Annotated in this window: 93 protein-coding genes and 1 other RNA gene (1 of these 94 running past the window's edge); 8 read left to right on the forward strand and 86 right to left on the reverse strand. The window is 63.3% G+C overall.

Annotated elements, in window-relative coordinates:
- Positions 1–119 precede the first annotated feature (119 nt).
- The 19 genes from GX515_10850 to GX515_10940 form a co-directional block, all read right to left on the reverse strand.
- On the reverse strand, positions 120–398 hold the full coding sequence (locus GX515_10850) for an HU family DNA-binding protein (protein HHY33489.1): 279 nt from the start codon (positions 396–398) through the stop codon (positions 120–122).
- 153 nt (positions 399–551) lie between these two features.
- Complete coding sequence (locus tag GX515_10855) at positions 552–1,451, reverse strand: helix-turn-helix domain-containing protein (protein HHY33490.1); 900 nt, start codon at positions 1,449–1,451, stop codon at positions 552–554.
- A 98-nt stretch (positions 1,452–1,549) separates the two neighbouring features.
- Positions 1,550–3,871 carry a DNA translocase FtsK gene (locus GX515_10860; GenBank protein ID HHY33491.1) on the reverse strand — a complete coding sequence of 774 codons (2,322 nt, stop codon included), beginning with the start codon at positions 3,869–3,871 and terminating at the stop codon, positions 1,550–1,552.
- Between the two features lie 176 nt (positions 3,872–4,047).
- A complete protein-coding gene (locus GX515_10865) occupies positions 4,048–5,628 on the reverse strand; it encodes a Na/Pi cotransporter family protein (protein HHY33492.1) in 1,581 nt (526 codons plus the stop codon).
- A 138-nt stretch (positions 5,629–5,766) separates the two neighbouring features.
- On the reverse strand, positions 5,767–6,612 hold the full coding sequence (locus GX515_10870) for an undecaprenyl-diphosphate phosphatase (protein ID HHY33493.1): 846 nt from the start codon (positions 6,610–6,612) through the stop codon (positions 5,767–5,769).
- Positions 6,600–7,589 (reverse strand): Na/Pi cotransporter family protein, encoded by a 990-nt coding sequence (locus GX515_10875; protein ID HHY33494.1) that lies wholly within the window; start codon positions 7,587–7,589, stop codon positions 6,600–6,602. Before GX515_10875 ends, GX515_10870 begins: the two co-directional genes overlap by 13 nt.
- 250 nt (positions 7,590–7,839) lie before the next feature.
- The gene (locus GX515_10880; GenBank protein HHY33495.1) at positions 7,840–8,094 is read right to left on the reverse strand and encodes a hypothetical protein; all 255 of its coding nucleotides are present in this window, start codon (positions 8,092–8,094) and stop codon (positions 7,840–7,842) included.
- Positions 8,091–8,825 (reverse strand): translocation-enhancing protein TepA, encoded by a 735-nt coding sequence (locus GX515_10885; protein HHY33496.1) that lies wholly within the window; start codon positions 8,823–8,825, stop codon positions 8,091–8,093. The genes GX515_10880 and GX515_10885 overlap by 4 nt, the downstream gene beginning before the upstream one ends.
- Before the next feature lie 289 nt (positions 8,826–9,114).
- Positions 9,115–10,815 carry a hypothetical protein gene (locus tag GX515_10890; GenBank protein ID HHY33497.1) on the reverse strand — a complete coding sequence of 567 codons (1,701 nt, stop codon included), beginning with the start codon at positions 10,813–10,815 and terminating at the stop codon, positions 9,115–9,117.
- A 1-nt stretch (position 10,816) separates the two neighbouring features.
- Positions 10,817–11,557, reverse strand: a complete 741-nt coding sequence (locus tag GX515_10895; GenBank protein HHY33498.1) for an ABC transporter ATP-binding protein — start codon at positions 11,555–11,557, stop codon at positions 10,817–10,819.
- A 126-nt stretch (positions 11,558–11,683) separates the two neighbouring features.
- Positions 11,684–13,348, reverse strand: coding sequence for a ribonuclease J (locus tag GX515_10900; protein HHY33499.1), 1,665 nt, complete (start codon positions 13,346–13,348; stop codon positions 11,684–11,686).
- Positions 13,349–13,558: 210 nt separating this feature from the next.
- Positions 13,559–14,443, reverse strand: coding sequence for a 4-hydroxy-tetrahydrodipicolinate synthase (gene dapA / locus GX515_10905; protein ID HHY33500.1), 885 nt, complete (start codon positions 14,441–14,443; stop codon positions 13,559–13,561).
- 78 nt (positions 14,444–14,521) lie between these two features.
- Positions 14,522–15,754 (reverse strand): aspartate kinase, encoded by a 1,233-nt coding sequence (gene dapG / locus GX515_10910; protein ID HHY33501.1) that lies wholly within the window; start codon positions 15,752–15,754, stop codon positions 14,522–14,524.
- 339 nt (positions 15,755–16,093) lie between these two features.
- Positions 16,094–17,125 (reverse strand): aspartate-semialdehyde dehydrogenase, encoded by a 1,032-nt coding sequence (locus GX515_10915; protein ID HHY33502.1) that lies wholly within the window; start codon positions 17,123–17,125, stop codon positions 16,094–16,096.
- A 159-nt stretch (positions 17,126–17,284) separates the two neighbouring features.
- Positions 17,285–17,899, reverse strand: a complete 615-nt coding sequence (locus GX515_10920) for a dipicolinate synthase subunit B (GenBank protein HHY33503.1) — start codon at positions 17,897–17,899, stop codon at positions 17,285–17,287.
- A gap of 37 nt (positions 17,900–17,936) precedes the next feature.
- Positions 17,937–18,833, reverse strand: coding sequence for a dipicolinate synthase subunit DpsA (gene dpsA / locus GX515_10925; GenBank protein ID HHY33504.1), 897 nt, complete (start codon positions 18,831–18,833; stop codon positions 17,937–17,939).
- A gap of 582 nt (positions 18,834–19,415) precedes the next feature.
- Positions 19,416–20,228: a 4-hydroxy-tetrahydrodipicolinate reductase gene (locus GX515_10930; protein HHY33505.1), complete on the reverse strand. Its 813-nt coding sequence runs from the start codon at positions 20,226–20,228 to the stop codon at positions 19,416–19,418.
- Positions 20,229–20,324: 96 nt separating this feature from the next.
- A complete protein-coding gene (locus tag GX515_10935) occupies positions 20,325–21,131 on the reverse strand; it encodes a Spo0E family sporulation regulatory protein-aspartic acid phosphatase (GenBank protein ID HHY33506.1) in 807 nt (268 codons plus the stop codon).
- Positions 21,028–22,323, reverse strand: coding sequence for an insulinase family protein (locus GX515_10940; GenBank protein ID HHY33507.1), 1,296 nt, complete (start codon positions 22,321–22,323; stop codon positions 21,028–21,030). Before GX515_10940 ends, GX515_10935 begins: the two co-directional genes overlap by 104 nt.
- A gap of 470 nt (positions 22,324–22,793) precedes the next feature.
- On the opposite strand from GX515_10940, the gene GX515_10945 reads away from it, so the two are divergent.
- Positions 22,794–24,293, forward strand: a complete 1,500-nt coding sequence (locus tag GX515_10945) for an SH3 domain-containing protein (protein ID HHY33508.1) — start codon at positions 22,794–22,796, stop codon at positions 24,291–24,293.
- Positions 24,294–24,359: 66 nt separating this feature from the next.
- On the opposite strand, the gene GX515_10950 is transcribed toward GX515_10945, so the two are convergent.
- The 22 genes from GX515_10950 to GX515_11055 all read right to left on the reverse strand — a co-directional run bounded on the left by GX515_10950 (position 24,360) and on the right by GX515_11055 (position 49,249).
- Entirely contained in the window at positions 24,360–25,382 is a 1,023-nt protein-coding gene (locus GX515_10950) for a polysaccharide deacetylase family protein (protein HHY33509.1), read from the reverse strand.
- Complete coding sequence (locus tag GX515_10955) at positions 25,375–26,286, reverse strand: polysaccharide deacetylase family protein (GenBank protein ID HHY33510.1); 912 nt, start codon at positions 26,284–26,286, stop codon at positions 25,375–25,377. Before GX515_10955 ends, GX515_10950 begins: the two co-directional genes overlap by 8 nt.
- A gap of 192 nt (positions 26,287–26,478) precedes the next feature.
- Entirely contained in the window at positions 26,479–26,934 is a 456-nt protein-coding gene (locus GX515_10960) for a hypothetical protein (GenBank protein ID HHY33511.1), read from the reverse strand.
- Positions 26,935–27,086: 152 nt separating this feature from the next.
- Positions 27,087–29,324 carry a DEAD/DEAH box helicase family protein gene (locus tag GX515_10965; protein HHY33512.1) on the reverse strand — a complete coding sequence of 746 codons (2,238 nt, stop codon included), beginning with the start codon at positions 29,322–29,324 and terminating at the stop codon, positions 27,087–27,089.
- Entirely contained in the window at positions 29,325–30,206 is an 882-nt protein-coding gene (locus GX515_10970; GenBank protein ID HHY33513.1) for a deoxyribonuclease IV, read from the reverse strand. It lies immediately after the preceding gene.
- A 105-nt stretch (positions 30,207–30,311) separates the two neighbouring features.
- Positions 30,312–31,136 carry a hypothetical protein gene (locus GX515_10975; protein ID HHY33514.1) on the reverse strand — a complete coding sequence of 275 codons (825 nt, stop codon included), beginning with the start codon at positions 31,134–31,136 and terminating at the stop codon, positions 30,312–30,314.
- A 4-nt stretch (positions 31,137–31,140) separates the two neighbouring features.
- Positions 31,141–31,863 (reverse strand): glycosyltransferase family 2 protein, encoded by a 723-nt coding sequence (locus GX515_10980; protein ID HHY33515.1) that lies wholly within the window; start codon positions 31,861–31,863, stop codon positions 31,141–31,143.
- A complete protein-coding gene (locus GX515_10985) occupies positions 31,860–32,819 on the reverse strand; it encodes a copper transporter (GenBank protein HHY33516.1) in 960 nt (319 codons plus the stop codon). Before GX515_10985 ends, GX515_10980 begins: the two co-directional genes overlap by 4 nt.
- Before the next feature lie 61 nt (positions 32,820–32,880).
- Positions 32,881–34,005, reverse strand: coding sequence for a hypothetical protein (locus GX515_10990; GenBank protein ID HHY33517.1), 1,125 nt, complete (start codon positions 34,003–34,005; stop codon positions 32,881–32,883).
- 574 nt (positions 34,006–34,579) lie between these two features.
- A complete protein-coding gene (spo0A, locus tag GX515_10995) occupies positions 34,580–35,359 on the reverse strand; it encodes a sporulation transcription factor Spo0A (GenBank protein HHY33518.1) in 780 nt (259 codons plus the stop codon).
- A gap of 120 nt (positions 35,360–35,479) precedes the next feature.
- Positions 35,480–37,156, reverse strand: coding sequence for a SpoIVB peptidase (gene spoIVB, locus GX515_11000; GenBank protein HHY33519.1), 1,677 nt, complete (start codon positions 37,154–37,156; stop codon positions 35,480–35,482).
- 181 nt (positions 37,157–37,337) lie between these two features.
- Entirely contained in the window at positions 37,338–38,741 is a 1,404-nt protein-coding gene (gene rsmB, locus GX515_11005) for a 16S rRNA (cytosine(967)-C(5))-methyltransferase RsmB (GenBank protein ID HHY33520.1), read from the reverse strand.
- A 67-nt stretch (positions 38,742–38,808) separates the two neighbouring features.
- Positions 38,809–39,501, reverse strand: a complete 693-nt coding sequence (locus GX515_11010) for a zinc metallopeptidase (protein HHY33521.1) — start codon at positions 39,499–39,501, stop codon at positions 38,809–38,811.
- A 136-nt stretch (positions 39,502–39,637) separates the two neighbouring features.
- Positions 39,638–40,585 carry a methionyl-tRNA formyltransferase gene (locus GX515_11015; GenBank protein HHY33522.1) on the reverse strand — a complete coding sequence of 316 codons (948 nt, stop codon included), beginning with the start codon at positions 40,583–40,585 and terminating at the stop codon, positions 39,638–39,640.
- Between the two features lies 1 nt (position 40,586).
- A complete protein-coding gene (gene def / locus GX515_11020; GenBank protein ID HHY33523.1) occupies positions 40,587–41,123 on the reverse strand; it encodes a peptide deformylase in 537 nt (178 codons plus the stop codon).
- A gap of 51 nt (positions 41,124–41,174) precedes the next feature.
- Positions 41,175–43,433 (reverse strand): primosomal protein N', encoded by a 2,259-nt coding sequence (gene priA, locus GX515_11025; protein HHY33524.1) that lies wholly within the window; start codon positions 43,431–43,433, stop codon positions 41,175–41,177.
- 379 nt (positions 43,434–43,812) lie between these two features.
- Positions 43,813–44,370, reverse strand: coding sequence for a YqeG family HAD IIIA-type phosphatase (locus GX515_11030; protein HHY33525.1), 558 nt, complete (start codon positions 44,368–44,370; stop codon positions 43,813–43,815).
- 322 nt (positions 44,371–44,692) lie between these two features.
- Positions 44,693–45,397 (reverse strand): RNA polymerase sporulation sigma factor SigK, encoded by a 705-nt coding sequence (gene sigK / locus GX515_11035; GenBank protein ID HHY33526.1) that lies wholly within the window; start codon positions 45,395–45,397, stop codon positions 44,693–44,695.
- 477 nt (positions 45,398–45,874) lie between these two features.
- On the reverse strand, positions 45,875–46,897 hold the full coding sequence (locus GX515_11040; GenBank protein ID HHY33527.1) for an ABC transporter permease: 1,023 nt from the start codon (positions 46,895–46,897) through the stop codon (positions 45,875–45,877).
- Entirely contained in the window at positions 46,870–47,949 is a 1,080-nt protein-coding gene (locus GX515_11045) for an ABC transporter permease (protein HHY33528.1), read from the reverse strand. Before GX515_11045 ends, GX515_11040 begins: the two co-directional genes overlap by 28 nt.
- Positions 47,946–48,800, reverse strand: a complete 855-nt coding sequence (locus GX515_11050; GenBank protein HHY33529.1) for an ABC transporter ATP-binding protein — start codon at positions 48,798–48,800, stop codon at positions 47,946–47,948. Before GX515_11050 ends, GX515_11045 begins: the two co-directional genes overlap by 4 nt.
- Positions 48,797–49,249, reverse strand: coding sequence for an ArsR family transcriptional regulator (locus GX515_11055; GenBank protein ID HHY33530.1), 453 nt, complete (start codon positions 49,247–49,249; stop codon positions 48,797–48,799). Before GX515_11055 ends, GX515_11050 begins: the two co-directional genes overlap by 4 nt.
- 118 nt (positions 49,250–49,367) lie before the next feature.
- Here GX515_11055 and GX515_11060 point away from each other — a divergent pair, with 118 nt between their 5' ends.
- Complete coding sequence (locus tag GX515_11060) at positions 49,368–50,315, forward strand: ADP-ribosylglycohydrolase family protein (GenBank protein HHY33531.1); 948 nt, start codon at positions 49,368–49,370, stop codon at positions 50,313–50,315.
- A gap of 212 nt (positions 50,316–50,527) precedes the next feature.
- Here the strand turns inward: GX515_11060 and GX515_11065 are convergent, their stop codons facing one another.
- From GX515_11065 to GX515_11130, 14 genes are all read right to left on the reverse strand, one after another.
- Positions 50,528–51,538 (reverse strand): carbohydrate kinase family protein, encoded by a 1,011-nt coding sequence (locus GX515_11065; protein ID HHY33532.1) that lies wholly within the window; start codon positions 51,536–51,538, stop codon positions 50,528–50,530.
- A 66-nt stretch (positions 51,539–51,604) separates the two neighbouring features.
- Positions 51,605–52,792, reverse strand: a complete 1,188-nt coding sequence (galK, locus tag GX515_11070) for a galactokinase (GenBank protein HHY33533.1) — start codon at positions 52,790–52,792, stop codon at positions 51,605–51,607.
- 442 nt (positions 52,793–53,234) lie between these two features.
- Positions 53,235–54,215 (reverse strand): galactose-1-phosphate uridylyltransferase, encoded by a 981-nt coding sequence (gene galT, locus GX515_11075; GenBank protein HHY33534.1) that lies wholly within the window; start codon positions 54,213–54,215, stop codon positions 53,235–53,237.
- Positions 54,216–54,217: 2 nt separating this feature from the next.
- On the reverse strand, positions 54,218–54,451 hold the full coding sequence (locus tag GX515_11080) for a hypothetical protein (protein ID HHY33535.1): 234 nt from the start codon (positions 54,449–54,451) through the stop codon (positions 54,218–54,220).
- Between the two features lie 89 nt (positions 54,452–54,540).
- Positions 54,541–55,890, reverse strand: a complete 1,350-nt coding sequence (locus GX515_11085) for a GntP family permease (GenBank protein ID HHY33536.1) — start codon at positions 55,888–55,890, stop codon at positions 54,541–54,543.
- 268 nt (positions 55,891–56,158) lie between these two features.
- Positions 56,159–57,196, reverse strand: a complete 1,038-nt coding sequence (locus tag GX515_11090; GenBank protein HHY33537.1) for an alcohol dehydrogenase catalytic domain-containing protein — start codon at positions 57,194–57,196, stop codon at positions 56,159–56,161.
- Positions 57,197–57,231: 35 nt separating this feature from the next.
- Positions 57,232–58,815 carry an NADP-dependent phosphogluconate dehydrogenase gene (gene gndA / locus GX515_11095; GenBank protein ID HHY33538.1) on the reverse strand — a complete coding sequence of 528 codons (1,584 nt, stop codon included), beginning with the start codon at positions 58,813–58,815 and terminating at the stop codon, positions 57,232–57,234.
- A 73-nt stretch (positions 58,816–58,888) separates the two neighbouring features.
- Complete coding sequence (locus tag GX515_11100; protein HHY33539.1) at positions 58,889–59,620, reverse strand: carbohydrate ABC transporter permease; 732 nt, start codon at positions 59,618–59,620, stop codon at positions 58,889–58,891.
- A gap of 178 nt (positions 59,621–59,798) precedes the next feature.
- Positions 59,799–60,818, reverse strand: a complete 1,020-nt coding sequence (locus tag GX515_11105) for a sugar ABC transporter permease (GenBank protein HHY33540.1) — start codon at positions 60,816–60,818, stop codon at positions 59,799–59,801.
- 1 nt (position 60,819) lies between these two features.
- Complete coding sequence (locus tag GX515_11110) at positions 60,820–62,118, reverse strand: sugar ABC transporter substrate-binding protein (GenBank protein ID HHY33541.1); 1,299 nt, start codon at positions 62,116–62,118, stop codon at positions 60,820–60,822.
- Between the two features lie 134 nt (positions 62,119–62,252).
- Positions 62,253–63,590 (reverse strand): DUF2088 domain-containing protein, encoded by a 1,338-nt coding sequence (locus GX515_11115; protein HHY33542.1) that lies wholly within the window; start codon positions 63,588–63,590, stop codon positions 62,253–62,255.
- Positions 63,591–63,810: 220 nt separating this feature from the next.
- Positions 63,811–65,430, reverse strand: coding sequence for a gluconokinase (locus GX515_11120; protein HHY33543.1), 1,620 nt, complete (start codon positions 65,428–65,430; stop codon positions 63,811–63,813).
- Between the two features lie 3 nt (positions 65,431–65,433).
- Positions 65,434–66,117 carry a GntR family transcriptional regulator gene (locus tag GX515_11125; protein ID HHY33544.1) on the reverse strand — a complete coding sequence of 228 codons (684 nt, stop codon included), beginning with the start codon at positions 66,115–66,117 and terminating at the stop codon, positions 65,434–65,436.
- A gap of 411 nt (positions 66,118–66,528) precedes the next feature.
- Positions 66,529–67,302, reverse strand: a complete 774-nt coding sequence (locus tag GX515_11130) for a GNAT family N-acetyltransferase (GenBank protein HHY33545.1) — start codon at positions 67,300–67,302, stop codon at positions 66,529–66,531.
- 361 nt (positions 67,303–67,663) lie between these two features.
- On the opposite strand from GX515_11130, the gene GX515_11135 reads away from it, so the two are divergent.
- Positions 67,664–69,367, forward strand: a complete 1,704-nt coding sequence (locus GX515_11135) for a penicillin-binding protein 2 (protein ID HHY33546.1) — start codon at positions 67,664–67,666, stop codon at positions 69,365–69,367.
- Positions 69,368–69,391: 24 nt separating this feature from the next.
- On the opposite strand, the gene mltG is transcribed toward GX515_11135, so the two are convergent.
- The 26 genes from mltG to GX515_11265 form a co-directional block, all read right to left on the reverse strand.
- Positions 69,392–70,405, reverse strand: a complete 1,014-nt coding sequence (gene mltG, locus GX515_11140; protein ID HHY33547.1) for an endolytic transglycosylase MltG — start codon at positions 70,403–70,405, stop codon at positions 69,392–69,394.
- A gap of 159 nt (positions 70,406–70,564) precedes the next feature.
- Positions 70,565–70,915 carry a DUF1292 domain-containing protein gene (locus GX515_11145; protein ID HHY33548.1) on the reverse strand — a complete coding sequence of 117 codons (351 nt, stop codon included), beginning with the start codon at positions 70,913–70,915 and terminating at the stop codon, positions 70,565–70,567.
- Positions 70,916–71,019: 104 nt separating this feature from the next.
- Positions 71,020–71,586, reverse strand: a complete 567-nt coding sequence (ruvX, locus tag GX515_11150; GenBank protein HHY33549.1) for a Holliday junction resolvase RuvX — start codon at positions 71,584–71,586, stop codon at positions 71,020–71,022.
- A 5-nt stretch (positions 71,587–71,591) separates the two neighbouring features.
- Positions 71,592–72,596: a 4Fe-4S binding protein gene (locus GX515_11155; protein ID HHY33550.1), complete on the reverse strand. Its 1,005-nt coding sequence runs from the start codon at positions 72,594–72,596 to the stop codon at positions 71,592–71,594.
- Positions 72,597–72,702: 106 nt separating this feature from the next.
- Positions 72,703–73,929: a hypothetical protein gene (locus tag GX515_11160; GenBank protein HHY33551.1), complete on the reverse strand. Its 1,227-nt coding sequence runs from the start codon at positions 73,927–73,929 to the stop codon at positions 72,703–72,705.
- A gap of 62 nt (positions 73,930–73,991) precedes the next feature.
- Positions 73,992–74,321: an IreB family regulatory phosphoprotein gene (locus GX515_11165; GenBank protein ID HHY33552.1), complete on the reverse strand. Its 330-nt coding sequence runs from the start codon at positions 74,319–74,321 to the stop codon at positions 73,992–73,994.
- A 100-nt stretch (positions 74,322–74,421) separates the two neighbouring features.
- On the reverse strand, positions 74,422–77,121 hold the full coding sequence (gene alaS, locus GX515_11170) for an alanine--tRNA ligase (GenBank protein ID HHY33553.1): 2,700 nt from the start codon (positions 77,119–77,121) through the stop codon (positions 74,422–74,424).
- A gap of 149 nt (positions 77,122–77,270) precedes the next feature.
- Positions 77,271–78,341: an AI-2E family transporter gene (locus tag GX515_11175; GenBank protein HHY33554.1), complete on the reverse strand. Its 1,071-nt coding sequence runs from the start codon at positions 78,339–78,341 to the stop codon at positions 77,271–77,273.
- 375 nt (positions 78,342–78,716) lie between these two features.
- The gene (locus tag GX515_11180; GenBank protein HHY33555.1) at positions 78,717–78,980 is read right to left on the reverse strand and encodes a hypothetical protein; all 264 of its coding nucleotides are present in this window, start codon (positions 78,978–78,980) and stop codon (positions 78,717–78,719) included.
- A 217-nt stretch (positions 78,981–79,197) separates the two neighbouring features.
- Positions 79,198–80,379, reverse strand: coding sequence for a tRNA 2-thiouridine(34) synthase MnmA (gene mnmA, locus GX515_11185; protein ID HHY33556.1), 1,182 nt, complete (start codon positions 80,377–80,379; stop codon positions 79,198–79,200).
- On the reverse strand, positions 80,379–80,810 hold the full coding sequence (gene nifU / locus GX515_11190) for a Fe-S cluster assembly scaffold protein NifU (GenBank protein HHY33557.1): 432 nt from the start codon (positions 80,808–80,810) through the stop codon (positions 80,379–80,381). Before nifU ends, mnmA begins: the two co-directional genes overlap by 1 nt.
- A 60-nt stretch (positions 80,811–80,870) precedes the next feature.
- Positions 80,871–82,097 (reverse strand): cysteine desulfurase NifS, encoded by a 1,227-nt coding sequence (nifS, locus tag GX515_11195; GenBank protein ID HHY33558.1) that lies wholly within the window; start codon positions 82,095–82,097, stop codon positions 80,871–80,873.
- Positions 82,098–82,230: 133 nt separating this feature from the next.
- Positions 82,231–82,803 (reverse strand): Rrf2 family transcriptional regulator, encoded by a 573-nt coding sequence (locus GX515_11200; protein HHY33559.1) that lies wholly within the window; start codon positions 82,801–82,803, stop codon positions 82,231–82,233.
- Between the two features lie 302 nt (positions 82,804–83,105).
- Positions 83,106–84,443, reverse strand: a complete 1,338-nt coding sequence (locus GX515_11205) for an AAA family ATPase (protein ID HHY33560.1) — start codon at positions 84,441–84,443, stop codon at positions 83,106–83,108.
- 135 nt (positions 84,444–84,578) lie between these two features.
- Positions 84,579–84,763, reverse strand: a non-coding RNA gene (gene ssrS, locus GX515_11210) — 6S RNA.
- Positions 84,764–84,825: 62 nt separating this feature from the next.
- Positions 84,826–86,640 (reverse strand): aspartate--tRNA ligase, encoded by a 1,815-nt coding sequence (aspS, locus tag GX515_11215; GenBank protein ID HHY33561.1) that lies wholly within the window; start codon positions 86,638–86,640, stop codon positions 84,826–84,828.
- Positions 86,641–86,869: 229 nt separating this feature from the next.
- Positions 86,870–88,156: a histidine--tRNA ligase gene (locus tag GX515_11220; protein HHY33562.1), complete on the reverse strand. Its 1,287-nt coding sequence runs from the start codon at positions 88,154–88,156 to the stop codon at positions 86,870–86,872.
- Positions 88,157–88,320: 164 nt separating this feature from the next.
- A complete protein-coding gene (locus tag GX515_11225; protein ID HHY33563.1) occupies positions 88,321–89,541 on the reverse strand; it encodes a tetratricopeptide repeat protein in 1,221 nt (406 codons plus the stop codon).
- A gap of 112 nt (positions 89,542–89,653) precedes the next feature.
- Positions 89,654–90,280, reverse strand: coding sequence for an MBL fold metallo-hydrolase (locus GX515_11230; GenBank protein ID HHY33564.1), 627 nt, complete (start codon positions 90,278–90,280; stop codon positions 89,654–89,656).
- A gap of 99 nt (positions 90,281–90,379) precedes the next feature.
- A complete protein-coding gene (locus GX515_11235; GenBank protein ID HHY33565.1) occupies positions 90,380–90,829 on the reverse strand; it encodes a D-tyrosyl-tRNA(Tyr) deacylase in 450 nt (149 codons plus the stop codon).
- A 27-nt stretch (positions 90,830–90,856) separates the two neighbouring features.
- A complete protein-coding gene (locus tag GX515_11240; protein ID HHY33566.1) occupies positions 90,857–93,037 on the reverse strand; it encodes a bifunctional (p)ppGpp synthetase/guanosine-3',5'-bis(diphosphate) 3'-pyrophosphohydrolase in 2,181 nt (726 codons plus the stop codon).
- A 163-nt stretch (positions 93,038–93,200) separates the two neighbouring features.
- Entirely contained in the window at positions 93,201–94,940 is a 1,740-nt protein-coding gene (gene recJ / locus GX515_11245; protein ID HHY33567.1) for a single-stranded-DNA-specific exonuclease RecJ, read from the reverse strand.
- 320 nt (positions 94,941–95,260) lie between these two features.
- Positions 95,261–95,776: a DUF1049 domain-containing protein gene (locus GX515_11250; protein ID HHY33568.1), complete on the reverse strand. Its 516-nt coding sequence runs from the start codon at positions 95,774–95,776 to the stop codon at positions 95,261–95,263.
- A gap of 110 nt (positions 95,777–95,886) precedes the next feature.
- Positions 95,887–97,692, reverse strand: a complete 1,806-nt coding sequence (locus GX515_11255) for a VWA domain-containing protein (GenBank protein ID HHY33569.1) — start codon at positions 97,690–97,692, stop codon at positions 95,887–95,889.
- On the reverse strand, positions 97,689–99,218 hold the full coding sequence (locus GX515_11260) for a magnesium chelatase (protein ID HHY33570.1): 1,530 nt from the start codon (positions 99,216–99,218) through the stop codon (positions 97,689–97,691). Before GX515_11260 ends, GX515_11255 begins: the two co-directional genes overlap by 4 nt.
- 321 nt (positions 99,219–99,539) lie before the next feature.
- Complete coding sequence (locus GX515_11265) at positions 99,540–101,048, reverse strand: sigma 54-interacting transcriptional regulator (protein HHY33571.1); 1,509 nt, start codon at positions 101,046–101,048, stop codon at positions 99,540–99,542.
- 898 nt (positions 101,049–101,946) lie between these two features.
- On the opposite strand from GX515_11265, the gene GX515_11270 reads away from it, so the two are divergent.
- The 5 genes from GX515_11270 (at position 101,947) to GX515_11290 (ending at position 108,684) form a co-directional block, all read left to right on the forward strand.
- Positions 101,947–102,345: a hypothetical protein gene (locus tag GX515_11270; protein HHY33572.1), complete on the forward strand. Its 399-nt coding sequence runs from the start codon at positions 101,947–101,949 to the stop codon at positions 102,343–102,345.
- A gap of 493 nt (positions 102,346–102,838) precedes the next feature.
- Entirely contained in the window at positions 102,839–105,133 is a 2,295-nt protein-coding gene (locus tag GX515_11275; protein HHY33573.1) for a peptide ABC transporter substrate-binding protein, read from the forward strand.
- 240 nt (positions 105,134–105,373) lie between these two features.
- Entirely contained in the window at positions 105,374–106,678 is a 1,305-nt protein-coding gene (locus GX515_11280) for a peptidase M14 (protein HHY33574.1), read from the forward strand.
- A gap of 231 nt (positions 106,679–106,909) precedes the next feature.
- On the forward strand, positions 106,910–107,767 hold the full coding sequence (locus tag GX515_11285) for an ABC transporter permease (GenBank protein ID HHY33575.1): 858 nt from the start codon (positions 106,910–106,912) through the stop codon (positions 107,765–107,767).
- A complete protein-coding gene (locus tag GX515_11290) occupies positions 107,764–108,684 on the forward strand; it encodes an ABC transporter permease (GenBank protein HHY33576.1) in 921 nt (306 codons plus the stop codon). The genes GX515_11285 and GX515_11290 overlap by 4 nt, the downstream gene beginning before the upstream one ends.
- Before the next feature lie 125 nt (positions 108,685–108,809).
- Here the strand turns inward: GX515_11290 and GX515_11295 are convergent, their stop codons facing one another.
- The 5 genes from GX515_11295 to GX515_11315 form a co-directional block, all read right to left on the reverse strand.
- Positions 108,810–109,667 (reverse strand): hypothetical protein, encoded by an 858-nt coding sequence (locus GX515_11295; protein HHY33577.1) that lies wholly within the window; start codon positions 109,665–109,667, stop codon positions 108,810–108,812.
- A gap of 346 nt (positions 109,668–110,013) precedes the next feature.
- Positions 110,014–111,642, reverse strand: coding sequence for a hypothetical protein (locus GX515_11300; protein ID HHY33578.1), 1,629 nt, complete (start codon positions 111,640–111,642; stop codon positions 110,014–110,016).
- A 127-nt stretch (positions 111,643–111,769) separates the two neighbouring features.
- Positions 111,770–113,098: an extracellular solute-binding protein gene (locus tag GX515_11305; GenBank protein HHY33579.1), complete on the reverse strand. Its 1,329-nt coding sequence runs from the start codon at positions 113,096–113,098 to the stop codon at positions 111,770–111,772.
- 61 nt (positions 113,099–113,159) lie between these two features.
- Positions 113,160–114,416 carry an ROK family transcriptional regulator gene (locus GX515_11310; protein HHY33580.1) on the reverse strand — a complete coding sequence of 419 codons (1,257 nt, stop codon included), beginning with the start codon at positions 114,414–114,416 and terminating at the stop codon, positions 113,160–113,162.
- A gap of 424 nt (positions 114,417–114,840) precedes the next feature.
- Positions 114,841–115,343, reverse strand: partial view of a carbohydrate ABC transporter permease gene (locus GX515_11315; protein ID HHY33581.1) — the 3' portion only. The gene runs 403 nt beyond the window's last position; 503 of the gene's 906 nt are visible here — the last part of the coding sequence; its start codon lies beyond the right edge, outside the window — the gene reads right to left on this strand; the stop codon is at positions 114,841–114,843.

The raw sequence follows: 115,343 nt of genomic DNA on the forward strand, positions 1-115,343 counted from the left end.
TGAAAAGGCCGTGCACGCCCTCCCCGCCCTGCTTGCCCTTGAGAGGAAAATGGGTTGCCTTCCGGCAACCCGTGATCCCTTTCGGAAAATCCTCTCAAACTGTGGTTATGTAATATGAACTATCGCGCGGCAACCTTGTCCTTGAGAGCCTTACCGGCCTTGAACACCGGCACCTTGGACGCAGCGATCTTTATGGCTGCGCCGGTTCTCGGGTTCCTCCCTGTGCGCGCTGCACGCTTCCTCACTTCGAAAGTGCCGAATCCGACAAGCTGCACTTTGTCTCCGGAAGCAAGGGCACTCTCCACAGCTTCCAGTGTCGCACCGATGACCTTCTCCACGTCTTTGCGCTTCGCGCCCGTCTGTTCGGCGACTTTCGCCACGAGTTCCGCCTTATTCAAAACTCAGTCCCTCCTTCCGCCCAACTAATACTCAGGTCACGCGGTTTTGCCCGATCCCTGCCATTTGCTATTCGATTAAATTCGCGGTTCTCCTTCTTGCACTAGCGAAAAATGTTGATACGACGCCGTACGTGTCGATGGAAGCCCATTCCTCTAATCCTGAGGGAACGCTCTTTCCACCACTTGCCCGGACTTGCCTAGCGGGCCTATCCGGACTCCATTGTATGTCACGTCTATTCCGCTCGCGTTGCCGACCTTGATCCGGATGGATTTCCTCGCGTGCCATGTCGCGTGCTCCCCCGCGACCATGGAGCGCTCGAAGATCACTTTCCCATCAGCCACCACCCTCACCCAACACCGCTCGGTTATTGATACAGAGAGTTCATGGCCTTCGGGTGCCGCCTCAGAGGTTGCGGCGTTTTCCTGCTCCTTCAGAGACGCGGCGGGCGGCGCAGTAGACACCGCCGGCGCTGGACGGGAGGCTGTCATCCCCGTTCCGTCTGACGTAAAGCCGGATGACCCTTCCCCGGGACGCGCCTCCGGCGAAACACCGGTTTCCGCCGCCGCGAGGCCGCCTTCCGTGACGACGTCAGCGGCAGGCGGTGACGAGGGTACAGCCTGTTCTTGCTCCGGAGCGGGTAGGTCCGTGGCCGGTCCTGCAGGGACGTGCCCCCTTCCGCGCAGCGCGACTACTGCCACAATAGACACGAGCACAACGCAGAACCCGACCGCCGCTAAAAAGCGTCGCGATATTCTGACGTTTTGCGATGTATTTCGCGCTCCACCGGGAGGTGATTCCTGGGCTCGTTCCACCTCTAGTTTCGCCCGCTCGGCCTTGTAGCGGTCCACGATCTCATCCCCGCTGAGGCCCACGGCTTCGGCATAGCTACGAAGGAACCCCTTGACGTACACCTCCCCCGGAAGAGCCTCGAACTCCCCTCGTTCGATCGCCTCCAGGTAGCGTCCTCGAATCTTCGTTGCCTCCTGAACGTCGGAGATCGTAAGCCCCCTGGCTTCCCGCGCTTCCCTCAGAAGCTCGCCGAGCTCTCGCATCACGCGTCCCTCCCTTCCGGCAAGCCCTCGAAGCACCCCCAACCCGTTCGCTTCGCTCTCCTCGATTCTTACGAGGATTTTACTAGTCTCTTCGCCTCTTACGAGTCGCGCGACGAGTCGCGGGCTTTCGCCCGGGTTGCATCCCACCTCTCTAGCGTCGTAAGGACCTTTCGAGGTTTGCTACCCTCGTACGGGCCGACAAGCCCCCGTGACTCCATCGCGTCAATGAGCCTCGCGGCGCGCGTGTAGCCGATCCTGAACCTCCGTTGGAGTTTTGAGATGGATGCTTCCTCCGTCTCCAGTATGAGCCTGACCGCATCCTCGAAAAGCGGGTCCTCCTCGCCAAGGCTCTCGCCATCGGTGGTCTCTCTCGTCACGCTTTCCGCCACATACGTCGGCTCGGCCTGCGCTCGCACGAAGTCCACTATGGCCTCGATCTCGGAATCGGAGACGTACGCGCCCTGCACCCTGATGGGTTTGGGCGCACCCACAGGGAAGAACAGCATGTCGCCCTTCCCGAGGAGACGCTCCGCGCCGCCTGTGTCTAGTATGACTCTGGAATCCACCTGGGAAGGAACGGCGAAGGCGATGCGGGACGGTATGTTCATCTTTATGATGCCCGTCACGACGTCAGCGGAGGGCCTCTGAGTGGCAAGCACCAAATGTATTCCCGCCGCCCGGGCCATGAACGCGAGCTGCGAAACGACGTCCTCCACATCCTTCTGCGCGACCATCATGAGGTCGCCCAGCTCGTCTATGATGACAACGATGTAGGGGAGGGGCCTCGCCTCCGCGTCGCGCAACTTCCCGGATTTGCAGAGGCTGTTGTATCTCTCTATGTTTCTCACGCCGTTGGCGCCGAGCAGCCTGTAGCGGTTGTCCATTTCTTGCGCAACCCACCTCAAGTACCCGCCCGCTTCTCTCGTATCCGTGACCACTGGCGCCAGGAGATGGGGTATCCCGTCGTAGGTCGTGAGTTCCACCCGTTTCGGATCTATCATGAGGAGCTTGACCTCTTCGGGTGTGGCTTTGAAAAGGATGCTCGCGATGAGGGCGTTCAGGCACACGCTCTTGCCCGAGCCTGTAGCCCCCGCGACCAACAGGTGCAGCATGTTCTCGAGGTCGCCGACCACGGGTTTGCCCGCGATGTCCTTGCCGAGCGCTATCGCCAGTTTGCTCTTGTGCCTCTGAAACTCGCTCGACTGAAGGACCTCTCTCAGGTAAACGAAGGAGATCTCAGGGTTCGGGACCTCGATCCCGATCGCGGACTTGCCCGGTATGGGAGCCTCCAGTCGGACGCCGGACGCGGCCAGTGCCAGGGCGATATCGTCGGTGAGGCTCATGATCTTGCTTACCTTGATGCCGGGCGCGGGCGCGAGCTCGTACCTTGTGACCACGGGGCCCCTGTCGACCTGCGTGACCCTGCCTTTCACGCCGAAGCTTGCCAGCGTTTCCTCAAGCAGCTTGGAGTGGTCTGGCGCCTCTCCCTGTTTCCATTTGGCGGGCCTTGCCGGGTACCCGAGAAGAGTTATGGGCGGCAGCACATATCCTCCGTCCCGCGGCGGCTCCAGTTTCTTGCCAGGCAGCACAGCCTCGCCCGCCACGGTGCCGCCATGAGCAGGTGCGGCCTCGTCCTTCGACCCTGAAGACCGTATCCTCGGGCGAGCAGCCGGCCGCACGGGGCCTTCCGACCGCGCCTCCGTCGCTTCAGCGCGCACAGACGTCTGGTGCGCCACGCGATGCTGGTCCTCCTCTGCGACGGCGGCCGGTTCCGGCTCCTCGAATAACGGGAGGAGAATCCTCGTCGCAACGAACGAAACCGCCCGCAACAGCGTCTTCGAGACCATAACAAGGCCCCTTGCGCCCCACCGACCCCCCCGCGCAACGACCCTCGCCATGCCCGTGAGAAGCCTCGGCACTGGAACATCTGCCACCAGGCTGACCCCGGCAAGCAGGATCACCGCGCACAGCACCGCCGAGCCAGCCTTCCCCACGGCCCAGGAAAGCCAAGCCGCCATCCTCATGCCAACCCTTCCCGCGCCGGAAAGGCCTAGCAGCGCGACAGCGATACAAGCGAGCCCGGCCACGCGGGACGCGACGGCGCCTGCCGCGCGCTCGACCGCGACGATCACCCCGGTCGCGACGACGACCAACGGCAGGATGATGGCCCATTCTCCCGCGACACCGCGCAAAGCCGCGGCAACTCGCTCGCCCACCGCCCCCGCATCATAGCGCGCGCCCGGGAGCTCTGAAAAAAGACACGCGAGACCGAACGCGCCCAGGCCCACTATGAACGTGCCCAGGACAGCCATGACGTGAGCCGGGTAGCTCCGCTTTCGGACGGGATGTCTTTGGGACGCGGTTTTCTTGCCCTTGTTAATGCTGCTTTCTCTTGGCAAGCCTCTGGAAGCTGCGGGCATGACAAGACCTCCGTACCTCGTCCGAGACTTCTACGCCCCGCGGCGAATTCCTCCACGGGATGGACCGGCCCGCGCGCCCTTTCGCGTGAGAGACCGTGACGCAACCGTCCCAAATGGACATGGTGTGACGGAGAGAACGTGACCTGCGACGATGCCGGGTCCCGCGCCGACCTCGGTCACGCGAGCTCGTGCGAGGGCAGAGCGTTCTGAACGACAGCGTCGGCGAGGTTGACGGCGTGGTCTGCGAGACGCTCCAGGTTGTCCACAACCTCCACGTAGATCACACCCGACGCAGGAGAGCATCTCCCCTGGTTGAGGCGCCTCAGGTGGCTAGTGCGAAGAACGTCCTCGAGTTCGTCGATGTACTTCTCCTTTTCCCACACGTCCTGCGCGAGCGCGGGATCGTTCCGCTCAAGGGCCTGGACCGCGTCGGATATCACCTCGTCGACCCGGCCGAAGAGGTCCTCGAGCTCGGACTTGGCTTCGTCGGAGAACTCAAGGCTCTGTTCGGCCCGGTCAATGGCGAAGCCAGAGATGTTGACGGCATGGTCGCCGATCCTCTCAATGTCGTTCACCACGTGAAGCATGCCGGCAAGCCTGGTCGACTGCTGTTGGGTCAACGCGCCCTGGGCCATGAGGGTCGAGAGGTACAAGATGATCTCGGCCTGAAGGTTGTCCACTATCTCCTCACGGGCGTTTATGCTTTTCGAAGCCGCGCTGGCTTTGCCCGAGAGAAGCGCATGCCCTGCGTCCCTCACCATCTCCCGTGCAATGCCCGCCATCCTAACGAGCTCCTTCACCGCGAGCTCCAGCGCGACCGAAGGAGTAGACAACATCCGCTTGTCCAAGTACTTCGGGCCGTGCTCCATGACCACCTCCTGACCAGGGTACACCGCGGTCGCGATGCGGGCGAGAACGCCGGCCATGGGCAACCACACGAGGGTGTTCAGGACGTTGAACGACGTGTGGGCGTTCGCGATAAGACGCTCGATATCGCCCGACGGGGTAACCGCGTGCACAAAGACCTTGAACAAAGGAAGCAGGGTGATGAAGAGGATGGTCCCGAACACGTTGAAGAGCACGTGGACGATGGCGGTCCTGCGCGCCGACAAACTCGCGCCGATGCTCGCGAGCACCGCGGTGATGCAGGTCCCGATGTTGTCGCCGAAGAGCACCGGAACCGCCGAGTCAAACCCGATGAGGCCCTGGGACGCGGCGGCCATCAAAAGGCCTATGGTCGCACTCGAGCTTTGAATCACCATGGTCATGGCCAGGCCTGCGAGCACGCCGAGCAAGGGACGCGCGCCTAGGTTGCTCAACCATTGCACGAAAGTGGGGTTGTCGCGCAGCGGCTTCATAGTGTCGGTCATGACGGTCATGCCGAGGAAGAGCAAGCCAAACCCGAGGATGACCTGCCCGAGGTACTTATGGATCTTCTTCCTCGAGAAGAAAGTGATGATGAAGCCCAAGCCCACCGCGGGGAGAGCCAGGTTCGAGAGGTCGAACGCGATGAGCTGCGCGGTCATGGTCGTTCCGATGTTGGCGCCCATGACGACACCGACCGCCTGCTTGAGAGTCATGAGGCCAGCGTTAACGAAACCCACAAGCATGACCGTGGTAGCGCTGGAACTCTGGATGACAGCCGTTACGACAGCCCCGACGACGACTCCCATCCACGTTTTCGCGGTGAGAGCCTCGAGTATCCGTCGCATCCTATCGCCGGCCGCCTTCTGGAGGCCGTCGCCCATCTGCATCATCCCGTAGATGAAAAGCCCTAGGCCTCCGATGAGCCCGGACAGTATGGAAATCGTCACCACCCCACCCCCACATGACTTTGATCCGATGTGTTCGCCTTCCTGACGGCTTCCCTCTTCGTCGGCGCAAGGCGGGCGCCCTCACGCCCCCAGGAGCGCCCACGCGATGACCGCGGCGCCAACGAGCCAAGTATATACCGCGAACACCATGAACCTGCCCCGTCTGAGGGCCGAGAATACAAGGTGGATCGCCACGTACCCCGACACCACGCTCGCAAGCGCACCCGCGAGGAACGGCGCAGCAAAGCCTTTCGCAAGCCCTGCCTTCACGAGATCCGGAAGCTCAAGCGCACTCGCGCCGAGGATCACCGGGATGGAGAGAAGGAAAGAGAACCTTGCGGCGTCCTCGCGCCTGAGTCCGAACAGAAGCCCAGCGCTGATCGTCGCCCCAGACCGTGAGAATCCTGGAACGACTGCAAGCCCCTGCGCAACCCCGACGCACAGCGCGCCCGCGGGCCCGAGGCGCTCCACGGGGAGGCGCCCTCCCGCAGCGGACCATCTATCGCCAAGCCACAATACGAGGCCGGTCGCGACGAGAAAGATCCCCACAGCGAGCTTCGACGCGAACAAACGCTCAACGATAGGCTCTAGCGCGAGCCCCATGGCAGCCGTGGGAAGGCTCGCGACGACGATGAGGAAAACCGTCTTTCGCCACCCATCGCGCGAGACAGCCTTGCCGAGGCCTGTCCCACGGGCGACGTCCGTCACGATGCCCGCTGCCGCCGTCACGAGACGAGCCACGTCGCGCGCGAAAACCAGCACGACGGCGATGAGAGTTCCAAGGTGCACAAGCACGTCGAACGATAGCAGCGCCTCCTGGGCATTCAAGAGCTCGCGCGCTATGACGAGATGGCCCGAGCTCGACACGGGTAGAAACTCGGTGAGCCCCTGCACCACCCCAAGGACCACGGCTTTCACCACATCCACGCCGGTCCACCCCTCACGATGTCCACGAATCTTCGGGACCACGGCAACACAACCACGATGGAAAGCAGGTTAAAGAGCGTGTGCGCGTTAGCTATGCCGTGTCCGGGGTCGCTCGCGGAAATGGCCTCCACCAGCCTGACAAACCCCCGGAATACCGGCAACACGCAAGCAACGCCTGCGACGTTAAACGCAAGGTGCAGCATCGCCGCCTTCCTTGCGGTCCGCGATGCACCCATGCTGGCTATGAGCGTGGTCACGCACGTGCCGATGTTGCTGCCGAGCGCAACAGCCACGGCCGAGCCGAGATCCATGAGGCCCTGCCGCGCAAGGCTGATCAGAACCACCGTGGTCGCGCTGGAGCTCTGAATGAGGCCTGTGAACACCGCGCCCGCCGCCACGCCGAGCATCGGCACCTGCCCGAGCACCACCATGGACTCAACGAGCCACGCTGCGTTTGCGACCCAGGACATGGCGGACGACGTGACATCCACCCCACACAGAATGCACCCCAGCCCAACAAGGGCCAGCCCCATGTCGCGATACATGCGTCGCCTCGCAGCCAGGTACAGCGCGAGCCCCGCGCAGATAGCCGGAATGGCCATGGCCTCCCCGCGGAACGAAACGATCTGCGCCGTCACGCACGTTCCGAGGTTCGCCCCCATTATCACCCCGAAGGCCTGATAAAGGTCGAGGACCCCGGCGTCGACCAGCCCTACCACCATCACCGTCACCGCGCTCGAGCTCTGCAGAATTGCGGTGACAACTGCACCGGTCACGGTTGCCGCCAGGGGGCTGCGGGTAAAGGCCTTGAGCGCGCTCTGCGCGCGCCTGCCCGCGGCCCTGCCGAGCCCTACGCGCAGCAGCCGGATACCCGCGAAAAAAAGGCTCATTCCGCCGAGAAGTCTTGCGAGCGAGGCGACCACGGCGCGTATCTCCCCTGAAAGCCAAGGTAAGCCGCCACGGCGCGTCGCTCTCAATATATGCCCTGCCAGCCCGACTTATTATAGCACAGGCCAAATGCGAACGGGAAGCCCTGGGCCTCTCCGTCTCTGCGGCTGACCCAGGTATGCATCTTGAAGGCTCGCCCCTTCAGCGTACGGCGTAGATTGGTGATCGCGCGCCAGGGCTGTCGAGGCCCCGCTGCTTGCGGCTTGGGTGGGCGAGTTCACAAGGCATGCACCAGTTGTGGGGCGCGGCGCGGGAAGGTGACGATAGCTCGTCGAGGCGTCAGACTTGCCACTGTAACGGCACGTGCTCATGGCCCACGAGCGAGGGGGTCAGCCGAATGCGGCTGCCGGGCTGCAAGGCCGGGTCAAGAAAGTGCTGAGGATCGGTGCTGATGAGCCGCACTATCACGGCTTCGTTAGCGGAGACCTGCTCTACGGTCATGGTGATGCCGTTGATCTCAACATCTGTAAAAGCCCTCTCTTTGTCCATTCCCTCCAGGACCAACTCGAGTGGAACCACGGTGTACAGAATCATTGCAGCCGCGCATCCTCCCCGGCGGTGGCCTCGGCCTCGACGCGGCCCGCACGCCTCTCCTCTATCATCCTGTTGAGCATGGCGAGCGCGTCCGCGAGCCCCCCAACTGCGTCCATCAGCCCTAAGTTCACAGCGTCGCTCCCCACGAGGACCGTGCCCACGTCTCTTACGAGCTCACCTGTGCGGAACATGAGCTCCCGGAACTTCTCCGGGCTGATCCTCGTGTGCTCGGCCACGAACTTGATCACCCGGTCCTGCATCTTCTCCAAGTACTCGTACGTCTGCGGCACGCCTATGACGAGCCCCGAGAGCCGCAATGGATGCACTGTCACCGTGGCAGTGGACGCGATGAGGCGGTACTTGCAGCTCACAGCGACGGGCAAGGCAATTGAATGGCCGCCCCCTAGTACAAGGGATACCGTAGGCTTCGACATGCTCTCGATCATCTCGGCGATGGCGAGCCCTGCCTCCACATCTCCGCCCACAGTGTTCAACACCACGAGGAGGCCCTCGATGGCGGGGTTCTGTTCGACCGCCACCAACTGGGGTATGACGTGCTCGTACTTCGTGCTCTTGTTCTGGGGGGGCAGGACGATGTGGCCCTCGATCTGCCCGATTATCGTCATGACGTGTATGTTGCTCTGCGGAGTGGGCGGAGTACGCATCTCGCCGAGCTGCTTAATCGACGTCGCGGCCGACTCGGGACTTCCCGGCGCTCCGCCCGGCGTCATGGGCGAAGGCCCCCTTTCGGGAACGGGGTTCACCTCGCCACCGAGCATTGCCAGCGCACTGCCGAGAACGGGCGGCATGCCGCCGGTGCCGCACCGGTCGCTCATTTCGTTCAACCTCCTGGTACTCGTCACATGCAGCGGGATCGGCTCGAGCTACGCCGCTAAGTATTATGCGGATGCGGCATGCAATTCATGCGCCCAAGAACAGGCATAAGGGCAGGCATCGGGGGGCGAGAAGTCGGACGAACAGAAGCTGCGGCGGCCGGGCCGACGGAGAACGGGAAACGCCTCATGCTTCGAGCTTGACCCACAGCTCATCCGCGACTACGCCGAGGATCTTCACCGCGACAATAAGGAGGATCGCAATGGCTCCCGCCACTCCCGCCACCACCGCCCACTCAGGAAGCCCCAGTCTCACGCAGAAACTCACGGTCACGTACATCAGAACGATGACAACCGCGCCGATGAGCATTCCCACGAGCACGTTGAGATTGGACTTTATGGCCTTCTGCTGGTCGGTCCAGTTCAGCATGGGGCGCCACATGTCGAAGAGCACCCCGCACACGCACAGCATGAACGAGGACAGAAGCCCAAGGCCCACGCCTGCAAGCACGCTTGAGAGCGGCAGGCTGGTCAGGTACCACAGCACCGCGACCCCGGGGAGGGCGCCAACGGCTATCATGCCCTCGGCCCCCACTGCCTTGCCGAGGGCGACCGTCCTCCCGGCGACGGGAAAGCTTCTGGAGATCCAGATGTTCCTGCTTCCCTCGCGGGAGAAAGCTGTGAAAGGAATGGCTGACATGGCCGCAAGGACGAAAAGGTACCCCGCGATGACGAGAGCCCCGATGGCGTCCGCCCCGGGCGCCGCCAGCAGCGCGTCCCACAGGCTGGCGATCTCCGGAGAGCTCCTCGCGAGGAACATGAGCACGAACATAACCGGGAACATCACAAACCCGGTGAACCCGTTCAGCACGAACACGGGAGTCCGCATGAAGAGCTTGATCTCTCCAATCGCCAGCGAAACCACGGGCGAGCGCGAAGTGAACGCCGCTACTCGCATCCTCGAAGCGCGGCGCGCGGCACCCGTCGCGCCCGCCTCGAAGCCGCTGACTACACCGTGATAGAAGACTCTCTCGCCGATGACGAGGAGGACCGCGAAGCCGAGTGCGGCAGCGGCAAGGAAAACCGCCAAGTTGGAAAGACCCTGCCACGTCCCGGAAAGCGCAAGGGCCTTGGTCGCCCACACGCTCGGCGGGAACCGCGCCCCGACGACGTCCACCAGGCTGTTGGCCCTCGCGAACATCTTCGCCAGGAGCTCAGCTTCGTCACCAGCGCTCGGCGCCCGCAACTGCACGAGCATCTGCAGGGTCACGACCGCGATCACGAAGAGGAAGCCCCCCACCATGGCCAGGGTGTCCTTCCGCCTCGAGAGCCCCGCGACCCTCATAAGGAGGATCGCTGGAACAGCTGCAAGCACCAAGGGAATCACCGGGATGGCGAGGAACACAAGTATGCTTGACAGCACGTAAGGCATGACGCTCACGCCTGCGCGGACCCCGTAGGCCACGAGGACAGGCACTATGAACACAGCGAGGCCCACGTATTCGTTGGCTAAGATGACCGCGAACTTGCTCGCGATCACCTCGGCGGGCCGGAGCGGAAGAGGGATTAGGATGGAGAGATCGTTCGAGAAATAGAACACCGCGATAACGAGGACGAACCCGAGGATGAGGACTACGACTTGTGCGATGAGAATGCCCAGGGTCAGCGTGACCGCTCCTTGCCCGATCGCCGCTGCCGCCGAGTAATAGTACGAGGCAAGCGTGTAGACGCCGAAGGCGAGCACTCCCGCGCCGCTTGCTATGCTCAGCGCTATGAGGATCGGCTCCCACAGGCGCTGTCTTTTCTTGAGATAGTAGTACCGCGAGTGCGATATGGCGAAGTTCATGTTAAGCTGGGCGAGGACGAGGGAAACGAGCCGCCTTGCCACGCTACTTCGCCTCCTCCTCCGCGGTGAGCTCGAGGAATATATCCTCGAGCGTCTCGTCCGCCTGCTTGCGGCGCTCACGAAGGTCCTCGACGCTCCCGCACGCGATTAGGCGCCCCCTGTTGATGATCCCGACCCGGTCGCAGAGCCTCTCCGCGACCTCGAGGATGTGCGTGGAGAAGAAAACCGTATGCCCTTTGTCGCAATGGTTCCTCATCATGTCTTTGAAGAGCCGCGACGCCTTCGGGTCCAGGCCGACCATGGGCTCGTCTAGAATGAATACCCTCGGTTCGTGGAGAAGTGCGCCGATCAGGGCGAGTTTCTGCTTCATCCCATGGGAGTAGCTCTGAATAATGTCACGGACGGCCGACTCGAGCTCAAACACCTCCAGCAGCTCACTGATGCGTCGTCGCCTTTCATCGCGGGAAACGCCGAAGACATCGGCCACGAGGTTGAGGTATTCTATCCCGGTGAGCCGGTTGTAGAGGTCGGGGTTGTCCGGAACGTATCCGATGTCCGCTTTGGCGGCCACGGGCTCTTTCGCCACATCGTGCCCGTTCACCACGATGGCACCCCTGTCGGCCCGAAGAAGCCCCACTATCATCTTTATCGTAGTGGTCTTGCCCGCGCCATTGGGGCCGAGGAATCCGAATATCTCTCCCGCGCGGACCTCCAGGGAGAGATCATCCACAGCGGGCCTCGTTCCCCCTCTATACGTCTTGGAGACGCCCTGGATGCTGAGCAGCACGGTCTCTCCCATAGCCGCGCCACACTCCTTTCGAATCTCGAATCTCTCGGATCGAACGACTCAACGCGCCCGCCCGCCAGCTGCGCGCTCTCCTTCCGTCTCCAAGCCATGCAAGAAGCCGCGCTATACCTCCATCACGATGGGCAGGACCATGGGACGCCGACGGATCTTCTGGTATACGAACTCCGCGAGGGCCTCGCGGACCCTGTTCTTGATCGTGCCCCATTCGGTTATCCCCTGCCCCGAGCAGCGCGATATGACCTCGCGCACCTCCGTTTCGGCTTCCTTGAGGAGGGCCTCGGATTCCTTTACGTACACGAAACCTCGCGACACTATGTCGGGGCCCGCCACGACCTCGGCCGTTTGCTTGTCCACGGTCACGACGACTACCAATATGCCGTCCTGGGCGAGCACCTTGCGATCGCGCAGTACCACGTTTCCGACATCACCGACCCCAAGGCCGTCCACAAGCACCTGTCCTGCATCGACCTTCGCGCCGAGATGCGCGCCCTCCTTCGTGAACTCCAGCACGTCCCCGATGTCGAGGATGAAGATGTTCTCCGGCGGTATTCCCACTTGCTCCGCCAGGCGCGCGTGCTTTACAAGGTGGCGGTACTCGCCGTGGATCGGGATGAAATACTTCGGACGCGTGAGGTTCATCATGAGCTTGAGCTCCTCCTGGCTCGCGTGGCCGGAGGCATGTACCCCCGAGAACCTCTCGTAGATGACGTCCGCGCCCTGTCGGAAAAGATGGTTTATGGTCCGGCCTATGAGCTTCTCGTTGCCCGGGATGGCGGACGCCGAGATGATCACCGTGTCTCCCGGACGGATCCCGACTTTCTTGTGGGTCGCCATCGCCATCCGCGTGAGGGCCGACATCGGCTCGCCCTGGGTGCCCGTGGTTATGATGGTCAGCCGGTCTGCGGGCAGCCTATCCAGTTCATCAACGGATACGAGCATCCCGGGAGGTATCACAAGGTACCCGAGGTTCGTGGCTATCTCCACGGTGTTCTCGAGGCTCCGACCTATGACGGCGATCTTCCGGCCGAACTTCCACGAGGCATCGACTATCTGCTGGACCCTGTGTATGTTCGACGCAAACGTCGCGACCAGGATCCTTCCCTCGGCCTTGCTGAAGACATCCTCAAAGGCGCGCCCTACGTCGCGCTCAGACATCGTGTACCCGGGGCGCTCGGCGTTCGTCGAATCCGAGAGAAGAGCGAGGACGCCGCGCGAGCCAAGCTCCGCGAACTTTCGGAAATCCGACGCCTCCTCTCCGATAGGCGTCTGATCGAATTTGAAATCAGCGGTGTGAACCAGGAGCCCCGCGGGCGTGGTGATAGCGAGGGCCACCACATCGGCGATGCTGTGGCTCACGCGTACGAACTCCACTGTGAACGGGCCCAGTGACAACGTCTGCCCGGCCTTCACGCACTGGAGGGGGAACGCCGGCACAACTCCGTGCTCGGCGAGGCGTCCTTCTACGAGGCCAAGCGTAAGCCTCGTCCCGTAGATCTTGGTGCTCACCTGCTTGAGAACGTACGGCAGCGCGCCGATATGATCCTCGTGCCCGTGGGTCAGGATGATGCCGCGTATCCGCTCCTGGTTGGCCACGAGATACGAAATATCAGGGATGACAAGGTCGATGCCGAGCATCTCCTCCTCCGGGAAGGCCACCCCCGCGTCTATCACGAGCATCTCCCCGTTGTACTCGATAACCGTCATGTTTTTGCCGATCTCGCCTACCCCGCCGAGGGGCACGATCGCGAGCCTGTCGTCTTTCGCCACGCTTCTTCTCTCACCATCTTCATCAATCCGCTCGGGACCCCGCGTATTCGCACCTGTTCGGAGGAGCCCCGAGCGGCCGAGTCATCCGCCTGCAATTGTAACACAATCCCAATCGCGCCTCAAGGCCGGGTCACAAGGCGGCGCCCCGCATCCCGTCGAGCAAGTCACGGGGGCGGCCGGGGCACCGACCGGGGTGACGGCCGAGAGCCGTCATGCGACAAGCCCCAACCCCGCTAGCGCCTCACGCACGACGGCCGCCTCTTTCTCGCCAGCCTCCACGAGAGGCGGCCGCAGCCCGCCGACGTCGAATCCCGTAAGCCTGAGCGCAAGCTTGACCGGGATCGGGTTTGCGGTCACGAAGAGCGCCTTGAAGAGCGGGAACAGCTCTGAGTGGATCGCCGCAGCCTTCGCCACCTGTCCTGAGACGTACGCCTCGACCATCTCTCTCAACCGTCTGCCGACAACGTGCGAGGCCACGCTGATGATGCCTTCGCCGCCAACGGCTAGGATGGGAAGGGTCATGCTGTCATCGCCGCTGTAGATCTTGAACGATTGCGGGGTGCGCCGGCGAATGTCCGTGACCTGGTCGATGCTGCCGCTGGCCTCCTTGATCGCGACAATGTTCTCGACCTTTGCAAGCTTCTCAACGGTGTCCGGGGTCATGTTTATGCCTGTCCTCCCGGGCACGTTGTACAGGATCACCGGCAGACTGGTCGCCTTCGCGATAGCAGTGAAATGAGCCACGAGCCCGTCCTGCGGCGGCTTGTTGTAGTACGGTACAACAGCCATGACTCCGTGGACCCCGATCCTCTCGGCCTCGCGTGTCAGCTCCACGCTGGATGCCGTGGCGTTTCCGCCGGTGCCGGCGATCACCGTGGCGTCTTTCCCAACGGCGTCCATAACCACCTCGAACAGCTTCAGCTTCTCTTGCTTCGTCAACGTCGGCGACTCTCCGGTCGTCCCGGCCACGACGACTCCGTCTGAGCCCGACTCTACCAGCCTCTTCGCAAGCTCTGCCGCCCTGTCGTAGTCCACCTCGAGTTCGGGAGTGAATGGCGTGACCATCGCGGTAAGCACACGTCCGAAGCTCCTCATACGAGCATCCCCCCAGTAAGGCTTTTGTTCCGCCCGCCCGCGGCGCGGGTGCAGTTACGAGCCCGACGCCCGGAGTCGCTACACCCCGAGGCCGAACTTCGCGTGCAGACTTCTCATGGCTTTCTGCAGGTCTTCCTTTCGCACCAGGCAAGATATGCTTGCGTGCGAGTCTGCCGTCTGGTATATGGGCACTTTCGCTTCTGCGAGCGCCTCCACCACGCGGGCCATGACGCCCGGCACACCCCTCATGCCCGCTCCGACCACGGACACCTTGGCACAACCGCGCACCATCCTTATGGTGAGCCCGTCAATGTCGAGTCTCTCCAGGACCGCCACCGCAGTCTCGGCCAAATCCTCGCTCACGGTGAAGCAGATGAACTCCGGGAAGACGTTGATCAGGTCCACGCTAATGCCGGCGTCGGCAAGCGCCCTGAACACCCTCCTGGCAACGCCGGATTCGTTGACGTCCTCAGAGGAGTCTATGCGAATCTGCGCAACGTTCGCCAGGTGGGTGACGCCCGTCGCCACCTTGTCGGATCGTATCACCGCACCGTCGGAGACCGTGCCGGTCCTAGTCACGAGGGTGCCCGGCTCGTCGGAGAAAGTGTTCCTGATCCATATGGGAATTCCGCCTTCCATAGCTATCTCCACGGCCCTCGGATGGACCACCTTTGCGCCTAGATGTGCCATCTCAACGACTTCCCTGTACGTCATCGCCCGGAGAGACCTCGCGTCGGGGACGATCCTCGGATCCGCCGTCATTATCCCCTCGACATCCGTGTATATCTCGACAGCCTCCGCTCCCAATGCCACGGCGAGGGCCGCAGCCGTGGTGTCGCTCCCGCCGCGGCCAAGGGTGGTAACGTCGCCCGAGCGCGTCACACCCTGGAACCCTGCGACCACCACGACCTTGCCGTCCCGCAGCTGCTCGACCACCCGGTCGGGCCGGACTTCCAGAATGCTCGTGTTGCCGAAGTTGTCATCAGTAATTATGCCCGCCTGGGCGCCGGTCAGCCCCACTGCTGGGCATCCCATCGCCCGAAGCGTCTGGGCCATCACGACAGTGGAGATCACCTCGCCGCACGAGAGAACGAGATCCAGCTCACGCCTGTCAACCTCGTTATGTGCCTTTCGCACCAGGTCAATAAGGGTGTCTGTTGCGTACGGCTCCCCCATCCTTCCCATGGCCGAAACGACCACAACAGGGGAATAGCCGCGCGCCTTCGCCTCTAGCACCTTGGTCGCCGCGCGGGCTCTCTGGGCGGGCGTGGCGACTGAGGTGCCGCCGAACTTCTGCACCAGGATCCTCAAGGTCTTCACCTCGCCGAGTCGTCGAATTGGGCCTTCGGTCGGTGAGATGCGCCCCGGTCGATGAGCGCACATAGTGGACCCTGGACGCGCCCCGCGTCATGCCCTTTGCGTCACCGCGCGGGTTCTAAGTAGATCGCCACAAGTTCGCGCCACTTTGGAAGACGCCAGTCCCCCGTGCGCGGTCACAGACCGTGCCCTCCGGGGACGGCGGCCGCCCCTGCGGCGCGCGCCTCGTTCGAATTCGGCGCGCCAGATGGCCGAATTCTCCACGCCCCGTCGTGCAAGCACCGGCAACCCTAACGCCGTCAAGAAAGAAGATGAGAACATGTGGCGTCATACTTAGATGAGACCCTGACGGAGGGCCTCCTCTGCTATTTGAACGGCGTTCAACGCCGCGCCCTTCCGGAGCTGGTCGCCCACGATCCAGAGATTGAGGCCGCGCTCGATGGAATTGTCTTCCCTCACGCGCCCGACCTGCACCTCGTCACAACCCGCGGCCGCAAGAGGCATGGGATACACCATGTGCTCTGGGTCGTCCACGACCTTGACCCCGGGAGCCCTCGAGAGAACCTCGAGCGCCTGCTCCCGAGACAGCTTCCTTTCCGTCTCGATGTTGAGCGACTCGGAGTGACATCTTTCCACCGGCACGCGCACGGTCGTCGCCGTTACCGCAATGCCCGGGCCCATTATCTTCTCCGTCTCGCGCACCATCTTCCACTCTTCTTTTGTGTATCCCATCTCCTGGAACACGTCTATGTGCGGGATCAGATTGAACGCGATCTGATAGTGCCTTGGAGCGTACGCAAAGGGCAGGGCCCCGGGGTTCACCGTCTCGCCCGCAAGATATGCCCGGCTTTCCTCGAAAAGCGCGCTCATCGCCCGAGCGCCTGCGCCTGAAACGGCTTGGTACGTCGACACCACGACCCGTCTCACCGTGGCGGCGTCGTGAATCGGCTTTAGAACGACAACCATTATGATCGTGGAGCAGTTGGGGTTCGCGATGATGCCGGAATGCTTCGCGATGTCCCCCGGGTTCACCTCCGGCACTACCAGGGGCACGCTCGGGTCCATGCGGAACGCGCTGGAATTGTCTATCACCAGGACACCGGCCCGCGCCGCGGCAGGCGCGTATTCCCTGGACACCGATGCCCCGGCGGAGAAGAACGCGAGGTCATGCCCGGCGAGCCCGGATTCCGAGAGAGCGTGCACGGGCAGGCTCTCGCCTCGGAAACGCATGGTTTTCCCCTCAGACCTTGCCGACGCAAACAGGGAAAGCGTGGCGCAGGGGAAATCCCTCTCTTCGAGGACCCGAAGGAACTCCTGGCCGACGGCCCCCGTCGCGCCGACTATAGCTACGTTTAGTTTACGCACGGTCATCCCCTCTCAACGCACCCCGGGGTTCCTAGTGCCCCGGCACGCCAGGCGCCGTCCGGCTCTTCCGCCAGGACGCATCCCCTGCACGGATCGGCCGAGCGCTGGCGCCGCGTGAGCGGCATGACGCGTGGGGCCCCCGGGTATGCCCCTCAACCGCTATCTTAGGTTAGCATATCCCGCAGTCTTCGTCCTGTCAACAAGCAATGGCTGAATCTGTCTTCCCTCCAACGCACCCACGACCGCATCCACCATTAGGTTCATGTCGCTCACCAGGGAGTTGGGCTTGCTTTCCGGCGCGTCCTGCCCGAACGGGATCATGAACACGTTCTTGGTGTTGAGGAGGATGCCGAGGTTTTTCGCGTTTGCGCCGAGGCCGTCGTTTGTCGAGACCCCGAGAATAAGTGGGCGCCCGTTGCGCAGGGTCGACTTCGCGGCCATGAGCACCGGGCCGTCGGTGATGCCGATGGCGAGCTTCGCCAGGGTGTTTCCAGTGCATGGCGCGATGACCAACGCATCAAGGACCTTCCCGGGCCCCAGCGGCTCGACCTCCTGGATCGTGCATGCCGGCTCTCTCCCGGTGATCTGCTCGAGCCTCCGCGCCGTGTCGGCAGCCTTGCCGAACCGGGTGTTCTGCGTGGCGACCTTCTCTGACAGGATGGGATAAACGTCCGCTCCCTCCGCAACGAGCTTTTCGATCTGCGGAATGACCTCAGGGATGGTACAGAAAGACCCGGTCAACGCAACGCCAATCTTCTTGCCAGCAAGTCGCATGGCTGACACCTCCAGCACGTGTTACGCACCTCACGGGTCAGCGGAGACGGGTAAGTTGTCTACGGATCATTTGAGGTAAGGCCTCGGCGAGGATGGCGCCGGCGGTCCTAGGCGCAACCTTGCCGGGCAGGCCTAGGGCGTGAATGGCCTTGACGCCGTATCGGGCGGCGGCTTGGAAATCAGTGCCCCCCGGCTGCGACGCAAGGTCGATGATGAGAGATCCCGGCCTCATCCCTTTGATGACTTCCTCGGTGAGCACCACCGCGGGCACCGTGTTGAACACGACGTCCGCACTAGACGTCGCCTGAGACAGAGACGAGAGGTGAATCGTAGACCCCCCCATCTCCTCAGCCCTTGCCAGCTGCGCAAGGTTTCTCGCGGCGACCGTGGTCCGCGCGCCGAGTGCCAGAAGGACTCTCGTCAGAGTGATGCCGACCCGGCCGAATCCGACGACAACCGCGCGGCACGAATGGATCGTTACCGGCAGTTCCTCCATGGCGATCTGGATGGCGCCCTCCGCAGTCGGTATCGAGTTCCTTATGGCAACTTCATCGTCCTCGGTCACTTCAACGAGGGTGACACCGTGTTTCGCCGCGAACTCTTTGAGTCGCGGCCTCGCGGCTCCAACGAACAGCGGAACGCCGGGCGGGATGACCTCGAGCACCTCCTCGCTCAGCGCTACCGTGACTTCCGGGTCGAGGGTTCGCACCTTGCCGCCAACATCTAGCCCGCCCATGCCGACCACCACTGCATCGGCACCTCGGAGCGCCTCGAACACAGAGGTCTCCCGGTCCACGCCGGCCAGCTCGGGAAGATCGGGATACCCCACCGCTTTCACCCTTGCGCCCTCCGCCAGGAACCTCTTCATCACCTCTATCTCTCGCCAATCCCCCCCGAGCACCGCGATGACAAGCCCACCAAGGCCGCCCTTCATCCACGGTCCCTCCCCTGACCTCAAGTCGCTACGCGTAATATATGAACTCATGCGAGGGCCGGTGCTTGTTTCGGAAGGCCTCTCGGGGCGTTCCCCAGGCTTTCTTTCAGGGACTTGCGCGGTGAGGCCATCGAGGGCAGAGAGGTCGCGCGCGGCGTCGAGGGATGCGAATGCGGATCCCGGGAACGCAGCGTTCCTCGGGCGACAGGTCAAGTCTCTTCTGAGTATGTCGCCAAAAGTTAAAGTTCGCGCTACTTTTCGGCGGAGGGGTCCTGGCCAGGGTTGCCGGTGTTGCCCTCCGGGGACAGCGCGCTTGCGGCTCGCCTCGTTCGAATTCGGCGCTCAAGACATCCGAATTCTCCACGCCCCGTCGTGCAAGCACCGGCAACCCTTACGCCGTCAAGAAAGGGGGCGAAAACTTATGGCGCCATGCTTAGAGGCAAAGGAGGTTGCAGGTGTTGGACCGAGCGCCACGCACAACACCGGCAACCTCCGTATTGAACTCCGTATGGCTCAATTGCTCGAAGAAACCGACTGCTCGTTGAAACGCGCAGCCTACGCGAGCCAGGCTCCCCGCCTGACTCAGAGGTCCAGAATGTGCTCGAGGCCGAAGACCGCGTGATCCAGGTCGACGACCTTTCGAATGGCCAGCAGCACGCCGGGCATGAAGGATTCCCTCGATATGGAATCGTGGCGGATGGTGAGCAGCTGACCAGGCCCTCCGAAGAGGACCTCCTGGTGGGCGACGAGGCCGGGCAGCCTCACGCTGTGTATGCGCACGCCGCCCACGCTCTCACCGCGCGCGAGCGGCCCCTCGGCACCCGCTGCCGCGGCGGCCTCAGCCCGCGCCCGGTCCGTTCTAGCCATGCCTTCCGCAGTCTTGATGGCCGTGCCGGAGGGCGCGTCCACTTTTCTGTCATGATGCAGCTCGATTATCTCAGCGGCGGGGAAGTACCTCGACGCGATCTCCGCGAACTTCATCATGAGCACCGCGCCTATCGCGAAATTCGGAGCGACTAAGGCACCGGTGCTGGTCTTTCGGCAAAGCCCGGCGATCTCATCGAGGTCTTGCGCGCGAAGACCGGTCGTTCCCACAACGCATCGCACGCCCATCCCCAGCGCCGTCCTGACGTTCCCCATCACGGCAGCGGGATGTGTGAAGTCCACCATGACATCGGGCCGAAGCCGGGAGAGGGACGTCGCCAGGTCCGTCGTCACTTCGAGAACCTCGTCCGTGCGCTCGGGATCGATCGGCACCGTCCCGCCCTTGACGTCAACCCCTCCGACAAGCTCCATGTCGGATTCTCTCGACACCGCCGCCATGACCTGCCGCCCCATCCGGCCCGCGGCGCCAGTCACGACCACTCTTATCCGCGATGTGTTCTCCGTGTTCATCTCCATTTGCTCCCCTCCCACATTCGCCCGTTAAGTACACGTCACTTCGGCGCCGCTCTTCACCGGCAGCTCCACGCCGGTCCACGGACCTCCGAATCAGTGGATCTCGATATCGGACGCGCCAAACTTCGCGAGCACGTTTTTCGCGTCATCCACGGTGTTGTCGTCGGCCTTCACAACCGCGAGGATCTTCCCTTCCTTCACCTTGCTCTCGTAGTAACGTCCCCGCTCTTCGGGAATGCCGAGATCAACCAGACCTCCCACGATCCCGCCCGTCACGGCCCCCGTGAGCCCAGCGGCTATGGGGCCTGCGGCCACGATGGGGCCGATCCCGGGAATGGCAAGCGCGCCAAGCCCGGCGAGAATGCCCGCTGCTCCACCTATAGCGCCGCCAGTGAGGGTACCGCCGGTGAGGTCGTCCCCTCCTCCTCGCATCGTGAGCCCGCCCTCACCGCGGTCGCCTCCCTTCATGCGGTCTTCCTTAGCAACAATCGATACCTTGTCGTCTCCGAAGCCCTTTTGCTTGAGCTCCTGGACCGCTCTCTCGGCCTTGTCGCGAGAATCAAACGTGCCGATTACGCTTGCCACTTGCACAGCCTCCTCCGAAACACTGGATTTCGGCGTTAGTTTGTCATGATGGCAAGCCAGGTATTCACCGCACTCCGTGGCGGCCGCAACCTCCTCGGTACATCGGCCCCCGAGCTCTTGCACGTCGCGGCCATCGATCTTCTCCTTGATGCGCAGGTACTGGGCAACGAGCCTGTCCAGGTTCTCGCTGATGCGGTACGTCTCCGCCCCATCAAGCCTGCCGTCGTCCCTGGCTATGGCCGTGTGAAGCTCCGCGCGCAGCTCCTCGATGGCATCCCGGAGCCACTGCAGCCTCTCGCCTATCTTCCCGACCATGGCACTCCCTCCGAACGAATGACGATCTGGTCTTTCTCGGGCCGACCGCAGCCGCAACGGGCTTCGCTCCGCTGAGAAGCTCCGCTGCCACCCTGCGTACATCATCTCCAGTCACAGCATCGATCTTGCCGAAAACCTCGTCCGGAGTCTCCAGAGGTTCGTGGAAGAGCTCGAGGCGCCCAAGCCTGCTCATGCGGCTGCTCGTCGTCTCGAGATTCAACACCAGGCCGCTCTTCAGCTGTTCTTTGCCCCTTGCGAGCTCCTCTTCGCTGATTCTGCACGACGCGACCCGTTCAAGCTCTTCGCGGATCAAATCCTCCACGACCTCCGCACGGTCCGGGTTCGTCGCCGCATAGAGGATGAAAGCCCCCACATCGTCAAACGAAGCTACGTACGAGTATGTCGAGTAGACTAGGCCCCGATCTTCCCTGAGATTCTGAAACAGCCTCGAGCTCATGCCACCGCCAACAGCGATGTCGAGGAGATAAAGCGCGAACCTTTTCGGATGTTTCCTGTTGTATGCCTCAACTCCGAGGCAGAGATGGACCTGTTCGATGTTCTTCTGTCGAAACACGCGCACCCCTGGCGTCCATGACGGGCGCACCTCGTCGTGCACAGTGCCAGACGGCGGCAGCTCGAGGTGTCTATCCAATGCCTCCAAGATCCTCTCGTGACTCACGTGTCCCGCTGCCGCAACCACCACATTGTCACACGTGTAGTGGTCGTGCATGTACCTCGCCACCACGTCCCGCGTGAGGCTTCCAAGCGTCTTCTGCGTCCCGAGCACGGGCAAACCCAGGGACCGGTTGCCCCAGCCGGCAGCCGCGATCTCGTCGTGAACCAGGTCTTCCGGCGAATCCTCGTACATCCCGATCTCCTCGGCCACCACCCCCCTCTCCTTCTCCACGTCCTCCGGAGCCAGGAGCGGCCGGCAAACCAAGTCGCACAGGATGTCCACGGCGAGGTCAACGTGCCGGTCGAGCACCTTTGCATAAAAGCAGGTATGATCCTTTCCCGTGAAGGCGTTTAGCTGGCCTCCGACGTCGTCCATCTCTTCGGCGATCTGCCTCGCGGTGCGCCGCGTCGTCCCCTTGAACACCAGGTGCTCGATGAAGTGCGAGACGCCGTTCTCAGCCGGATGCTCCCACCGAGATCCCGCCCTTACCCAAATGCCGATTGAGCAAGACCGCACGTCGGGGATCTCTTCTGTGACAACCCTCACACCAGAAGGGAGGCAGGTGCGTTTGTAGGAAACCGTGTCACCCGTCTTTGACAGTTCTCTCCACCCCTCGTCATCAACCGACAGACATTCATAAATTCGCCCACGTCAATATGATTCCTCTTTCGTACCGAGAGAATCTCGCCAGGTTGTTGCACATGACTCTTCCGCCTGCTGGGGCGTGCGCCGAGTTGGACGGCCGAAGCGCGTCGCGCGCCTCATCCGGAGCGCGCCGGGCGGGGCTGTGCTTTGGAGCTTTGGAATACGAAGTCTGCATGCATGCCTCGCGTTCCGCCGCTACGCTTGGATGGAAGCAGCTACAGAAACAGGTTTGGCTAGTGAAAGTTACATAAAGGATCGTCGGGCTTGCAATAGAAGTCCACATTACACACCGTGTGCGTCCGCATCGGCCGGACGTTCCGACCGAGGAGGAGAAGCCCGACTTGGACCCAAAGATCGCAGCAGCTGTCATGACCCTCCTTCTACTGGTTTTCTCAGCACAAGACCAAACCCCTTCCCCCGGCCCCGTCGAGCCGCCTGCGGACGCGCCCGGTGTGTCGGTATCGGGCGGGGCCGCTTCCGGGCCCGCAGCCGGGCTGGCATCGACCGGGAGCGGCGCAAGCCAGGGAGCCAAAAACGCAGCCGGGAGCACGCAGCGCGGGTCCGCTAGCACAGCTTCGTCAGGATCATCCAAGGCAAGGCCCGCGCCCCTCCTGGAGCCTGGCACGAGTACCACTGTGACAGAACGCGCGCGGGTGAGGAAGGGGCCCGGCACGTCATACGCCACCCTAACAAAGGTGAATCCCGCCACGAAGCTCGTCGTCCTTGCGCGTCACGATGACTGGTACCAGGTCCGATTGGATGGCGGCAAAGTAGGCTGGATCGCGGGTTTTCTGCTGGTGGACCCGCTTGACGCGCGCGAAGGCGACGCGGGTCTCGGAGCCAACGACGCAGCCTCCGCTACGCCGGGACGTAGCACGAACAGCACCACCTGGGTGTTGGGGTACTATGCGGAGGACTACCCGGGCGACCCCACGTCGTACGGCTCGCTCCTGAGGGGCAAGGGGGTCCTCGACTCCATGGCGGCCTTTCTCCACCCTGTGGGGACCGACGGCCGCGTATCCGGGACGGCGAGCAAGCGCGCGGTCGAAGCCGCGAAGGCGGCTGGAATTCAGGCTCTAGCGCTCGTCCATAATATGGGTCCTTCAGGATTCGACGCAAAACGCGCAAGCGCCCTTCTCCAGAACACGAACTCACGGGAAGCGGCGATACGAGATATCCTGAGCATCCTGGAGCAGGGTGGGTACGACGGGGTGAACATCGACCTCGAAAACGTTCGCCCGTCCGAGCGGGACAAGCTCACAGCGTTCATGCAGGAGCTCGCTCAAAAGCTCAAGCCGCGGGGGTATCTCGTAACCATGTCGGTGCCGGCGAAGACTGCGGATCATTCAGGAGCGGACTGGGTCGGTGCGTTCGACTACTACGCACTTGGCCGCGTGTGCGACCGCGTGATGCTGATGACCTACGACGAGCATTCTTGGACCAGCGGCCCTGGCCCGGTCGCGTCGTACAATTGGGTGGAGAAGGTCGTGCGGTATGCAATAACGCAGATGCCGCGCAGCAAGATCCTGCTGGGGATCCCGGCTTATGGGTATGATTGGAATCTCCAGACGGGCAAGGTGACGGCCCTCTCGTACACGCAGGTCATGAGCCGCGCCAAAGCCCTCGGCATCGACCCGTCGTGGGACCAGACCGCGAGATCGCCTTATTTCAAATACGTAGACTCGCATGGCGCCCGACACGAGGTGTGGTTCGAGTCCTCCAGCAGCATAAAGCCCAAGCTCGACCTCGTCACCGCGTACAACTTGGGAGGCGTGGCCATATGGCGCTTGGGATACGAGGATGACGCCTACTGGCAGGTCATCCGGCAGAAGCTGGGATGACGGCGCCGGGATGACGGCAGTAGACGCGTAGGACGGGACGGGTGCCACAGCCCGCTGCCCACCGTCTCACCGAGCGCCCACGAGCTCAGATATGGTCGCGAACTGATAGCCGTTTTTCCGTGCGGTCTCAATGATGGCGGGAAGCGCCTTGATCGTGACCTCTGTAGGGTGCATCAGGACTATCGCACCAGGCGACATCTTTCGCACAACCCGGTCGATCACCTTCTGATGGTCCTTCGTGTTCCAGTCTATGGTGTCGATCGTCCACATGATAGTGGTGTAGCCCAGAGACGCGGCGGCCGATGTCACCGTCTGGTTGCATTCCCCGTACGGGGGAGCGAACAGCTTCCTCGGCTTCGCGCCGAGCCTCCCGAGCAGGTCCTCGTTCCGGAGAATCAAGTCACGGATCTCGGCCTCAGGCATCTTGGCCACGTGCACATGTTTCGCGCCATGGTTTCCGATGTCATGCCCTTCAGCTGCAAGGAGCTTCACCGAATCCGGGTACTTCTGGGCCCACTCTCCGTCGATGAAGAAAGTAGCCTTGACGTTGTTGGCGCGGAGGATCTCCAGCATGCCAGGGAGGTATTCCTCACCCCACGCCACGTTTACCGCGAGGGCCATGACCTTCTGGTCGGTGTCGACTTTGTACACGGGGCTGAAGAGCCTTCGCGTTATGGTGGGCATCACCGTCACCCTGGCGAGCTCCACCGCTTCGCCAGGCTTAGCCTGCATCACCCTGGCTACGGTGAGGTCCACATCGATATCAGTGCCTGGTTCCTCAGCTATTATCTCTCCGGTCTCCTTGAAGAGCATGGCGTCCTTCGGTGCGACCCGTTCCTCTTCCGCCATGGTTTCCACGATCCGCCGCACTTCCTGAGGCATTAGCCCGGCTACCTGTCTGCCCTCGAGAGTCACGCCGGGCCGCACCCCGTAGAAGACCCGTTTCACCTCATCGAGGGACGAGACGAAAACCGCGGTGAATACCATGACAAGGACCGCAAACGCCGCGAGCAATATGCCTTCCTTGCTAATCACGATGGCTGTCAGGCGTGCCTCGCGCTTCGGGATCAACCTGTCCTCCCTACGCATCCACCGGAGACCTCCCCTCATGTCGTCCTGCTTCCCCCGGCACCTCTATAGGACGCTGCTCTCCCGTGTGAGGGTGTATGTAGTACCTTCCCTCCAGCAGAAGGCTGGAAAGAGGAACGATGGCGTATCCCTGCTTCTTCAGCTCGGTTATGACGGAAGGCAGGGCTTCGACGGTGTGGGTGCCCGTGACATGGAATCTCACGATGGCCCCCTTGTGAATCTTTCCCAAAACCCTGTCTTTGATGTCGGCAGGGGGGGCACCCCGCCAATCCAGCGAATCTATGCTCCATATGACGGTTTCGTAACCGAGGTCTCTGGCGGCCTCGATGACCTTGTTGCTATACTCGCCGTAGGGCGGCCGGAACACCTTGGGGGCACGTCCTGTGACCTCTTCCAGGGCCTTGTGGGCCTTCTCCAACTCCCGCTTCAGCTCGGAAGGGGAAAGCGAGTTCGGGTGCGGCACAGAGTAAGTATAGTTCCCTAGATCGTGACCGTCCGAGACGATCTGCCGAGCCACGACAGGATGGTCCGACACCCATTTGCCGGAGACGAAGAAGGTGGCCTTGACCTCATGCTCCCTAAGCACCGCGAGGATCTCCGCCGTCCGGTCCCTGCCGAACCCGCTTTCGAACGTGAAGGCCACCTTCTTGTCGGCGCTCGCAACGAAGTACACAGGGACGAGCCTGCCCGACACGGTGGCGATGACCGCCCGCGCAGCGCCCACGAGAGCGAGTTCAGCGGCGTGAACGATGGCGAGCAATAGGATGGCTGCGATCACCAGGCGGCGCCAGTTTCGCCCTATGACAACGAGCATGGACCGCCCTCCCCCATGGACCGCGTTCCCGTAATTATGTATGCCGGCTGGGAACGCCACATTCCTGGGGTTATCGAGATGCTGCAGCATCGGTGCACCTCTGCCGGGCCCGCGCGCGGGTCCGGCACAGCCCCGTGGCTCGAGCAAGGAGGCGGGGGCGTCGCCTGCGCCCCCGCACCTGCCGACCCGTTGCCAAGCAACGTTGCCAACCAAGGTCATGGCCTGCCCTGACCCGAGCCTTGCCGAGCAGGCCCGACGCGCCAAGCTCCTTGGCCTATGCCCTCACCTCGCGAAGTAGTGGTTTCCTATGATGATTGTTATGGGACGGGAGAAGATCCACGGAGAGGAGACTTTCGCAGGATTGTAGAAGTAGAGGGCGCCGTACGTGGGGTCCCATCCGGCCAACGCGTCCTGGGCGGCCCGATAAGACTCAGGGTCCGGCGGCAGGTTGATCTGCCCGTCCATGACAGACGTGAACGCCCACGGCTCGTATATCACCCCGGCTACTGTCTTGGGGAAACGCGGGTTCTTCAGTCTGTTCATGACGACCGCACCCACGCCCACCTTGCCCAGGTACGGCTCGCCTCTGGCCTCACCCGCGATGAGGTGGGCCAACAGCTCGTAATCGGATGATGCCGCGCTCGCGACGTCGCCCGACGGCACGGGAAGACGCGCCGACGAGACGAGGAGCACGGCCAGAAGTCCGAGTGCCACGATTCTGGTCTTGCCGAGTCTCATGGCGTTACCTCCTTACCTGGTACTTTGTCGACGCGCGCGAACACGCGCGAGGCGGAGCCCGATGGGCCCCATTAATACGAACTCGTGAGCGGATCATAGCATACCAAAGCAGGGCAAGGCAACCGGAAGATCATGTCAGGGCGGAGTCCGCGTCAGCCAAGCCAAGATCGCACCCTCGACACAACGTCCGCGGCCGCGCCGGCGTAGCACTCGACGCCGGTGGGGAGCGAAGACAGGAAGACTGCGCCGTAACGCTTCTCCACGAGCCGCTTGTCGAGGACGACCACCACGCCCCTGTCCTCACGCGTTCTTATGAGCCTTCCGAATCCCTGCCGGAACCTCACGACCGCGCTCGGCAGGGTATACGAGTAGAACCCGCTGCTGCCCGCCTTTTCCGCGGCCTCCACCTTCGCCTCCACGAGCGGGCTCGTGGGCACCTGAAACGGCAGTTTCACCAGGATGACACAGGACAGGGCCTCGCCAGGCACGTCAACGCCTTGCCAAAAGCTGTCGGCTCCGAGCAGGACACCCGGTTTCTCCCGGAAATGCGTGAGCATGAGATGGCGAGGCATGTCTCCTTGTCTGAACACTGGGATCCCGGTGCCCTCCAGACCTGCGCGCAGCACCTCGTGGGTGTGGTAAAGCATGTCCATGGACGTGAAGAGGACAAAGGCCCGCCCCCTGGACGCCTTCACGATGTCGACGATCGCCCGTGCGGCCGCGTCCTGGAACGCTGGGTCCTGAGGATGCGGGAGGTCGCAGGCCACGGCAAGCAGCGCTTGTCTTGAGAAGTCAAACGGCGAGTCGAACACGATCTCGAGTGGCGGCTCGCTCGGGCCCGTGAGGCCGACTTCCTTTCTAAAAAAGCCAAACTCTCCTCGCACGGTCAGAGTGGCTGAGGTAAACACAGCCGACTCGACTTGGGAGAAGAGGCGTTCCCCAAGGATCGGCCCGACGTCGAGAGGCGTCGCCACGAGCTCGACGTCGTTGGGAAGCATCTCGGCCCAGTACACGTGCGTTTCATCCCCCCGGCGCATCACGAAGTCGAGGGCTGCGGCCTCCGAGGAAATCCTCACAGCCGAGCCCTGGAGCTCCGCCATGAGTCCCTGGAGACGCTCGTCGCCGTCAGCATCGAGGTCAGCGAGGCTGTCCAGCACAGAGCCGAGGTCGCGGGCCACCTCATCCGCCCTGATGATGACGCGTTCGGCGCCGGGAGCGATGTCCTCCTTCCAGGCCGCCGACGCGACGAGCTCGTCCTTCAATCTCACCGCGCGTTGCCTCGCGCGGTCACGCTCGCCTTGGCCCTCCCGCGAGCTATCCCACCCCATCTCTCTGCGAACAGGGTCAGGGCCCAAGGGATCCATCACCCGCGTGAGCGAGTCGAAGAACCACTCGACGCTCTCGCGCAGGCGCTTGACGCTCTCGGTGGCAACGTCCACCAGGCGTCCCACACTGGCACGCTCGCCTTGTGCGCCCTCTCCGTCGGCGTCGCGAAACAGGCTTGCCCGGAGCGATGCAAGCAGCCCGCCCTCGCCTCTTCGGCCGTCACCCCTGCCGCGTCCCCGCTCTGCGCGCACGAGGTCTTGGCAGGCCTTGCGCATTTGCGCGAGGCTCGCACGGCGACCTAGCCTTTCAGCCGCGACCTCTGGGACGTTGTGAGCCTCGTCGAAGATGACGTAATGATAATCTGGAAGAACCCGCGCACCCGGCATGCCCGGGCCCGTCGCCCTGAGCGCAAGGTCGGAGAAAAGCAGGTGGTGGTTGGTGACCAGGATGTCCGCTTGTTCCATCTCCGCCCTCGCCCGGGCGAAATAGCACGTGGAAAGATAGGGGCACCTCGCGCGAAGGCACGACATGGAGTCGGACGCGATCTGGTCCCAGAGAGCCTGGGGCACCGCAATATGGAAGTCCGACTTCGAGCCAGTGGGGACGCTCGGCAATTCGGAAAGGACGGCCGCCAGGGCCTGCCTGAAAGCCGGGTCGGCCGGGGGGTCATCGGCCTCGCTCGCGACGCGTGCAAGCTTGCGCCGGCACACGTAATTGGCTCTGCCTTTTACTAGAGTGAAACGGAACCGCGCGCCGAGCGCGCGCGAGAGGCCGGGGAGGTCCTTGTGGATGAGCTGCTCCTGAAGGTTTATCGTGTTTGTGGACACGACGACCTTCTCGTTGCTTTCGCGAGCCCACAGCACGGCAGGCACGAGGTACGCAAGGGACTTGCCGGTGCCGGTGCCGCTCTCGATGAACGCGTGACGAGAGGTGGCGAACGCCTTCCAGACCGCGATGGCCATTTCGACTTGGGGCTGCCTCACCTCGTAACCCTCGAATGCCGAGGCGAGCGGCCCGTGCGCTGAAAAGACAGCCGCCACCTCGTCCTTGCCGACCCGCGACATCTACCAGCTCACCGCCTCAGCCGCGAGGCGGCGCAATACAGCGAGGTTGCGCGCGTCGTCGTCGAGGGTTTTGCGAGGAGTCTCGAGGATGAAAGGAAGATGGGCGAGCTTCGTACAGCCGAGAATGGTGCGGAAGCCGTCTTCGCCGATGCATCCCTTCCCGATGTCAGCATGACGGTCCAGGTGCGACCCGAGATCTCCGACGGAATCATTGGCGTGCACCAACGCGAGGCTCGTCCAGCCCACGGTGGCCTTCAGCTTTTCAAGGACTTCCGACAAGCCCTCCGCGGTCCGGATCTCATAGCCTGCCGCGAGCACGTGGCAGGTATCCAAGCATATGCCCAGCGGCACAGCACGTGCCCGGTCCATGATCTCCATCTGTTCCTCGAACGTCTTGCCTATCTCCGTGCCAGCGCCAGACACCATCTCCAGGAGGAGGCGTGGCTTTTCTGCAGCCCCGTTGCCCGTCGAGGGCGTGTGACACGCGATCTCGCACGCGTCCACGATCGCCGAGGCGATCCTGGCGATGCCGGCCGCCTCTCCCGAGCCGAGATGGCTCCCGGGGTGAAACACGAGCATCTCGGCACCGACCGCCTTTGCGAGCATGATGTCATGGGCAAGCGCGTCCCGCGACGCCTCATACGTCTCCTTCTTCGGGGACGCGAGGTTGAGCAGGTACGGAGCGTGGATGACGAGCGGCTGGATCCCCGCGGCCGCGAGACCCTCCTTGAAAACCCGGGCCTCTTCTTTATCGATCACCCCCGCCCGGAGGCTTCGCGGGCTTCGCGAGAACATCTGCATCGTGTCACACTTGAGGAAGCGGGCGGCTTCGAGAGCGCTCCGGAGACCGCCGGCCCTGTTCACGTGGGCGCCGAACTTCACGGCACATCACCCCCGTGGGCAGGTATTCGCTGCTCGGAAGGGATTTCCTGCAAAGGCAGGGGCCACGCCCGTTCGCAGGTTGGGTCCGTGAGGATGGGTTTCTCGCTATCTGCGCCCGAGGGCGTCCAGAAAGCGCAGGAAAGGATTTCGTTCGATGGCCGCCGTGATGGAGTGACGCTCGGCGTAAACGTGGACCAAACACAACGCCAGAAGCGCCGCCACTCTTGCCGCCACCGGGGTGGTGAGCGCGAGCCAGTAGCCTAGCGCCGCACCGAGGGGGTTGCTCCCGGCGTCCCCGAGCATGCCGCGCTCCGCCAGATCGTCCCGAATCTCCGCGAGGATAGCCCCGGCGAGGCCCACCGGAACCAGGGCCGGGGCCCGCAAACCGGTGGCCACTGCGAGTGCCGTCGCTCCCACCAGGTATGCTTTGGCGGCACGCCCGGGCCTGAGGTCAAGAAGGTTTGAGAGATTCGCCGCGAGGGCCACCACGAGCGCGTCCAACGCCAGGGCGGGCGCGGGCAGGGCTGGGGCAGCAGTGCGGATGGCTATGGCCGCAGACACCAAGATGACGCCCGCCTTCAGGAGCCCAGTGGTGACGATCCCCTTCTTGAAGAGCGCGGTCGCATGCCCAGTTATCCCCCGGGACTCGCTCGAACCGAAAAGGTCATCAACTACGCCCGCTAGCATGGCCGCGTTCACGACGATGAGGCATGGGCCGGCCAAGGCCCAGCTCGCGTCCGGATCCGGCAGGAGGGCCATGACGGCCCCGGACGCAATGGTCGCCGAGGCTACGAGAGGGATCCCCATTGACGTGGGAACAGGGCGCCCGGCATAGTTCGGCCGGAGGTGTCCCCAGCGCGCCAACATGGCGCGGCCCAGCGGGACCAAGCCGAGCGTGAGGATGTACCCAAGCACCAAACACGCCGCCAATGCTCTAGTCACCCCCCATCCCGGACCGCGGGCGTGGAATGGCGCGGCTCGCGAGGGCCCGTGTCACCCAATACAGCTGCCGTCCTCTGTGAACGAACCCGGCAAGGTCCCGGCCCGTCACCCTGTGCGACATGTCGCATTCGACCTCCACGATGCGGTACCCCCGCCTCGCAGCGTCGATCGTGAGCGCGACCTCCACACCGAACCCCTCGGCGAACGGCACGAGCCCGAGAAGAACCTCACGTCTTGCCGCCCGCTGGCCCGAAAGTGGGGCCGAGAGGGAGAGACCGCATAAGCATCTCACGCCGAGAAAAGCCAGGGTCCTGACGATGCCGAATCCTCCCCTCTTGGCCCCGCCGCAGCAGGCCCGCGGGAACGTCGCGATGCTCATGTCCGCCTCGCCGCGCGCAATGGGGTCGACGAGCCTGCCCAGCTCGGACGCTGTCTCAGCCAGGTCCGCATCGAGAAAGACCACGACGTCCCCGGTGGCACGCAGAACGCCCCGGGTGAGCGCGGCACCCTTTCCCAAGCGACGGCCAGTCTCTATCACGTCTGCGCCTGCAGCAAGCGCGACAGAGGCGGTCCCGTCCGTGGATCCGTCGTCGACCACGAGCACCTCGCAATCGACACCGCAGGTCCTAGCGGCCATCCTCGCCGCCGTCACCGTGTCCGCAATGGTGCGCCTCTCGTTGTGCGCGGGAATGACGACGGAAATGCGCCCTTTCATTGTGATAGTCCCCATAGGTCCGGCACGCGTATCTCCGAACCGCCCTTGATCCCGAAATGGCCTCTCCACCCGGCGAGCGCGTAGACGAGAGAAAGGCGCCCCAGCGGGAGATCGACGCAGTCGACCGTGGAGATCCCCTCGCGCCTGTAATCGGCAATCTGCGAGACTTTCACGTTCCAGCCTTCCACACACACCACGTCCACCTGGAGGGCCTTCACAGCTCTCACGATGGGGATCCCCGCGTCAGCGGGCGTGAATCCCGGGTCTAGACTGCCCACCACGAGCACGACCGCGTCCGCCCGCCCGCCGCGTCCGCCCCCTCGCTCCTCCGCGCCCGCAGTATCAGCATCCCCGCTGCCCCCGGGACGAAGCAGGTTCTGCCCGGCCACGGACACGTATCCCAGGTTCAAAAGAGAATGCAACACCGGCGAGGCTTCGCCGGCCACGAGGTACGCGGCAAGCGCTGAGGCCACTTCCCGTGTCACTACCTCCGCCCGAGACGCAGGCACCCCTAGCGACGACGCGAACTCCACGGCTTGCCGGCCGGACGCCGGCGCAAAGCTTCCAAGGACGTCGACCACCCGCACCAGCTGGCCTCCGGCATCCACAATCGCGCGCCCGATCCGCTCCACCTCTTCGGCGGGCATCGCCTCCCGGCACACCACGATGGCCACCCGCCTTCCTGCAAGCTTCCCACGCACAAGCGAGGCCACCACGGTGTCCTCAAAGTCGAGAGACGCGGTCAGGGCTCGTTCGGAGGCGGCAAGCCGCGCCCCGAGGCTGTCCCTCTCAGCCTTGAGAGCTGCGAAATCCTCTTCGAGCCGGTCGATCATCTGCTCCTGCCGCTCGACAAGAGCGCTGTCGGTCACCATCGCGATGCCGACAAGGATGCCCACCCCGAGCGCGAGGAACACAGCCACAAGGGAGGCCACATGCCATTTCATGTCGATCATCACGAATGGCCCACCCCTTCCGGCCCATCTACCTGCAAGAGCCCCGTGTTAGAAGAGCCCCATCCTAGAAGAGCCCCATGTCGAGCTTGAGCCTGATGATCACGAGCCTCAGGATCTGCCTAGCCATATCGGATTGCACGGCCGCGAGCGTCAGAGGAACCAGCGCGGCCACGACGAGGAGGACTATGTAGCCCGTTCTCATGCGGCCCTTGTAGAGCTTGCTCACTCCCTTGGCGTCCACGAGAGCGGAACCCACTTTGAGGCGGGTGAGGAAGGTAGATGCCATTCCTGGGCGGCCCTTGTCGAGGAAATCCTCGAGGCTCGAGTGGGCGCCGACAGCCACGATGAGCTCCGCGCCGTTCTCGTGGGCGAGGAGCATCGCCAGGTCCTCGCTCGTGCCCGGAATGGGGCACACGGCGGCGTCGAGGCCCATGCGCCTGATTCGCTCCAGACCAGGGGCCCGGCCGTCCGGGTAGGCGTGGACCACGATCTCACTGCCGCGTCGCAGCGCTTCATCAGACACGCTGTCCATGTCGCCCACGATGATATCTGGAGAGAAGCCGATCTCGACAAGAGCGTCCGCCGCGCCGTCCACCGCGATGAGCACAGGGCGTACTTCCTCGATGTAGGACCTTATGGCTCGCAGGTCCTCACGGTAGTCCCTTCCCCGGACCACCACGAGCGCATGTCTTCCGGCGATCCTCGTGCGGAGCGGAGGGAAGGGATGGTCGCCGAGGATCGCTGATTTCTCCTGCCGCGCGTGCTCGATGGTGTTCGACACGAACGCGTCCAGCTCGCGTGAAAGGCCGTGGCGCGCCTTCCCGATCTCGCGCTCGAGCGAAGCCAGCGTCTGGACGCGGCCCATGCCCACCACCTTTCCCTGCCTGAGCACGGCGTTCCCCTGCAGCTCAATGACGTCGCCATCCCGGACGAGATCCATGATATGCGGGCCGACATCGTCGATGACGTACACGCCGGCCCGGCACAACACGAGCGGCCCCGGATTGGGATAACGACCGCTTACGGACTTACGCGCGTTCACCACGGCCCGTGCCCCCGCGGTGGCGAGCGACTCGCACGCGACAACGTCGATGTCCTCGTGGTCGACCACGGCGATCTCGCCGGGACGCAACCGTGTCAGGAGGTTCTTGGTCTTGCGGTCAACCCTGGCGACGCCTCTGTACCTCACGCGGCCGCCCTCCGCACGTTCTCTTGGGTCTTCGCCACCTCCCCCTCTCGTGGAATAGTATGCTAAGCCCCGGAAGTTATCATTCGACCCGGTGCGGCCGCAGGCGGCCGCAGAATTTGTCTAGCTGCGGTTTTATACCCGCCCGCCATGCGCTTTTCATCCGGTTTTTCCCTAAGCATGACGCCACAAGTTTTCGTCTCGTTTCTTGACGCCGCTAGGTTTGCCGGTGCTTGCACGATGGGGTGTGGAGAATTCGGTTGCCTTAAGCGCCGAATTCGAACGAGGAGCGCACAAGGCGCGCCGTCCCCGGAGGGCAAGGCCGATAGCCTTGGCAGGACCCCTCCGCCGAAAGGCGGCGCGAACGCTTGGCGACATACTTGGTTTCAGTCGTGCTGCAGTAAGTTTTGAGCCCCGGGAGTACTACTTCCGGGGCCCTCTTGCAGACGCTCTTGAAAGGCCAGCAGGTGGTTCGTCTCCTTGTATGATGCCGGCAACGGGTGGCCGCGCCCGCAGCACCGGCACGCTGGCGCGCCGGAGTTGCGCCCGCCGCCCGCCGTCTGTGCTTGATTGATCGTCAGCTCGCACGCATTTCCAGGCGCAGCTTGTCAGCGACCCTGGCGATGAACGCGGAGTTGGTGGGCTTTCCTTTCTCGCTGCTCACCGTGTGCCCGAACACGCTGTTAAGGAACTCGATGTTCCCGCGGGTCCACGCGATCTCGATAGCGTGCCGGATGGCGCGCTCAACCCGGGGAGCGGTGGTGTCGAACTTCTGCGCCACCCTCGGATAGAGCTCTTTGGTGACCCCATTGAGGAGGCCAACCTCGTTGACGACCATGATGATGGCCTCTCTGAGGTACATGTAACCCCTGATGTTGGCGGGGATCCCCATCTCGTGGATTATCCGGGTGACCTCGGTGTTGAGGTCGCGCGGGGCCTCGGCTGGACCGGCCCTTCTCTTTCTCACGACCTCCCCGCTCTGGGCCACTTGCCGGATGCGCTGGGCCAGCGTCTCCATATCGAACGGCTTGAGTATGTAGTAATCGGCACCGAGCTCGATGATGCTCTGGGTCATGTGCTCCTGACCGATGGCCGTCAGCATCACGAACCGCGGCCGCCTTGGAAGATCCTGTTTCGCGAGCCGTTCCAGAACGCCTATGCCGTCGAGGTGCGGCATAATGATGTCCAGGACGACCACATCAGGGTTAGTACTGGATATGCTTTCGAGGGCTTCCAGGCCGTCATAGGCGATTCCGACCACTTCCATATCCGGCTGCATGTTGATGAATTCCTTCAAGACCTCGCACAGCTCGTGGTTATCATCGACTATAAGGACGCGTGTCCGACCACAAGCCATAGAACCACCTCATCCGACGCTGCCAAATGCTAGTATTGCTGCCCTTGCCCATCGACGTTTTAGGATTCTACGCCTCCGGATGAAGTCCTGCCCCCCGCGCGCGGAAAATCCCTCTCGCCGCTATGCGGCGCGGACCAGCGAAGCACCTCCGGGACTCGGCACGAGCCGCGGTGGAGGGATCGGACCCGCGCCCGCGGCTCTCGCGGCCTTCGCACTTGACTCACGTGCGAAGAGCCCGGCTTCCCTCGCGAGCCACTCCGCCAGAACGCCGTACCCCCGGGTCTGGTCGGACACGAACACGTGGGTCAGCACGCCCACGAGTTTGCCGTCCTTGACAATGGGGCTACCTGACATGCCCTGAACTATGCCACCGGTGAGGGCGAGGAGCCTCGGGTCCACTATCTTTATGACGAGGCCCTTGATCTGCGGGGCCGCCTGCCTCGCCACCCGCTGGATCTCCACGCGGAATCTTTCGACGCGGTTGTCCTCCACCACTGTGTAGAGATCGGCGTACCCTGGCGTCACCTCCTCGGCCATTGCGATGGGTATGGCCTCCTTGAAGTATGGGTTGCTCGGAACCTTCGTGAGCGTGCCGAAGATGCCGAACTTGGTGTTTCGTTCTATAGTGCCGATGACGTCCTCTTCCCCGCTGAAGCTCCCGACTTTCTCGCCCGGTTGACCACGGCTGCCGTGGTGGATGCCCAGGATCTGCGCCTGAACTATCCTGCCTCTCGCCACGTCCACCTCTTTGTTCGTGGCGGCGTCAGTTATGACGTGCCCGAGGGCGCAATATACCCGTGACTCCGGGTCATAGAACGACAGCGTTCCCACGCCTGCAGCATTCTCTCGAACCCAGATGCCGATCTTGTACTGCACTGCGGGCCTTCCTTGCTCCGCGAGGCCCGCGGAATCCTCAGCCTCTACCTCAACGGGATTCACACGAACGGCTAGGGCCCTCGAATCGCGTAGGATGCTGATCTCGACCGGTTTCCCCGTTCGTCCAGCGAGGTCGATGGCCCGTTCCACCTCGGACTTGTCATTGACAGCCCGTCCGTTGATGCTCACGATGACGTCGCCGACCTCGATCCCAGCTTCACGTGCTGGGTAGCGACGTTTCCCGTCCACCCCGACGACCGGGTAGTGGCCCACGACCACGACCCCCCTCGCGGCGAGCAGCACTCCTATGGCGTGTCCGCCCGGCACAACCCTGACCTCTGGGACCACGCTCACAAGGAGGCGCCTGACAGGAATCACGTCCAAGAGCCGCACCTCGAGGCTGGTCTCGCCCTGAGCGAGAGGAACAAGCCTTACCCCAGCGCCCCGCCCGCTTGGTGTCCCTGTTGCGCCGGATGAGACCGAGTCCATGCGCACCAGCTCCGCGCCTGTCAGGCGGAACCCCACGTCAAACGGGACCCGGACCCAAAGGTCGCGGGTGGACCCCTCGAGGATCACGATCCTCTCGGGCAGGGTCCCGAAGGTCAAGCAGTACGCGATAGCGCAAGCAAGAATCGCGAGAAGAACGACAGATTGGGCCCTTGACCTCGTCCTCGCCCTGTCGCCTCTCCGTCCGTCCGAGCCAGTGCCGCTCCCTGCACTGGCAGGTTCGCGAGCCCCACAATGCCCCTGGGGACCGTCTGGGGCTTGTCCGCAACGGTCGCCGCATCGGCCTGGACGGCCCTCGTGGCCATGGCCGCGCAGGCTCTCTGCAATCGTGACCGGTATCTCGTTTCCGCCAACGGTAGTGGAATCGTGCCTGTGGTCGTTCCGACCTTGTGTGCTGGCGCTCGTGTGTCCCAAGCGTGGCAACCCCCGGCAGACGCATCTCGCAGGCGCCCAAAGTCGCAATCAAGGAGGCACGTTTTCGCGCGCCTCCTTGACCTGCGGTTACACCTGCAAGATTACCCTGCCCGGGAGCATGTTTTTTATGCCCCTAAAACTTTGCATGTGGTGCTTGCGGTTGTCAGCTACTGGGTGAGGATCACCCCTGAGGCAGCGATGACCATGAGGAGGAACCCTGCCGCACGAGCCGGGCTATGAAGAAGCCGTCCATCGAGTGGATGTGGGGAAACGTTTCGACATAAGGCGACCCTTGATCGGGGAAAGCGTGCAAGAACCCGCTCGGCAGGTAATCTTTGGCGGAATCGACGGAGAAATCGGCGTGTGTCTCGAGGAATCTCCGAACGACCTCCCTATTCTCCTCGGGCTCGATGCTGCACGTACTGTACACGACGACACCGCCGGGCTTCACGAGCGCCGCCGCGGCAGCCAGAAGGTTCTCCTGTTTCGAGACAAGATCCGCGATGTCCTCGGGCTTTCGCCGCCACCTCAGGTCAGGCCGTCGCCTCAAGACCCCGGTGCCCGTGCACGGAGGATCCACAAGCGCTCTATCGAACAAGCGCTGTGCTATACGGGCGTCGCTAGACGCGAGGCGTGTCGCATCGCACACAAGGGTCGTGATGCACCGGATTCCGAGTCGTTCCGCGTTTTGTCTGAGGAGCCTCACCCTGTGCTCGTGGACATCGACCGCCAGGATCTCCCCGCGGTCGCCCATGAGCTCCGCGGCGTGCGTGGTCTTGCCTCCCGGAGCGGCTGCGATGTCTAGCACGCGTTCGCCGGGGGCAGGGGCGAGCACGTGAGATACCAGCATAGAGCTGGAGTCCTGCATGAAGAACTCACCGTTTGAGAAGGCACGGTGAGCAAAGAGGCCCGCGCCGTCGCGAACCTCGATCGCTTCGGGAACGTAGGGCGACGGGCAGACCTCGAGACCGGACTCGGAAAGGTCTGCTATGAGCCTCGTCCGGGATGTTTTCAGCGTGTTCACCCTGATCGTCACCGGAGGGTTCTCGTTATTTGCCGCGCACAGGCGAGACGTTGTGTCAAAGCCGAACCGCGCAAGCCATCTGGAGACCATCCATTCAGGGTGCGAGTACTTCACCGCAAGGTGATCCACAGGGCTCGTCGCAGCATCGGGGAGGGCCGCCCTTTCGGGGTCCCGCACGAGGGCCCGCAAAACGGCGTTTACGAATGAGGCGGCGCCGGCGTGGCCGAGCGCGCGGGCGGCCTTGACCGACTCGCTCACCGCCACAGGCGCAGGGATCCGTTGGAGGTAAAGGATCTGGTATGCCCCAAGTCGGAGCGCGTTGCGAACGACCGCGTCCATCCGCTCGGGGGGGCGTGCGGCGAAGGCCGCGATCATGTGGTCGAGCGCTTTTCGCATCTTCGTTACGCCGTACACGAGCTCGGTGGCAAGAGCACGATCGCGCTCCGAAAGCTTGACGAGCCCGAGAGCGCGATCCCTTGCGGCCGTGGCGTAAGCTGCATTTTCGTCGATCTCGATTAGCGCCCGCAGCGCGGCCCCACGAGCGCCACACGTCACATCCACAGATGAACCAGTCCTGCCTCAAGCGCCCGAGTGTTCTAGAGCCCGCACCGGGCCTCAACCTCGATGCTCAGTCCCGACGGCTGCCCCGCAGGATCAGCAATCGCAGGAGCTGCGTCACCGCCACGGCCGTGGCCGCCACATACGTCAGGCCTGCAGCGTTCAAGACTTGGCCGGCGTGGCGGAGTTCCTCCTGCGTCATGTACCCGCCGCGGCCCAGGAACGCCAGCGCCCTGCTGCTTGCGTCGTATTCCACCGGAAGCGTCACCACGGAGAACGCGACTGCCCCGACGAATAGCCAAATCCCCAACGTCATCAGCCATTCGAGCCCGGTCCCCGCGAAGATGAAGCCGATCATGAACAGCGGAAACGCGAGGTTGGACCCAAAGGTGACTACCGGCACGAGGCTCGTGCGCACCGCCAGGGGCGCATAGCCGCAAGCGTGCTGTATTGCGTGACCTGCCTCGTGCGCCGCGACTCCTAGGGCGGCAAGGGAGTCTCCGTTGTACACCTCGGCTGACAAGCGAAGGACCTTTGCCCGCGGATCATAATGGTCCTGGAGCCTTCCGGGGATTTGCTCGATCCTCACGGAGTCCAGGCCATTGGCATCGAGGATGCGCCTGGCCACCTCGGCGCCGCTCACGCCGCTTGCCGCCCTGACCCTCGAATACGTGTTGAAGACGGTCTGGACCCTGCTCTGCGCCCAGAGGGCGAACAGCATCGCCGGGAATATCAGTATATAAGTCGGGTCCCAAAAGAACATCACGCAACCCTCCCAAACGTTGCGAATGCTGGTTGGCAAACCTCCGTCCAAGCATAATTATAATCGACCACGCGCTGGAATTAAACCCACCGGGCCTGTCGTCCCCCGGGGCGGCGCGGCGCGGAACCGCGCAACCTCAGCGCCCAAGGACCGTCCCGGGGCTCATCGGGTGGCCGCGAAGGTAGTCCCCGGCGGGCATGCGCCTGCCTCCCTCAGCCTGAACCTCCGTAACCAAGTACGCGCCGTGCCCCGCCTTCACGAGAAAACCCTCCCTGGTGGTCTCGCACACAGTTCCCGGAACGACACACGGGAAGGCCCCACCGGCGGCACCGGCCACAGGCCGGCCCATGAAGACCTTCAGAAGCGCTCCGTCACGTCTCGTGAACGCACCAGGTTTGGGGTTTCCCGCCCGCACTAGGTTGTGGATGACACCAGCGCTCTCGCGCCAGGCGATCTCGAACTCCTCCGGCTTCACCCGCGGTGCATGTGTCGCGGCTCTCTCGTCTTGCCGAATCCTCGGCGCGCTCCCCTTCTCGATCAGCTCGAGCGTCTTTGCGAGAAGCGCCGCGCCCCGCTCCGCAAGCTCCTTTCGAAGCTCACCTGCGGTGGCGTTCTCTCCGATGGGGACCTCCTCCTGCAAGATGATGTCCCCCGTATCCCAGCTCTCCGCCATATACATGGTGGTCACACCGGTCAGCCGTTCTCCTGCCATGATGGCACGTTCGATGGGCGCCGCGCCTCGGTACTTGGGCAAGAGCGAAGCATGCACGTTCACACATCCGTGCTTCGGAAGCCTCAAGACCTCGGGTGGGAGCAAGAGCCCGTAAGCCACCACGACTATGACGTCAGGCCGGGCTTCCTTGAGAGCGGCGATGACTCCCTCGTCCCTCAGCGTTTCAGGTGTGAGCACCCGCAGACCGGCCGACAGGGCGAACTGCTTCACGGGCGTAGGCACGAGCCGCCTGCCGCGCGTCCTGGCCCTATCAGGCTGTGTGAGCACGCATGCGACGCAGTGACCCGCCTCGACGACCGCCCTCAGCGACGGCACGGAGAATTCCGGGCTCCCCATGAAGACTACCACCATGTCACCGGTCAACCTCTTCTTCAACGATATTCGTGGCTTTGTCGACGAAGAGAATGCCGTCCAGATGGTCTATTTCGTGCTGAAGGGCTCTCGCCAAGAGCCCCTCGCCCTCCACGCGCTTGACGTTGTGCCCGCCCGGGCTGAGAGCCTCCACGGTCACCGTTTCCGCGCGCACAACCTCGCCGGTTATGCCCGGCAGGGAGAGGCATCCCTCACGCGCCGTGGCCTCGCCACTGCTTCTCACGATGCGAGGATTGAAAAGCACCACGGGGCCCTCGCCGACATCCACCACAATGAGCCGAACCGGAACGCCGACTTGGGGAGCGGCAAGCCCCACGCCATCAGCCGCGTACATCGTCTCCAGCATGTTGTCCGCGAGCACCAGCATGTCCTTTGTGATCTTCTTGAGAGGAAGAGACTGCTTTCTAAGGATAGGATCGTTGAACTTGCGGATCTCCAGGACCAGCTCGCACCCCTCCCGTGCCTCCCCTGACCCCGCAACGCCTCGCCCGCGAGCGGCCGGAAGGCCGTCTCCCATTGTTCCGTTGCGTACTGCGCGCCGCGCCGCACGCACGCGGCTGTCCGGTCGCTAAAGCACGTTTTCCGGATCCACGTCCACCTGCACCATTATACCACGATGGCGACCAGGGCAAACCTCAAGCCCCCTTCGCAGCACCGCCGTCAGCGCCTCCACCGGCGCGCCTTTCAGAAGAACCTGCCATCTGTAAAGCCCCTTCACCCGGCTCACCGCGCACGGCGAGGGCCCCAGGACCCACACGCCCGGAGGTGACCCGCCGAGCTCTCTCGCGGCGACGCGCAGTGACGCGCCGAGGCTCGTCGCCTGCCGCTCGACCTCCCGTGGGTCGTCGCCGGACACGACCGCCAGCCCGAGGTGCACGAAGGGAGGGTACGAAAGGTCGCGCCGTCCGCGGATCTCCTCCTCGTAGAACCCGATGTAATCGTGATCCTTCGCACGCAACACGGCGTAGTGCTCCGGCGTGTAGGTCTGGACGATGACCTGGCCTGGCCTCGAACCCCTTCCGGCTCGTCCCGCAGCCTGCGTCAGGAGCTGAAACGTCCGCTCGCCCGCCTTGTAATCGGGAAGGTTGAGGCACGTATCGGCGCTCACCACCCCGACCAACGTGACGCGCGGGAAATCATGGCCCTTGGCCACCATCTGCGTGCCAACGAGGATATCGTACTCGCCCCTTCGGAACATCTGGATTATCTTTTCGTGGGCCATCTTGGTGCGGGTGGTATCGAGGTCCATTCGCACCACCCGCGCCTGCGGGAAGATCCGGTTGACCTCACGCTCCACCCTCTCGGTGCCAGCGCCGAAGTACTTGATGTAGCTGCTTCCGCACTTCGGACATGTGTCGGGCACCGCCTCCTCGTGATCGCAATAGTGACAACGCATGCGTCCTTCCTCGGCGTGGTATGTCAAAGCCACGTCGCACTCGGGGCACCGCATGGCGTGCCCGCATTCCCGACAGAGCACGAATGTGGAATGACCACGCCGGTTGAGAAAGAGTATCACCTGTTCACGGCGGACCAGCCGTTCACGTATGGCCCTCACGAGCGCCCTGGAGAAGACGCTCCTATTGCCGTGCGCGAGCTCATCGCGCATGTCCACGATCTCGACACGAGGCAGAGGCCGCATCTCTACGCGGGTGGTCATGGCAACGTAGTCATACTCACCGGTCTTCGCTCGATAGAACGACTCCACAGACGGCGTGGCGGACCCGAGCACGCACACGCACCCCGCAAGCCTGGCCCTCTCGCGGGCGACCTCCCGGGCGTGGTACCTCGGCGACTCCTCCTGCTTGTATGAGTTCTCGTGCTCTTCATCCACGACGATGAGGCCCAGGTCGTGGACGGGCGCGAACACCGCAGATCGCGCCCCGACGACGATCCTTGCCTCGCCCCGTTCGGCCCTGCGCCATTCGTCGTACCTCTCGCCCGCCGAAAGCCGGCTGTGCAGAAGCGCCACCAGCTCGCCGAACCTCTCGCGGAACGCGCCAGCAAGCTGTGGCGTCAACGCGATCTCCGGCACGAGCACGATGGCCGATCTGCCGTGCGAGAGCGCCGACTCTATGGCACGCATGTACACTTCAGTCTTGCCGCTGGCGGTCACGCCATGAAGCAATATAGGTCTTGGCGAGCGCGCCTCCATTGCGGCGAGGATCGTCAAGACAGCTCTCTCTTGATCCTGCGTCAGGCGGAGAGGCACTCGGCCCCCTGGAGCCGGAGACCCCATGAACGGGCTTCGCATCACCTCGACCCTGCGCGAGACCAGTATGCCCTTGCGAATCAGTGCACGCACGGCGTCTTGGTTCCCGCGGACGATCGAATCGGCGCCTTCGATGTCGGTGTCTCGGTCTGAAGATGACACGCCTCGTTCAACGAGCGCCCGGATGAGCCCGGCCTGACGGGGCGCACGCCTCTCGACCGCCGCCGCGAAAGCCATCGCTTCCTCCGACGACACCGCAAGCTCGATGCGGGTCTGCGTTTTCGGGCTGGCTTCTCTACGCCGGACGGCAGCCGGGAACATCTGGGCCATGGCCTCCGCGGGCAGGCAGAGATAGCGCCCGGCCATCCACCGCGCGAGGGCCATCATGTCGTCGGAAAGCGGCGCCGCCCCAGAGGCCACGTCGATGATGTCTTTCACGTTGGGCACGTCCGCCGTCTCGACGAACCCCACGATGTATCCCACGAGTTTGCGCCCGCCGAAAGGGACCACCACGGCGCTCCCTACCCTGACGCTTTCGCGCAGCCGGTCGGGAACCGCGTAGTGAAAGGGCTTGGCTGCCCTCGTGGTCGGAATATCCACGACTACCTCTGCAAACAAGAAGCTGCCTCCTCGCGCCAGCGCTGCCTTACTTTTTCTACGCGAGGAAACGAAAACCTTCACTCGCAGCCAGAAGCAACCCGCGCGCAGGGTGGTCCGGCAGCGTTTCCACTCGTGTGCGTGGACGATGCCCTGTGGGGCCCCGGACCACCGACAGAGACCATGTAGGTGAGGATGCGTTGCCTTTGCTTGTCCCCATTTCGGAGGCGCCGGCACGAGAGCGTTCGGGGACGGGCACGGAGACGGAGACGGAGACGAGGGCGGCGGCCCGCGGGCCGCCGCGGGGCTCGCGCGGTGCGGGCGGCCCCAGGATCAATACCCGTGAGTAATATGCGCCGGTGCAGAAACGGATATGCTGGCCAGGGCAACGCCCGGCAACCTAACGCGGCCCGCGCGAGGCACCCCCGGGTCTCGGGCGGCAATCGCCGCCCTCCAAGCAGAGCATGCCACGCCTGGCGAGGCAGTCCAGCACCACCCTTTCGAGCTTTCTCACTATGCGGGTGGTTACGAATTCCCTCTGTGAAGTGGGGACAACGAGGATGGTGTACAGGCCGGCGAGGTTCCCGCCGAGGACATCGGTGAAGATCTGATCACCGATGACGGCGGTCTCCTCTGGGGAGGTGCCCAGCAAGGCGAGCGCCGCTCGGAACGCGGACCGCATCGGCTTCAGCCCCCTGGCGGCGGGGATTCCGAGAGCGCCGGAGACGGTCTCTATGCGCTTGCGGAGGTTGTTCGAGAGCACGCAAAGACGGATGCCCCGCGCTCTCGCGTCGTCGAAGAACGCCGGAACCCCCGCGGGGATCTCGGAGCTTCCCCAATCCACCAGCGTGTTGTCCATGTCGAACACGATGCCCCTTATACCGCGCGCCGCGAGCATCGAGAGGTCGACCTGGCAGACGGACGGCACGTAGAGGTCGGGGCACAGTATGGACAGCAAGCCGATCCCTCCTGCCGGCGGGGATGTCTACGCAGGTATTATAGCATGCATCCCGGTTTCCTGCGAGGCTCGCGGTCCAGGTATGGCGCCGTGAGCTTTCGTCTCCTTTGTTGACGGTGCTAGGGTTGCCGGTGCTTGCACGACAGGGCGTGGAGAACTCGGCCATCTGGCGCGCCGAATTCGAACGAGGCGCGCCGCAAGCGCGCCGTCCCCGGAGGGTAACACCGGCAATCCGGGGCAGGACCCCTCCGCCGAAAAGCAACGCGAACTTTTGGCGATATATCTAGAGAGGCGTGCCTTGCCTGCGCCCAGCCGCAGTCTCTCAGTTGTAACCCTCGGCGATCATCCCCTTCTGCAGCTTCATGAGGGCTCGTTTCTCGATACGGGAAACGTAGGACCGTGAGATGCCCAGGTGCTTGGAGATCTCCCGCTGCGTCCGCCGCAAGCCGTCGCCGAGCCCGTACCGCATTTCGATGACCTTTTTCTCCCGCCTTGTGAGTTCGCGAACTTTCTCCGCGAGCTTTCCCTCCTCCACCGCGCCCTCGACGACCATGGTTACCTCGTCAGGCTCCGTGCCGAGCACGTCGATGAGGGTGATTTCGTTCCCTTCTTTGTCGGCGCCGATGGGGTCGTACAGGAGGACCTCGCCTTTGTTCCTCCGCGTCGCTCGCAGATGCATCAAGATCTCGTTCTCGATGCACCGGGCAGCGTACGTCGCAAGCCTGGTCCTCTTTTTTTGATTGAACGTGTCTATGGCCTTTATCAGGCCGATAGTGCCTATGGATATGAGGTCGTCCTGGTCCTCGCCGGTGCCCTCGAATTTCTTCACGATGTGCGCCACCAGCCTGAGATTACGCTCGATGAGGATGTTCCTCGCATCCTCGTCGCCCATCTCCTTCCTGGCGAGGACCTCTGCTTCCTCCTTTTCCGAAAGGGGAGGCGGAAACACATTGCCGCTCGAGATGTAGGATGCAAGGAACCACAAGCCTCGCAAGAGCAATGCCGAACCTATCAGCAGATCGAGCACGCGCCTGCCACCCCCTGCAAAAGACTCACTAGTATAGATATGAGCGTAACCCCCGGAAGTGCGTGTCCATGCCAGTGACGTCGCTAGGAATAGCAGGCACTATCGTGTGCCGTGGTCGCAGTGTCCCGAGGAGTGGGTGGCCCGGCGCCGCGACTCGTCTTGTCGCACCTACCCAAGCCGGGAGCGCGTGAGCGCGCTCGTCGGCGGCGACGGGCGGCGTTGCGCCGCCCCGACCTCACGTCTCTTCATCGTCTCCCCCTTTGTTGCGGCGGATTATTCTCGCAACGACCCTCATCTTGACGTACCCTACAGCCACCAACGCCGCTCCGGTGAGAACCCACCAGTACCATGCCATCCCGGAGGTCCCTCCTTCCATGCGCGCTGTTGCGGGCGTGTCCCCGCTCGTCACCGTGGGTCGGCCGACTGACGCCTCCCGCGTGCGCGTGCGGCCGGCTCGCGACAGGTCACCGCTGTCTATCATGGGCGCAGACCCACGCGCCTCCTGAACGCGACCAACACCATCATCAGGAAAGGCAGCGAACAGGCCAAGGTCACGAGCGCCGAAAACCAGAAGCCGTGCGTGGCCAGGGATGGAGCGTACAGGGTCTTCAGCGCCTCCATCTGCCAGTAGTTCGGCAAGACGTAGAAGAGGAACTGGAACCTCCCCGGCACGAGGATGGCCCCCAGGGGAATCGCGAGATAGGCCGGCATGGCTATCTTGAGCATCGCGATAGCCGTGATCTGGTTGTGGCTGAAGAGGCCCGTGACCATGCCGACTAGAGCGGATAGAGGGCCCGACAAGGCTGCGAGCGTCAGGAGGCGCAAGACGCTCACGGAGCGCCCCACCATGATGTAGTTCACCCCTGCCGCCACCGCCGCCCCGAGCGCGGTCGCGAGGAGGCCTCGCGCCACCGCATACTCGCTTACCCGCGTGGGGGATACCGCAAGCGCTTGGATGGCTTTGGTATCCCGGTCGTCCACTATGGTGAACCCCGAGAGCGTTCCGGCGAGGAAGAGCGTCCCCATGATGAGTCCGAGCGCCACGAGGTCGAACACGATGGACCCGCCTGCTCCGAGGTTTACCTCCTCATAGTCGGCGCCGGCGCCGCCGTGATCGATGTCTTCCAGGATGGTCTCGTACGTTTCGACGAGCGCCCGCGGCTCGTTGCCCTCGAGCACGAGGCAAAGCCCGCCTTCGTCGTCAAGCACACCGGCGGCGGCGTCCAGGCGTTCCACCCGGGAAATGATGCCTGCGCGGTCGGACAGTACCACATCGCCGTAGCCCCGAAACTTGTCGACCACGTCCGGGCTCAAGCCGCGGTCGACCGCGAAGACCAGGCTGGAGCTCTCGGCTGCGGGGATGAGTAGCTTGAGCACGAGCGCCAGGAGAAGGGGTGCAACGATAATGTACACCATCACGTTGTCGCGCAAGGCCGCAGTGAAATCCTGGCGCATCAGCGAGAGAACGCGTTTTAACGAAAACGTCCCTGGGGTGCCCACGACCTTCCCTCCTTCATCAGGTTCCTCTCCGTCAGGAACAGGCAGAGGGCATAGGCTGCGACGCTCTCCGCGACGAGCGCTCCCACGAGGGGCAGAATCGGCTTTCCTGAGGGAAACAGGACCTCGCGGATCGCGAAGACCGCGGGATACGACGGGACATACGAGAGCCAACGGGGCGAGAACGTCGGAAACACCATCGAGGCCGCTGGAATCATGTTCACCGTCAGTAACAGGACCGCCGGCAACAACCATTCCGAAAGGTCCTGGAAAAAGGAGGCCACGGAAATCCCGATCAGCGTGTAAAGGGCCGCGCCCAGCGCCATCAGGGGCACGATGGCACCGTAGTTCACCGACCGCCCCATCGTCGATGCGAGCACCCCGCACCCGTAGACGCTCCCTAGCACCGCGAACGCGAGGGTCTTCGATAAAACGTAAGCGACTTTCCCCCCAGGACTCACCCTGTACGCCTTGATTGTGCCCTCGTGCTTCTCCTGGAAGATGAACACCGCCACGAACATGAACCCAAGCACGATGACCTCGAACGCGATGAGCCCCGGGAGAGCGGTCAAGTTGAGGGGCACAGGCTCGGCCTGCGGTCGCAGGAACCTCACGCGGGACGACTCTCCGGAAAACTGCCGGCCCTCGCTTCCAGTGACGCGGCGCACCATGGCGTTTAGCGTGGCCTTGAGGATGTTTACGCCTTGGGGGGTCACCCCATCGGAATGCATGATGGTTATTCTCGGATGGGTCTTGGAGCCCGTGAAGAGGACTCCGATGCCGCCCCTATCCTTGCGCACCACGCCCCGCAGCGCCTCTTCGTCAGACAGGAACTTGCCTGGGTCAACACCGCTCTGTCGCAAGACGGTCTCGTACGGCGCGCCTTCGGTCTGGTCCACAAAGTAATAGGTCTCTGCGGGCTGCCAGTCCTTCGGCAGGACGAATCGCACCGTCACGGCCATCATGACGATGAGAAACACGAGAACGGGCATCATCGCGTTGCGAAACGCGAGGACGAGGTCTTGCTTGAACAGCCTGAAGAAGCGCCTCATCACGCGAGCTCCCTCCCGGTAAGGCTTATGAAGATCTGCTCGAGCGTGGCTTCCTGGGAGTGGATGGTCAGCACGTCCCCGTGGTCGATGAGGTCATGGAGCAACGCCCGGTCTTCGGCTCTCTCAGTGAACAGCACTCGGCTCTTCACGTTACCGTCTTCCCTGTACTCCACTCTGATCGATCGTTCTCCGTATCTCAGTTTGAGGGCTCGGGGCGAGTCCATGGCGACGATGCGCCCTTCGTTCAAGAAAGCCACCCGGTCGCACAGCTCGTCGGCGACGAACATGTTGTGGGTGGTGAGGAAGACGGTGCACCCCTCCCGCTGTTTTTGGCGGATGATGTCCTTGATGCGGCCCGACAGGGCGGGGTCGAGTCCTGACGTCGGTTCGTCCAGGAAGAGTATGCTCGGGTTGTTGACGAGGGCGCGGGCGAACACCAGGCGCTGCTTCATCCCTTTCGAATACGAGCCGGCGCGCCTGTGCGCGGCCTCGCGCAGACCAACCATGTCCAGGAGCCTCATCGGGTCTTGGGTCGGCACGTCGAAGAGCCCGGCGTAATACGCCAGGTTCTCGAACCCGGACAGCTTCTCGTACACGTTCGGCTGCTCGAATGAAACGCCGATCTTGTTGAAGAAGTCGGGCCCGAGCCTCCTCACGGACTTGCCATCGTACAAGACGTCCCCCTTTTGGAGCCTAAGGAGCCCGGTCATGATGTTCTGGACCGTGCTCTTCCCGGCTCCGCTCGGGCCCAAGAATCCGAAGACTTCTCCCTTGGAGATCGTGAAGGACACGTCGCTCACGGCGTACCGACCTTCGCCTGTGTAGTCGTGGTATACGTGGGACACTTCGATCATGACGATTCCCCCTCTTCACCCGGCCCCACGCGGGGCCCTTTCACGGAACGGATGATCCGTTCCATCTGGTCGAGGTACGAACGCAGGGCCTCGTAACCTCCCGCAGTCAGGGAAACGCTCGTCTCGGGCCTGGTACCCTTGATGCGTTTGTGGATGCGGACGTAGCCTGCTGCTTCGAGGTTCCTGAGCTGAACGGAGAGGTTCCCGGCGGTAAGCCCCAGATTCTCCTTGAGCTCGTTGAAGAGCACCCGGTCCTTGGTCTGGGTCGCCAGGTAACTGAGGATGAGCAGCCTCGCTCGCTCGTGAATCACCCTGTCGATGGCGAAACCCGTCCTCCTGTCCTCAGTCACGGTCGTGTTCCCCTTCGCGATCCTCGATCCGTGAGGCGGCAGCGCCGCTCTTGGCCGGCGCCCCCGCAGGAGGATGAGGCCGGGCTTGGTCGAATTCATGAAGCGGCACGTGCTTGCAACTCGGGAATCACGGGGCGCGAAGGACGATTCCCCGCGGCAAGCCGCGGACATCAAGCAAGTCAGGAGGCGGGACGTGATGATGGACCGATTGGAAGGGATCGAGCCCGTCCAGCGCTACCGGGGCTGTCTTCTGGGTCTCGCAGTGGGAGACGCCGTGGGAGCGCCTCTGGAATTCCATCGCCCCGGGTCATTCGAACCCATCGATGACATGGTCGAAGGACGGCGTTTCGGGCTTACGCTCGGACAATGGACGGACGACACGGCGATGGCGCTGTGCCTCGCGGATAGCCTCATAAATCGCAGGGGGTTCGACCCCACGGACCAGCTTGAGAGATACCTGCGGTGGCGCCGCGACGGCTATCTCAGCTGCACGGGCTACTGCTACGGCATAGGAATAACCGTGAACGCCTCGCTGGACCGCTTCGAGCGCGTCCGGCAGCCGTACTGCGGCTCCACCGATCCGTACACGGCCGGAAACGGCTCGATAATGCGCCTGGCGCCTGTGCCCATGTTCTACGCGTTGAGCCCGCGTGAGGCTGTGGAGAGATCGGGGGAGAGCTCCCGGACAACCCATCAGGCCGCAACGGCCATCGATGCTTGCCGGTACTTCGGAGGCCTCATCGCGGGAGCGCTCCGCGGCGAGACGAAGGAGACCCTTCTCCAAGACCGTTATTCGCCCGTTTCGGGGCTTTGGGACGAGAAGCCTCTCGTGCCCGAGATAGACGAGATCGCGCGGGGGTCGTTCAAGCGCCGTAACCCACCGGAAATACGCGGCTCGGGATACGTCGTCAAGTCGCTCGAGGCCGCGCTCTGGGCTTTCTACCACAGCGATTCCTTCAAGGACGGCTGTCTCATGGCCGTGAACCTCGGGGACGACGCCGACACCACGGGCGCCGTGTACGGGCAGCTCGCAGGGGCTTACTACGGAGAGAGAGGGATTCCGGAAGGATGGCTCGCCAAGCTGGCGTGGCGCGATACCATTGTCAGCATGGCGGAACAGCTCTTCGCGCTTTCCCGCCAAGTCGTCCGGGAGAATCAACCGTAGCCTTGGGCATCACTTACTGCTTAGGAAATCGCCGCTGGTTGCCATTTGCATCCTTTCGATGGCGCCGGCTGCAGGCTGGCATGGACGACTACCGGGAACAAGCGAGGCCTGAGACGGACGAGTGAGGCCCAAGACCATGAGGCGGGCCCACAGCCAGGAGACAGGCCCTGAGCCCGGGCGCATCAGGCGTAGCGATCCCCGTGCGAAGCAGGTCATGCTTTCCCGGGACGGACACCTTTCTCCAAGATGGCCCGGGCCGCAGAGGCGTTCCCCCACTCTCCCCACGCCCGAGGCGGCATGCCGCAGAGCAACGCGGCGAGAAACCCGGCATTGAACGCGTCGCCGGCCCCCGTGGTGTCGACCGCGCTCACCGGATCGGCAGGGCATTCGAGCACAACAGGGCCGAGCTCACCCGGGCTCAGGCCGCTCACGCCCGGAATGCGGGAGGCGGCCGCCCCCGGCCCCAGCGCAACGATCGACCCCAGCCGCCCGAGCTTCAATCCCAGGCAGGGCACCCGTTGGAGCATGGCTTGAATTCCGGATTCCATCGCCTCACAACCCGAGATAGCACGCAGCTCGGAAGCGTTGGCGACCAGGACATCTGCAACCGCGATCATCCGCTCGACGACACGACCAGGCAGCTGACTTACGATTGGAGCGGGGTCGAAGGCGACGACCCCGCCGGCCGTTCCCGCCGTCTCCGCAGCCCTCAGGTACAGCGCGGCCTGTTCATCATCATGCAAACCGTACCCGGAGACCAGGAGGAGCGGCGCGCTCCGAAGCGCATCCTCGAGGCCCGGAGTCATGCCCACCGGAATGGACGCAGCTCCGCGCCACGAGAACATCGTCCTCTCACCGCTTGAGTCAGCGAAAGAAAGCACGTATCCCGTTGCACCCTCCGACGCTACGTATGAAAGGTCTACGCCCGCCGCCTCGAGGTGACGACGCAGGTATCGCCCGTCCTCATCGTCCCCAACCGTTGTGACCAGGGAGCAAGGTATCCCCAGCCTCGCCAGGCCCGTGCTCGCGTTGAGCCCCGCCCCGCCCGGGAGCCTCGCCGAGGAGCGGATCACCGCTTCCCCGCCGGCCTCCGGCATCTGGTCGATGCCGCAAATGCGATCTACGAGTGCGTCTCCAAACACCACAGCGCGAGGGCCCTTATAGTAACGCCGCGCCTCGAGCCCGGCGAGACGCTTCTTGCAGCCTTGACTCCCTTCATCCAAAGATCGTATGACCTCCTTTGTCGTCAGGGTCGGCAAGCGAGACCCACCACGCCCGCGCGCTCACGGTCAAAAACAGATCGGGCCTGCCCCGTCCTCTGCCCTACATACATACACCCGGGGCTGGGAAGAAAGCCTCGATGGGTCGACCTTCTGCATGTACCGCGCAATCACGATTCGTTCGAACTCCTCCACCGCATCCTCGTGCACCAAGTTCACGGTACATCCTCCGAAGCCCGCTCCGGTCATGCGAGCCCCGACCACTCCCGGGGCACCCAAGGCTGCCTCGACCATTGCCTCGAGCTCGAGGCAGCTTACCTCGTAGAGGTCCCGAAGGCTCTCATGGGAGGTCACCATGAGCCTGCCGAATTCGTCTACCCGCCCCCCGCGAAGAGCCTCCACGCTGCGCAACACCCGCTCGTTCTCGAGGACGACGTGCCTCGCCCGCGCCCCGACGTCTTCCGGAAGCTGCGCCTGCGCGCTTGCAAGCTCAGAAGGCGAAACGTCCCGCAGGGACTGTATGCGCATCCCCCGGCCTCGAAGGAGCGTTACCGCATCTTCGCACTGCCGGCGCCGGTGGTTATACTCCGAGTCGCGCAGCCCGCGCCGAACTCCGGTGTCACATATCACGATGGAGTACTCTCGTGGCAGAGGGACCGGCTCCCAATCGTACGTGCGGCAATCGATGAACAACGCGTGCCCCGCCCTCCCGAGCGCCGACGCGAACTGGTCCATGATCCCACATTTGACACCCACGAAGGAATTCTCCGCTCTCTGGCACAGCAAAGCCAGGTCGCGTGCGCTCGGACGAAAGTCCGCGCCCGCCTGGCCAGCCACGAGCGTGGCAGCCAACGCGCAAGCCATTTCCAGCGCCGCGGACGAGCTGAGCCCCGCGCCCGCGGGCACGTCCCCCGAGACCACCATGTCCATGCCGCGCAGCGGGGCGCCGAAGTCTCGGAGGGCTTTCAATGTCCCCCGGATGTAGTTGCTCCACAGGCGTTCGCGGTCATAGTCGATGTGGCCAAGGGCAAACTCCACGCAGTCTCCATAGTCGAGCGAGCGGACGCGGACCGTCTCGTCGGGTCGTCCTCGGACCGCGCAGGTCACGTCGCGGTCTATCGCGGCGGGCAGCACAAACCCCTCGTTGTAGTCGGTATGCTCCCCGATGAGGTTCACCCGGCCGGGGGCGCGCACGACGAGGATGTCTTCGTTGGTCCCGTCGCCAGCGCCGAACGTGCCCACGAGGAGATCGCGCATGCGCACGGCCTTCCTGCGGGCTTGCGCTGACCCGCCACGACGGCCGCGCACCACGCACGCACCCTCGCAAAGCCCTGCGCGGGAGCTCTGCCAAGCATCGGAACCCTCGGGGCTACCGGTGCCGGAGAAGCCTTCGCATGAGCCTGCCGGGATATGTTCACTGAAGCGTAGAACCATGGCAGATCGCTCCGCTCCTTCCCCGTGATCGCCACGGTCGCCCTGCGGGCTTCTAAGGTATGTCGCCATGAGTTTCCGTCTCCTTTCTTGACGGCGCTAGGGTTGCCGGTGGTTGGACGACGGGGCGTGGAGAATTCGGCTGTCTCGTGTGCCGAATTCGAACGAGGCGCGCCGCAAGCGCGCCGTCCCCGGAGGGCAACACCGGCAACCCTGCCTGGGTAGGACCGCCCCGCCGAAAAAACAGCGCGAACTTTCGGCGACATACTTAGAGGTCGCAAGGGGGTGTGGCCCGCAGCGTCGCGGCTGTCTCCTCAGGGAGGGTATCGTTGATGAACGTCCCGGCACCCGACTCGCATCCAGCGAGATACTTCAACTTCGTCTTGGTCCGATTGGGCGGATAGAACTCGATGTGATAGTGATAGTGCGGATACTCCCGCCCATCGGTGGGAGCCTGATGCATCACCATGATGTACGGCAACGGAAACCCGAAGAGGTTGTCATACTTCTGAAGCACCGCTTTCAGGATCTCCGCGAGCCCCCAACGCTCGTCGTCCCCGAGGTCTAGGAGGCTTGGGGCGTGCCTACGAGGCAGAATGTGCACCTCATAGGGATAACGGGCGAAGAACGGTACCACTGCCACGAATTCCTCGTTCTGCGCCACAATCCGCCTGCCATCACGGGTCTCCCTGCCGATGATGTCGCAGAAAAGGCACCGGCCGGTCGAGCGCCAGTGCCGCTCCGCGTTTTCCAGCTCGCGCGCGGGCCTCGGCGGAATGAACGGGAAAGCGTAGATCTGACCGTGAGGGTGTTCGAGCGTGACCCCGATGACGTCCCCCTTGTTCTCGAAGATCAACACGTAGTCGACATAGTCGAGGCTTCCGAGCTCCTCGTACCGGTCCGCCCACACGTCGATCAGCCGGGCTATGTCCACCACGTCCGACATCGCGAGACTCCCCTTGTGGTTCGCGGAGTACAGCACGACCTCGCAGATACCCTTGGACGGCTGGACCTCGTAGAGGTCGTCCCCTTTCACGCTCGGCTCAGGCGGAACCCGGCGAAACGACGGAAACTTGTTCTCGAAGACAACGATCTCGTAGTCCTCCGCGGGCACCTCCGTGGGAGGTGCACCTGGCCGCGTGGGGCACAGGGGACAGAAATCCGCCGGAGGGTGGTACGTCCGGTCCTGCCGATGGGTCGCGGTGACGACCCATGCCCCGAGCACGGGGTTCCACCGGAGCTCAGACATGCTCAGCCCTCCTCCCCAGGGACGGAACCGCGGCCGCCGGCTGTTGTGTGCGTGTCCGACGTCGCCCCAGGGCTTCCCGTGGAGTCGCCGTCCCCGGCCGAGCGTTCGAAGGTGTAGTATATGAGATAGCGACCATCCTCTTTGGTAATGCGCTCCTTGACAAGCCGTCCTTTCGCGCGTCGGCGCGCCTCGCGCTGCTTATCCCGCTCGACGTCACACCGCCCATTCGCGTTCATTGCCGTCGCCCCCGACAACATGTCTACCGGGCCCAGCCAGGCCCGCCGCGCAGCCCTGCCTTCCTCAACTCAAGCCTGCCGGCCCGGACTCACACGAGGATCCAGGCCATTATGGCGATGGCGATGATCGCGGTGACCCCCGTGATGAGCGACGAGACCGTCTGGCACCTGTAGCCGGTCGGAACGTCCATGCCGGACAGCTGGGTAACGACCCAAAAGTAGCTGTCGTTGGCATGTGACACGACCATGGAACCCGCGCCGATGGAGAGGACGACGAGTGCCTTCGCCGTCTCGCTAGCCAAGCCGAGCGGGGTGAGGAGCGGCGCCACGAGGGCCGACGTCGTGATCAGGGCAACCGTGGAGGATCCTTGAGCAGTCTTTAGGGCAGCGGAAACGAGGAATGGGAGCAGTATGCCCATGTGCCACCTGCCAAGCGTCGTGCCCAGGTAATTCGCCAGGGGGGTCGCCCGGATGACATTTCCGAGCGCTCCACCCGCAGCCGTGATGAGGATGATCCATCCCGCCGTGGTGACGCCCGTGCCTATCCAATCGCTCCACACCTCGCGCGTCAGCTTTGGCACGGTGAGAAGCGCGAGGAAAGTCCCAACCAAGAGCGCGGTGACAGGATGGCCGATGAAATCGAAGAACGTTTTCCACCCGCCGCTTCCGAAGGGCGCGCTCGGAAGGTCCGCCACGGACTTAAGGAGTATGAGCACCACCGGGGCAATGATCGGCGCAAACGACTTGATAGGAGAGGGCAAAGCCTTCTCGTCGCCGATGCCGCCTTTTGCCGTGCCTGCCCCCGACTCCATCGGGGCGACCGGATACTTCGAGGCCACCTTCTCCGCGAACCACCAGCCCGCCAACATCGCGGGGAACGCGGCGATGAGGCCGTAAATGATGACCCGGCCCAGGTCCGCTCCGATGGTTCCGGCTGCAGCAATGGGGCCCGGCGTGGGCGGCACCAGAGTGTGCGTCGAGTAGAGCCCCATCGAAAGGGCTATCGCCATCGTCGCCAGGCTGGTATCGGTCGCCGCGGCGAGCGCCTTGTTCAATGGGGAGAGGATCACGAACCCCGAGTCACAGAAGACCGGGATCGACACCACGTATCCGGTAAGAGCCATTGCCAGGGCCGCACGGGCGCGCCCGACCAAGCGCAGCATGGTCCGGGCCATCGTCTCGGCACCGCCGCTTTTCTCGAGGATCGTGCCCATCGCAGCACCCAGGGCGATCACAATGCCAATGGAGGACACCGTGCTCCCGAAGCCGCTGGTGATGTTGTCAACGATCGCAAGAAGCGGCATCCTTGCCAGCAGCCCCATGATGAACGACGCGAGGATCAGCGCAAGAAAGGCGTGCATCCGCACGCTTGCGGTTGTATAGATGATGAACACAACCACCAACGCAAGCGCAACGACGAGCCAAGCTCCGCTCACCATCTCTTTTCATCCTCCTTTTCGTTGCCTTTCCTGGGACCTATTGATACGATACCGGCTTACCGATATCGTCATCCTGGGACGGCCACCGGCCTGCGCGACTCCCCGGACCCGGCGCACGGACACGGAGGGTTCCTGGAGCCTAAGGATTAGCGCCCCTTCTTGGACCTTCGCGGTTGCTCGTCAATCTACAGCCGATCTACAGTTCGCCGCTCCTCCTCGTATTCCTTCGATGGCTCCGACGCTGCCCCGGCGCTGCCTCCGGAGCCGGTCACGTCGCGTTCTCGATGACCACTTTTATCCTCTGAGGCTGCTCCATCAGATCCATCGCCTCATGGATCCGCGCGAGCGGCAGGCGGTGCGTCACGATTCGCTCCGGATTGACGAGGCCTTTCTCCATCAAGTCTATGGCCTTTGTCATAACCCGTGGCGTCACCGAGAACGACGCGTCCATGCGAATCTCCGTGAAATGAATCGTTGCAGGCGAGACCTCTACCGTGCCTGGGACGATGACTCCGAACATGTTCACCCGCGTCCCTTTCCTGCAGAGCCGAAACGCGAGGCTCGCGGCCTCGAGAACGCCAGCCGCCTCGAACACGATGTCCGGCCCCGCCGGCAGGATCTCCCTTACCGACTCAACCGGGTCTTTAGCACGTGAGTTGATGATGTGGGTCGCCCCGCACTCTAGCGCGCGTTCGAGCTTGTACTGCTCGACGTCTATGAGCACGAGGCGCCCGGCCCCGGCCGCCTTGGCGATCTGGGTCAGGAGCAGGCCCATGGACCCGGCCCCGATGATGACCACGTCCTCCCCGACACGCATCTGGCTGTACTCGATGAGCCCCTTGTACGAGCCTGCAAGCGGCTCGGTCAGAGCCGCTGCCGTGAACGATAGGCCCGAAGGCTTCCGGAACACGCTCCCTGCCGGAACCCGCACGTACTCCGCAAACCCGCCGTCGAGCACGCGCGGGAAGCCGTCGCCACCGATGACCGCCCCGTGCTCGCAATAGTGGTGCAGACCGAGTCGGCACATCCTGCATCGGCCGCAGTACACAGCGGGAGAGACGATCACCTCATCCCCCCGGTCAAGGCCCTCGACCCCCGGGCCGACATCGTCGACGACGCCGGCGATCTCGTGGCCCATGATGATCGGCGGCTTGTAGTTGCGCCTGGCGCCGGTGAAAGCCGAATAGTCGGTGTGACAGATCCCGCAGGCCGCGACTCGAACTACCACATCGCCTGGCCCGGGTTCCGGCTTCGGAACGTCTTTCAAGACGAGCTGCCTCGGGCCCTCAAGGACCGCTGCCAACATCAAAATCCCCCCTTTGCAAGAGGCCCGCCGCGCCCTCATAGGCCGCGCTTCCACTCAGTGTGGAAGACGCCCGGCCGGTCCACTCTCTTGTACGTGTGTGCGCCGAAATAGTCACGCTGAGCCTGGATGAGGTTTGCCGGAAGGACGGCCCGACGGTACGAGTCGTACCAGGCCAGGGCCGAGCTCATGGCAGGAGTCGGAAATCCTTGAAGGGCGGCGGCGCTCACCACCTTGCGCCACCCTCGCTGGGCCTGCGCCATGACCCGGCGGAAGCGCTCAGTAAGGAGCACATTGTCCAGTTCCGGGTTGCCGACGAACGCCTCGGCCACATCGGCCAGGAGACGCGCCCTGATGATGCACCCACCCCGCCAGGTCCGCGCCACGGTCGCAAGGTCAAGCCCCCAGCCGTATTCGGCGGACGCGTGCCTCAGAAGGGCGAAACCCTGGGCGTATGAACAGATCTTCGACGCGTAGAGCGCGTCCCTGAGATCCGCGATGTCTACACCCGTTCCCTTCCGCCCGTCATCGTCGGGGACCCTGCCAGGCTCACCACTACGGCGACACGGCAGGGCACTACAGGTCGCGGCGGCATCCCGCGCACCTCCGGCGCCCGCCACGACAGGCCCGGGCAAGACCCCCGAAGCACGCTCGCGCTCGCTCTTGAGCGCGGACATATACCGTGCGTACACAGCCTCAGCTATTGTCGGCGCGGCTACTCCAAGCTCCAGCGATTCTTGGCTCGTCCACTTCCCCGTGCCTTTCTGTTCGGCCTCGTCCAGGATAACGTCGACCAAAGGCCGCCCGGTATCGGCATCGACTCGTCTCAAGATCTCTGCGGTGATCTCGATGAGGTACGACCCGAGGTCGCCCAAGTTCCACTCGGCAAACACATCCGCGGCCTCCGCGGGCTCGAGGCCGCAGACCTCACGCACAAGACCGTATGCCTCGGCGATCAGTTGCATGTCGGCGTACTCGATGCCGTTGTGAACCATCTTGACAAAGTGACCGGCGCCGCCCGGGCCGAGATAGGCAGCGCACGGCTCGCCGTCCTCCGTGGCTCGCGCTGCAACGCCGCGGAACACGTCCCGAAGAAGCGCCCAGCCGGCCGGAGCGCCCCCCGCCATCACGCTTGGCCCGCGTCTCGCCCCCTCTTCGCCGCCGGAGATGCCGACCCCAAGGTAGTAGACTCCGCGCTCAGCAAGGGCCCTCTCCCTCCGCGCGGTGTCACGGAAGTGGGAGTTGCCGCAATCTGCGATGACGTCCCCCGGCTCGAGCGCTGGGGCGAGTTGCTCGATGACGGCATCCACCGGAGCGCCGGCCTTCACCATGAGGATGATGCGCCGCGGCACCGAAAGGCCGGCCACAAACTCGGCTAACGACCGCGAAGGGATAATCGCGTCTCGGTACCCGTTAGCGTGCGCCTTGTTGACGAACTCCTCCATCGTCGCAGCCGTCCTGTTATACACGGCCACCCTGTACCCGTGATCGGCGATGTTGAGCGCAAGATTCTGCCCCATCACCGCGAGCCCCACCAAGCCGATGTCGGCCTTCTGCCCCCGCGGCGGCCTCGCGCCAGGCCCGCGCAGCCCCCCTTGGCAACAGCTGGCGTCGTTTTGCATCGCATTTCGCATCGCCTTTTCAACCCTTTCCTAGCGCGTCTATCCGCCTCGAGCTCCGGCGCGCAGCACCGGATCACCCCTTCACGGCTCCGGCGGTCAAGCCCGCGATTATATACCTCTGCGCGACAAGCGCGATCACGAGGATGGGCACGGTGATCACGACAGCTGCCGCCATGAGCCCGCCCCAGTTGATCTCCGAGTAAGACAGGAAGTTGAAGACCGCTATCGGCAGCGTGCGAGTCCGCGCCCCTGTCAGAACCACTGCGAACATGAAGTTGTTCCAGGAGAACACGAACGAGAGAATTGAACTCGTGAGTATTCCCGGGCCCGTCAAGGGAAGCAGGACACGAAGGAAGGCTCCTGAACGTGTGGACCCGTCCACCATCGCAGCCTCCTCGAGCTCCTTGGGCAGAGACTCAAAGAACGGCACCATCACCCAGATGATGAACGGCAGTCCGACCAGCATGTGGCTGAGAATGAGAGACGTGTATGTATCCACCAGGCGCAACCTTGAGAAGAGTATGAACCATGGTATGAGGAAAGTGATCCCGGGAACGATTCGTGCGACGAGGATCACGAGCGCAAGCTTGCTCTGGCGGAAGCGGGCGATCGAGTACGCCGCAGGCAAGCCGAGAAGGAGCGAGAAGAAGGTCGAGCCCGCTGCGATGACGAGGCTGTTCCACATGAAGTGCACGAACTGATACTGCCCGAAAACCTCCCGATAATGCAGGAGGGTGGGTCTGAATACCCACGTTGGAGGCGTGCGGATGATGTCTGCCTGCTGCTTGAACGACGAAACCCCCATCCAGAGGAACGGAAACACGAACGGTACTATGATGATGAAAAGCAGCAACCCGTAGCCGATTTCCCTCCAGAGCCGCGCTCTCGACGCCGCCCGCCTGCGCGCTTCTGGCGACGGCGTCCTCCATTGCCTCTTGCCTTCCGCCTCATTCAGGCCCACTCCGGACACCTCCGCACCCCCGTTAGGCCTCGACCGGTCTTCGGGCCCAGCTCAGTATGATGGCCGACCCGAGCACTATGGCAAAGAATATCATCAGCAGCGCAGAGGCCTTGCCCATCTGGAAGTACTGGAAACCGAGCACAAACGAGTAAATGTTCAGCGTCTCCGAGGCGAAGCCCGGACCGCCTTGCGTCATCGTGTAGATGATGTCGAACGTCTTCAAGGCATCGATGGCCCTGAGAGTCATCGCCGCCACAATGGCCGGCTGCAGCAGGGGAAGCGTCACATGTCGCACGGTCTGCCACGGCGTCGCGCCATCGACCAACGCAGCCTCGAACGGGTCGCGAGGCAGGGCCGTCAACGCCGCGAGAACTATGAGCGTGATCATCGGGGTCCACTGCCACACGTCTACCAGCACGAGCGACGGCAAAGCCTGCCGGGGAGAGGCCAGCCAGTGCAGCGGCGGCAGACCGAGAACGCTCAGGAGGTAGTTGGCTATGCCTATGGTAGGCTCGTATATGAGCAGCCACACCATACCGACCGCCACAGGCGTTGCAACCATGGGAAGGAGGAAGATCGTCTTGACAAGGTTCTTGCCCCGCATGTCGCGGTTGAGCGCGAGGGCGATAGCCACCCCCAGCACCGTCTCCAGCACCACCGCGAGCACGGTGAAGTAGAACGTCCGCCACACCGCGCCTGAGAATCGCTGATCACTGCCGAGAAGCGATGCATAGTTCGCGACGCCCACCCAGGCCGGCGGAGACATGGACGACATGCTCCACTCGGTGCAGGAAAGCCGCAGCGTGTAAACGAGTGGAAACACCATCATCACGACGATGAACGCCAAAGCCGGTAAGGGAAATACGTACCGGAGGTTTCTATCGAGCCAGCCGCCGCGCAACCTGACCCACCTCCATGTTCGGCCCAGCGGGAGGACACTGCAGACGTGGTGGGGTTCGAATGGGGTCCGCCCGCTGAACGCCCGGGCTGGCTGACGACGCCCGACAGCGTCGCCAGCGTCGCCAGCCAGCCCGCGAGGCATCTCATTTCTCCTTGTCCAGAAGAGCCTGATAGTCTGCGTTCGCCTTCTTGGCCGCCGCGGCCACATCGCCGCCCTCGATGGCGGTCACGATGACAGAGCCAACGATGTCTCTGGCCTGGCCAACCGCTATCACGTTCGGGCGGTCATACGGCACCCCGATCTTGCTGGATTGGACTATGACCTGCACGAGCTGCGCTGGGAAGTTCCTTATCCCCTCTTCGCTCTCCCACACCGACGTCCGTGCGCTCGGTACCTGCCTGCTCTGTGTCTTCAGGGTCGTTTCCTTGCTCGTGGCCCACTCAATGAACTTCCACGCCGCCTCCTTGTGGCGCGACGTGGCGCTCATGGAAAGCCCCCAGGAGACGATGGAGTACGGCCTCGCCCCTGCCGGTCCCGCCGGGAAGACCGCGAAGCCCACCTTGTCGCCCACCTGCGACTGCGCGGGATCGAGGAGGTTGGAGTAGAAGACCGAGGCATCGGTGTACATGGCTGCCTTGCCCTGCGCGAAGATGGCAAGAGCTTGAGGCCAGCTCATGTTGAGCACTCCAGGAGGGCCGTACTTACGGAGGATATCGCCGTAGAACGTGAACGCCTTTATGGCCTCAGGCGTATCCAACATCGCCTTTCCGTCCTTGTCGAACGTGCCTCCGAAGCTATACAGGTAGCTCGAGAACTGCGTCACGGCCGGAGACCTTTGTCCCCGAGACACTATGCCGAACATCCCTTTGCTAGGATTATGGAAATGTTTGGCAGCAGCCTCGAGCTCCTCCAGTGTCGTGGGAACCTTGATGCCGTCCTTCGCGAACAAGTCCTTTCTGTAGTAGATGATCTCTTGCTCCGTCACGATGGGCACCCCTGTGAGGAAGCCCTTCACCGTCTCCGCCTGGAGCGCTGCTGGGAAGAAATCCTGGAACTGCCAGTTCGCGGGAGTAAGGTCAGGGTTGTCGATGAACTGCTTCAGGTCTGTGTACCATCCGTTCTGGCAGAACTGCTTGGCTTCTTGCAAGGGCCTTTGCATGAACACGTCGATGGTCGATGTCCCGGACGCGAACTCCACGCTCAGTTTCTGCGTGAGCTGGTCTTCGAAGTAGGATTCCACGTTCACCTTGATGCCCGTGGCCGCTTCGAACTCGGGGATAAGCGGCCGGATCGCGTCGGCCCAGGGATGGTTTGCAAGGACCACCCGGAGGGCCGTTCCCTTGTAAGGTTGCGGTTGCGCAGCGCTCCCGGCGGCGATGCCGGTCACCCCCAGGAGTGCCACGGCAATGAGCCAACAGGCAAGCCTCACACGCCGCTTCATCGTGCTCTCCTCCCTTGCATGTTGAGCATTCCCTCAGCAACTGCACGTTGCCTCGAACCCCGATGCACGACTCCCACCGCACGCACTACGACGTCCGAATGACCACTTGTGCAGGGCCTCGATATCCCCTTGCATCACCCCTTTCGCTTCCGTGATCCGGTTTGTATGTCCATAGGTGCCACGGACGTAAGAGCCTCGAACCCTGGGCGACCGGATAGCTCCTCCCACATGCTCTCCGACACCCAGATCCGTTCCAACTCAAGCGTGTTGCGAATTCGCACCACTCGTGCCTGCTCGGGTCTCACGCCTGTTACGGTTAGAAGGGCCAACGCCACCGCGTCGCGCGCCGTGGGTACCACGATGGGAAGCCGGGCCGACGCGAGCACCCGGGAAGTCACCGCGTTCGTGTACATCTGCACGAAGTCTATCCGGTCGAGCACGTCCTGCGTCGTGATGTCTGCGACGCCGATCCCGCTGGCGTTCCCATGGGCCTCCGCGGTGAGGCCGAGAACCACTATGCGTTGGGCCTGGAAGCCGCCAACGCCTGCCATTGTTGGCTCGGAATACCGGCCGGTCACGTTGGGGTCCATCCCGTCGCCACTGATGTCCTTGCCGATCTCGTCGACGACCAGCACATCACAGGAGTCGAACAGAAACCGCCCCATCTTCCGTCGAGCGATCTGCAGAAGCTCGGGCTCCCGCCGAAGGATGTCCTCGGCAGGCACGACCTCGATGAGCGCAACCTCGCCGGTGGCGTTCTCAACGGTAGCTACGCCGAAGAGGACGCGCGTTCGTGCCAAGATGAGCCGGGCGGCCTCCGGAATGAGCTCAGGAAACCTGGAAAACCCCGCGGCATGGAGGCTCGTGGCGCCCACGTGTTTACCAAGGCCGATGGTGAGGATCTTCGCAAGTCCGCTCTCGATCGGACCACGAAAACACGTGTGAGGCTTGACGCGGTTGATGACGATCACCCCGTCGGCCTCGTACGCCTCGCGGCCGAAGTACACCGGCACACCCGAGGTTAAGCGCCCCACCTCGACCACATCCATCGAGGCCCTCACCTCTATGCCTAGCGTGCGCTCGCTGATGCCGTAGTCGGCAAGGACTTGCCTCTGCCCCTCGGCCGTGGCACCACCGTGACTGCCCATCGCGGGGACGATGAAAGGACGGGCGCCGCGCGCGCGCACCGCCTCAGCCACGCTCGCCACTATCTCCGGGAGCCCCGCAAGGCCCCGGCTGCCCACCGCGATGGCAACGCGCCCGCCTTTACGTATCCTGGCCTCGACCCCCGACCGCGCCATCTTTTCGCTCAGGACTGAGCGAATGTCGGTGATCTTGCCACGCTCCAAGGGCTGACGCACCCACAGCCCCCTGGGCAACGGGACGTCAACGCCCGAAAAGCCTTCGGGTCGAAGCCCGGCGAGCGCCCCTTCCGCGTAAAGCCTCCGCACGACACACTCGTCCCTTTCCATGACCGCGCCACGGCCTCCTGGCGAACGCCTGCCTCATCTGGCAGCCTAGTCGCCTCGTCCCTAGCCTCCCTGCTGTCCTGAGCGCATGCCCAGCTCGGGAGCCGCACCAGGGGGCTCCTGCAATGCGCCTTACGGGCGTGGGCGCCGCGAACGCAGGCCTCTGCCATCGTCGATGTATGGTTCCGAGCCGTCCCAGGTCGTTCCTTCAGTCCGCGCGCTCCTACTGTGGGTCGTCCTCCGCCAACAACCTCGCGTAAAGGGCCCTATGCCTTGCCAGCCCCTCCAAATAGCGGGCATGCCGGGCATCGTCTGGGGTGAAGATCCTTCCGAGTGCGGCCGGAGGGTCAGGGCCGTCTCCCAGCATCCCCATGGCGCGCAACGCAAGCAGCGCAGCGCCCCTCGCGGACGGTTCGGGTTCGCTCGACTGCACCACAGGCCGCCCCAGGACATCGGCCAATATCTGGAGCCACACGGCGATCCGGGAGGCTCCGCCGGAAGCGATGATCGTTCGGTTGTTCTCGCCAGCCGCCGGGAGCCTCGCGTATATCTCCGCGAATCGATAGGCTACCGCCTCTAGCCCTGCGCGCACTATCTCTTCAGGAGTGGTCGCCAGGCTCAGGCCCGAGATGGTGGCACGTGCGCCGGAATGCCATCCCGGGCTCCGTTCACCGGCGATGAACGGCAGGACCGTGAGAGAGTGGGAATCCGGCGCCACGTTGGCCACAGCCTCTTCCCACCCGGAATCCGCCGTGGCCTCCGCCTCTCCCCTCTCTGGCTCGAAGGAGAGACGAAGAACCCTCATGAACCACGCCAGGATGTTCCCGCCCTCGCTCAACGCCCCACCCACCAGGCTGCGGCGACGGTCCACTTTGTAAACCCAAAGCCCCGGCGTGATGCGGGGGTCACCGGCTTCCACCACCCGGAGTGCGCCACTCGTGCCGAGCGCAAGAGCCACATGCCGCGAGTCGTCCGCGCCGCTTCCAAGATTGTGGGCGGCGCCGTCACCTACGGCAGGAAACCACGGAACCGAAGCGAGCTCGGGCCAGCGCTTGTCGAAGGGCGGCCGAAGGCCAGCAAGAGGTTCGTCTACATCGACAAGGGGCGAGAGCTGGTCTGGCGTGACCCCGAGCGCATCGAGCAGCGAACCGTCCCATGCGAGGCGCGCGCGATCGAGAAGCCCGGTCCACGATGCCACTGAGTAACTGCACCGCGCCCGCCCGAAAAGCTTACACTCGAGGTACTCCCCGATGCTCACCCACCGTGCGATGCGTGTGAACACTTCAGGGCTCGTACGTTTGAACCACGAAAGCCGCACCGTGAGATAGCTAGTGTGAAGAGGACATCCCGTCCGCTCATATACCTCGGCCCACGGAAGGGAGACGCGCAGCCTCGCTACATCCTCTTCGCCACGAGTGTCCGCCCAGGTGAAAAGAGGTGTGAGAGGTCGCCCACCGCGGTCGAGCCCACACACGCTGGACACAAACGTCGTCACGGCCACACCACATATGGCCGCCGCCGCGCCCCGCGGCCCGTGGCCCGATAGAGCGCGGGCCCGTTCAAGTGTGCCGTCGACGCAACTCCACACGCTTTCTGCGAGCTCCACGATGTCTGCCTCGCTGGCGCCGCTTGCCGACACCCTAACCCTTGCAGGCGCCCGGGAGAGGGTCGCCGGCAGCACGCGGGCTCTGCTGTCCACCAGCATGCTCCGCACCGTCGACGTGCCCAGGTCGATCGCCAGGACGAACGGCGGCGCAGCTTCAGTCGGGTTGACGGCCTGCCCCGAGAGTTCTCGCGCATTTGACACGTGCGATACACCAGCTCCACGGCCTTGCGGGCCCATCCGCTACCCGATATTCGCGGCAGGCTCCTTGGAGGCCGGACTCTTCATTCGGGTCATCTCCGCGACGATGGCCCGCCGAACCCCCTCGAGGTGACCTTGGAGAAGGCGTTGTGCCAAGGTCGCGTCGCCTTTCTGCATGGCCTCGAGGATGGCGATGTGTTCGTCGAGTGCCTCCTCAACACGCACGTTGAGGTTGCGCATGAGGTCTATGAGGGCCAGAATTCGCGCCGAGAGGTCGCGAAGGCGCTTGTTCCCCGCAGCGCGGATGATCTCCACGTGAAACTTGCGGTCCAGCCGCTCGAAAGCCCTCCGCTGCTCGTCGCCGCCGAGCGAGCGGAGAGCCTTCGTCTCCTCCAGCAAGGCGGTAACGTCCGACGGTCGCATTTCTTTCATGGCGCGGCGGAGGGCGTACAGCTCGATCATCTCGCGGATGTCCGCGATTTCCTCCACATCCTGAACCGACAACTCAACCACGTAGTACCCGACGCGCGGTGCGAGCATCACGAGACCCTCTTCGACAAGCGCGTTCAGGGCGTCCCTCACCGGTGTGCGGCTCACGCCGAAGCGTTCCGCAAGGGAGTCTACGGCGAGGCGGGTGCCCGGGGGGAGCCGCAGAGAGACGATGTCTTCGCGCAGGATGCCTCGTATTTGCTCAACAAGGCTTGTGCTCACTATGCGTTCGTCCATTTCTCACCACCGAATATAATATATCACATATTATCCATCAGCTCAACTATCCATCCAGCAGTTCCCGAGAGCCACCGGCAGCCCCCTGTCCAGGCGTTGGCTTGCGCCACGCGCAGGTCATTTCAGCTCCGGAAAGCGCCGCCACTCTTGCCGGTATCGCCCGAGCCACGCTTCGACACCGTGGCCCGTCCTGTCGCCGCAGGCCTCAATCTCGTTCAACACCGTCACGACACGTGCCTCCCCTTGGATCCTCGGTCTCGCGCCGGGGCAGCTCTTCGCATGCCTTCGGAGCCCCTGGCGACCGGGCGGTCTCCGGAGGATAGCTCGTGCGGGCTTTCCATGGACCTTCATGGACCAGCCAGCGGGCTCGGCGGTTGCTCATCCTAGAAATGGCCGCGCGCGGCCGATTCCCTAAAGCAAGCCTTTTCTCGCTAGGCGCTCCCTGACGACGCTTTCGAAGTCGTCCAATCCTACAGGCCCTGAGAACACAGGCGCGCCATCGATATACAGGTTCTCCTCGCCGAACTCGAGCGCTTCGTCGCGCGTGTGGATGACGTGCTCCGCAGTGGTGACTTTATCCGAGATGGACCTCGCCAAAGCAAGGCGTGTCCGGTAGTAGTGGATGATCCATGGACACCTCGCATTGAACACGGCCTCCACCTTCACCTCGCCCGCGGAGGGCGCGAGGTCCCTCGCCACCTGCACCAACGCGACCCGGGCGTCCGCACCGCCCGCGCGCAACAGCAAGAACCCCGGGTCGCTCCGCTGCGCCACGGTAAAGCCGAACTTCTCGAAGAACCCAACAGGCATCCAGTCCGGGTACGTGAGCACCGCAAGTCCGCGTGCATGCCCTGAAGCCTTCAGCGCAAGCTCCATGAGAGCCCTTGCGATTCCCAGGCCCCTCGCATTCTCGAGAACCCACAAGCACCTGAGAACCCAGAGGCCATCTCCTTCCAGCGGCAGGGGCGCAGCCTCGATGGGCATCACCTCAACGCGACCGACCGGCTCTCCGCCGAGGAAAGCCCCAAACACCCTGGCGCCCATCGCCGCCGCGCGCCTCTGAGCCGAAACGCTCTCCTCAAGGAGCCTCGAGACTTCGTCAGAGCCGACCCCGGGCGGCACGCACATCACGTTCAAATCGTGGACCTCTTCAGGGAGGATCTCATGGATTCTGACGTGAGCCATGCGCATCACCTCCTGTGCGATGGCCGGCTTCCCGCTCTCCCGGGGTCCCCGGTCCCCACGTTGCGCCTTCCTCGTGGGGCTCTTCTGCAAATCGATCATGAGCCGCGCGGCTGCCTTCTCGCACGAGCGGCCTCACGAAGCAGCAAGCCGGCGCACGTATGGAATTCCCCACGAACATGGAGAACTCCTTGCGCGCGACACACGCGACCGCGACAGCATAGCCAGGCGGTTGCTGGGAACGCTACGTTCCGAGGCGGAGAGGTGGTTTCGCAGCCCCGTTCCGCACCCGACGAAGCATCCCGGACGGAAACGACGCACCGCCAATACGACGGCCAATACGATAGGCAGAGGTGTTCCAAGGTTGCCCGAGAAAACCTCCCTGCGCGTGTGCGGCCTCGCCCGCATCTTCCTCGTGGTTTTCAGCGTCCTCGTGGCGAGGATGGCCTTCGTCCAGCTGGTCATCGGCGAAGACCTTGCCGAACGGTGCCGCGACCAACGCGCGCTGGCGCTCGCCACGATGCCCGTGCGCGGCGCGATCTACGACCGCAACATGCGTGTGCTCGCAGGGGACTTCAAAAAGCCTGCCGTGGTGGTGTTTCCCGGATCGGTGAAGTCGCTCGAGAGCGTTGCTGGAATGGTGGCCGAGGTGGCGGGCGCGCCGACGGGCCGGGTCCTGTCGCGCCTGAGCTCCCCGGCACCGTTCCTGGTCCCCGCGGGGATCCTGTCCTCTCCCGCGTTCGCCGCGACCAGTCCGGCAGCCCCCTATACGGAGGCGCTCCGCGACCCTGGGGTCGTGGTGGTTGAGCAACCCGTGCGCTATGATCCCGAGGGGATCGGCGCACACGTCATCGGCTACGTCGATCCCTCCGGCAGGCACGGTATGTCGGGCGTGGAAGCGCTCCTCGACCGGTACCTGAGCGGCGAAGACGAAGCCAAGGTAGCGGTTTTCACGGACGCGAAGGGCGCTCCCCTCCGAGGCCTGGGAGTCCGGTGGTTGCCCGGAAAGCCCGCCCGGGCCGGCGTGAGGCTGACGATCGACCGGGATATCCAGGCCCTCGTTGAACAGGTCATGGACGACACGATCAAGCGCGGCGCTGTCGTGGTGATGGACCCCAGATCGGGCGACGTGCTCGCCATGGCGAGTCGACCCACCTTCCGACCGGATGACATAGCGACAGCCATGAAGGATCCGGCGTCACCCCTTGTAAACCGCGCGCTCAGCGCGTACCCGCCCGGCTCGGTGTTCAAGGTGGTCGTGGCCGCGGCCGCTCTGGAGGCTGGAACCGCCTCGCTGAGAGACACCTTCCACGACGCCGGTTACGTGGATGTCGGTGGTGTCAGGTTCAAGTGTCATTCATACGAGCAAGGCGGCCACGGAGACATCACGTTCCTTGACGCCATGGCATACTCGTGCAACACCGCTTTCATCGCGACCGCCCTCCGCGTGGGCGCACCACGTCTCGTAGACCTCGCGCAGCGGCTGGGGCTGGGAGCCACAACGGGAATCGCTCTCCCCGGCGAACAGGCCGGCGTCCTTCCGGACGCGCGATCCATGTCCCTACAGGACGTCGCGAACCTCGCGATAGGCCAGGGGCGCATCACCGTGACTCCTCTGCAAGTCGCCGTGATGATGTCGGCCGTGGCAAACGGCGGGCTCGTCCGCAGGCCGAGGCTGGTGATGGAGATCGTGCCTTCCGACCCCTCTGCCAGTCAGATGGCCGCCCGCACCATCCGGCCTGAGGATCCGGTACGTGTTCTCTCCGAAGACACGTGCCATCAGCTCGTTTTCATGCTCGAGACGGTTACCAGGTGGGGGACAGGAACGGCGGCCTGGGTAGCGGAGGGCGGCTCGTGCGGGAAGACCGGCTCCGCCGAAACCGGAAAGGTAGACGGCACGGGTTCACCTTTGGCCCATGCGTGGTTTGCGGGCTTTGCCCCGCTCTCCGAGCCGAGGCTCGTCATCGTCGTGTTCGTGGAGGAAGGCATGTCCGGCGGCAAGACCGCCGCACCAGTATTCGCCCGCATCGCAAATGGCGCGCTCAAGCTCTATCCCGCCGCGAAATGAAACGGTCGTGCGCGCCACCCGGCCCTATCGAGCCTGGGTTTTGTCCTGGCGGCGCAGGAGGGCAAGAGCCCGTTGGTGTTCACTGAAAGTGCGACTGAAGACGTGGCCGCCATGCTCGTCGGCGGCGAAGTAGAGGTAGTCTACATCAGCGGGGTGAAGCGCGGCCTGGATCGAAGAAAGCCCCGGCGAGGAGATGGGGCCTGGGGGAAGGCCCGGCACAACGTACGTGTTGTAGGGTGAGTCCACCCTGAGGTCCTCGTATGACAGGCGCTCTTTCCATGTGCCGAGCGCGTACTGAACCGTGGCGCAGGACTGAAGCGGCATATGCCGTTTAAGCCTGTTGTAGAAGACCGCGGCCACGATGGGCCTGTCGCTCGGGATCCGCGCCTCCCTCTCGACTATGGATGCTATCGTGACAACCCCGTGCAAGCCTAGGGCCTTGGCAGCATCGGAGACGCCGTCCTTGTCGAACTCCGGCAGCACCAACTCGGCGAAGCGTCTCACCATCGCGGCGATGATGGTTTCTTCGGGGACTCCCGACTCAACCTCGTACGTGTCGGGAAAGAGGTAACCCTCTAGATTGCCCGAGAATTCCCTGCCTCCCGCCTGGACAGAAAAACCTTTCACCTCGCCCCTGGCAAGCGCCAGGAATCTCTCGCGAGACGCGAGCCCCTTGGCCTCCAGCAAGCCCGCGATCTCGGCGACGTCGTAGCCTTCGGGAACCGTGAACCGGACACGCTCCACCCGCCCCTCTGCCAGCACGCGGAGGATCCCAAACACACCCATGCGGGAGCTCAACCGGTACAAGCCCGCCTTGAGCTTGTCTTGAACGCCTGACATTCGCGCCACAGCGTCAAATGCCACTCCGGATCTGACGAGTCCCTTTTCAACCAGTATGTCGGCGATCCTCGACGAAGTGAGCCCCCGTTCGATTCGCACCTGGACCGCCTCGCCCGACCCAAATGGGAGTACAAGGAAAAGGGCCCACGCAAGGCCAAGCACGACGGGCACACACACAAAAGCAACCACGCGCCACATCTTTCGCCGGCCCTTCGCAGCAGATGTGGCGAGGTTCGTCTCGAGCCTCGCCTTCGGGCGCCTCGCCCGCCAGGCACTCAAGAAAGATGGGGCGAAAACGCCTCCCCGTCTGCCTTGCCTTCCCTGGACCCCGCCTCTCACACCATCACATTCCCAAGACTAGTCTTCGTCCTCGTCTTCGTCCTCGCCCTCATCTTCGTCGTCTTCGGCATCTTCATCCTCGTCTTCGTCCTCTTCGCAGACATCCTCGAGGTCTGCGCAGATCGCGCTGGTCACCTTCTCGTACTCGTCATCATCCAGGTCAACCAATACCTCCTCGCCGTCCTCGTCGGTCTCCACCCGGAAGATGCAAGCCTCAACTTCTTCGTCGTCCTCCGCCTCGCTGTCCGCATCCTCGGGGACCAGGATGACGTAAGTGTTTCCGTCGAGCTCCATGACATCCTCCACGGAGAAGCTCTCTTCTTCGCCGTCCTCGTACACAAGGGTTATGACATCATCGATCTCTGGCACTTGGGCCACCTCTCTTTCACATCCGAGTGTATCCGTACCGCGTCGTGGGGTCAATGCCCACTTCGCCTGCTGTCAGCCGCTATGCTCTCCATGCGGACATGCTTTCATTCGTCACCGAGCTGCGGCAGGCCCGCCTCCTCGTGCCCTCCCTCATCGCCCCGCGCACCCTGGCGTGCTTCCTGGCCCAAGCGACCGCGCTCCTCCCCAACCGCGCCGCGCGTTCCATGGTGAGAGTCGCATCCGGGCTCAACACCGTCACTGGGCTTGCGACTGTCGAGATAACTTTGGAGGATTATAGCAGCCGCCACCGAATCGACAACCTGCCTCCGCCGCCGCCGGGAGACGTCCGCCTCGAGCAGGGCCCGCTCCGCAGACACCGTCGACAGCCGCTCGTCCCAGAGGACCACGGGCACGCCCGCCCTGTCCTCGAGAGCTTCCGCAAGCCGCTTCGCTCTAGCGGCGCTCTCGCCGAGCGACCCGTCCATGTTCATCGGCAGGCCCACGACAACGAGGGCGACCCCATTGCCGCGAACGAGCGAGACCAGCCGCGCCAGGTCGCCCCTGAACGATGCCCTCGTGATCACACCCGCGGGTTGCGCGAAGCATCCAGTCGGGTCAGACAGCGACACGCCGATGGTCTTTGTCCCTACATCAAGCCCCATGACCCTCAACCGGCCTAGACCACCTTTATGCAGAACTCGGGGCACGCAGCCTGGCAGTACCCGCACAGAACGCACCGGGAGGTGTCCACCGTCGCGCGACCGGACGTCGGCGAGATCGCGAGCGCCCCGTGGGTGCACCTCGCCACGCACGTCCCACAGCCGGTGCACCACGGCTCGATGAGGAGGGCCTTGTTGTGCCGCGTCCGCTCGCGGAGCTCGTCATCGGGATGCTGGCCCTCGAATATGGCAAGGTCCATTCTGAGCTCATCCAGCGTCTTCACGCCCACGGCGATGGAATCAACGCACTCCTGCCCCAGAGCCCACCGCAGGGCGCCTTCCACATCGTCCAGCAAGGCTCCGCCGCCCAGCGCCTTCATTGAGTAGATGCCCTTGCCGGCCAAGTGTGCGTCCCGTACCGCCGCCAGCATCTCGCTTGCGCTCCCGTCGGCTATCCCGATCCCCGACCTATTCAGAAGAGGATGTATCACGTCGATCTCAGGCATCAGGGTGGCCGCCCTCACGCACGCCACGTGGTGGGTGGACACTCCGACCGCACGCACCTTCCCTGCCTCACGTGCGAAAACCAGGTATTTCAGCGCTTCCTCGTGTCCCTTCAGCGTCAAGGCCGACTCCTGCTCGTGGAGGAGGAAGATATCTATGTAATCGGTGCCCAAGGATCTGAGCGCCCGTTCCACGGTTTCACGCATCCCCTCATACGTGTAATCATATGACTTTGAGGCGATCACCAGTGTGTCCCGGCTCCAACTCCGGGCGCCATTCCCCCCGAAGACGGCCTCACGGATGTAATCGTATGTGTTGTAAAGCTCAGCGGTGTCGATGAAGTTGACCCCTGCGTCCAGCGCCGCCCGCAGGAGCAAAGCGCCCTCTTCCACAGGCAGCTTTGCCTGCAACGGCCCCATAGTCAAGGTGCCGAAGCACATCCTCGACACGACGAGTCCCGTCCTGCCGAGGGCCCTTCTCTCGAGACCGCGGGCGACCTTCCGCGGCCCCGCGTCCATCGCCCCGCCGCCCGCTCCAGCCGCAGTGTACGATTGCCCCAGAAACCCGCCCCCCTCCCGGTGTGACAGTGCGCGCGTCGGCCCCTCGTCTCGCCTCCGACCCCGTTCAGCCGCGGCCCGCGGCGTCCACGTCTCCTACGATCACGTGGATCCATGAGGGGAAACGAGGCAGCCGGGCCTCGCTGTCAGCCTGTGGGTATATGGAAAACCCGCTCACGCCCTGCCGCGTCGCAAGCAGCGATTCAGCCTCCCGGACGCTCTTGCCCGCGAGTTCACGCGCGAGCTTGTCCGCATCGACCTTTGCCGAGACCCTGGCCTGCGCGGTCACATCGATCGATGCTGCCGCAGAGCTTTTCCGCGCGGCCCCGGTTATCTTCATTTCCACTGCGGATGAGATAACCTCTCCGCCCCCGGCCACGACCTCGGAGAGGAACTTGCCCCGCGCCACCTTTAAGACCTCAGCCTCCTTGACCGCAAGCGCGCTCGCGCTCGCGCGGCACGATGCCCGCAGTTCCGCAGATGGAGTAAAAGGAGCCGCGCTGAAAGTAGGTTCCTGTCGCTCCACTACGATGGTGTCGCGGACGACGCTGAAACCGGCCGGGCTCTTTACTGCAAGGCGCGCTGCCGCCTCCCTCGCAGCTTCCGATGCAATGAGCCTGCGGGCCGTCGCGAGGTCGACGGGTGAGACTGCAGGCGTTATCTTGTCCTCGCCACCGGACGTGGGTTCGGGGTTCGTGACCTTTAGGCCCGGGAATGCGCCCGCAACGACGACGGTAATGCGTCCAGCGGCGACGTTCCCGCTGGTCCCGGGTTCCTCCGCCTCCACGTCCACCACAGTCATCCCCGAATCCGCGTCGACCGCAAGCCCCATGAAATGCCTTACGGTGGCAGGGGGGACCACGGCCGCTTCGACCGTGCGAAACCGCACCCCCGCCGCCGTGGCGACCATCGTGCCCTTGGGCACACTCACAGCACGCTCCGTCTCATTGACGAACGCGACGCGCCCGCTCGCCTTGGTGGCCCCCGACCGCACAGATCCGGACACCGGCACCTTAACGGACACAGTGAAGGAGTCCTTCACCGCGCGAGCAGGCACCCGCCCGCCATCGACATCCACGACCGTCACAGCCGTGGACGCCTCAACCGTCACCTTCCGGCACACCTCCGACACCTCGGGCGAGACCACCACTGTCGCCCTGGGCCAGAAGGCGTAGAGCACGCAGAAAATCAAAAGGGCCGCAAGGCCCGTCGTCATGGCAGGCCCGCGCCCGAACCACATTTCGAAGCCGCCCCGCATCGAAACCGTAGGGCCAACGCGTCTTCCCATTCGCACAGCGAAGCGCTCCGCGCCCCTCCCAAAACCCGTCGTGAAAGCCCGTGCCAGCTCCGCCCAACCTATCTGCCTTCCAGGTAATACCGCACTAGCTCCTCTATGATCTCGTCTCGCTCGAGCTTTCGAACGAGGTTCCGGGCGCCCTTATGGCTCGTTATGTAAGTGGGGTCCCCCGACATAAGGTATCCGACGATCTGGTTTGTCGGGTTGTACCCCTTCTCCTTCAACGCCTCATAGACCTCCAAGAGTAACGCCCTGACGCTGACCACGTCCTCAGAAACGACCCGAAACGTCTGAGTCTCATCAAGCGGTCCTTTCACAGCAGCGTCACGCTCCCCCTGTCGTAGCTCCCCAGCACCTCGCCGTATGCCGGCACGCTCGCCAGCGCGCATCGCGTTTCGCGCCCGGCGACCTTTCCACTCTTCCGCACCCCGCCTGCCTCGCGGCCTGAATCCGCATCCCGAGACGCTACGCCGCCACCAGCGAAGTCACTCAGTGCAGTAACGCCCTCTCTATCCTGGCCTTCGCCGCACCGAGGGCCTCCTTGAGCTTCGCCGCGTCGCGAGCGCCCGCCTGCGCCATGTCAGGACGCCCGCCGCCACCTCCGCCCGCCGCCTCAGCCGCGGCTTTGACGATATCCCCCGCTCGCAGGCCCCTATCTATGAGATCCCTCGTGACCGTCACCACGAAAAGCGCCTTTCCGTCAAACCTGGACCCCAGGACCACCGCGCCTGATACAAGCTTCTCCCGCACCGTGTCAGCAAGCTCGCGAAGCGCAGGCCCGTCGAGTCCTTCCGCCTCCGCCACCACGACCTTCGCCCCGTCTATCTCCGTCGCTTCGCTGAGTAGCACGTCCACCTGCGACCGGGCCATTCTCGCTTTGAGCGACTCTATCTCTTTCTCGCGCGCACGGAGGGTCTGCACGAGCCTCGACACTTTCTGAGGGAGCTCGTCGGGATTGCCCTTGACCTCCGCTGACGCGCTCTCGAGCAGCGCCTGCTGGGACCTGAGAAGCGCTAGGGCAGCCTTTCCGCTCACCGCCTCCACCCGCCTGATCCCCGAGGCCACTGCACCCTCGGACACTATCTTCACGAGCCCGATCTCTCCGGTGCGCCCCACATGGGTGCCACCGCACAGCTCCTTGCTGCAGTCGTCTATCCTGACGACCCGGACCCGCTCACCGTACTTCTCACCGAAGAGCGCCATGGCGCCCATCGCCTTGGCCTCCTCGAGGGCCATCTCCACCGCCTCCACCGGCGAGTCGGCGAGAACCCACTCCAGGACCATGTCCTCGACCCTGCGGATCTCGTCATCCGTCATTGCCGAATGGTGGGAGAAGTCGAACCTCAGCCTGTCTTCGGCGACCAGCGAGCCAGCTTGAAACACGTGGTCTCCAAGGACCCTTCGGAGAGCGGCGTGGAGGAGATGGGTCGCTGTGTGATTACGGGCGATGGCGCGGCGGCGCTCCGCGTCCACAACGGCCTCCACTTTGTCGCCCGTTGTGATGACGCCGTGCTCGACGGTGGCGTTATGAATGACGATCGCCTCCGACGCGCGCACCGTTGTCGTAACCCTTGCCTTCCCGGAAGGACCCGTGATCGTCCCCGAATCGCCTACCTGCCCGCCGGATTCGCCGTAGAACGGCGTGACGTCCAGCACTATCTCGACATTCTGCCCCGCGCTCGCGCGGCTCACCGGTTCGCCGTCGACAAAAATGGCGCACACCTTGGACTTGGCGGCAGTCGTCTCGTATCCGACAAACCTCGTGCCAAGGCCCGTGAGGGCCTGCGCCTTCGCCGTCGAAAGGTCGCCCATGTAACCCAGGTCTTGCCGCGCTGCCCGCGCCCGCTCGCGCTGCTCCTGCATGGCGGCGGAGAACCCCGCCTCGTCTACGGTCATCCCGCTTTCTTCAGCTATCTCGCGAGTGAGCTCCACCGGGAACCCATACGTGTCGTAAAGCCTGAACGCATCCGCGCCGGGGATCTCGTTCCTACCTGCCTCGCGAAGCTCCGCGACAAGGCCCTGAAGGATGCTCGTCCCCTGATCGAGCCTTCCGAGGAACCGCTCCTCCTCGACGGACAAGGTCTTTCGTATGTGGTCCCGCCTCTCGACGAGCTCGGGGTACGAGTCGCCCATCACCGAAATTATGACGTCCGCCACATCGGCCAGAAACGGCCGCGTGATGCCGAGGAGCCTGCCGTGGCGCACCGCACGCCTTATGAGCCTCCGGAGCACGTACCCTCTGCCTTCGTTGGCTGGCAGGACCCCGTCGGCTACCAGGAAGGTCACCGCGCGGGCGTGGTCGGTGATTATCCTGACTGATACATCAGTGTCGAGCGTAGGCTGCCCCTGCCGTCGCCCTCCCGTCGCTTTTCCGTAGACAACCCCACCAAGCTCAGCGACGGCATGCGTGATGGGCCTCATGGCGTCAGTATCGAACACCGTCGGGACGCCCTGCATGACCGCGGCCACCCGGTCAAGCCCCATGCCGGTGTCGATACCCTTGCGTTCGAGAGGCACATAGTTGCCGGCCTCGTCGTGATGGAACTGTATGAACACCAGGTTCCATATTTCCATGAACCTGTCGCAGTCGCAGCCCAACTTGCATTCGGGCCTTCCGCAGCCAAACTCCTCGCCGCGGTCGACGTGGATCTCAGAACACGGCCCGCATGGGCCGACACCAATCTCCCAGAAATTGTCCTTCTTGCCGAAGCGCTTTATGCGCTCCGCGGGCACCCCCACGTCTCTCGTCCAGATCTCGAACGCCTCGTCATCATCCAGGTATATAGTCACCCAGAGCCTATCTTCGGGAAGGCCGAGGTGCTCCGTGACGAACTCCCATGCCCATGGGATCGCCTGTTTCTTGAAGTAATCCCCAAACGAGAAGTTGCCCAGCATCTCGAAAAACGTGAGGTGCCGGGCGGTCTTGCCGACATTGTCGATGTCAAGGGTGCGGACGCATTTCTGACACGTGGTCACCCTCTGCGACTCCGGCTTGGCGGTGCCGAGGAAATAGGGCTTGAAGGGCACCATGCCCGCGCCCGTAAGGAGAAGCGTGGGGTCGTTGATCGGTATGAGGGAAGCGCTCGGCAAAGGCTTGTGCCCCTTGCCGACGAAGAATTCTCTGAACATGTCGCGTATCTCGCGGGTACCAAGGGCCCGAATACCTCGTTCAGCCTGCAAAGCATGCATCCTCCCACGTCCGAGTTATCTCTATCATAGCGAATCGCGCCGGGGGTGTCAACGCGAACACCCCCGTCCCCGCGCCGTTTCCCGCCCCTGCCCCCTTCCGGCCGCGCGGCCAGCTGCAGAGGGACACGCCTCGAAGGCCGACCGCACGATCAAGGCACAAGCTTCGCGTGCAGGTATCTGAGGATCACTTTGATCATGGCCGCCACTGGCACGGCAAGCAGGACCCCGATGAGCCCGAAAAGGTGGCCCCCCGCAAGGATCGCAAAGATCACCGCAACCGGGTGCAGGCCGACTTGTTCGCCGAGGATGTTCGGCCCCACGACTGCGCTCTCAAACTGGTTTACGAGCACGAATAGCAAGATAACATACAACGCGAGCACCGGCGATTTCAGTGAAGCGAGAATCACGGCAGGGACTGCGCCTATGATCGGACCGAAGTACGGCACGACATTGAAGAGCCCAGCCACAAGCCCGATGACGAGGGCGAAGTCAACGCCGATGATGGACAGGCCCGCGAAGATCAGCACGCCGACGACGGCCGACACAAGGAGTTGTCCCCTGATGAACGAGCCCAATGCCTGGTCCATCTCGATAAGCAGGCCCACCACCTCGCTGCGCCAGCGCGAAGGTATCCACGACAGGAGCCACATCTTGATCTCCGGGAAATCCATGGTAAAGTAGAATGCCAGCACGGGCACGAGAACGAGCATGGTCATCTTGGGAAGGAGTTCCGGAACGGCCCCCACAGTTCGGCGCACGAGGTCAGCAAGCGCCGTTTCCGCTCTGCGGATCCCGTCGTCCAGGGCGCCTTTCAGAGGCTCCGGTATGTTGAACCTGTTGAGCCTCGCGTAAAGCGCCGCGAGCCGGCTCTGGATCTCCTGGGCCTGCCCCGGAAGGACCTCAGCAAGCATCTCGAGCTGCGAGAACAGCCTGGGAAACAAGTACACTCCCAGGAGCGCAATCAGGAGCGTGAACCCAACGTACACAACGAGCGTGCCAGCGCTCCTGGGAGCTCCTCGCTTTTCGAGGTACGTGACTAGCGGGTTCATCAAGTACGAGAGGCCGAGGGCAAGCAGAAACGGGGTAAGTATGGCCCTCACCCGGAAGAGAAATAGCGCGGCCCCCAGGACAACGAGAATGTGCAGAAACCAAGGCAAGATCCGCACCGCTTTCTCGCGCCGACAACGGATGGGGTTTTCGTGAGCGTCGGTCTCAGCCATGCGCGAGGCTCATCCTTCTTACGCAGCGCCCGCTTGGCGTCACGTGCGTGTTTGCTGCCCGCCGCCCTCTTCGCCGGGCCTGCCGCCCCGCCTCGCCTCGTCACATCGTCGTACGCTTGCGATACTCCTCAGTCCGTAAGGTCCAGCCCGGGTCGCCAGTGGCTGCACGACGGGGGCGCCACGAATTCGGTCGTCTCACGCGCCGAACTCGAACGGGGCGCGCCGGAAGCGCGCCGCCCCCGGAGGGTGTGGCCGGCAAGCCCCGCACCCCCAGGAAAAGAAACGAGGCTCGCGGCGACATGCTGTGCCCTCCGCTCGCCGCCCGCGGGTCTGCGGCCCGGGGCGCGCGCTCTGGCGTTCAACCCTGGCACCTAGCTAATCCGCCCTGCCGAGCCGCAGGCGCCTGCCAGCGGCACGAGTCTTTTCGCCGGCGTTCACGATGCTCCTGCCGACCTGCGTGACCATCCGCCCTGCCGCCTTGGTCATCATCGCGCGAGCTGAGCGGGCCGCGCGGGCTTCGTCCGATGCGTCCCCGAGGAGCGTCCTCGCGCGCGCCCGACGTGACCTGAAGTAGAAATACGCGCCGATCGCAGCGCCGGCGGCGCTTCCGGCTATGATGGATCTCCAGAGTCTCCTCATAGCTACCGCCTCCCTTTCAGGAGGTTAGTATGCCCACAGTGTGAAGGAAAAAGCGAATGGAAAATGGCTCCTTGCACGATCGCGGGCGGTCCCTCCCGGTAGTCGGACAGTTCGAACGAGGCACGCCGCAAGCGCGCCGTCCTCGGAGGGCAAGGCCGGATAGCCTTAGGCAGGACCGCCCCGCCGGAAAGTAGCGCGAACTTCTGGCGATATACTTTTAGTGTCGGTTGCGCAGGCTTTTCGAGATGATGCCGCCGCCGACCACTACCTCTCCGTCGTAGAACACGACCGACTGCCCGGGCGTCACGGCCCTCTGCGGGGTCGAGAACCTCACCTCGACCTCCCCGGGCCCAGAGCCTATCGAATCGCCCCCGCGGGTGCGATCTTCACCGGGGCGCGCGGCCAGCGGCGTGACCGTTGCGAGCACTGCCGGCGTGCGGTACCTTATCTTGGCCTCGACCTCGATCGGTTGCTCGAGCCGGTCGAATGGTATCCAGTTGAGCTCGGAAGCGATAAGCCCCTCCGCCATCAGGTCGCGCTGGCGGCCGACTATCACGGCGTTCCTGGCCGGGTCGATGTCAACGACATAGAGCGGCTCTGCCGACGCGATCCCGAGTCCTCTTCTCTGGCCTATCGTGTAAAACGCGATCCCCTCATGCTCCCCGAGGACCTTCCCCTCGACGTCGAGGATGGGCCCGGGGTCTCGAGCCTCGGGCATATACTCGCGCAGGAATCTCCTATAATCGTCATCTGGTATGAAGCATATCTCCTGGCTCTCGCGCTTTTCAGCAACGGGAAGCCCGAGCGACGCCGCTATCCGACGGACCTCGTCCTTCCTGAACGCGCCTACGGGAAAGAGCGTGTGGGCAAGCTCGTCCTGGGTCATCGAGTAAAGGACGTACGTTTGGTCTTTTCGAGCGTCCTTTCCGGTGAGAAGAAGGTGCCGCCCGGTCTCTCGGTCGCGGCAGATCCGCGCGTAGTGGCCGGTGGCAATGAACGACGCCCCTATCTCCTTGGCCTTGTGCAAGAGGTGTCCGAACTTGATCCGCTGGTTGCACCTCACGCACGGATTGGGCGTGCGGCCCGACACGTACTCGCGCGCGAAGTAGGATATGACCTCCTCTTCGAACCTCTCCTCGAAGTTGAGCACGTAGTACGGGATGCCGAGAGTCGACGCGACGCGACGCGCATCCTCCACCGCTGCGATCGAACAACACCCACCTTCGCGCTCGCGGGTGGAGAACGCCCGCGGCCAGACCTGCATGGTGGCGCCTATGACCTCGAAGCCTCTTTCCTTGAGCAAGGCCGCGGCGACCGAGCTATCCACCCCGCCGCTCATCGCCACGAGAACGCGCCGGGGCGCGCATGCGGGTGCGGCCTCGAAACCCTCAGCACACATCAAGCCTCGCCTACTGCCATCTCATCCCCGCCACTGGAAGCCTGTGGGCCGCCCGGGCCCGGCACGCGCTTTCTTGCGAGATAGTCCTCGATAGCCTTGTGAAGCGCGTCCGCCGCCAGGTTCGAGCAGTGCATCTTGTTGGCGGGAAGGCCGTCGAGGGCCTCCGCCACAGCCTTGTTGGATATCTCCATGGCCTCCTCGAGCGTCTTGCCCTTGACGAGCTCCGTCACCATGCTGCTCGTGGCGATGGCCGCACCGCAGCCGAACGTCTTGAACTTCGCGTCAACTATTCTGTTGCCCTCAACCTTTATCGATAGCTTCATGACGTCCCCGCAAATGGGGTTCCCCACCATCCCGACGCCGTCGGGGTTCTCTACTTCCCCAACGTTCCTCGGGTTAGTGAAATGATCCATTACCTTCTGGGAGTACAACTGCCCCATCCCCTCTCCTCTCCGCTTCACAACAAACCCACATCGAACGCGGTCGAAGTGCTACCTCCGTTTCATGAGGGGCTCCGGCGTTCCCTCGCACTTGGCGCAGGAAGCCTCGCCCAGGCCCGCCTCTGCCCCGAAGGGCGACATAGCCCTGAGCTTCGCGACTATGCCCGGCAGATGTTCGAGCACGTAGTCAACGTCTTCTTCGGTGTTGTAACGCCCAAGGGTCAGCCTGAGCGAACCATGCGCCACCTCATGCGGGATACCCATCGCGAGCAGCACGTGGGATGGCTCGAGCGACCCTGAAGTACACGCAGACCCACTTGATCCGCACACGCCCAGCATGTCGAGGTTCAGAAGGAGCGACTCGCCTTCTATGAACTCAAAGCAGAAACTCGCGTTGCCCGGCAGGCGACGCGTCGGGTGGCCGTTCAGCCTGACGTGAGTGATCCGGTCCATGACGCCCCTGATGAGGCGGTCGCGCAACTGGGAGACGCGGCCCGCTTCGTCGTTCATCTCGGACACCGCGAGCTCAAGGGCCTTCGCTAGGCCGACGATGCCGGCCACGTTCTCGGTGCCAGCCCTTCTGTTCCGCTCCTGCCCGCCGCCGTCGAGATATCTCTCCATGCGCACCCCCCTGCGCACGTAGAGCGCGCCAACTCCCTTTGGCCCGTAGAACTTGTGCGCCGAGAGCGACAGAAGGTCCACGCCAAGACGATTCACGTCGATGGGTATGTGCCCGGCGGTTTGCACCGCGTCCGTATGGAAGTAGACGCCGTGCTCCTTCGCGATCCTGGCGATCTCCTCGATGGGCTCGATCGTGCCCACCTCGTTGTTGGCGTGCATTATGGAAATGAGGATCGTCTTGTCTGTGATGGCCGCCTCCACGTCGGCCGGGTCGACCATTCCGTACGAATCCACGGGAACGTACGTCACCCGGAACCCGCGCTTCTCCAGGCGCTTCGCGCTATCGAGGACGGCATGGTGTTCTATGGCCGAGGTTATGATGTGGTCGCCCCTGTCGCGGTTCGCGAACGCGACCCCCTTTATCGCGGCATTGTCAGCCTCGGTGCCGCTGCCAGTGAAGACGATCTCCCCGGCCTCCGCTCCAAGGATCCTTGCGACCGTATCGCGCGCCTCGTCCAGGGCTGCCCTCGCCTCCCGGCCTATGCCGTATATGCTCGACGGGTTGCCATACTTGTCTCCGAGGTATGGCAGCATGGCCTCGACCACTTCCCGGCGAGGCCTCGTCGTGGCCGCATTGTCCAGATACACTGTCCTCATGTCATATCATCTCCTGCTCGCAAGAGACTCAGGATTCCAAGCCGCTCGCGTCTCCCTTCGCCCGGCTCGACCAACCTGCGCAGCGTGCGCCGCGTCCGCTCCCCCAGCCTGATCCCCCGACTCAGTCCCTGACCTATAGTGTTGCCACATCGGTGACTCGTGCTTGCCCTCTCGCAGAACGCCTGGACCTCCTGCCCGCCGCACCGGCCGTCACCGCTTCAGTGGGTCCCCGGGCGCCCCGGGCGCACGCCGCTGCGGCACCGCAAGAGCCGCACGAGTCGCTGGTCAAAGACGCTGTCTCGTCGCACAGATCCTTGAGGCTGATGGAGTCGAGCACCCGGTTGATGCAGTCTTTGAGCTTCTTCCACACCAAGCGCATCGTGCACTCGTCTGCCCGTTCGCACGCTTCGACAGGATCACCCTCCCCGACGCATTCCGCGGGGTCGATGGGCCCCTCGAGCACCCTGACTATATCGCCGATGGTGATGTCCGCCGGGCGCCTCGCAAGCTCGTAGCCGCCTTGTGCCCCTCTCGAGCTTATCACAAGCCCGGCGCGACGCAGGCTCGCCATGAGTTGTTCGAGGTAGTTCTCGGACACCATCTGCCGCTCGGCGATGCCCTTGAGCGGAACCGGACCTTCACCGTAGTGAAGGGCCAGATCGTACATGGCCCGCACTCCGTACCTCCCTCGAGTGGACAGCCTCACGAAGCTCACCTGCCTTTACCCGGACGCCGCCGGCGCCATGAATTCCGACTAAACCCGTTGGGATTCCGGCAACACTATACCACGGCTGATCGGCCTTGTCAACGTCGCGGTCGTGGCCGTCGCGGCCTCGCCTGGTTATTGCGAGGGGTTGTCGGTGATTGCACGAGGGATGTCGAGATCCGGCCACTGGCCTCACGGGCCGGGCTTTGGCGAAGCACGCCCCGCTCGGGGCGCCATCCCCGAGTGCGACACCGGCGAGCCGGCAACTGATGGAAATAAGACAAAGGCTAACGCGCCCTCACCTAGCGATCGGGGCGGGGACGTTCGCGCGCCTCCCTCCATTTCGCGAGACGCTCGGAGATATGTTTCTCGTAGCCGTTCGCCGACGGCTCGTAGTACACCCTTCCGACGAGTTCATCGGGCAGGTATTGTTGCTGCACAAAGTGGCCTGGGAAGTCGTGAGGATACTTGTACCCGGCCCCATGGCCGAGCCTGGCCGCGCCCCTGTAGGAGGCGTCACGGAGGTGCGTCGGCACGCTGCCTTGGCGCTCCTTCTCTACGTCCTCCATGGCCCGTCCGATGGCAACGCATGCCGAGTTGCTCTTCGGCGCCGTGGCAACATATATGGCCGCCTGGGCCAGCGGCAGTTTCGCCTCGGGCCAGCCGACGAACTTCACGGCCCAGGCCGCCGCGCACGCCACGAGAAGCGCGTGGGGGTCCGCGCATCCCACGTCCTCAGCCGCCTGGATCACGATCCGTCTCGCTATGAATTCGGGGTCCTCGCCCGCCGCGGCCATTCTGGCAAGCCAGTAGACTGTGGCATCAGGATCCGATCCCCTCATACTCTTGATGAACGCCGATATCGTGTCGTAATGCGCGTCTCCGTCGTGATCGTAAAGAAGGGCGCGGCGCTGGATGGAATCCTCCGCCACCTCCAGGGTGATGTGTCGGACCCCCCGGGAGTCGGGCGGCGTGGTGAGCACGGCAAGCTCGATGGCGTTCAGCGCGGACCTTGCGTCCCCGTTCGCCATCCTCACAATGTGATCGAAAGCCTCGCTATCCACCTCCACCGAGAATCCCCCGAGCCCGCGCTCGCGGTCCTCAAGAGCTCGGCGAAGAATGGCGGCGATCTCTTCATCACTAAGTGGCTCCAGACGGAAGATGCGGGACCGGGACACGAGAGGCGCGTTCACCTCGAAAAACGGGTTCTCGGTAGTGGCCCCGATGAAGATGACCGTGCCGTTTTCCACGGCCGGCAGCAGCGCGTCCTGCTGCGATCGGTTGAACCTGTGGACCTCATCGATGAAGAGTATGGTCCTCTGCCCGTGTAGACCGAGCCTTTCCTCTGCCTCAGCGATCACCCGCCTCAAGTCGGCCACCCCTGCCGTAACTGCGTTGACCTGTTCAAAATGGGACCTCGTCATTCCCGCGATGACCATCGCGAGCGTCGTCTTGCCGGTCCCCGGTGGCCCGTAAAGGATCATCGACGTGAGGCGGTCGGCCTCGATGGCCCGGCGCAGCAGCTTGCCCGGCCCCACCATGTGTTCCTGCCCGACGAACTCGTCCAGGGTTCTCGGTCGCATGCGCGCGGCAAGAGGCGCCTCGCGTCTCAATGTTTCCTCCGCTTGGCGACTGAACATGCCGGTGTCCACGTCTCCCCATACCTCCGTGCGCCCGATTAGTTGCCGTCTCGTGCGGCGTCCTTCTCGGACGCTCGCCAGATCCGCTGTTCAACGGCACTCAAGAGCCTTGCGAGATGGCGAAGGCAAAAAAAAGAAGACCCCACCGTGCCGTCTTACCGGTAACATCTCATATCCCTGCGCCCTGCAGGTGGGTGCCCTCCCGGATGTTTTACGTGTCCGCATGACGCGGCGTACGCGCCGCACCCGGAGGCCGGGCTCCCTTTCATATGGTGTTGGAACAGAAGTTACCAGCACCACATCGCACACGGTAGGGTCTTTCGCTCTGCGCTTGCGCATCAAGGCTGCGCCAAAGCAATAATACCACAGCGCCAGCGAGATTTCAAGATTCCTCGCCGTTGCCCGCGACATCCATTCTTTGCCCATTGACCACTTCTATGTGCAGCTCGTCGAGCTGTTCCCTGGAGATGGGTCCCGGCGCTCCTGTCATCGGGCACACGGCCCGCTGCGTCTTCGGAAACGCGATCACGTCGCGGATGGTCTTGCGCCCTGCGAGCAGCATCACCACTCTGTCGAATCCCAGCGCGATGCCGCCGTGTGGCGGGGCCCCGTACTCGAAGGCCTCCAGGAGGAACCCGAACTTCTCCTGGGCATCCGCGGGCCCGAGCCCCAGCGCCCGGAAGACCCTTTCCTGAAGATCGCGCCGATGCAGCCTGATGCTGCCGCTCCCGAGCTCGACGCCGTTCATGACGAGGTCATACATGTTGGCGCGAACGGCGAGAGGGTTCGTCTCCAGGAGGTCGATGTCGTCGTCGAGAGGAGCCGTGAACGGGTGGTGCACCGCGACGATCCTGCCCTCCTCCTCGCTGAACTCCAGGAGCGGGAAATCCACGACCCACACAAACGCCATCGTGTTCTCGGGAATGAGCCCAAGCTTCGTTCCCAGGTGCAGGCGCAGCCTGCCCAGAGCGTTCTGCACCGTGGGACCCGGACCGGCCGAGATCAAGATGAGGTCTCCCTCGCAAGCGCGCGTGGCCTCGACGATCTGGCAAAGCTCACCTTCGGAAAGGAACTTACGGACTGCGGACCGAAAGTCGAGCCCGTCTCCGGGCCCTCGTGACACGCTGATCGACACTAGCCCCTGCGCCCCGAAACCCTTCGCTATCTCCTCGAGCTCCGAGACCTCTCGGCGCGAAAACCCGCCGCATCCGGGCGCCACTATGGCAGCTACCTTGCCACCTGTCGCCACTGCCTCCCGGAAGACCCTGAAGCCGGAACCCTCAACCACCTTGCTGATGTCGTGCAGCTCCATCCCGAACCTCGTGTCCGGCTTGTCCGACCCATATCTCTCCATCGCTTCAGCGTACGATAGCCGCGGGAAAGGCGTGCTCACGTGCACCCCCAATGTCTCCTCAATGCATGCCGCCATCATTGCCTCGGTGAGACCGAGCACGTCGTCGCGTTCCACGAAAGACATCTCTATGTCTATCTGCGTAAACTCGGGCTGGCGGTCGGCTCGAAGGTCCTCGTCCCGAAAACACCGGGCGATTTGAAAATACCGGTCGAAGCCGGCGACCATCAGGAGCTGTTTGAAAAGCTGCGGCGACTGCGGGAGAGCATAGAACTTGCCCGGGTTGAGGCGACTCGGCACGACGTAGTCGCGGGCTCCCTCGGGCGTGCTCTTGATGAACATGGGAGTCTCGATCTCGACGAACCCTTGCGAATCCAGGAATCTCCGCACAGCCATGGTGAGCTTGTGCCGGAAAATGAGATTACGCTGCATGTCCGGCCTGCGAAGGTCGAGATACCTGTAACGCAGTCTCAGGAGCTCGTCCGCCTCGAGCCCTTCCGTGATGTAGAAAGGCGGGGTCTTTGACTTGGAGAGAACCTCGATTCCCTCGGCCACGACATCGATGGTGCCCGTGGGAATGGACGGGTTCTCGGTACCCGATGGGCGTCTCTCGACCACGCCGCGAACCTGGACCACATCTTCGCTCCCCAGTTTCTCCGCGACGCTGTGGGCCTCAGGTGCGATCTTGGGATTGAACACCACCTGTACGATCCCGGAGCGGTCCCTGAGATCGATGAACACAAGCCCCCCAAGGTCCCTGCGTTTTGCGACCCAGCCCGCCAACGTGACTTTCGATCCGACGATAGCCTCCGAAAGGTCCCCTGTCATGTGCGTCCTTTTCTGCATAAGCCTCACTTCTCCGTCCGCGCGCTCAAGCCGAACCCTTTGTCTTAACAGCGCCCTGTCGCAGCCGGCTTGCGGCCTTGGCAGCCGCCGATAAACCTCGCCCGGCGCCTCCCCGGGGCGGGGTGCGCCGGGCTGGTCATACGCGATCTCTTCCGTTACGATTGGTGCCGGCCGCCTGGAGTGCCTTGCGTGTCCCGAGACACCCCGGGCGCGTCCACACGCGACCCTTTCAGACGGTCAAGCCCCGGCATTCGCGAGAGAGAGCCTCCGCCAAGCCTTCAAGCGCCGTTTGGGTCTGCTCTCCCGTGGCCATGTCCTTCACCGTCGCCACGCCCGCTTTGAGCTCCTCCTCACCGAGGATCACGACCTTCCGTGCCCCACACCTGTCCGCGTGCTTCATCTGGGCCCTTAGGCTGCGCCCCATGTAGTCGAGGTCCGAAGCCACGCCGAGCCCGCGGAGGGCGTTCACGAGCTTGAACCCCTCTGCCCTGGCAGCATCGCCCATGGTTACGACGAAGACCCGGATTCCGGTCCCCGAGGTCTCCCTCGAAGACTCTCCTCTCGCTGCCTTGAGCACCATGACGGCCCTCTCAATGCCTGCCGCAAACCCGACCCCCGGCGTGTGCTCGCCCCCGAGGTCCTCGGCCAGGCCGTCGTACCTCCCGCCGCCACCAAGCACGTCCTTGGCCCCCAATTCGGAGTGAACCACCTCGAAGACTGTCTTGGTGTAATAGTCAAGCCCCCGTACGATGCGATGATCGATCTCGTACGCGAGCCCAAGGGCCCTGAGGTACGCGGTCACGCTTTCAAAGTGACGCCTGCACTCGTCGCAGAGGAACTCGATTATCGTCGGGACTCCTTCTGAGATCTCCCTGCATCCCTCGTTCTTGCAGTCCAGGACCCGCAGCGGGTTCCGCTCGAGCCGTCGACGGCAATCCGTGCAGAGTCCCTCCTCGTGCCCAGCGAGCGCGTTCACCAATGCCTCTTTGTAGCGCGGGCGGCAGCGGGGACATCCAATGGAGTTCAGGTGCACTACAAACCCCGAGAGCCCAAGGCGCTTGTACACATCCACGAGCACCGAAACGACCTCGGCGTCGAGGGCCGGGTCGGCGGACCCTATCGCCTCCACGCCGAACTGCGTATGCTGTCTGAACCTCCCTGACTGCGGCCGCTCGTACCGGAACATGGGACCGATGTAGTACATCTTCACCGGCTGAGGGAGCACATTCAGGTTGTGTTCAAGATAGGCCCGCATGCACGGGGCCGTGCCCTCTGGGCGAAGCGTTATGCTGCGCCCGGCCTTGTCCAGGAACGTGTACATCTCCTTTTCAACGATGTCCGTGACCGCCCCGACCCCGCGCTCGAACAGCTCCGTATGCTCGAAGATGGGCGTTCGGATCTCGCCGTATCCCGCGTTGCGGCACACTTGGCGCACGACGTCCTCGACCTGGAGCCACAAGTCTGAGTCGCCGGGAAGGACGTCAGCGGTGCCCCTTGGCGCTTTCAACTCGGCCATGTGCTGGCCTCCTCATGCTGTGCGCGTTTGGACTGTGCGCGTTTGCACTTTGTCCTTATCCTTTTGAACGACGGACAGCTTCCGCCGTCCACCGTCCGGTGAGTCGTCAACGAATAGTCAGGTCCTCGATGAGCAATCACTGAACGGCAGCTCCAAGGCGCCTGTCATCTGGTCCCGGCTTGGCCTCCTCCGCTGGCGCCGCCGGTTTTAGCCGGCGCGCTGCTTCCTGCGCTGCTCCCCGAAGTGGTCCCGGACGTCGCAGGCGTGCCCGCGGCCTTGTTCTTGCGCTCCTGCAGATCGCGGATCTCGGCGATCCTCGCTTCCTCCGCCTTGGCATCCTCACTAAGGCCCATGCTCTTAAAGAGCGATTGCAGGCGGACGTGAAGCAGGATGTCAAGCCCCCCGTTTTCGGAAGCCGTCTTGAACTCCTGCCGCGCCTTGTCGCGAGCGCCCGCGTCACGGTACACTGTTCCGAGGAGAAGCCGGATGTAAGGCTCCTCCGGGTACAGGTCCCTCGCCTTCTCAAGGGCCTGGGTGGCACCGGCTAGGTCTTTCTTGCCTAGGTACGCCTGGGAGAGCCCCACGTACAAGTAAGCGTTGTCAGGCTCCTTCTTTATCGCCTCTCCGTACTCAGCGATCGCATCATCGTAGGCCTTCTCTTGGAGCTTCTTTACAGCACGGATCTCCGGGTCGTATATCTCTATCTTAGCGTCCTTCCTAAGGCCGTCAAGCCACTTGACGAGAGCCTCCTGCTGAGCAGCGGTCTCGAGCCGGCTCTCGATGTCAGCGCGCTTGTCCTCGAAGTCCTTCCCCTCCGCAGGCTTGCCCGTCTCCTTCGTGTAAGCCTGCTTGACCTCGTCCTCTGACACGGAAACCTTCGACTGGACGAGCGTGAAGAGCGTCTGAGCGGCTAGGCTGTCGCGGATTTGCTTCTTGAGCTCGCTCTCCGTCAAGTTGTTCTCCTTCAGCGCGGTGCGGAACGCCTCTTCATTGGGGAAGGCGTCCATCTGTCTCTTGAACTCATCCTCGACTTGCTTGGACGGGACCTGGATCTTCTCCTTCTTCACCGCCTGGCTGATGAGAACGCTGTTTATGATCTGGTCGAGCACCGACGCCCTGATCGGTCCCCTCGTTTCCGGAAGCACTCTGCCGGTGTTCTCGTACTCTGCCAAAAGGGCGTCTTTGAACCCGCGGTCCACCACGTCCCACGTGATCTTTGTGCCGTTGACGCTCGCAACGATCCCGAGCTCGTCCGCTGACGGCCGTCGCATGAAGACGGTTCCGGTGTAAGCGAGGCCCCCGACAAATGTTACGGATATCACTATAATGACGGCCTTCGCCAGCTTCGAGCTCTTCTTTCCTCGAAAGCCCAGGAACAAGAGCATCTCCTCCAATCCTTCACACGCAGTACGCACGGTACGCTGTGATTCTACCCGACGCCCGCTACCAGTGTCAATGTGGTTCCCGCCCAGCCCACGCCGCCACGCGGGTCGCGGCTCACCACCTCTCTCGACCGATCGTCGTGGAAGAACCGTGGCCGGGGTACACAACGGTGTCGTCAGGAAGCCGGAACAGCTTCGTCTCGATCGACCGCACTAGGGTGTCATACGAGCCCCCAGGGAAATCGGTCCTCCCCACGCCTCCTCCAGCGAACAGCGTGTCGCCGCAAAACACCACGCCGTCGCCTACGAGCGAGATGCTTCCTGGAGTATGCCCCGGCGTGTGAACCACGCGCAGCTTCACCGACCCCGCGACCACCTCGTCCCCTTCCCGGAGCAGCCTGTCAGCACCGGGGCCTTTGATGCCTTCCCCTCCTGACCCCGGGACCGACACAACCAGTGCAGAGAGGTTCAAGCTCGGCTCGACGAGCGCCTGCGCATCCGCCTCGTGAATAGCGATGGGCGCGCCCGTAGCCGCCTTGACGCCTCCGTTTCCCGCGATGTGATCCACGTGGCCGTGGGTGTTCACGATAATTTCGCACTCGAGTTCGTTTTCCCGCAGCGCCGCCAGGATCTTGGCAGGCTCGTCCCCGGGGTCGATAACCACAGCTTTGCGAGTCTTCTCGCACGCCACGACATAGCAATTGGTACTGAGCGCGCCTACGCGCAGGGTCCTCACCATCACCGCGCCTCGTCATCCTCCCGCTGCACGACGCTCAAAAGACCTTGCGGCCTGCGGCCCTGCGACCTTTCCTACGCCGAGCGGCCGCCGGCACCGTTTCCCTCAAAACAGCTTCTTGCTATCGAGCAGGATCGTGACAGGACCGTCGTTCTCCACGAAGACCGTCATGGTCGCCTGAAACTTGCCCGTCTCCACGATGAGGCCTGTCCCGCGCAGTTCCTTCACGAACGCCGTGTAGAGCTCGAGGCCCTTCTCCGGCGGCGCGGCCTCGGTGAAGCTGGGCCGCCGTCCCCTGCGACAGTCGCCGTACAACGTGAATTGCGAGACCACAAGCACCGGTAGCCCGAGGTCGAGGCAGGAAAGGTTCATCTTGCCCTTATCATCGTCGAGGACACGCAGGTTCGCCACTTTCTCGGCTAGGTACCGCGCGTCCTCCTGAGAATCACCCGAACCGACCCCGAGAAAGACCACGAGCCCCGGGCCTATCCTGCCCACAGTCTCGCCGTCCACCACGACGTACGCTGACTTGGCCCGCTGCACCACGGCTCTCACATCCGCCACCTACACCCCATCCGCTGTCTACACTGACTGGAGCTGTTGCGCGCTGGCATGGTGCGCCCTGTGCACATCGGTGACTCCGTGGACGCGCCTGACCCTGCTCATGATGGAGTTTAGGTGGTCTATGCCCGTGATCTCAACCACCATGTTCACCACTGCCATGTGGTCCTTCGTCGTCCTCGCGTTCACCGCACTTATGTTAGCGCGGAGCTCGGTGACGGCCGACATGATGTTGGAGAGCAGCGCGACCCTGTCGTGTGCCTCGATCTCCAGCTCAACCGGGTAGGAGTTGTCCTCGCCGAACTCCCACTCAACCTCGATGTTCCGCTCCGGGGAGTTCCGGAGCCATGCCACATTCGGACAATCGCGCCTGTGCACGGAAACGCCCTTTCCCCTCGTGATATATCCGATGATCTCATCACCCGGCACGGGGCTGCAGCACCTCGCCATCCTCACCAGCACGTTGTCGACGCCCTTCACCCTGACCCCTTGTCCCGCCGGACGCTTCCGCCTGGGAACGAGCTGGGTGGGCTCCTTTTCCTCCTTGTCGAGGCCTGGTTTCTCCGGGGCAAGCCGCGCCACCACCATCGTGGGCGACACCTTTCCGTCACCGACCGACGCGAGCAAGTCTTCAGCGTCGGTGAATCCCAGCCGCTTGGCCGCAACGAGGAGCTTCTCTTCTTTCAGATTGTCGTGCACCTCGAGGCCTTGACGGCGGAGCTCCTTCTCCAGGAGGTCGCGGCCACGCGGCACAGCCTCCTCGCGTCGCACCTCTCTGACCCACTGCCTTATCTTGTTGCGAGCTTTCGAGGTCTTGACGAACGCGAGCCAGTCGAGGCTGGGCGCTCCGGGCCCTTTCGAGGTGATTATCTCGACGATATCCCCGTTGGTGAGCTGGTAGTCGAGGGGCACCATCCTACCGTTAACCCTGGCGCCGGTGCAGCGGTGGCCGATGTCAGTGTGGACGCTGTAAGCGAAGTCCACTGGCGTGGAGCCCGCGGGCAGGTTCTTCACGTCGCCTTTCGGGGTGAACACGAAGACCTCGTCTTTGAAGAGATCGATCTTCAAGGTCTCCATGAAGTCGTGGACATCCTTCATGTCCCGCTGCCACTCGAGGAGCTGACGGAGCCACGAGAGCTTCTCCTCGAATTCACTCACGGTACGGGTGCCTTCCTTGTACCTCCAGTGGGCCGCAATGCCGTATTCCGCGGTGCGGTGCATCTCCCATGTGCGGATCTGTATCTCGAGGGGCTCTCCGGCTGGGCCGATGACGGTCGTGTGCAGCGACTGGTACATGTTCGACTTCGGCATCGCGATGTAGTCCTTGAAACGGCCCGGCATGGGTTTCCATAAGGAATGCACTATACCGAGGACCGCGTAGCAGTCCCTTACGCTGTTCACAATCACCCTTATGGCAATGAGGTCGTATATCTCCTCGAAAGCCTTCCCCTTGAGGCGCATCTTCTCATATATGCTGTAGAAGTGCTTGGCCCGCCCTTGAAGCTCGCACGGGATCCGAGCCTCCTCGAGGGCTTTCTTCAGCACAGCGCTCGCCTGTTCTATCAGCCCTTCCCGCTCTTTTCGCTTTCTCGCGACCTTCTCTACGAGCTTGTAGTACTCTCCGGGCTCGAGGTACCTCAGGGCCAGGTCCTCGAGCTCCCACTTGACCCTCCACATCCCGAGGCGGTGGGCCAACGGGGCGTATATCTCGAGCGTCTCCCGGGCTATCCTGGCCTGCCTGTCCCACGGCAGATGCCCCAGGGTACGCATGTTGTGCAACCTGTCAGCAAGCTTGATGAGAACGACCCTTATGTCCTGGGCCATTGCGAGGAACATCTTTCGCAGGTTCTCCGCCTGCTGTTCCTCCCGGGACATGAACGGAACCCTGCCCAGCTTGGTCACACCGTCAACGAGCAGGCTGACCTCCCGTCCGAACTCGGATTTGATTTGGTCGAGGGTGACCGGCGTGTCCTCGATCACGTCGTGGAGCAGACCAGCTGAGATTGTCGTGACGTCCATCTCGAGCTCGGCGAGGATCGCAGCGACCCCTAGGGGATGGAAGATGAAAGAATCCCCCGAATCGCGGCGTTGCCCGGCATGGGCCTTCGCGGCGAACTCGTACGCCTTCCTCACCTGGTCGAGGTCGGCCTCAGGAGCGTATCGTCTTATTCGCTCTAGGACCTCGTCAATCCCTTGCTCCATTCCAATCACCTGCAACCGGTAGCATCCCCGCCGCCAGTCTCGCCTCCGCAAACCTGTACAGCTACGGAACACTCGCATGCGTCCGCGGAGCGACCAGCCCGGAACCCGGCAGGCGAACGCCAACCGGCCGCCGTTCCTATACACTCCAATTATACAACAAGCCTCAGCTTCTTACAGCCTCGCGCAATTCTTTTATGTTGAGCTGCACTTGTCTCGCGCCGTTCCACTGGTTGACCTCGATGGTATACGCGATGTCGACATCCTTGGCGCCTTTCGCGAAGAGAACGGGCGCCATCCCGCCCAAGCCGAATCCTATTGCGTCCAAAACCACTCCGTCCTGGGCCAGCTTCATCTTCAGGTGCTTGGCGTCGGCCCCGACCCCGCGATACTCCACGAGCCTCACGCCTCTTGAAAGGAAAGTCGGGACGGGGTTCCCGACGCCGAACGGCGCGAGCGCGCCAAGGACCTCTGCGACCTCGATATCGATATCTCCGAACCGGGCTTCGGCATCACACACGACCTTCCTCGCGAGGTCCTCGGGGCCGAGCATGCCCCTGGCCACCTCGTTCATCCGCTCCCGGAGCGCAGGCACGGCGTTCCGAGCTATGGAAAGCCCGGCAGCGTGGCGGTGTCCCCCGAATTCCTTCAGCAGGTCCGCGCACTGAACGAGCCCACCGTACAGGTCGAACGCATCTATGCTCCTCCCGGACCCACGCCCCTCGTCGCCTTGTATGCTTATCAATATGGCCGGACGCCAGAATCGTTCCACCAGGCGGGAGGCGACTATGCCTATGACTCCGGGATGCCACCCCTCGCCCGCGAGCACGAGGACGACGTCCTCCGCTTCGCCGTCCGGCGTAGTCTTCACCATCGAGACCGCTTCATCTAGAATGGCCTGTTCCAGGGACTGCCTCTCCTGGTTCGCCTTGTCAAGGATCGAGGCGATGTAGGTCGCCCTCTCAGCGGATGACGCCGTGAGAAGGTCCACGCAAAGCGACGCGTCCCCTAGCCTGCCCACGGCGTTGAGACGGGGCCCGAGAAAGAAGCCCACTGCACCCGAGCTTATCTCCCGGCCGGCAAGGCCCGACACGCGGATGAGGGCCTGGAGACCGGGGTTTGAGGTGCAATTCAAGCTCGCAAGCCCGTGTTTCGCGAGGACTCTGTTCTCTCCCGTGAGCGGAGCCACGTCAGCGATCGTGCCGAGCGCGACGAGCTCGAGAAGCCCCTCTGAGGGTGCCGGCGCATCCAAGGTGCCGGCGTGCGCGCGCAGGAGCGCCAAGGCAAGTTTGTAGGCGACTCCCACGCCCGCAAGATCAGCGAACGGGTAGGTCGAGTCCCTCCGCTTCGGATTCACCAAGGCGTAAGCTCTTGGAAGCTCCTCGGCAGGCTCGTGGTGGTCTGTGACGATGACGTCCACGCCACGGCTGCGCGCAAGCTCTACCTCATCGACGGCGGTGATTCCACAGTCCACCGTGATGAGCAGCGTGACACCGGACGAGGCCGCCTTCTCCACGGCGTCGCGGTTGAGCCCGTACCCCTCTTCTATGCGCCCGGGGATGTAGTAGTCCACGTCGGCACCGAGCGCCTTCAGAACGTTCAGAAGAACGCAAGTGGACGTGATGCCGTCCACATCGTAATCTCCGTATATCCTTATCTTCTCGCCGTTTCGCACCGCCCGGAGCACCCGAACGACGGCTCTCTCCATGTCAGGCAGGAGCAGAGGGTCGAGAAGGTCGTCAAGGTCCGCCCTGAGGAACTTCCTTGCGGCCTCGGGGCTGCCAAGGCCCCGGAGCGCCAACACCCTCGCCACAAGCCGCGGGACCCCGAGCTCCCTCCGTAGGACCTCGCTTGTCCTCTCAGCTTCGCTCGAAAGACCCGCCACGTGCCATACGCAACCTGCCAACGTCCTCCTCCTCCACGTCGTCTCCTCGCCCACCCGCCGCCACAGGCTCCCCGGCATCGACGCGGCCCGAAGGTCCGCATGCGCCCGTGCCCAATGCGCCGTCGCGGGGTGTCCTCTTCCTCTCCCCGCAGGCACGCCCACGCCCGCCTTACTCGCGCACCTATAGCATTATAAGCACAAGAAACACCCTCTGGCTAGCCTCTTGAGTATGGCGTCACAGAGTTCCCGTCCCCTCATTTGACAGCCCTGGGATTCCCGCATCTTTCACGACTGGTCGTGGGGGATTTCGCTTGCGCCGCGCGCAAGGTTCGAACGAGACATCACGCTCCGGACCTCAGCCCGAAAGGCTCGTCGCGCGTACCGCCTTCTTGATCCGCGCCCTGCTGGGATTGAGGCTCACGTCCCGGCCCGGTTTCATCCTGCGCCCGCGGAAGGACCTCCATGACCTGCGTGGCCTCAAGCTCCACCTCGAGGGCCTGGACGCGCTCCCTTGCCGCCTCGAGCTCCCGCGCTTTCGCCCGCGCCTCCCCCTCGAGCCTCGCCACAGCGCCTTCCAGGTTGGCGACCTTCTCTCTCGCTGCCGCCAGGTCATGAGCGAGCCTCTCAGCCTTTCCCCTGAAAGATCTCAAGCTCAGCCTCAACCTTATTTCGCGCACGGCACCGAGCAATCCCACGACAACCGCGCCAGCCGCCGCGGAGCCCAGAATGACTAAAGCCAGAGAGACGTCAACGAGGTGCCACTTTAGAAAGGTGACTGTGACCGGTGCAGAATTCTGGATGGCGAACACGGCGACGAGGAGGGCGAACGCAAGGCCAAGGACGGTTACGGCCTGCAACATTCTCATCTCCAATTGCGAAGCGGGCCGTCGACCCGGTCAACGACAGTGGGCCGTCGGGACTCGATCATGCGGACCGCGCATGCCGCCGCTCCAAAGATGTCAGCCCATTATTCGGCACGCGGCGATGAAAATCCTCCCCGGACGCTCTCTTTCGTGCCGTATCTGACGAGGCTCACGAGGACGTCCTTGTCGAATTCGTCAACTACGTACAGCTTCCCGCGGGCCACGTCCACGAGCTTTCTGAGGAAGTCCCTGTTGGGCTGGAGGCCGACGCACATGAAGGGCACTTTTTCCTCGGCTATGCGCTTCGCCGCGGTGAGGGCGTCCCGTGCGGGATCGGCGGTCCAGCGGTTCATCGTGGGGATCCCGTCGGTGATGAGCACGAGCAGCACATCCCTGAGTTTTCTCGCCCGGATGAAATCCAGGGCCTCAGCGATCCCGGCGGCGAGAGGCGTTAGGCCCGCAGGCTCGATCCGCCCGATCCCCTCCTCTATCGCCTTTCTGTTGCTCGTGGACGCTATTTGAAGCCGCACATCGCGCTCCTGAAACGTAAGGACGGTTATCCTCACCCGGCAGGCTGCAGCAAGATGACGGATGAGGTACTTAGCGGCGCGGATACGCCGACCGACCATGCTTGCGCTCGCGTCGATGAGAAGGCAGACTTCCGGGGGTCTCGCAGGGCGCTTTCGGTAGAGCCTGATGTCCTCGCGAACGATGAACGGCCCCGGGGCGCCGGCAACAACCCCGTTTCTTTGCAGGCAGGCTCTGGAGAGGGCAGCCACCGCGGTCTCGGGCACGGCGATCTCGTCGCACCACTCTCCGTCCCCAGGGGGTCTCACGTTCTTCGAGAGCCTGGGGCGCTCGTGCCTGGCCTTCGGCCCGAACCGGCCCTCTTCGTGGCGGGGGATTCTCGGCACAATGGGCATCCTGCGCACGAGACGCCTTATGCCCGCTTCGACCTCCGACGCGCACGTGGCAAGGATGTTGCGCACCTCCCGGCCTTTGGGAGTGAGCACCAGTTGACCCCGCTCTCGGGTGAGGAGGTCGAAACTGGAGAGGCGTTCTATGACCTCGTCGAGGTCGCCCGCGTCGCGCCGTATGTCGGGTGGAATGGTCCCCGATGCGAGCAGCTGGTCAAGCAGGCGAGCCATATTGCTCCTTCCGCCGAACTCCTCAGCCATGGAGGACACCGCCTCTATGCGGGCCTCCCTCGGCAGCCTATCCCAGTCATGGCCTCCGCCCGCGACCCCGGACTCGTTGAGATAGGAATCGAACACACTGGAGTAGGGCGAGAGATCGCCCTTGCCCGCCGCCTCCTGGTGCCTGATGGCCTCCACCTTCCGAATCTCCACACCCTGCCGCTCTATCTCCTCTTCCAAGGCCACGACGAGGTAAAACAGCAGCAGGAGGCAGTTGTCCGGGAGCATTGCGGCGATGTGCACGTGGTTGCAGTGGGCCTTGCGCAGCGAGAGCTTCCGTCCATAGTTCAGGGTACCACCGACCCTCCCGCCGCCCGTGCCGGTCTGGATATCCATGAGGTCAAGAAGCTCGCCGGGCTGCGGAAGGAAAAGGCCGCGCGCCCGCTCGAGCAGGAGGTCGTGGTAGAACGCGTACACAGCCCGCTTCACGGCGTCCGCCGCCCTCCGGTGGTCCACCTCGGCGACTTCGTGGAACACGTCTATGTGGAGGATCTCATCCTTCCGCCGCCTCGAATAGAAACAGACCCCAGCGTCCTGGTTCGCGAGAACCTTGATCTCCCCCGGCGTCGCAGGGCTGACCACGTGGACCCGCTTGCTCACCACGGTGGTCTCGCCGATCCTAAGACCCCTTCCCATCCGGAATTCATTCTGCATGACCCGGATGAGCCGGGGGGCATCATACCGGAGCACCGCGAGACAATCGAAGCCGTTCATCGGAGCCTCAGGTCTTCCTCGGTGAAGACCACCTCACCCCCGGCAAGCTGTGCAAGGGACTTTGCCCTCGCAGGGGGCGCGCTTATCGGCACCTCGCTTGGGTCGGATATGCTCGCGCTCTCGCTCCCGTAGGCCGGACCCTGCCCGGCTCCGAAGTCCGCCGCGCCTTGCCCGAGGGCGCCCCCGGCCGAGGTCGGGCTGGAGCCCCGCCGGTGCACAGAACCAGGAGGCGCGACACCGCGCCCGTCGCCCGCCGGCCCTCCCTTGGTGGCGTCGGGCCTCGCGAAACCCATGCCCCTCATGAGCCTCTCCCAGAGGCTGTCCGGGCGCGGAACAGGCTCTGCCGTTCCGCCGGACGCGAGATCTCTTTCCTTGTGCCGGGCCTCCTCTTGAACCGGCTTGGCCGGGCCATCGCCGGCCCCGTCCTTGAGAGGGTCTGGGTCGCGGCGTCGGCCACATCTAGATTCGTACTCGTCCAGGAATTTCCCGATGTTTATGAGCGTGGCCGCGTCCACTCTATGCCGCAGGGCGAAGGGCAGCACCGTCCTTATATCATTGATGGACGGGTGGGGCCTGGCATCAAGCGCCGCGCGGGCTCGCGCCCCCAAGGAAATCGCTTCCACGGCGCGAAGGCTCTCCATGCCGAAGCTCACGTATACTTCACCTAGGAGCGAGGCAAGTTCCTCGGGGAGAGTCACGTTTGGAAGGGCTGCTGCCCGTCCGAGCATCCTCTCGCGAAGCACGTCCAGGGCGGAGGAAGGCGGTGCTCCAGCGCGCCCGGCATTCGCTGCCGATGTCCCAGGGGACCAGGCCCCGTCATCGAGGAGGATGCGCCTCACAATGGACTGATCCTGGGGCCTTGCCATGTTCACCGTGAAGTCAAACCTGTCCGAAAGCTGGCGCCTTATATCCTCGAGCGCACCTGGCTCTTCGTCGGGATTGCTCGCCGCCCATATCGCGCACGTGATGGGGATCTCGAACGCGGGCAGACCGGTCTCCTCCACCTGGAGCCGGCCCGGCTTGGTGCCCATCACGTCAAGGAGGACATCGGTGAGCTCGGGCGAGGTATCGGCGAGCCTGTTGATCTCGTCAACGAACACGACCCCTCTGTGGGCTCGCGGCAACACGCCTGGCAGGAGCGCCGCCTCGGGACGCGAGGGATCCGCAAGTCTCGCGAGATCTATGCTCCCCACCACGGTGCCGATCTTCGCCGCGTGCGATATCTCCATGAACGGCACGGGCACCTCCTCGGTGCCCAGCTCCGCGATGGCTTCTGGAGGGAGATCCCGGTGCACGGGGCAGTGAGGGCACCGCGGATCGCAGTTGTAGACGCATCCCTTGATCCTCTGGATACGCGGCAGCACGTCTTTCATGGCGCGTATGATCGTGGTCTTGCCCGTGCCCCTGAGCCCCTCCACGTGAACGTGGAGAGGTCGACCAGCCAACAGCGATACGACCGACGCCTCCAGCGCCTCCACGAGTGGACGGTTGCCGTCATGAATGACAAGATCCAGGTATCCCTTCAAACCAGGCACCTCCCGCCGTTCCTCCGTGTCCTACAACGTATTATGACCGTGCCAAAATGGGCGCATACTGCGGCGGAGATGTCCCTGTTTCCCAAGGATGCCATACCCTTACCATGGAGCCAGCTCCGAGGCAAAAGAGGCCGGAACGCTTGGTCCCGGCCGTGTCATGTCCCAAATCATGTACCGTCCAGCTTCTCTGTCGCCCACCCCCATCCGTATGCACGCCCGTTCCGTCTCCGCAGCCTTGCAGGCGATCAAGCGACCGCGCCCGAGCTCGAGCCAACTCCGAAAGACTGACTGCGGGCAAGACTACGTGCGGCTTTAGCCCCCGGTGGAGCTTTCGTCGTTGGCGCCTTCTGCGGCCCTCGGATCGATCCCGAGCTTCTTCAGCCTGTACTGCAACGTTTGGCGCGGTATTCCCAGGAGGCGCGCCGCCCTTGAGATGTTGCCGCCGGAGTCGGCTAGGGCCTTCCTCACCAGTGAGCTCTCGATGCCTGCGACCGCGGACCTGAAGTCTCCCTGGAACTCAAGCGCCACGCGGGCGTCCGGGCCGCCCGCGCATGGGCCCGGAACGGGGACGGTAACGGGTCTTCTCGCTGATTGGGTCGCGACGCTTCTCAGGTTCTCGGGAAGGTGCTCGAGCATTATGAAGTCGCCGTCGAGAAGATGCATGGCCCCCTCTATGGCGTGCTCCAGCTCGCGGACGTTACCAGGCCAGTCATAGGAGGAGAAGACTCGCGCGACCTCGTCTGAGAGCCCCTTCACGCTCATCATGAGCTGCGCGTTGAACTTCGCTATGAAGTGCGCCGTGAGAAGCGGGATATCTTCACGGCGTTCGCGCAAGGGCGGTATGCCGAGGGAGATCACGTTGAGACGATAGTAAAGGTCCTCGCGCAACATACCCTGGGCGACCGCATCGAGCGGGGGCCGGCTCATGGCAGCCATCACCCGGACGTCCACCCTGCGCACCCTGGTGTCCCCGACCCGACGCACACACTTCTCCGAGAGCACCCTCAGGAGCTTCGCCTGGAGGCTCGCGGGCATGGAGTCTATCTCGTCTAGGAAAATGCTGCCTCCATCGGCAAGCTCGAACAATCCTGGTCTGTCCTGGGCGCCGGTGAAACTGCCCTTCGTGGTCCCGAAAAGAATTCCCTCCAGGAGCCCTTCGGGAAAGGCAGCACAGTTCTGAGCGACAAACGGGCCGCGTGCCCGCGGGCCGGCGTTGTGGATGGCTTGCACGAAGAGCTCCTTGCCCGTGCCTGTCTCGCCGTAAACCAGCACCGCCGACGAGCTGGCGGCGGCACGCGCCGCCTTGCGCTTGAGCTCGAGGATGCACTCGCTTTCCCCCACTATATCGCGGAAGGTGTAGTGCGCACCCTCTGACTCGGTCTCCAGTTTTCCCTCGCGACGGCCGAAGAGCTCCACCTGGAGGTCGACTATGCGGTGGGCCATCTCTCGCATCAGAGTGATGTTCCGCGACACCTCAACCGCGCCCACCAGCTTGCCGTCGACCTTCACAGGGAGGGTGGAGTTCAGAGTGGTGATCTCGTCGCCTTTGTATGTGGTGAAAGTCTGTTCTCTGTTGCATATGGGTTGCCCTGTTCGGAGGACCTGCAAGAGCGTGCTGGTCTCGCGTGAAAGCGACGGAAAGACATCGAGGATGTGCTTCCCGACCACCTCCTCTTCCTTCAAGTTGTCGAGCTGGGCTGCAACCTTGTTATAGAGAACGGTGACACCGTTCTTGTCTACCACGTGAATGCCTTCGTCAATGGAGTCGAGGATCACCCGAAGGTTCTCCAGAAGCTCCCTTGAGCTCCCGTCGCCTTTGATCTGTCCGGAGACCGTGTCCGCGTTCACTTAACCACTTCCTAACGTGCGCTCGTCACCTGGCGCCGGGTCACTAGTGTTCTCTCGTTTTCCAAGTTCCTGGGTTGTCCGTCATCGCACGAGGTGCGTCAAAACCTGGACGCTCGTCACAGGCAGGCCAGGCCTTGACGAAGCGCGCCCTCAACCGTGAACCGTCACGACCATCCGCCGAAGCCGAGGCCGAGGCCGAGGTCGAGGCCGAAGCCCTATCTCCGACGCGCAGCGAGGAGTGTGCCGGGAACGCCAAACCAGGTGATCTCGCTCGCCGACCCCACTCCCGGCGCCTGAACTTGGGCAGTCATAGTAATTGTTCTTCTTTCTGATTACGTTTCCTCCATGTAATCGGTTGAATAATCGTGCAATGCAAAAGACACACGCCTGTTCGTGCGTGGCCTGTTTGCGCCCGCAGGAAGCCCTTCACCGAGTTCCCTGTGTGAGCGGGAGGATCGCGGGGGATCATATTCGCTGAAGGACGTTTCATCGGTTTCATCGTGACACGACATGCATGGGGAACGGAGGTGTCAACCGGCACGCACGCACCACGCCCGCTCAGAGGAGCAGCGCGGATGCCGTGTGCCGCCTAACGCTTATGCCTGCGTTTAGGAGAATCGTTTCAGGCGCGCTCGCCTGGGCCATGGCGTTTGCGCTTTGAACCGGAGGTCCGCTCGGCGCGCACGGTCGTGTGAGTGTAGCCCACGAGGTTGTTTCAGGCAGCCATCCGGCGTGTTCTGTCGCGCCTTGCGTGGTCGATGTCCCCGGCTATCTTAGGGAATCCGCCGATCCAGGAGGAACGGGCCTTGGAGTCCGCAGTGGTGCGCCGGCGGGCGAGGAGCCTTCGCACGGGGAGCCCGCCCCCGGCCCTATCGCTCAAACCGTCAGCCATCACTGTGTGAACGAGCCTGCGGAGGCCAGGCCAGAGGACAGCGTCGTCCTCCCGATAACAGTTACTGGAAGGGCTCACGTTATCGCGACTGCGTATGACAACTGCCCGATATGCACTGGCAAGACAGAGGATGACCCGGCATTCGGCATCACCAGTTCAGGCATCCCTGCGACGCCGGAACGCACCATCGCGGTTGATCCAGAAGTCATCCCCATCGGAACATGGGTGTATATCGAGGGTCTCGGGGTGTACAGAGCCGAGGACACCGGTGGGGCAATAAAGGGCAATCGAATCGACGTTTTCATGCCGACCCATGAGGACGCGCTAAACTTCGGCGTCCAGGAATTCGACGTCTTCCTCGTTGAGCAGGTGTTTTGAACCAAGGTCCGAGAAGGCTCCCGGGGCGCTCCCAAGCAGAGGCGCCCCGTCGTGAAAGCACCGGCAACCCTAGCGCCGTCAAGACAAGGACGGTTGACAAGCTGACAACCCGGCTGTTGACAACCCAACCACAAAATCCTTCCATGGCTGAAGGAACATACCATACCGCAGCGAATAACTGCACAACCGACCCGGCGCTCGGCCTCATATCTCCTGGTCTATGTCCCCGGACAACGGAGCAAATACCCCCGTGCGCCGTGTAGCTCATTTCGGACATCGCAGGAGCGCGTTCGCTGGGGCGTGTTCACGTGCGGTTCGTTGCTCCATTCCTGTCCTGCGGGCCGTTCGCCTGGGGCCGTCAACGCCGCGGAAAGAGGAGGTGGGCAAGAGGCACAGCCGAGACTTCAGGAGCAAGCGGTCGACGCGTTCGCGCCGCCGGAACGTCAACAGAACACGTGTGCGGTAGCTGGCGACAACACGAGGACTCGAGGAGATGAGAATGATGGTAGGACGACAGCGTCGCTACGCAGCATTGGTCGGGGTTTTCTGGTTAGTCTTGCTTGCATTCACACTGCTGGTCGGCGTGCTCACCCCGGCGACAGCAGGATCGTCCCTCCCGAAAGACATCAAGGCGGACGACAAAGACGCCGAAGCCATAGTGAAGGTCATTGAGGCCGGGGCGCTCCTTCCAGCAAAGGACGGCACGTTCAACCCGGACAAGATGGTGAGCCGCGCCGATTTCGCGATAGCGCTCGCGAAAGCGCGGAAGATCGAGCCCACGAAACCCAGTTCGGCCACGTTTACGGACCTTCCCTCGAGCAACTACGCCTTCCCCTACGTCGAGGCACTTGTGAAGCGCGGAGTGATCCCGGTCGCATCGAACAAGAAGTTCGCCCCGTCCGAGCCCATAAAGCGCGCGGACCTCGCCGTGTGGGTCGTCAACGCTCTCGGGCTCTCGAAGGAGGCCGCGAGGATCAAGGAACCCATCCTCCTTGCGAACGACGAGGACAAAGTCCCCGCGTACGCCATAGGAGCCATGACCCTGGCGTACAGGTCCGATCGTCAGTTACTGGGGTACAGATACGGTCGCCTAGCCGCCCCTCTCGCCGGCGCGACGAGGCGTGAAGCGGCCAAGGCCCTATACATGATGATGTACCCTCCGAAACGCGGCGGCACCATCGTGACGGCGTTTGCTGCCGAGCCAGCCGGGTTCAACACCCTCGTTACGTCGTCCGGGGCAACGTGGACCATAGACAACATCATCGGCGACGGCAACACTATCACTGATGAGAACGGTTTCTACTTCCCCCGCATGATAAAGCGGCTCCCCTCTGTAGAGAATGGGCTCATCAAGGTGAAACCCGACGGCAAGATGGAGGTTACTTTTGAGCTTCGCAAGGGTATGAAGTGGCACGACGGCGTCGAGGTCACGGCAGAGGACCCTCTCTTCCAACTCAAGGTCATGCAGGACTCAAACGTGCCGATCGCTTCAAGCTACTTCGAGAGGATGGTCACCAAGGCCGAGCTTGTCGATAAGTATACTTTCAGGATATACCTCGACAAGGTCCAGAGCAACGCACGCCTCGGCTCCTCGGTATACGGGTACTACTATGGCTGGTTCCAGCTTCCGAAGCACGTGTTCGAACCCCTGTATGAGCAGGCGAAAAAGACGGGGGATTGGAACAGGTTCGTCCAGGAGGTCAACAACAACCCCATAATGGCAGGGCCTTACAAGTTCAAAGAGTACAAGCAGGGCGAGTACGTGCTCCTGGAGGCGTTCGACGGCTACTACATGGGTAGGCCCAACATAGACAGGATCATGATAAAGATCATCCCTGACTCGAGCGTCATCAACGCTGCCGTGCTGCGGGGCGACATAGACTTCGGAAGGTACACACTGGAGCTGCGGGATGCGCTCAAGCTCGCGAACGAGCACGGCGATGAATTCAACGTAACCTTCACACCTACTGTCGCATATGACTCCATAGCGCTCAACTTCTGGGATCCGAACGACCTTTCCAAGCCTCACCCGGCGTTCTCGGATGTCAGGGTCCGGCAGGCGATCCTCTACGCCATCAACCGCACGGCAATAAACTCCGTGGTGTACTCGGGCAAGGCGCAGGTGGCAAACGCGTGGATCACGCCACTCCACGGCATGCGCGAGGCCCTCGCTGACCCGCGGGTAAACAAGTACCCATACGACCCAGCGAAGGCCAAGGCGCTTCTCGCCGAGGCCGGATGGAGGCCCGGGCCTGACGGGATACTCCAGAAGGATGGGGTGAAGTTCAAGTTCACTTTGCTCGGGATAGCAGGAATGAACGAAATCGAGATGTCCGAGCAGCTTGTTCAGAAGATGCTCAGAGACGTGGGCATCGCTATCGACATCGACAACAAGCCCGCGCGCGTCGTCATCGGCGAGCTTGCCCCGCACCGCAAGTTCGACATGTGCTGGATGAGCTGGGGTTACGGCGTGTCCGACGAAGCCGCGGACTATTGGAGCTCGTCAGGCATACCGTCCGAGGCGAACGCATGGAGCGGCACGAACCAGTGCGGGTGGTCCAATGCGGAGAACGACAGGCTGGTAGCCGAAGCGGCCGCGACGCTCGACCCTGCCAAGAAGAAGGACCTCTTCGCGCGGCACCTGGCGCTCTGGACGAAGGAGCTTCCGCACATCCCGCTCCTCTCGCCGCCAGCCAACCACTTCGCGAAAAAGACCATAAGGAACTTCAGCTCAGGCTACGACAACGGCCTGGGCTGGGCGATCTACAACTGGTATCTCGAGCAGTAGCCTTCGAGGAGGCGCGCTCCTGGTGGTGACGCCAGGGGTAAACGGGCAAACGGTCAAAGCACAGCGCACAGAGCTCACGCCGGGGTGACGGCCCCTTTGGGACCCTCACCCCGGCGGAGGTGGCATGAAGCAACACGGAGGTGCGTCGCCTTGGCATGGCATGAGCTTTTCGAGGACGTGCTCGATGGCGTCCCAGACTACAAGCGATTCTTCACTGTCAATGAGTTGGATGAGCGCGCAATGGAGGTCGCGCGCCGTCATCCCACGGTCGCGACCATCGTGGAGCTGGGCTCGTCTCGTTCAGGGAGACCCATCCGCGCCCTGAGGATAGGATCCGGCGACAAGGTGGCTCTCCTGTTCGGGTGCCCCCACCCTAACGAGCCTATCGGCGCCATGATGCTTGACTATCTCTCGGAGAGGCTCGCAAGCGATGCAGAGCTGCGTGAGGCCCTTGATTATACCTGGTATATCGTAAAATGCATAGACCCTGATGGCACCCAGCTCAATGAGGGATGGTTTGCCGGGCCATTCAACATCGAGACCTACGTGCGCAACTTCTACAGGCCCCCCGGATTCTTGCAGGTCGAGTGGACGTTTCCGATAGATTACAAGACGCTCCATTTCTCTCGGCCGCTGCCGGAGACCAAGTGTCTTATGAAAGTCATAGACGGTGAGAGACCTGCGTTTCTATACTCCCTTCACAACGCGGGTTTCGGGGGAGCATACTGGTATATCACCCGCCCGGTCCCGAAGCTGCACGCTCGGCTTCACGAGATCGCAAAACGCCACGGGATCCCACTCGCTCTCGGAGAGCCCGAGGTGCCATATTGCGAGAAGTTCGCGGAGGCCGTCTACGGCCTTTTCGGCGTGAAAGACACATACGACTACTATGAGAAGCACATGGACAAGGATCCCGCCTCCCTCATATCGGGCGGTGCGGGAAGCGACGAGTACGCTTATGCGCGGGCGGGTACCTTCGCCCTCGTGTGCGAGCTGCCATACTACTATGACCCCAGGATCGAGGACACGAGCCCGACCGACCGAACTCGCCGCGACACAGTGCTTGAGAGTCTCGAGGCCAGTGAAAAGGCGTGGGAGTTCATCCGCGAGACATATGCGGAATTGCGCCCTCTGCTGCAGAACCCCTCGTCGCCCTTCGCAGTGGCTATCGACGACAACCTCAAACATGTTCCGGCCTCCATCGAGGCGGAACGGAAGTGGGCCACGACCGCGGAGGACACGCTTCGCCCTGCCACCGGGGCCGAGGCTTTCGACAGCCTGGTCGTGCGAAGGTTCTATAACGAGCTCTCCATCGGAATGCTCTGGAGGCTGTGCCGCGAAGAGCTTGCGCGCGCGTCGGACCCTCGGACGTCGCGGGTGCTCGGGGACATTGAGCGCGAGCTCGACCGCAAGCTCTCGCTCGAGTGCAGCGCCCTGGAGGCTGAGCTAAACTATCGCGTGGTGCCCATCCGCGATCTCGTTCGGGTCCAACTTGCAAGCGGGCTACTCTTTGCCAGGCATCTCCTGGGCGAGGACGCGGTTTGAGGCCTGACCTTTGAATGCCTGGCGGAACGGCGCTGAGAGGGGCTCTTTCCGGGCTTCGGAGAGAGGAGCGGACAGGGCCGCGCGGGCAGCGGTTCTCGCCAGTCAGGGAGGCGGTTCGGAGTGGGAGCTTACGTGGTAAGGAGGGTCGCGGGCGCGATCCCTCTCCTAATACTCATCTCTGCAATAGTGTTCACCCTTATAGCGCTGGCACCGGGAGATCCGCTCCTCACCATGCGCATGGAGAACCCGCGCGCAGTGTCGCCGGAGGCCATCGATAGGCTCAGGGCTCACTACCACCTGGACGATCCTCTCCCGGTGCGATACCTTTATTGGCTGAAGAGCGTGCTCGAGGGCGACTGGGGTTACTCCAGCACTTACAAGGTGCCGGTGAGGGACCTCGTGATATCGAGAGTGCCCAATACCCTCGTTCTCACGGTGAGCGCGTGGCTGCTCGGGCTGATCGTCGCTCTTCCCATAGGAATCGTGTCGGCGGCCAAAAAGTACAGCGCGTTCGACTATGCTGCCACTTTCGCGGCGTTTCTCGCGCTCTCGATGCCGCCGGTCTGGTTTGGTTTCCTCACGATCATGCTGTTCGGGGTAAAGCTCAAGTGGCTGCCCATCGGAGGCGTGGCAGACCTTGCTACCGGGACCGTTGGCGCGCTCCTGGTGGACAGGTTGAAACACATCATCCTGCCGATGACAGTGCTCGGCCTGGTACAGGTGGCGTACTGGGTACGATACGTGCGTACCAGCCTTCTCGAAGTGCTGGGAATGGACTACATCCGCACCGCCAAGGCCAAGGGCCTCGGGGAGCGAAAGGTGTTGCTGAAACACGCCATGAGAAACGCGCTCATCCCGGTGCTCACCATCGCCGCGCTCGATATCCCCTACTTCTTCGGAGGGGCTGTCGTTGTGGAGACCGTCTTTTCATGGCCTGGAATGGGCCGTCTCATGTACCAAGCCGTGATCGGGAGCGATTACAACCTCGCGCTCTGCTGCCTGATGCTCCTGGCCGTGCTGACCATCGCCTCGAACCTCGCAGCGGACGTCCTTTATGCCGTGGTAGACCCACGGGTGAGCTATTCATGAGCTACTGGAAAGGCGTATGGAAGAGAGTCAGGCATCACAAGCTGGCGGTGGCAGGTTTTGCTGTTTTCGCGATGCTCGTGCTCGCATCGGCCATCGTGCCGGTGATAAGCCCGCATCATGTGGATGACATGGATCTCGAGAGCCTCTTTGCTCCGCCGTCCAGGAGCCACCCCTTTGGGACGGACGAGCTCGGGCACGATGTGTTCGTTCGAATCATGTACGGCGGTCGCATCTCTCTGTTCGTCGGAGTGGCGGCAGCCACGTCATCCGCCCTTATTGGCACAGCCGTGGGCCTCGTGTCCGGGTTCGCTGGCGGGTGGGTGGATAGCGTGCTCATGAGATTCACCGACATGATGCTCTCCGTGCCTACCATCCCGGTGCTTCTCATAGGTGCTATGTTCCTGGGAAGCGGGCTCGCGAATATCATCATCATCCTCGCGGCATTCGGCTGGATGCCCACAGCGCGCCTCGTGAGAGGAGTCACGCTCTCCCTCCGGGAGCAACCGTTCGTCGAAGCAGCCCGGGCCGCCGGCGCGAGCCCCGTCAGAATACTCGTGCGCCACATGTTGCCGAATTTGATACCAATCGTGATAGTCGCTGCGACGCTTGGCGTGAGTTCGGCCATTCTCGCCGAATCGGCCCTGAGCTACCTCGGTCTCGGAATACAGCCTCCAACCCCGTCCTGGGGCAACATGCTCCAACGGGCCATGGACTATATACTGGGCGCGGCTGGCGAGTGGGGCCAGCCGTGGTGGCTGACAGTCTTCCCCGGCCTATTCATACTGCTCGCGGTCCTGAGCGTGAACTTCATGGGCGACGGGCTTCGCGACGCGATCGATCCCAGGCTGGTCTTGGGCTCGCCACATTCTGCGGCCGCGAGCCCCACCAGCGACGAGCGCGACGCAAGCGCCGGTTGATAGCGGCGTCGGTTAACGAAGCAGTCGACAGTAGAGAGGCGCCCCGGCCTGTGCCATCCGAGGTGACACTGTGGCCGGGGCGTCTTCCTACAAGACGGTTCCGCGTCCCTGAGCCTGATTCGAATCTACTTTCCGCTCCCTGCGTGACCTGCGGGGCCGCCGCTGGCCTCGCCCTTGCCCGAGCCACTCGCGGAGCCGCTTGAGGGCCCCTTGCCCTTCCCCGCGTCTTCCGGCTTGCCCTGTTGCTTCCCCTGATTCCCCTGGAGCTTCACGCGGGCCCTGATCTGCTCCTTGAGCGCATTCTTGAACTCAACCTGATTCCGTATTGCCACACCCTTTTCGACCACGTCATCCTCGCCGACTCCCACGGCCTCCGCGATGGCGAGCCAACTGTGCTGCTGAGTGCGAAGCTGGAGCACCAGCCCTATCCTCGCCGCATCCCCCGCGCTGGCGGTGATGCTCACCGCACAAAGAACGTCCTGCGCGTCGAGGCCGGCTGCCGCCAGGGCCTGGACGTCGTCATCCTGCAAGCCGAAGCGGTCCCGGACCATGTCCATGGCCGCCGCATCGTCCAGCTCCTTCCTTCCGTTCTGCGCCTTTACCTTGGCACCGCCCTTACCGATGATCCCTCGGACGTACTGGCCGAACGCTGTGTTCGGAACGCCGAGTTGCTTGGCGATCTCGCCCCACCCTGCGCCTTCCGTGGCAAGAGCGAGAACCTCGTCCAGGCTCGTCCCGGAGTTCACGGCGATGCTGCAAGCGATGACTATCTCGCCCCAGCCGTAGCCCGCATCTCTGAGCGCCTGGACCGCTTCAGGCGTGAGCGCGAGCTCAGGGAAGCTATCGATTATGTTTGCCATGAACGAGCTGGAAGCAAGAGCTTCATCATCAGGAGTCGCAATGGTCGCCGCGTACGCCGTCCCACCCAACATAAAGGCCGCCAGCAAGAGCACAACCGCTGTCTTGAAAGTCGCAGGCTTCATCATGGTCCCTCCCATTAGTCGTTGTAGGTTCCTCTCTGCCCCAAGTACGTCGCCAAGAGTTCGCGCCGCTTTTCGGCGGAGGGGTCCTGCCCAGGGTCCCAGGGTTGCCGGTGCGGTGTTGCCTTGCGGGGACGGCGCGTTTGCGGCGCGCCTCGCTCGAATTCGGCGCTTAACGACGCTTAACACAGCCGAATTCTCCACGCCCCCTCGCGTAAGCACCGGCAACCCCAGCGCCGTCAGGAAAGGAGACGGAAACTCATGGCGCCATACTCAGCTTAGATATTAAACGCCGGGACGGCCCGGCGATGTGATCCCCATCACAACCTTGAAAAGACACCGGTCCCGGTCAAGCCAGCGTTTCTACCTCCTTCAGCACGTCGTGCGCGAGGCGCGACTGCTCCTCGGCCGACTTGGCCTGGGCCGCGATCCCGCTGACCAGAGCCTCGCTGGCCCCTATGGCCTCCCGTGCGCTCTCGACGAGGTTCTGCATGTCCCCGGCAAGCTCTTCAGCCTGGCGCGCCACCTGTCGTGCGGATTCGAGGATCTCCGCCATGGAATCCTCAACCAACTTCGCCTCGGTCGCGCCCTTGCCCGCGGCGTCCTCGACATCCGCCATCAGGCTCAGGATCTCGTCAAATGAGCACTGAATCGCCCGAAAGACCTCCTCCACGCGGGAAGACTGCCGCGAAAGCCCCCTTACGCGCTCAACCGAGGCGCCCAGCGACTTCACTACATCGAGCGTGGAAGCCTTTATGCCTTCCATCAGCTTCTTTACCTCTTCCACCGCGCTCGCGCTCATCTCGGCGAGCCCGCCTATCTCCCGGGCGACCCTGCCGAAATCGCGGCCCTGATCTCCGGACCGCGCCGATGCTATGCGCGCATCCAAAGCTATCAGCCCCACCTGATCCGCGATGTTCGCGATCCCCTGTAGGACCGCGTCGATCCGGTCCATCTGTTCCTGTAGGGCATCCACGTGGCAGCTCGCCTCGGTCGTGGTCTTCACGTTCGAGTCCACCATGAAGATGGTCTCGCGTATCACAGCGTTCGCCAGCGCAACCCTCCGGCCCAACGACGACACCATTGCTTTCGTTCTCTCCGCGGCCTTCGCGGTGACCTGCGTGCGGTCGGCGAGCATGCGGGCGGCATCCGCACCCACCTCCATGCGCGCGGCTATCGTCTGGGAGGCACCGCTGCAGACCTTGCTCGTTTCCACCACGCCGCCGAACGCCCGCAAAACCGCCTCAAGCGCGGACTGGGTCGCATCTGCCGACGTCCTCATGCCAGCCGACAGGCGCGCCGACCGCTCGCTCTCCTCGTGCGTGGCTTCGGCGGCCTTCCGGATGCCGCGCGAAACGTCCGCTAGGGTCCTCGTGATGATCCCCGAAACCACGAGGCCGAACACGAAGGCGAAGGCGAAGGCGAGCGCCACTCCGAGCTTGAGAAAGGTCGACAGCCGCTCAGTGCGCGCCATACGGGGGCCTATCTGCTCCCATATACGGAGCTGCATGTACTCGGAGCGGCTAATGAGCCACTCGCCCTTTCCCGAGAGCGCGCGGAGAAGCATGTATATCTTCTCAGGATCCTTCTCACCCTGCATGCTCACGAGGACGGCCGTGTATTCCGCGGCCGCGTCCGCGATGTCGGTGAGCATCGGAAGGATGGCGCGAACGTTGCGGCTGGGATGGCGCCGGAGAAGCTCCTCGAGGCTTCCAAGGAGCATCTTCACCTCGTTGAGCTGCTCCTCCGGCCGCGCGACCTCGCCCCCGCCCGCGATGGTGAGGTACACGTTCCCGGTGGTCTGGTATATCTTCTTGGAGATCTCCCCGCTGAGCTGAATGGCCGGGACGTCACACGTGTTCATTTGATGAAGCGCCGCCGTAAGGTGGGAAATCGCGTAGAACGTGAGAACGCTGAGGACAAACGTGGTCCACACCGTCGCGGCAAACCCGAGACGCACCCGCTCGGTCACACGCACGCGTGGCTTTCGTTGGCCGGCGTCGCCGGACCGGTGCCAACTGCGACCCAGCTTCCCTCACCTCCAGCCCGGCTTCGGACTCAGCGGGCACGGAGCGCACAATGCAACGAGAGGTGTCGCGGCCTCTTCAGGGCAGGCTCCGTATCCTTTCTTCCGCGAGACCCAGCGCCCTTTCCGGCGAAAGGCTTCCCTCAAGCGCCGCATGGAGGAACCTCTGCAGGACGGCGGAGATCTCCGGATACCGGACAAGCTTGGGACGGTGATGCAGCCACCGCATCTGCTCCAATTTGATATCGAGCAGCGGGTCCCGGGTGCGCGCATCCGGGCTCATCAGAAGGGAGGTCCAGACCGGCACCTCCTCCGGAAACCTCATCTGCACGCCCGGGCTTGTCATGAACTCAACGTACCTCCACGCTTCGTCCTTATGAGAAGAGTTGGCGGTCACCGCGAGCCCCTGGAACCCGCTCACGGATGACGACACGCAGCCCAGCTTGTCGCGCACCGCGCTCGCCACGGGAAGCAGCGCCATCTTGCCGTGCCCCGCGATCTGGGACACGTCCGGGTCGTTCATGAGACCGCAGAGGAATGTCCAGTTTGGCGCAAAGGCCGCCTTGCCAGCGATGAAGACGTCCTTGGCGACAAGCTCGTCCGCGGTCAGAGCGAGCGGGTTGACGAGGCCCTCCCGCACCCACCTGACCATCGTCTCCAGAGCGACGAGCCCGGGCCCCCCGTTGAACGTGGGCTTGCCGTGCAGGTCAAAGATGTCCCCGCCGTACGCCCCCACCAGCCAGACGTACTCGCACACAAGGCCCTCCTTCTGGTTCCACGACGCGATCATCGGATACGTGACTATCCCCTTGCGCTTCAACTCGCGCATCTGAGTCTCCATCTCTTCCAGGGTCGCGGGCGGCGAGTCAAAGCCTGCCCGCTTCAACATGTCCGCATTGTAGAAGAGAAAGTGGAGGTTTGCAAGGAAGGGCATGGCCCAGAGCCTGCCGCGGTGCTCGAAGGCTTCCAGGACCACGCGAGGGATGTCTTGCCTCGCCTTCGAGGCGAGGCCACGCTCGAGGGGAACTACGTATCCTTTTTCCGCAAACTCTGCGACCCAGATGAGGTCCATCAACACCACATCGTACGTGGCCACCGGTGATGACGCAGACATGACGATCTTCTGGTACTCCTCGTCATAGCGGACGAAATTCACCGTGACGTCGATGCCGCTCTCCTTCGTGAACTCTCGCGTCATCTCCGCGAACTGCTCAGGTTGGTAGCCCGCCTGGACCATGTAGATCACGTTCAGCCTCGGCTGAGCGCCAGCCGCTGAGCGCACGGGCGATGCCCAGGCGGATGCCATGGCGGCGATGGCGGCGGCTGCGACGACCACAACCCGTGCGGCACACCGCCGGCCCCCCGAGAAAGATCTTCGACCCCTGAAAGCGCGTGCTCCTTGGGCCACCGCCAACCCCTCCCAAGAGCAGGAAACGTTTCCGCGTACTCCATCTCACCTGGAAGCGGTCTCACGCGTATGCCCGGACGCTCGGTGACTCGAACACCCTCGTCAAAACCAGGCTTGCCGCGCCAATAACACAAGCGTCGTGGCCGAGCGCAGAGAGAACCACGTCCAGGTCTTTGCCCAGAACGGGCCACGCGCGCCGCCGCGCAGTCTCCTTGGCGCTTGTGAAGAACAGGTTGCTTCGGAGGGCGAGCTGCCCACCGAGGACGATGAGCTCGGGGTTGAAGCAGTTGATGAGATTAGCAAGGCCGATCCCCACGTACCGGCCGCTCTCCTCCACTATCGCCTGGGCGTGCGCATCACCCATCGCCGCCGCCTCCAACACCGTGTCCATGGTGATGGCCTCGATATCCCCGCCCGCGAGGTCCTCACACACGGTCTCGACGCCACGTTTGATGTCACTTATCATTCTCCGCGCGATGGCCGTGCCCGACGCCATGACGTCGAGGCATCCGAAGTTGCCGCACCTGCACTGGGGACCGTCGATGTCCACGGTCATGTGGCCGATCTCGCCCGCGCCGTCGTTGCGGCCGCGGTAGAGCCTGTCGTCGATGACTATGCCACCGCCGAAGCCATAGTCTGCCATGACGTACAGAAAGCTGGAGTAGCCCTTTGCAGCGCCGAACCACTTCTCTCCCCAGGCGGCCGCGTTTGCGTCGTTGTCCACCAGCACCTCGTGACCGAGCTCTTCCTCCAGGGCATCCTTCAGGGCGAACCCACCCCATCCGGGCATGTGCGGAGACGCCTGGATGACCCCGGTGGACGTGTCAACGGGTCCCGGGTACACCACGCCGATGCCGAGCACCTTCTCTGGGGGCACCCGACCCGAATCGATGATCTCGCGTATCGCGGACACGATGACCGGGAGGCTCTTGCGAGGGCCTTCCTGCCACGAGAGAACACGCTCGGCCCTAGCAAGCACGCGCGCGTCGAGATCGGTGAGGCATGTGCGCACCCGGCCCACCTCTATGGAGACTCCGCATGCCGCGTACACCCCCCGGTTGAGCTCGAGCATGACTGGCTGCCTGCCGCCGGTGGAGTCTCCGAGCCCCACCTCACGCACGAATCCCTCTGCGATGAGCTGGTTCACGATGGATGATACCGTCGCAGGATAGAGCTGACTCATCCTGGCGGCGTCGGCCCGCGAGATAGGGCCGTGCTGCCTCACGATGTTCAAGATGATATTGCGATTGATGGTCTTGACAAGCTTCTGGTTTCCCTTCGGGACCGTGCCGACCCGAAGGCGAGAGAGCCCTGCCAAAGCGTCTGCGCTCCTTTCCCCATACGCGATAACGCTGCCCGCGCATCAAGCATAGTGCCGCAAGTTTTCGCGTCTTCTCTGTTCGCGCCGCTCGCGTCTCAAGCGCGCTTTCCGCGGAAGGCAAGGCCGGGAAGCCTGGAGAGGCGCCCGCGCAGAGGAGCACCCAGACTCGTGGAGGACGCCGTTGACCCCTCCCGCATGGCACTGCGCCACCTCAGATCGGCCAAAGTCCACGAAGCCGTCGGGGTCAGCGGAATCGGCAGCCGCTTGGGAAGTTCAACGGCCTCGTGGCGGCCTACTTGGTACGCCATCGCTCGCCCAGGGCCCGACGGTTATGATACATTCTTCGTACATGAAGAAAAGTCCTTCAGAGAGTTGTCCGGGGACCGGTGCCGCAGGCTCCTGTTCGGCGCCTGTTCAACAATCACCCTTTCACGCTTCCCGACGTGAGCCCTTGCACGATGAATCGCTGGAACAAGAGAGCCAACAGCACTGGAGGAACCGCGGCCATGACGCCGGCCGCGGATATCTGGTCGTAAGCGGTTATGTACTGGCTCCCGAGCTCAGCGATGAACAGGGGAAGCGTTATGGCGTTGTTCGAGCGCGTGAAGATCAGGGCCAGGAGGAATTCGTCCCATGCCAAGAGGAACGAGAGTATCCCGGTGGCCACAAGCCCCGGCGCGCACAGAGGGAGTGCAACGTGGCGGAGCGCTTGGAGCCTCGTGCACCCGTCGATGCGGGCAGCTTCCTCGAGCTCCGTGGGGATCGTAAGGAAGAACCCCCTCATGATCCAGATAACGAACCCCAGGATAAACGTGGTGTACAGGATGATGAGGCACAGCTTCGTGTCGAACAGGTGGAAGGACGAGCCAATGTTCATGAACCCATAGTCTACGTACGACACAAGAACGAAAAACGGTATGACCA

The sequence above is a fragment of the Bacillota bacterium genome, assembly GCA_012842395.1.
In the GTDB taxonomy this organism is placed as follows: Bacteria; Bacillota; SHA-98; order UBA4971; family UBA4971; genus UBA6256.

Bases quoted from the DNA above. Each gene is read 5' to 3' on its own strand.
- GX515_11100 (HHY33539.1), bottom strand. From the start codon at position 59,620: ATGGGGGTTTCGTCGTTCAAGCAGCAGGCAGACATCATCCGCACGCCT.
- GX515_11290 (HHY33576.1), top strand. From the start codon at position 107,764: ATGAGCTACTGGAAAGGCGTATGGAAGAGAGTCAGGCATCACAAGCTG.
- def (HHY33523.1), bottom strand. From the start codon at position 41,123: ATGGGAGACGGCCTTCCGGCCGCTCGCGGGCGAGGCGTTGCGGGGTCA.
- galK (HHY33533.1), bottom strand. From the start codon at position 52,792: ATGCGCGATCTCCTCGTGGGCACGTTCGGCGCTGGCGACGGGACCAAC.
- GX515_11220 (HHY33562.1), bottom strand. From the start codon at position 88,156: ATGGCCGAGTTGAAAGCGCCAAGGGGCACCGCTGACGTCCTTCCCGGC.
- GX515_11295 (HHY33577.1), bottom strand. From the start codon at position 109,667: ATGAAGCCTGCGACTTTCAAGACAGCGGTTGTGCTCTTGCTGGCGGCC.
- GX515_11285 (HHY33575.1), top strand. From the start codon at position 106,910: ATGCGCATGGAGAACCCGCGCGCAGTGTCGCCGGAGGCCATCGATAGG.
- GX515_11175 (HHY33554.1), bottom strand. From the start codon at position 78,341: ATGGCTGAGACCGACGCTCACGAAAACCCCATCCGTTGTCGGCGCGAG.
- GX515_11130 (HHY33545.1), bottom strand. From the start codon at position 67,302: ATGGCTCACGTCAGAATCCATGAGATCCTCCCTGAAGAGGTCCACGAT.
- GX515_11085 (HHY33536.1), bottom strand. From the start codon at position 55,890: ATGGTGAGCGGAGCTTGGCTCGTCGTTGCGCTTGCGTTGGTGGTTGTG.
- nifS (HHY33558.1), bottom strand. From the start codon at position 82,097: ATGAGGACAGTGTATCTGGACAATGCGGCCACGACGAGGCCTCGCCGG.
- GX515_11155 (HHY33550.1), bottom strand. From the start codon at position 72,596: ATGGACGCGGGGCCGCGGAAGGTCGCCCGCGGTCTCGAGAGAAGGGCC.
- GX515_10880 (HHY33495.1), bottom strand. From the start codon at position 8,094: ATGATTCTGTACACCGTGGTTCCACTCGAGTTGGTCCTGGAGGGAATG.
- GX515_10950 (HHY33509.1), bottom strand. From the start codon at position 25,382: ATGCGTAGGGAGGACAGGTTGATCCCGAAGCGCGAGGCACGCCTGACA.
- GX515_10960 (HHY33511.1), bottom strand. From the start codon at position 26,934: ATGAGACTCGGCAAGACCAGAATCGTGGCACTCGGACTTCTGGCCGTG.
- dpsA (HHY33504.1), bottom strand. From the start codon at position 18,833: ATGAAGGGCGGCCTTGGTGGGCTTGTCATCGCGGTGCTCGGGGGGGAT.
- GX515_10965 (HHY33512.1), bottom strand. From the start codon at position 29,324: ATGTCGCGGGTCGGCAAGGACGAGGTGGCGGCTGTCTTTTCAGCGCAC.
- GX515_11225 (HHY33563.1), bottom strand. From the start codon at position 89,541: ATGCTCTTGTTCCTGGGCTTTCGAGGAAAGAAGAGCTCGAAGCTGGCG.
- GX515_11125 (HHY33544.1), bottom strand. From the start codon at position 66,117: ATGGACGAACGCATAGTGAGCACAAGCCTTGTTGAGCAAATACGAGGC.
- GX515_11050 (HHY33529.1), bottom strand. From the start codon at position 48,800: ATGATCGAAGTGTCCCACGTATACCACGACTACACAGGCGAAGGTCGG.
- GX515_11055 (HHY33530.1), bottom strand. From the start codon at position 49,249: ATGAATTCGACCAAGCCCGGCCTCATCCTCCTGCGGGGGCGCCGGCCA.
- GX515_10855 (HHY33490.1), bottom strand. From the start codon at position 1,451: ATGCGAGAGCTCGGCGAGCTTCTGAGGGAAGCGCGGGAAGCCAGGGGG.
- GX515_11180 (HHY33555.1), bottom strand. From the start codon at position 78,980: ATGAGGAGACTCTGGAGATCCATCATAGCCGGAAGCGCCGCCGGCGCT.
- GX515_10920 (HHY33503.1), bottom strand. From the start codon at position 17,899: ATGCGACTTGCTGGCAAGAAGATTGGCGTTGCGTTGACCGGGTCTTTC.
- GX515_11165 (HHY33552.1), bottom strand. From the start codon at position 74,321: ATGCGCGCTGGCGAGCGTGCCGGCATACGGCGAGGTGCTGGGGAGCTA.
- GX515_10955 (HHY33510.1), bottom strand. From the start codon at position 26,286: ATGCTGCAGCATCTCGATAACCCCAGGAATGTGGCGTTCCCAGCCGGC.
- galT (HHY33534.1), bottom strand. From the start codon at position 54,215: ATGTCTGAGCTCCGGTGGAACCCCGTGCTCGGGGCATGGGTCGTCACC.
- GX515_11275 (HHY33573.1), top strand. From the start codon at position 102,839: ATGAGAATGATGGTAGGACGACAGCGTCGCTACGCAGCATTGGTCGGG.
- GX515_10935 (HHY33506.1), bottom strand. From the start codon at position 21,131: ATGGTCGGGAAGATAGGCGAGAGGCTGCAGTGGCTCCGGGATGCCATC.
- GX515_11205 (HHY33560.1), bottom strand. From the start codon at position 84,443: ATGTTCAGTCGCCAAGCGGAGGAAACATTGAGACGCGAGGCGCCTCTT.
- GX515_11110 (HHY33541.1), bottom strand. From the start codon at position 62,118: ATGAAGCGGCGTGTGAGGCTTGCCTGTTGGCTCATTGCCGTGGCACTC.
- mnmA (HHY33556.1), bottom strand. From the start codon at position 80,379: ATGTGTGCTGAGGGTTTCGAGGCCGCACCCGCATGCGCGCCCCGGCGC.
- GX515_11280 (HHY33574.1), top strand. From the start codon at position 105,374: ATGGAGGTCGCGCGCCGTCATCCCACGGTCGCGACCATCGTGGAGCTG.
- GX515_10930 (HHY33505.1), bottom strand. From the start codon at position 20,228: ATGAACACGGAGAACACATCGCGGATAAGAGTGGTCGTGACTGGCGCC.
- GX515_10865 (HHY33492.1), bottom strand. From the start codon at position 5,628: ATGATGCAGATGGGCGACGGCCTCCAGAAGGCGGCCGGCGATAGGATG.
- GX515_10860 (HHY33491.1), bottom strand. From the start codon at position 3,871: ATGCCCGCAGCTTCCAGAGGCTTGCCAAGAGAAAGCAGCATTAACAAG.
- GX515_11080 (HHY33535.1), bottom strand. From the start codon at position 54,451: ATGAACGCGAATGGGCGGTGTGACGTCGAGCGGGATAAGCAGCGCGAG.
- GX515_11105 (HHY33540.1), bottom strand. From the start codon at position 60,818: ATGCCTCGCGGGCTGGCTGGCGACGCTGGCGACGCTGTCGGGCGTCGT.
- dapA (HHY33500.1), bottom strand. From the start codon at position 14,443: ATGAGGAGCTTCGGACGTGTGCTTACCGCGATGGTCACGCCATTCACT.
- GX515_11255 (HHY33569.1), bottom strand. From the start codon at position 97,692: ATGAACGGCTTCGATTGTCTCGCGGTGCTCCGGTATGATGCCCCCCGG.
- GX515_11115 (HHY33542.1), bottom strand. From the start codon at position 63,590: ATGGAAAGGGACGAGTGTGTCGTGCGGAGGCTTTACGCGGAAGGGGCG.
- GX515_11010 (HHY33521.1), bottom strand. From the start codon at position 39,501: ATGTTCTTTTGGGACCCGACTTATATACTGATATTCCCGGCGATGCTG.
- GX515_11090 (HHY33537.1), bottom strand. From the start codon at position 57,196: ATGTTGGCAGCGGTCCTTGAGGGCCCGAGGCAGCTCGTCTTGAAAGAC.
- gndA (HHY33538.1), bottom strand. From the start codon at position 58,815: ATGCAAAACGACGCCAGCTGTTGCCAAGGGGGGCTGCGCGGGCCTGGC.
- mltG (HHY33547.1), bottom strand. From the start codon at position 70,405: ATGTGGCGCGTGGTTGCTTTTGTGTGTGTGCCCGTCGTGCTTGGCCTT.
- GX515_11240 (HHY33566.1), bottom strand. From the start codon at position 93,037: ATGGAGCAAGGGATTGACGAGGTCCTAGAGCGAATAAGACGATACGCT.
- spo0A (HHY33518.1), bottom strand. From the start codon at position 35,359: ATGGCTTGTGGTCGGACACGCGTCCTTATAGTCGATGATAACCACGAG.
- GX515_11120 (HHY33543.1), bottom strand. From the start codon at position 65,430: ATGGGCCCGCAAGGCCGTGGAGCTGGTGTATCGCACGTGTCAAATGCG.
- alaS (HHY33553.1), bottom strand. From the start codon at position 77,121: ATGCATGCTTTGCAGGCTGAACGAGGTATTCGGGCCCTTGGTACCCGC.
- GX515_10980 (HHY33515.1), bottom strand. From the start codon at position 31,863: ATGAAAGGGCGCATTTCCGTCGTCATTCCCGCGCACAACGAGAGGCGC.
- GX515_10885 (HHY33496.1), bottom strand. From the start codon at position 8,825: ATGACGCCGGGCGGAGCGCCGGGAAGTCCCGAGTCGGCCGCGACGTCG.
- GX515_11015 (HHY33522.1), bottom strand. From the start codon at position 40,585: ATGGTGGTAGTCTTCATGGGGAGCCCGGAATTCTCCGTGCCGTCGCTG.
- aspS (HHY33561.1), bottom strand. From the start codon at position 86,640: ATGCAGAAAAGGACGCACATGACAGGGGACCTTTCGGAGGCTATCGTC.